The organism is Jeotgalibacillus alimentarius, assembly GCF_000829445.1.
Lineage (GTDB): Bacteria > Bacillota > Bacilli > Bacillales > Jeotgalibacillaceae > Jeotgalibacillus > Jeotgalibacillus alimentarius.
In genome coordinates this window covers 114,946-230,288 of the sequence record NZ_JXRQ01000025.1, presented here as the reverse complement: position 1 = coordinate 230,288, position 115,343 = coordinate 114,946, and the positions used below count along the sequence as shown (strand labels likewise).

Here is a 115,343-nt window from a genome sequence, read left to right as displayed (position 1 = left end):
GGACTTGCAAAGGAATTGAATCAGGAAGTTGAGATCGATCCGCGGTTTAGAGAACGTGATCTGGCAGCGCGAGATCATCATTTTGAAGAACCGCTTACTGCGATTAAAAAGGTATTCGACGATAGGGATTTTAAGTTTCCTGAGGGAGAATCTAACAATGAAGTAATTGAACGTGGAATCGCTGCTTTGAAAGAAACAGTTGATGAACATAAAGGGAAAAAGATTGCAGTTGGTATCCATGGAAATATTTTTGCCTGTATTATGAGCTGGTTTGATGACCGTTATGGATTTGAATTCAGTCTGCAGACAACGAAACCCGACATTTATAAGCTTTCAATCAACGATCAGTTTGAACTTGAAGCGTGTGAACGTCTGTGGAAAACGGACTGGATTCCTGAATAAATATAATGAAAAGCCAGGCGCCTATGCCTGGCTTTTTTGAATATAAGGAGAGCTGCTGGCTTACCAACCAAAGTATTACCGCAGCTGAATGCTATCATATCTAATTTCGTTTATATATTCTAGTATAATGATGATTCTTAAATGAATTGTATTAGTCGTAATGAAAATGATAATTTTCATGAGAATTTTGGAGTTTATTTTAATAATTGCTAGGAGAAATTTAAATGAAGAAACTGGTTACATATCTAGGTGCAGGCATCGCAGCGATGAGTTTGACAGCACCGGTGCAGGCATTTTCAGATGTAAATATGTATGAAGATGAGATCCGCTTTTTAGAAGAGAAGGAGATTTTGTCGGGATACAGTGATGGCACGTTCAGGCCAACTGCTGAGTTAAGCAGATTGCAGGCAGTGCAGATGCTTATCAGGGAAATTGGAGTGGACACTGAAAATGTATCTGATCCCGGTTTTACTGACTTGAATCCTGACAGCTATGGGTATGACGAGATTGCCGCAGCCGTGGAACTCGGCATTATTTCAGGAAAAACGGATGAAAATGGAGATCAGTATTTTGACCGTTATGCACCATTAACTAGATCACAGATGGCGAAGATTCTCAGCGAAGGGTATGACTTATACGACCGTCAGCGCATTTCGTTCATTGATGTGCCAATGGGGCACTGGGCAAACCCTTACGTAAACGGACTTGCTTCTGCGGATATTACGACAGGCTATGAAGACAGCACGTTCAGACCCGCTGAACAGATACAGCGACAGCATTTCGCATTATTCATGGCACGTCTTTTAAATGAAGATTTCAAACCATCATTTGACCAGGCGAGCTATATGCCGGACCAGTCAAAAGTTTATACGTATCAGACAGGTAATTCTACAATGATGATCAATCATAAAGAGGGAGATGTCTGGGAAAGAAACTTTGGTGAAAATCACGAAATCACTTCAGAATCATCCATTATTGAATCAAATAACGGCATTGTCTTTGGGGAACCCCAGCTTACGTTCAGCTTTGCACTTGGTTATCCAATCAAAGAAGGCCGTACATGGATGGACCAGAACGGTTTAATATTGGAAATTACTGATACAAACGCAACTGTAACAACACCAGCAGGAACCTTCACAAATGCAGTAGAAGTCCAGGGGTATGACTATGTAGATTATTATGTGGAAAATATCGGTATTGTACAATCGACTTGGTATGGAGATGGAGAAGGGCGTGAGATTGTTGAGTTGATTGAGGTGAAATAGAGGAGAGGAGTAGCGGGGACGGAGTTTAGACTCTATTAATTTGTTAAACTCTGTCCCTAAAAATAGAGTGCTAACTCCGTCCCCGAAATGCCAAACTCTGTCCCTCAATAATGAAGTATTAACTCCGTCCCCAAAAAACTGACCGAACTCACTCCCTCAAAAACATCTGTGTATAATAATCTCCATAATATCCACCTTCATAATGCCCGATCCCAATATGTGTATAATTTTCATTAAGGATGTTGGCACGGTGGCCGGGGCTTTCCATCCAGCCTTTGACGACGGCTTGTGCTGTTGGATAACCGGCTGCGATGTTTTCACCTACATAAGACCATGGGTAGCCAAAGTAAGCGACCATTTCCTGCGGGCTTCCATAGGTTGGTGAGGTGTGGTCAAAGTAGTTGTTATCTGCCATATCTTTTGATTTGAGATCAGCCAGGAATTGCATTTCTGCTTTAAATGTTAGCGGCTGTAATCCTTCGTTTTGACGTTCGATATTAACGAGTCTCAAAATTTCTTTTTCAATAGCGCTTGGCTCAGTGTAATCAGTGCCTGCGTTGCCATCAGGATTATCTGACAAAAATTCGAGTGTTCTGCTTAGGAAAACAGCCATATTTGCCCGAAGTACGGGTGCGTTCGGACTGAAAGTGCTAGAGGAAGTGCCGGTTGTGATGCCTGCCTTATAAAGCGTGCCTGCATATGTCGCGGCTTCTCCTCCTGGTGTCAGATCGCTGAAACGCTTCATACTGCTTCCTGTCAGACTGAAAGACTCAGTGAGGATTTTTGCCATCTGGCTGCGCGTCAGTGACTGGTTTGGATTAAATTGTGCTGCCTGATTAAAGATCCCAAGCTCTGTCAGCTTTGCGATGTAGCGGTAGCCGGTTGTATTTTCTGTGATATCAGTGAATCCTGGGTTCTGGATTGACGTTACATCGAGCTCAAGTGTCCGGCCGATCAGTGCTGCGGCCTGCGCTCTTGAAACTGTTCTTTCCGGTTTAAATGTTCCATCCTGAAATCCTCCAATGATCCCCGCTTCAGAAAGCTCACTTATCTCCTGACTTGCCCAGTGATCACCTGGTACATCTGAGAAACCTGCTGATAAAGCTGTGCTTGAAAATACAAAGAATACTGTTAAAACAGATAATAATTTGATTTTCATCGTATGCTCCTTTCATAAGTGGTTACTTATGATTATACAACCCTTTCCTTCATCTAAAAATACTTAAAAAAAGCAGTTCAATTCTTTTGGTTCAATTCTTTTTACTAGAATGATAAAAATATACTGACTTCAAAGTTGTTCTCAAAGGAGAAGAATGGTAGGATTCTAATTGACAGCGCTTTCAATATATGTTTTTACAATTTTCTTAACTTTCCTTTACAAAATACATATATAATAAGTCTGTCAGACAAAATTATAAGGATGGTGTCAAATGAAGAAAAAGTTATTAATGACTTCTGTTGCTGGTGCAATGGCAGTAGGCGTGTTCGGATTCCAGGCTGCTGAAACTCATGCAGATAACCACGAATTTGAACTGAGAGTACTACATACGAATGATACGCATGCGAATCTTGACGATGTTGCAAAGCGTGTCAAGCTTGTAAAAGACCTAAAGGCTGAGATGCCGGAAAATAACCTGTTACTTGATGCGGGGGATGTTTTTTCAGGAACTCTTTACTTTAATGAATTTCAGGGTATGGCGGACCTTCAGTTCATGAATCTGATGGGTTACGATGCGATGGTATTTGGAAATCATGAGTTTGATTTAGGATCAGATGATGGAAATTCTGAACTTGCAGAATTTGTTAAAGGAGCAGATTTCCCATTTGTTGCTTCTAATGTGGATTTCTCAGAAGATATGAACTTTGATGGCATTCAGTCATTTGATTACACAGCAGAGTTTGCAAATGGAGAAATTTATAACGGTATTATTAAAGAAGTAAATGGCGAACAAGTTGGTATTTTTGGCCTGACAACTGCAGAAACTGAAGGGATTGCAAGCCCGGGTCCTGTTACATTCTCAAATTATCTGACTGCAGCTGAAGAAGCAGTAGCAGAATTTGAAGCTGCCGGTGTTAATAAAATTATTGCTTTAACACACATTGGTTATAATGACAGTGCTGCAGTAGATAATGATATTCAACTTGCAACTGAAGTTGAAGGCATTGATATCATTGTTGGCGGTCACACGCACTATTCACTAGAAGAGCCGGATATGGTTGGCGACACACTGATTGTTCAGACTGGCGGTAACAATAGCGAACTTGGACAGCTTGACGTTACTTTTGATAATGAAGGTATGGTAACTTCTTATGAAGGTATGCTTCACGACATCGGTGAACTTACTGAAGAAGATGCAGAAGCAGCAGAGATGCTTGTCGAATATTCTGAGGCTGTAGAAGAACTTGAAACTCAACCGACTGGTGGAGTATCTGAAGTATTCCTCGATGGAACACGCGGTCTTGGCGGAGTGCGGACTGCAGAAACAAATCTTGGAAACCTGATTACTGATGCAATGCTTGATAAAGCACGGTCTATCGATCCTGAAACAGTGATCGCGCTTCAAAATGGCGGAGGAATCCGTGCATCACTTCCAGCAGGAGAAATCACGCTTGGTGATGTTCTGACTGTTATGCCATTTGGTAATGATCTTGCAATTATGAATCTATCAGGTGCTGAAATTTTTGAAGCACTTGAGCATAGTGTAAGTGAGTACCCAGCAGAACTAGGAGCATTCCTTCATGTGTCGGGTATGCAATTTACTTTTGACCCATCAATGGAAGCAGGTTCACGTGTACAGGAAGCTTATGTCTGGATGGGTGACGAAGCAGTGATGATTGAAGAAGATGAAATGTACAAAGTTGCAACAAACGTTTTCACTGCTAAAGGTGGAGATAACTTCGATGTGTTTGCAGAAGCATATGCTGATGGTCGCGTATCTGAACCAGGTTTCAGAGACTATGAAACATTTGCTGATTATATCGCAGAGCTAGGTACTTTTGCTCCTGAAAAAGAAAACCGCATTGTTGCTTTGACACCATTTGTAGATGTTATGGCTGACAGCTGGTTCCAGCCTTATGTTGCTGATCTGTACTATGGTCAAGTATTAAAAGGTAAAACAGAAACAATGTTCGATTCACTTGGTACACTTTCACGCGCACAGGCAGCTTCACTGATTGTAAGAAGTCTTGATCTTACAACTGATGAAGAAGCTTCATTCAGCGATCTTGAAAATGTAGCAGAAGCAACGCAGGCTGAAATTGCAGCAGCTGCAGCTAACGGTATTGTAAATGGTATTAACGGAGAATTCAGACCATACGAGCCGGTTACGCGTTCACAGCTTGCTCTAATGCTTTACAGAGCATATATGGCTGATGGAGATGAGTTCACTCCTGAATCAACTGACTACTTCACGGACGTAGAAGGCTGGGGAGAAGAAACAACTAATGCTGTATCATTCGTATATGAAACTGGTATCGCATCAGGCTATGACGACCAGTATCGTCCACTTGCATTCTCAACACGCGCACAGGCAGCTAAGATGATCTCAGTCTTCTTAGACGTTGAAACAATGCAGTAAAATTAATAAGTTATTGAAGAAAGCCTCCTGATTCGGGAGGCTTTTTTTAGTGGCAGAAATATTTGGGGACGGAGTTAACACTCTACTTTCGACAAGAACTCTGTCCCTTTTAAATGGAGTGTTAACTCCGTCCCCAAAGATACCGAGAAGACATTGATTAAAAAAGGTGTCTCAATACCACAACTTCGTTAACCCTAAACATCTAAATCGGAAAAATAAGACTATATACTCAAAAAAGCTTTTCATCCACCGATATATGTTTTATAGACGAAATATTCAAATAAAGGGGGTTCTGGGGATGAAGAGTGTAAAGTCGAAGTTGTTAACGGTGAGTATTTTGCTGTTGCTTGTGCCGCTTGTAGTGTTGGGGACGGTCAGTTATTTGTCAGCGAAGAATAATTTGACTGAGAGCGGAGAAGTGATGATTGAGAATGCAGTGCATTTAGCGTTGCAGATGATTGAGGTTGCGAATGAACAGGTGGAGGCAGGGGACCTTTCACTTGAAGAGGCACAGGAAAGTGTAAAGGAGAAGCTGATCGGACCGCTTCAGGAGGATGGGACTCGGCTGATTGAGACGCCTGTTGATTTAGGTGATAATGGTTATTTTGCAGTGTATGATGAGACGGGTACTTTGCTTGCTCACCCTTCAATTGAAGGTCAGAATATGACAGGTACGGAAGACGTAAATGGTTTTAAGTTTGTAGAAGACGTTTTTGAAAAAGCATATGCAGGCGGCGGTTTTACGGAGTATGCCTGGACTTTACCAGGTGATCCGGAGTCAACAGCTGATAAAATCATGTACAGCGCTTATGATCCGAATTGGGGCTGGATCATTTCAACAGGCTCATATTATATGGATTTTAACGAAGGAGCCAATGAGATTTTGACGCTGATTGCGATTACTGCAGGAATTGCTTTAGCTGCAGGTATCATCATTGTGATTTTATTTGCAAGAAGTTTGTCAAAGCCGATTGTAAAAGTGAGAAATCATTTACAGGAAATGAGTGACAATAATCTGGCTCTTGAAGATCTTCATGTTAAAAATAAGGATGAGATTGGTGAGCTTGCAGACAGTCTGAACCTGATGAAAAACAATATATCCGGCATGGTGAGCCAGATCTATCAGGTGTCACACACGCTGGCTGCTTCTTCGGAAGAGTTAAGTGCGAGTGCCGACGAGACAAACCGGGCGAGCGAGCAGATAGCAGGATCGATTCAGACGATTTCAGAAAATGCGAATGAACAGACGTCTCAGGCTGCTGAATCGAGGCATACTGTGCAGGATATTTCTTCGAGAATTACAGATATAAGAGGATATCTGACTTCTGCAAATGATGCGACAACGACTTCTTCTGCTCAGGTTACGACCGGGAAGAAGCACCTGGAAGAAACATCAGCAAAAATGAAAGAAATTCAGTCAAAAACAAATGAAGCTGCCAGGGCAGTTCAAAGTCTCGGTGATCAGTCTCAGCAGATCGGCAGTATTGTCAGTCTCATTACAGATGTTGCTGAACAGACAAATCTTCTCGCGTTAAATGCAGCAATCGAAGCTGCACGTGCGGGTGAACATGGAAAAGGTTTTGCAGTAGTAGCAGACGAGATCAGAAAGCTTGCCGAACAGTCAAGCCGCTCAGCAGGCCAGATTCAGGAACTGATTTCCCATATCAGAGAGGGGATTGAACGCTCTGTTACAGTGATGACTGATGGTGAAGCAGCAGTATACGACGGCATGACAGCGATGGAGAGAACCGGTGAAGGATTCATTGAAATAGAGCAGTCCACTGCAGAGATCGTTTCAGCTGCTAAAAATGTGCTGGGAGCCATCACCGAACTAGATGCGAGCACGCAGCAGATGGTCCGCTCAGTTGAATCCACAGCTGAAATGGTAGAAGATTCATCAGCAGAAAGCGAATCAATCGCAGCTGCTTCAGAAGAGCAGAGTGCCTCAATGCAGGAAGTGGCCTCAAGTTCAGCAGCACTGACGAAAATGGCTGAAGAATTGAGTGATATTGTGGCGAAGTTTAAGGTGAGTTAATGCGGGACGGAGTTAACACTCCATTTTTCAGGGACAGAGTAAAGGAAAGCGGGGACGGAGTTAACACTCCAAGATCAAGGGACAGAGTTCGTGTCGAAAGTGGAGTGCCAACTCCGTCCCCGAAACCAAGCACAATGCCCAAACCAAAACTAAAGCCATGCTGTCTAACACATACAGCATGGCTTATTTGAATGGGATAGCGATAACGGGGACGGAGTTAACACTCTGCTCTATAGGGACAGAGTTCATCTCTAAAGTGGAGTGTAAACTCCGTCCCCTAAAAAAGCTCCCCCTAAAGATCTGCACTCTGCCCCTCAACAGCTTTCTCCTCAGCCCAATCAATGCCTTCCTGGGTCAGCATGTAGTGTACTTTGTTGGAGAGTTTGACTTTTTTGGTTAATGGTCTGGTTCGGCTCAGTCCGAGATGGACTGAGCGTGGGAGGCCGTCATAGCCGAATACGCGTACCATCAGCATGTAGATGAGGTGGGGGCGTACTGGCTTTGTCAGGCCTGTTTTTTTCATGAGATACATCATGAGCAGGATTTTTTCGCTCATGCCGTTCATCTGGTTCAGGGATGCACTATCTCTTTTTGATAGCGTTGAGATGAAAGTTTCGACTGCTTCTTTTTGTTCTTCAGATTCGTATTCGAGTTCTTTCTGGCTGGTTTTGCCTTTTTGAATCTGCTGTTCGATGAATGTGATTCCTTCATCTGTGATGTAATATGCTTTCTGGCCGACAGACTTGCCGATCGGCTGCAGGTATTTTTTCCGTACGCACTGATTGATGCATAAATGTATATTTTGAGGTGGCCGGATATCTGCTGCTGTGTATAGTGTTTTAAGTGATTTGGCTGTTGCGATATTATTCTGGTTGATCATGTTTGCGTAATAGCTTAATCCCAGGCAGTAGATCCATTCGATCCTTGTGCCAAGGGAGTCTACGAACGATTTCAGTTCGGTGTCGATCTCAATTGTCGTTTGATTTACTTTTGAGAGTTCTTCTATTTTTGAAGGTGCTTTACCGTAAATCCTGAGGTCAAACTTCATTTTTTCGTTGGTAGCTTCAGCTTTTTGCAAGTGATTTATTGCAAGTGATAAATGTTCCTCGATGTTTTTGAAATCTCCAGTAACTTGATACGAGTAGTCATCATATGAAATGTTGAGCTCCCAGTTATCCTTTTTCAAGAAATCTCCTCCAATAATAGAAAAACATATGGTTAAATAGTCTCATATAATAGTAGTATATATTTTCCTTGCTTGCAACGAAAAAGAACATATTTATACAAAAAAAGTTTTCACAGGGGCAAAAAGGGCAATATTTAACCATAAGAAAAACCCGCCAGATTGACGGGTTCAGTAAAACCTTTTAAAGCTTTCGAAGTGTTTTTTCCAATATACATTATCAAGTGAGCTGATGATGACACCGATATTATCAGCGGCGTGAATCATCTGGTTGTTTCCGATATAAATGCCCATGTGTGAGATGCCTGGCTTATAGGTATCTTCAAAAAACACGAGGTCACCCGGTACCGGCTTGCTGACTTCATATGAACGGTCATAAAACCCCTGTGTATTATGACGGCTCATTGAATGTCCCGCTTCATTCATCACATAATGAATAAAGCCGCTGCAGTCGAATCCATTGGGGGTATTACCTGCCCATACGTATGGAACGCCGATCTGCTGCATGGCAATTTCAATCACGTCGGATGCTTTCTCAGGCACTTCCACTGGCGGTTTTACCACGTGAGTCGGACCTTCAGGCTTTTTAACATGGAGTGTCTGATTCACAAAAATTCTTGGAGACTTCAAGTTATTCCACTTAAGAAGTTCGTTCATTTTTACATTGTATTTTAAAGCGATCTGAAAAAGGGTATCACCTGATTTTACTTTATATAGATCCGCATTACCGGCATCAGTCGGTGGTTGCACGGACCCGCCTGAATGAATGATGAGCTGCTGGTCTACATAGATGATGGTGGAGCTGAGCTTGTTCCAATCTATCAGTTGTTGAATTGTTACTTTATATTGTGAGGCGATTTTTGATAAACTGTCTCCTGCCTTTACGGTATATGTATGATTTAAAGGCTTTTCTTCCACTGGTGAAGGAGAGCTGGCTTTTTTATAACGGACAGTCAGCTGTTGGCCAACCATAATTTTTTTAGTCGGAAGCTTGTTCCATGTCACAAGATCCGGAACGGTTACACCGTGTGTCATTGCAATTTTAGAAAGGCTGTCGCCAGCTTTAACGGTATAGATTTCTGCTGAATCATCGGGTATGTTCTGAGCTGTTTTAAGTGTAGCAGCGTCTGTTGTCTCAATTGCCTGTGAAATATCCAAAACCTGGTTTACATGTATGGTGTCAGTTTGAAGACGGTTCACTTTTTTTAGATGATCGACTGTAGTGTGATGGTCTTTAGCGATTTTATAAAGCGTGTCACCCGGGCCGACGGTATGTTCTTCAGCGGATGTCTGCTCCGGTGCTGTTGTAAAGAATGCTGCTGTTGAAAGGATGAAAAATGATGATTTGACCATTTTATTCACGATTTCAGCTCCTCTTTAACCTGATATCTATATCATCGGATTCAGTTTGATATTTGAAAAGGGTAAAAAGGAGGATTAAATACAGTATAATTTTGTTTTATTTATAGGTAATTTATAATCACGCCTGACATGGATATGGTATAATATCAAAAATGTCGAAAAATTCAGCATTCGAGGGGAAGCGAAAGGATGTTAAGAGATTTTATTATTAATATTTCGATTATGATCTCTTTTACTTTTGTATGGCATCAGCTATTTAAAAGGAATCAACTGAAGCTTCAATCTGGATTCAGTCTTAAAGTAATTGATGGGCTGATTGCGGGTGTATTTAGTGTGTTATTAATGAACTTCAGCTTTACGATAAATGAAATCACGATACTGGACCTCAGGCATGTGGCAGTTGCAATGGTGGCTCTTTATGGCGGGTTCATTCCAGCTATGATTGCCTCAGGCGTTGTCATTGCAGGCCGCTATATGATCGATGTGAACTATTCCTCTCACGTTGCGCTCTTTATGATGCTCGCGATTGGAATAGGAACGGGTCTCATCGGGCAATACGTTAAATGGACCGTATGGAAAAAGTGGACACTGCTTCTTGTATATGCGCATTCGATTTTTTTCATTGCATTTTGGGTCGTGTCAGATTCAATTGCTGAGGTAGCTTTGGCCGCCTTGTTCCACGCGGCTATGGCTCTTGGTGGTGGATATTTTGTGCTCTACTTTGCACGTTATATCCGTAAAGCGACAGATACATTTTATGAAATCCAGGAGAATGCGAGAAAAGATCCGCTTACTGAACTATTCAACGTCAGGACATTTGATCATTATTACAATCATTATATGAATGAATACGTTGAAAACGGAAATCCGGTTGGTCTGATTATGCTTGATTTAGATTACTTTAAACATATTAATGATACATTCGGACATTCAGCCGGTGATGATATATTAAAAGAAGTTGCAGTCCGTCTAAGAGAGCTCACAGGTAATCAGGGCATTATTTCGAGAAATGGGGGAGAAGAGTTTACAGTTTTGCTGCCGGATATAGAGCTGAAAGAGCTGAAAAAGCTTGCTGAAAAAGTCCGCCGGGGAATCGATCATCATACTTTTAAGCTAAAAGATGGTACTGCACTTCATCTCACAGTTTCTGCAGGTGTCAGTCATACGCATGCAGGTTTAAAAGAAGAGCTTTTTGAGAGTGCTGACAGTGCTATGTATATTGCTAAACATGCAGGTAGAAATCAGGTGTGTGCATTGTATGACCTGGCCTCTAAAGCCCAGAAAGAGTCAGTAAAAGAAAAAGAAGCATCTCTTGGCGGTTAGGCCTTGAGATGCTTCAGATTATTTATTAGTTAGAGATGTCAACAAGCTGAACAACCGGGATTGTTACATCTTCTCCGTCAACTGTGAAGTCACGTGTTGATACTGCATAACCGTCAAGATAGAATGCGATTGTGTAATCGCCGTCCATCAGGTCAACAGAAGTTGCACCATCAGCAAGTACTTCTTTTACAGTGCCATCTTCGTTAAAGATAACTGCTTTAACTTTATCATTTACATCTGCATTGTTTTCATCAAGTACTTTGAAATCTACAGTACGCTGAGAAGCAGTTTCTTCAAGCGTGATTTCAAGCTGAGCTTCTTCGCCAGAAGCTACAGTTGCTGTGCCTTCGTAGTCAACAAAGCTACCAAGTGTTAGATCGAAGTCGTAAGTACCTGCAGACAGGTTTTCGAATGTGATTGTATCCGCAGTAACTGCAGCATCATCTTCATTCCAAGAACCGATTACTGATGTTTCTTCATCTGCTTTTGTAGCATAGTAAGCATCAGTTAAATCGATATCAGCATCTGTCAGGTCAATTGCTTCACCTTCACTGTCTACTGCAGTGATTTCCATTGAAGCGTCTCCGCCATTTTCAAGAAGATAGTTAGTACGCTGTAAGTTGTCACCAGCTGCAACAGTTACTGTAGCAGTATAAGTGTCAACGCCATCACCGCGAACGACAACGTCATATGTGCCAGGATCAACTTCATCTACTGTGTAAGAACCATTTGATGCAACAGTAGTGTCATATGCCAGTTGACCAGCTTCATTATAATAAGCAACTGTTCCGTCTACTGCATCCAGACTTCCAGCTTCACGAACAAACCCTGAAACAGTTCCGGTAGTTGCAGGTGTAGCTAAAGTAATTACTGCATCATCTTCATTAACATCACCATTTTTTACAACTGTTACTTCAATTGAATCGTTTACTAATGTTTTAGATACTGCTTCAACTGTGTAAGTTCCAGCAGAAACACCAGTAAAATTATATGTTCCATTACTAGTTTCAATTGTATCAACAATAGATCCATCTTCATCAAGTAAGTTTACAACTACTGAAGAATTAACTGGATTTGTGCTTTCATCAACAAGTGTACCATCAATCACACCAGCAGCTTCAGCACGCGCTTCAAAGTCAACGTCTTCGTCAGTTACAGTAATTCCTGTGAAAGTATCAGTTACAATGTAGTCACCTGATACGCGAAGTGAGTATTCACCTGGTGCTACACGGTCAAAGTCAGCAGAAATTGTATCGGCAGTAACAGTTACATCTGTTCCGTCTAGATCAGCAACAGGTGTGCCATTTTGTAGGAGTTCAACTTTAACTGCAGAGTCAGTAGTAGTAAATACTTCATTTACTCCTGCAGTACCAACAGTTGTATTTACTTCAAATCCTTCTTCTAGCTCTACATCTACAGTCTGGTCAGCACCTTCAACTACTTCAAACGTTGTATTAGAAATTGCAAAGCCTGCTGCATCTACTACAAGTTGATAAGAGCCTGATTCAAAGTCAAAAGTTTCTGTAGTTGCATCTTCATCTGAACCATTAAACACAGTTTCATTCTCTTCAGTATCGTAAATTGTAATAGATGTAGCAGGCACCTCAGTCCCGTCAGCATCCATAACGTTTACTGTAAGAGCCATTTCTTCAATCTCGTCAAGCTCAATACCAGAAATTGTGTTTTCAACATTCTGGTCATCTAGTGTGATGTCCTGAGTGTAAGATTTGAAGCCGTCAGCTTCAACAACCAGACGGTATTCTCCGCCAAGCTCAAGAACGTTGCTGTCATTATTAAATGTATAAGAACCATCAACATCTTTTTGTGTAAATAGATTTGTCCATTCGCCGTCTTCATCAAGTCCCTGGATTGATACAGTCGCACCATTTACGTCTGCGCCAGTATCTCCATTAACAATGTTACCTGCTACAGAAATATCAGTAGTAACAATCGCTGTTCCAAGGTCACCACTAAAAGCAGTTACAGTATCTTCAAGGATTGTTGTATCTTTTTCAACTGTTTTGTAGCCTTCTTTAGAGATAGTAACTTCTGCATCACCAGCTGCTACGTTCAGAAGCTCGAAGTATCCATTTTCGTCAGTTACAGCTTCCTGGTCACCGATTGAAACGACTGCACCTTCAGCAGGAGCGTCTTCTGAACCTTCCACGATGAAGCCAGAGATCCCTGAAGTGAGTTCTTCTGAATCTTCGTCAATTGATACTTCATAAGCAGCTGTCAGGAATGAAGCCAGGTGGCCACGTGATGTTTGGTCAAGTGGACGGAAGTTAGATACTGTTGTCACGCCAAGGTTAGCAAGGATCTGGATGTCATCCTGGTAGCTTGTGAATGCTGTGTCAAGGTCTTCAACAACAGCTTCGTTATCAGTTTCCACTTCGTCAAGGTTGAAGGCATTTACGATTACCTGTGCCATTTGCTGACGAGTGATGTTGTTTGAAGGCATCAGGTTGTTATTGCTTCCCTGGAAAATGCCTGCTTCTTTAACGATTAGTGAGAAGTTATAAAGCTCTGAGTCACGTGAATCAGCAGTTACATCGTTGAAAGGTTCAACGTTTGAAAGGTCGTTATCTGCAAGGTAGTCTGCAAGATCGCTGTACCCTTCAGATGCGATCACGAATTTACCAAGTGCTTTTACAACATTTGAACGTGTAAGTGCATTTAGCGGTTTGAAAGTGCCGTCCGGATAACCGCTTAATAGACCGTAGTCTACTGCTTTATAGATATTTTCAAAGTGTGAGTTTGTTTCAGGAACATCTGTGAAAAGTTCTTCCTGAGCGTTATATTGTGCTTCTTCAGCAGCTGCAGCCGGTGCAACAGCAGATGCAACAAGTGCAGTCGTGACTGTTCCAGCTAAAAATTTACGATTTACTGACATAGTATAATGTCCTCCTAAGTGTTAATTAAGTATTAAAGTGTGTGCTTGATTGAGGTGTATATACACCTTTAGCATCACATAGATATAATTGTAACGTGTTTGTTATAAAATTAAAGCATTAACTGACTGAAATCCCCAAAATCATTCTTTGCGCTCATATATAAGGGAGGTTGTTTGATCATAATGGAATACCTGAAGAAGTATAGAGATGATTCGATAGTTTGATAGCCTGTTTTTCTTGTAAACTTACTGACTTTTCAGATCGAATTGGTTAAAACTTTAGCTACTGAGATTGTATAATGACTATGGTCTTATAAGTGAATGGTTATGTAATAATTGACTGTTACTCCTTCTGAGGCCACCAACTGTCAGCTATCATAGAAAAAAGCCGAGACAATGTCTCAGCTTTTTGATGGCTCAGGTGATTCTTTTTTAATTGCCGGCAGGTTTCCGAACAGGAACCATGCTTTAGGGAACATGATGTGGCACACTCTGATAAAGAGGTACGTGCTCAGCATGACGAGTGGAAAACGCAGGGCAATATAAATGTTAAATTCCAAAAACGTTTCTGCAACGAGCAGGTTGGACCAGATCACCAGGATAAACGGATGGACGAGATAGAATCCGAACGAATAGATTCTGAGCCGCTCAATCACTGCAAGTACTGGAGAAGGAGCACTCTGCTCAATCCAGGTCCCCATTTTAAATAACAAGTAGCAGGATGTTGCAAAGAATAATAACTTTACAACCGTCAGCATACTGTATGGCATAACCGGATCTTCGAGTGTATAGCTATAATAAAATGCATACGTGTAGATCAGTCCGAATGCAATTGTCATTGCAGTATAGCCAAAGGCCGCTTTTTTATTCCAGAGATGTTTCACTTTCTGATAGTGAACACCAACCCAGCCTCCAAAGAAAAAGCTTCCGAGATAGACCATGAAAAATGGGAAGGTGATGGCACCTGTTTCGTTATTCCACATCGTGTAGAGAAATTCGAGTACAAAACCGATGATAAAGAAATAACGGTTAAAAAACCTGAACCTTTTAATCAAATAAATGAAAAGCGGTGTGAAGAAAAACAGCTGTACGAGAATCATAATGAAGTAAAGCTGATAGTACGAGCCGCCGACTAACAGGTTATCCCAGATTGCACGCAGTCCCTCATATTCGCGGTACCCCATATAATAGGAAAAGAGTTCATAGAAAATGGACCAGACAAGGTAAGGACCGAGAATAAACATGAACCTGCGCCTGTAAAATGTCAGCCAGGTTTTCAGTGTGTAAGGCTTATCCTCATAATTATAAAAGAGTACAAGTCCGCTTAAAAACACGAATACGGCGCCTTCAAATCTCGTAAAACGGTTTAACATCAAATAAATATCATATAAAAAATGATCAGGGGGCACATTAGCCATCGCCGGTGCTGTGACGTGAATCAGCACAACCAGGTTCATGGCAACCACCCTCATAAATTTCAGTGATTCAATTCTTTCCTTACGCATAGTATCTCCTCTGTCAATACATTTTTACTGACTAAGCGTACCACTCAGGATAAGGTTTTGTCACTGTTTGTGATAAACTTGTAGTCATAATGATAAGAAAGGAGAATATATGAAAAAACTTTTACCCGCTTTACTCTTACTATTGATCATTATGCCGTCATTGACAGGACATGGTGCAACATTTTCTGATGTCACGATGTATGAAGAAGAGATCGACTGGCTCGTTGAAAAAGGTGTGATCAACGGATATCCGGATGGCACGTTTAAGCCTGAGGCACCGGTAAACCGTCTGAATGCCGTTCAAATGCTGCTGCGTGATATCGGATTTTCTGAAGAGGAGATCAATGACTTTGAAGGGGAGGACCCTGGATTTACTGATCTGAAGCCTGGTATGTACGGGTATGAGGAAGTAAAGTTTGCCTATTCTCTTAATATCATCGGAGGCAAGACGGATCAGAAGGGAGAGTCGTATTTTGACCCTGCAGGTACACTATCACGCAGTCAGATGGCGAAGGTGCTGGTGAGAACGTATAACCTGATCTCAGGAGATGACTTAATCACATTTACTGATACAACGTCACTGCCTGAAGAAACACAGGATTACATAAGCCGTGTGGCAGCTGCAGGTATTACAACAGGTTATGCAGATGGCAGTTTCGGTCCTTATGAGCAGACGTCGCGTCAGCATTTCGCGCTGTTTTTAAAACGTACATCTGATTATCTATATGAACCCCTGTCAGACACACGTATACATTTCCTTGGCGACGATGAAGGGGATGCTGCTGTGATTGAATTTGCAGATCAGTCAACAGTATTAATTGATGCCGGACTTGATGCAGCAGAACTTGATGATCAGCTGAGTGATATCGGTTTTACAGAGATTGATACATTTGTAGCGACTGAGCTGAGTGATGATACGTTAAATGGGGCAGTCCCGGAGCTGTTTGTAAAGTATAGTATTGAAGAAGCGGTTGACGGAGGCGGAGAAGGCGGGACCGCTTACCTTGAGATGCTAAATGATCTTGGCATCGGACGCACGATCATCGGGGATACTGACTTTATCGCAGGAGACGATAATGCAACATTGTTTGTAGAGGGTGAAGAAAACGGCAATCTCATGCTGAGACTGTGGAATGGTGAAGTGTCAGTGCTGTTTGCAGGCTCTGCCACTGAATCGATGTACTGGAGCATTGACCAGTCATTTGATATCGTGCAGATTTCCCGCAAAGTACAACTGAGGGATGCTGAACTGAATAAAATTGATCCGACGCATGCAATCTTGCCGACGGATTACACGTTTGAAAACTATCGCCATTTAGATCGTAATGGTGTGCTGGTGTTTTCACCACAGGAGCAGTATATTACGACTGCAGTGTCAAACGGGGACTATTATTTCTTTTATGAAAGTCCGCTGAATACCCTTGATGATTAAATGAAACGAAACGCCCGGACTTCCACAGTCCGGGCGTTTCTTCTGTTATTCATAATCCGCAAACTTCACAATCAGCGTATTATCAACGAGCTGAATTGATCCCTCTTCAGGCCATACAGGCATTTCCTGAACTTCAGGCATCGCTTTGAACTCTTCTAATGTATAATCAGAAATCAGGTAATAATCCTCACCGAAGTACGTGTTCAGCATATACTCCATATGTGGAGGATGGGCGATAAATGAATCTCCCATTGCTCCTGTCATTTCAGGAATGCTCTTCCAAACCTTAATGCCGAGATTAGAACGGATATCCGGTGCACCGATGAAACCGATTTGCTGAAGTTCACTATAACCTTCAGTCTGTTCCATCCGGTCAAGCACACGGTTCATCGTTGAAAATGATTTTTCATAACGCAGATTCATGTTGAAATAAGCAATATTAGAGATCACTGCAAAATTATAAATGATGACACTGATCAGCAGCACCGCTATCCATGAATAAGCTTTTGCTGTAAAAGGAATGCGTTTCGCAAAAGTCATTTGATCATAAATGATAATCGGCAGCAGGTAAATTGATGAAATCGCCATTACCATCAGCATATGATATGTCACACCGGGTGACACAAAATACAGCAGATAAGTCAGGAATGGCAGTGCACCAAGACTTCCTATTAACAATGCCAGTTTAGCAGGCTGTTTGTATAGTTGGTTATAAATCACTGCCAGTATAAGACCGATTGTGAGTACGATGAAGAAACCGGTATTTAATAAGCTGTACAGCCTTGGAAATGCATCAGTCACAAATCCATGGAAGAAAAATTCCAGACCGCTGTCCTTGATCTTTCCGAGTGTTGCACGCAGACTCTCTCCGCCTGCCCCAACTTCATTCAGCCCTTGATAATTCGTAATCTGACCGGCAAAAAATGTCTGATAAACTTTAAAGAGAACATAATAAAGACCCATTCCGATTACAGCTACGCCGGAAAAACGCAGAAGCGGTATAAAGAAATCTTTTAGCGTGGATTCTTTTTTCAGTAGCTCTTTAATGAGATACACACCTGCAAACACTAAAAGCATCGTCAGGTTAGCCTGATACGTACCGACGCTCACAAAGAAAATCAATGCTGCCGGAATAAAGCCAAAACGCCATTTCTTTGCGATCACAAGCGCAATCACAGTCAGCAGGTTCGCAAGCATATAAGCGTCTGCAGTAAACATATAAGAAAAAGTAGCACCGACTGTTGGAAAAGCAGCAATCATTCCTGCAGCAATCACAATAGACATCGTTTTCTTTAGATCAAACAAAATTGTAACAAAAACAGCAGTCAATGAAAGATACAGAATAGACAGTGCGCCAATCAGCCAGGGAAGGTCAAAATACGAGCTGATCCCGGCAAGTGGACTTAGGAAAAACCGTCCCGATACAAACTTTTCCTGGGTGTTATACACATTAATCAGCCCATCATGATTAGGCAGCGTATTCGTCATCACATACATATGCGTTAGAAAACCGATAACAGCAGCGGCAATAAAAGCAATTTTCCATTCCCTGCGTATATGGTTCTTCATCCATTTCAATAAATCCTCAGGCATCAGAAGGCTCCTTTATCAATTTTTCTCTTTCACTAAATACTGCGGTCTCCGCTTCGTCTCATAATAAATCCTGCCGATATATTCCCCGATAATGCCAAGGAACAACAGCTGAATACCACCAAGCAGAATAATGGCTGAGATCGTTGTAAAATAACCAGGCGTCTCCACACCATTGATGAAATAATTCACAAGTGTAATCAGGATATAAATGAACCCGAACATCGTAATACCGATCCCGCTGTATATCGCAATACGGAGCGGCTTATTATTAAATGACAGAATGCCATCCATCCCGTAATTTAAGAGACTCGCAAAACTCCACTTACTGGCACCTTCCACACGGACCTGATTTTCATACTCAATCATCTTTTCATGGAAACCAATCCACGAAAACAGTCCTTTTGAAAAGCGGTTATATTCTGTTAAAGAAAGCAGTGCATCAAGTGCCTGTCTGCTTAAAAGCCTGAAATCACCTACACCATCTGTGATCTCAACTTCAACAAGCCTGTTAACAAGCTTATAATATACATTCGTTAACTTACGGCGGGTGAACTTCTCACCGGCACGGTTCCGCTTCGCAATGACCTGATCATACCCATCCTCAAAATGCTTCCACATCATCGGAATCAGAGAAGGAGGGTGCTGAAGATCAGCATCAATCAGGACAACCGCATCACCCTTTGCATACTGGAATCCTGCTAAAATCGCAGCCTCTTTCCCGAAATTTCTACTGAACGAGATATAATGAACGTCATCGTCCTGCTCAGCCATCTCTTTTAAAATGGGAAGCGTGCGGTCACGGCTGCCATCGTCTACAAATACATATTCAATGTCAGCAGGAACCTTTTCCATCCATTGTTTTGTCTCATCATAAAACTTCTGAACTGTTTCCTCTTCGTTATAACACGGAATAACAATACTTAACGTTTTCACCGGATCAATCCTTTTCCGTCTTCAAAATTTTTCTCGAAATCACAAAGGTAAACGGTATCGCAACCCCGGAAGCCAGCAGCGGTGCAATCTTATTATCAATCTGCATCCACTCGGTCAATATATATAGCGCTCCGGTTGAGACCGAAATATTAACGACATACGTAAGTGGGAACTGAAAAAATTTCCGCCAGCTCGGCTTTGTACGGTACGTAAAATACGTATTCAGATAAAACGACCCCACCATACTGATCAAAAACGCCAGCCAGTGGCCCACAATATAATGAATCGTCAACACTTCCGTAAAAAGCAAATACCACAAATAATAATGAAATGTATTAAAAAAACCGACCATAATAAACTTTATCGTCTCATTCTGCATCAGTCTTCCCATTAACTGTTCCACATCCAAACCTCACTTCTATGAAATCATCTTTTCTATTGTATCAGCCAATATTCTCCAAGCCAACCCTGACTATTTTAGTGGGGACGGAGTTACCACTCCGCCAACTCTGTCCCCAAAACCAGCGGGGAGCACAAAAGGCGAGAGAAGAGAGGGAGCAAAAAGGGGACGGAGTTACCACTCCACCAACTCTGTCCCAAAAAAATAGAGTGTAAACTCCGTCCCCAAAAAACAACCCGGCACCAAAGGCACCGGGTTATGTTCATGCATGCTGCGTTTTCAGGTGGTGATAGAAATATGCGGCGACGATGGCCAGGTAAATGCTGACACCCGGCGCTGTGAATACGTGGCCTGCAAAGTGTGCAATTCCAAGTCCGAGCACGATGCTTGAGATGACAAGTGCATAGTGCGGGAAGAAGATGGCTTTGAATTCTTTCAGTACATTTCTGACAGCTGAGAATCCGATGTACGCGATTGGCAGGAAGTAAAGGATCGCGCCGATGATCCCGACTGAATAGAAGACATCGGAGTAATCCATTTCTATCATTTTCGGAACTTCTTCAAAGTTACCGGCATATCCCATACCAAACACTTTCTGCGTGATAGGTGCTTCTGCATAATACTCACCAAACTGGTTCAGGAAAAGATCCCGGTTACTTAAGATCAGACTGTTCAGGTTACTTTCGTCTTCTTCAACAGGCTCTTCTACCTGACCGTCTTCAGGCTCCTGTTCCTTTTCTTTCTGACGCTGATCCTCAAGCAGATCAATATGTGCGTATGTGTTCATAAAGACTGGTGTGAAAGGTGTGACTGCACCAAGCACAATCAACAGGGCAAGTGTGAATGCAGCACTGACTTTCAAGTTACCAAAGTGTCTGACTTTAGCAATGAGTGCGAATACTGCGCTGATCAGACCCATCACGAGTGTAATCGCGACTGCACCATAACCAACTTTTGTACCGATCATGATCAGTGAGAAGCTGACTAAAATAAATGGAATCCAGTAAGCAAAGTCTTTTAATCTTTCTGTTTTCAAAATAGCAAAGTATAGAACAATCGGAAGAATCATGGCGAGTGATGCACCAAGTTCATTCCCTGCAAAGAACCAGCCAGTAAAACCGGTCTTCGTCCACTCGTATGCTTCAAGACTTGTACCTGTTAAAATAGCGACCACCATGACGATACCGATAAAGATCGCGGCAATCATCATGTTGTGGAAAAATACTTTTGCCAGGTTCAGATGTTTTGAGAAATAGCGGAATAGGAAAACAAAGTTCAATAATACAACATTAAAGTATGAAAGCTTCACGAGGTATTTAATTTCTTCACCAAAATAGAATAGTGGTTTTTCCATATAGCTGACACCAAGGTTGATCAGCAGGAATACACCCCATGCAAGCAGATAAATCACTGCAAATTTAGCGATTTTACTATTTTTCCAATTGATTAACAGGAAGAGGGCGCTGACACCCATGTAAAGCACTCTGATCAGGACACCGACTGTCGCGCTGATCTGAAGCTGTGTGATACTGAACGTTGTGAGCACATCAATAACTGGCTGAAGTGCGATGAAATAGAAGAAAAGCAGTATGATTTTTTCATTGGTTTGTAACGACTTGAGCATAGTTTCATTCCTGTCCTTTTCAATAATGATGGAGATTTATATCGCGCAGATTTTCATCTGTTCCTTTAGTTGAGCAATCCACTTAATAATAGCGGATAAACACAGATGATATCAATACATAAATGAAAATACAAGACAATCTATTCACTCAGTGTAAATAATTCGTGAACACTTGTAAAAAATGAATCTGTTTTCTTTCGTAAATCGTCTGTATAGAAAGTCCTCTTTTTTGTAAAAAAACAGCTGAAAAATGCTGTCTGTGTGATAGGATAGAAGATAGGTAAATTTGTAAAAAGTCATGGCATCAAGATACACATAAAGGGAGTGCAGGAGAATGATAAAAAGCAATATTGCAGTGAAACTATTTCTTTCATTGCTGCTGATTGTACCATTGATCGGATCAGCCGGTCAGGTAAATGCAGAAGATGATATCACCGGCCATCCGATGGAGGAGCAGATCAGAGCGCTGATCAGCCAGGATATCATGAAAGGTTACGATGACGGATCATTTGGCGCGTATGATAAGATCTCACGCGTACAATTTGCTTCGCTGATCTCAAGGTCTTTGAACTTAGAGCCTGATACCACACAAAACTTCAGCGATATGCCGTCTGATGAAGAAACCATCAATCGCATCCAGGGAGCTGCCGGAGCCGGTATTATCACAGGCTATCAGGACGGTACATTCCGTCCATACCAGCAGATCTCACGCGAGCACATGGCGGTTATGCTGAAACGCGCGCTTGATTATCTTCAGGTTGATGCTGAAAGAGCAACGCTTCGTTTTGCGGATAACGATCTGATTAATAAGGATTACTTAGAGCACGTATCAGTGAACGTTTACTATAAAATCATTAATGGTAAAACGATTAACAACCAGCAGTACTTTGCGCCAAAAGAAGCATCAACGCGTGGACAGGCTGCTAAAGTAATCTATGAATTGCTGAACACGATTAAGGCTGAAACAGAGCCTGTTCCTGATGAAGAAGATCCTGAAAAGCCTGGAACGCCAGAAGAACCTGAAGAACCAGAAGAACCGGCAAAACCGGAAGCAAGGTACGGAATCGGTTCATTCACAGCAGCAGGTGAAATGTTTGTGGAGAGAGAATATGCCACATATAATGAAGCACTCAGCGCTTACAAAGGAAGTTCAGGTAAGTATCTAACATTTGGTGAATCAGTGATTAAAATGAATACGGGAATTGCGTTAACTGTACCTTCACCAACAAGTTCATTAACGAATGTATATAATGAATCAATGACATCTGCATGGACATATGTAGTCAATGACACTGAGCTTCGTTACCTTGATGCCGATCAGGATAAGGTAAAGGTTCAAGTTGGAAACAAAATCGGTTATGTAAAGCACAGCAATGTAAAGCTGATTCCGTTCAGCGTACTTGAAGACCGTTCGAGTTATTCTGTCAATGCTTCAGGTGAGCTTGTGCACCGCGTATACATGAACAGCAGAGATTCAGCTGCAAGCTATATCGCCGGACCTGCACCTGACAGCCTTGTCCAGGGACAAACGTATTACAGCTGGGATGGTGCAACGTTCTATGACGCAAATGGAAGACAAGTAGCGGAAGGGTATCAATACTTCCAGCACCTTCCGGCAAGAAGCACCACAAATTATACAGCTGAAGAAATTGATCAGTATATTATTGATGAGTTAAAGAGACTAGAAGAACGCAATCCAAACAGCACGGTCTATAAAGACGCTTATAAACGCAGTAAGCTTGTTGGTCTTGGAAAACATCTGAAAAAGGTTGAAAAAGAAGAAGGTGTAAATGCACTGATGATTCTGGCTCTTGCACAGCACGAGTCAGCTTACGGGATGAGCGAACGTGCTCAGACTTATAATAACTTGTTCGGACTGCGCGTCTACGATGATAATCCTGCAAATGATTATTTCGAAACGGTACAGGACAATGTGGACGAGCTCTTAAATGAATTCTGGAATAAAAACTATATTCCACCGACAGGTCCTCATGCAAATGGGGCAGCATTCGGTCATAAAGGTTACGGCTTTAACGTGAAGTACGCTTCAGATCCTTACTGGGGATCAAAAGCTGCCGGCCACATGTACCGCATTGATAAAGCTTTAGGTGGAAAAGACCTTAAGAACGCAGAACAAATCGGTATCACAACAACAACAGGGCTAAACATTAGAACAGCACCTGAACTGACCGACCAAACAAAACTGTTCACATACCCGAAAACCGATATGCCAGTCATCATTAAAGGTGAAGCAACAGGCGCATCGGATATCCCGTGGGTCAAAATTATATCAGACGTAGGTGTAAATAAAGAAGCTTACGTATCAGGACATTATGTGAAAGTATTGCCGATTGTGAAATAAATCAGTGAGAAACCCGCTTCTATGGAGGCGGGTTTTTTGGTGCGGCACAGGAGGGACGGAGCTTGTTGTGTTATTTTTGGAATCATTCTAATAACGGTACAGCAAGCTCCGTCCCTGGTGTGCCACCGCTTTCAAAAACTAATTTTCCAAAAATTTTTCCAATGTCATATTCGCGTAGTATAATAGAAAAAATGAGTAAAAAGGGGTGTTATATTTGAAGAAAGTGATGTCTGCTTTGATGAGCCTGACTTTGTTGTTTGCTGTATTTTTGCCTGGTGCAGATGCGCATACGCTTGAAGAGCCGATTACATATATTCCACTTGGCGATTCGTATGCTGCCGGGATTAATGACCAGAGAGAGCTAGATGTCGGCTACAGTGATTATATCGCTCAGGATTTGGCGAAGAGAGGGAAGCTTGCGGAGTACACAAAGGAATTTACTCGGTCTGGTTTTGATTCAGTGGAACTGCTTGAGGATCTTAAGACGAATCAGGAGTTAAGAGAGAAGCTGAGTGAGGCTGACCTGATTACGCTCTCAGCCGGCGGTAATGATCTGTTGGGAATCCTTAATATCAATGAAGAAACTGGTGAATTATCATTTGACCGTGATGAAATTGCTAGCGTATATTTTGCACTGAATAATCGTCTGGCGTCATTACATGAGGAAATCAATGCGATCAATCCGGACGCAGACGTCTATGCCTTTGGCTATGCTTTCCCACTCCCGGCGTTAGACCAGGTACAAAAAGAAGCATTTTACGATACCTTTGAGTTTTTAAATAACACGATTAAGCGTAAGGTAATTGAAGCAGGCGGAAAATACATCGACATCGACACTGTATTTGGCCGTGATGCATTCCAATGGTTCCCGAATCAGTTCGATATCCACCCGAATACAATCGGTTATCGCGTGATGGCGAATGAGTTTATTGATACGTATCATCATCCGTTAACGTTCAGTGATGTGTCTTCCACTCACTGGGCAAAAGAATATATTGACGGTCTATCGAAGAGACTGATTGTAACAGCTGATGAAGAAGGCAAGTTTAATCCAAATGGAAAGCTTACAAGAGCTGAAGCGGCCCAGGCCCTTTATAACGTACTGTATTTAGATGAAGAGCTCGAGGAAGTGCCTAACCCGGGCTTCAGTGATGTACCTGTTACGCATCCAAATTACGATGCAATTGCAGCACTTGCTGACCTTGGCATTTTTGTACAAGCAGAAAAGTTTAATCCGGACAATTCGTTATCACGTGCACAGATGGCAAAAATATTTGATATGACATTTGATTTGCCTGAAGGTGAGCCTAAATCTTTTACAGACCTGCAGGGTAATTATGCATGGGCAGCACCGCATGTTGATGCCTTATCGAGTGCAGGATATGTATCCGGGTACGATGATGGTACGTTCCGTCCAAACCAGTCTATGAGTAAAGCACAGATTGCAAAAATCCTTCAGCTGTTGCTTGAGGATAGGAAGTATTAATTAATTAAACAGAAAAAGCTGTGATCAGAATCCTGATCACAGCTTTTTCTAATTAAACACATATATAATAGTAGAAACTCGTCTATCTTCTCAACTGTCCGATTAAAAATTGTGAGCCGGGAATCCATTTCAGCACCCAGGAGATCGCGATACTTGCCACCACACCAAACACAAATACGCTTAATGTAAATGGAATCACAGACAGCTCATATGGCACATACCTTGCGTAGACCTGAAGGAGCAGCATATGAAGCAGGTAAATTGCAAAAGAGTATTTACTGATGACTTTTATCAGGTAAGGAACCTTCTTAATGTAGATAGAAAACGAAAGCACTGTCATAAACAACAGGATTGTATAGATTAATACATCATTCCTGCGGGATGAAATACTTGTAGGGCCGTCCATCACGTTATAAATACAATAAAGGAGGGCGATAATTGTCAGTATAATAAAACCCGGGCCAGCCTTCTTTAAGAAAGGCTTAATCTCTGCAGCATATCTCCCGGCAAAATAAGCGACTGTAAAGAATGCCAGCCACCCCGGGAACAAGATGATCCCATAATGATTCCAGATCAAATCCCAGTTGCCGCCCGGAGAAGAGAAGTTTTTGAAAAACAGGTTGTAAGCCATTGTAATTAAAATTGATAAAGAAATCATCAGATAAGGGTTTAAGTATTTATGAATCCGGTTAAATATAAAATGTAGCACATAAAATTGGAAAATAATTAGAATAAAATAACCGTGCCAGCTGGCATACAGGATAAAGTTGAAAGCACGGTCAGAAATGGCTTCCCATGTAAATGTGCCAATCAAACCGAAATACCCGGCATAAATAAATGGGATCGTAAAGTAGGGAATAAGAATATAAGAAATTCTTTTTTTCCAGAAGCCGCCTGGTACACGGTCAGGGTAAGAATAGCTTAATATGTATTCGGACATCATGACAAACATAGGTGTTGCAAAGATAAATGCGATCTGAAGCATTTTTGCCAGTTCAACTGACTCTTCAGGCAGATCATAAGTAACAAGCGCCCTTGAAAGGGAATGTACCCACACAACGCTCAAACAGGCAAAAGCCCTTAACCAGTCTATGCCGGCAATACGTTCTCTGGCCAACGGAAAAAACCTCCAATCAAAACATGTCAATGCATTATAACATGTATTTCTTCAATAAAAAAAGCTTCACCCGGAAGAATGAATCAGCCGGATGAAACTTTGAGATAACATTATTTAAGTGAGCGAGTCAGGAATGCTGCAAGCTGGCTGCGGTTTACAAGTTCGCGTGGAGCGAATGAACCGTCTGCTTTACCAGTTGTAATACCTGATGCTGCAAGTGATTGAATTGCTTCATAAGCATAGTGATCTGAAGGCAGATCAGTAAACTCTAATTCTGATGAAGCAGCTTTAAGGTTAAATGCTCTCGTAAAGATCAACGCCATGTGCTCTCTTGAAAGCTTTTCAGTCGGGCGGAAGTTGCCGTTCTGATCGCCTGTGATAATACCTGCTTTGTTGACTGCATTGATTGCGCCGCGTGCCCAGTAATCTGAAGCAACATCGCCGAATGGTGTTGCAGTGTCAATACGCGCCAGTCCAAGCGCTTCGACAAGGTATGAAGCTACTTCAGCACGAGTAGGGTTTTCATAAGGACGGAAGTAAGCTCCGCCGTTTTTACCGTACATAATGCCTTCTTTCTTTAAATACGCAATATCATCATATGCCCAGAAGTCTTTTGTAATATCAGCATAAATACCTGAGTAAGATGGTGCTGCCTGTGCAGTCTGTGTAGGTGACCCATCGAATGATCCCACTCGCTTAGCGCCTACATATCTTGATCCCCAGTAGTAAGGGTCGTTAATAGAATCAATGTTAATACCTTTGTATGTGTGTGCATGAATAAAATTAGAATTACCTATGTAAATTCCAACGTGTGACACACCGCTTCCGAAAGTGTTAAAGAATACTAGATCTCCGGCCTGCAGGTTGGATTTTGAAATACTTGTTCCAACGCCGTACTGTGCGCTTGATGTTCTAGGTACGGAAATGCCTGCTGAGTTTTTCATTACATACTGAACAAAACCTGAGCAGTCAAAACCTGAAGGAGATGCTCCTCCGTATACGTATGGTGTTCCTAAGAATCTCTTGGCATAATTCGTGAGGTCTGATGCAGATGCTGCCTCAGCTCTGTTGTTGTCAAGGGCCGCTGGAATAAGTAACGTAAGGGCTAAAAGTAATACGAGCGTCTTCTTTAATAACTTCAAGTTCCGTACCTCCAAAAGTAGTGTTTCTGAATCTCGAAAAAATCAACTAGGGAAATCATAGCATAATAACTGAAAATTTCGTTTTACAGTTATGTAACAAAAGATTGCAAGACTGTCATAAATGAAAAAGAAGAAGCCGGTGCAGGTGCACCGGCTTCTTCTTAATTTGCGTTCATATACTGCTGAGCCCTTGTCATCATTGCAGAAAACTGAGCTCTGCTGATAGATTCATATGGTCTGAATTGAGTTTGATTTGTAACAATTCCTTTTGAAACTAATGCAGAAAGTGCAGAAAAAATTTCATTTTCAGGTGAAACATCTGTAAATAATAGATCTATGTCACTATTTGTCTCATCAAGTTGTAACGCGCGAAACAGAATTAAAGCCATCTGTGATCTTGAAAGCTGCTGACCAGGTTTGAAAAGGTCATTTTCATAGCCGTTAAGCACGTTTTCATGGCTTGCTGAGAGGATAGAGTGCCTTGTCATAAAATCGAATGATTCGATATCTTTGAAAGATGACTGCATCGAAGGGAGTGTATCCCATTCAAAAAGTCTATTCATCATCAATGCTGCATGCCTTCTGCTGATTGGCGAATCCGGACGGAAAGTCCTGTCTTCATAGCCGTTAATGATACCTGTTGAGCTGGCCTGCATAATTTCTTCGTAAGCCCAGTAGCCATCAGGGGTGTCACTAAATGTAAAACTTGCCTGAGCATTTGGCGCAAGATTCAAATATTCCTGGTGCAAAATCTGGTTTCCGTCAGTAATGGCTGTAAACAATTTAAATGCGGGCTGAACTGGTGCATCAATCTCAATTGACTGATAGCTGTTATTGATCTCACCACTATAAGCCTCGCTACCATTTACAAATACCTGAAGCTGACTGCCGCTCAGACTTTCCTCTGTCAATAAGTGAAACTCATTTAAGCCGTATGGTTGACCCTGACGGTAATTCATCCATTCCATCTCTGGAGTTGAAGTACTTTCCCAGGCTTCAGGAAGATACTGAACGATTCCATTCCCTGACCAGATGTCATATCCTTCAGTCATGATATCTTTTGAACTTCCAAACAGCTTTTGTCTGATCGAAAGCAGTGATTCTTCAGGATATTGATGTTTGATAAGGGCTGCTGCGCCTGTTACAAATGGGGCAGCCATGGATGTACCGTTCATCTTCCGGTAGACAGGGTCAATATAAGTGCTGAGCACTTCAAATCCGGGTGCGGTCAGGTCAACCTCCCAGCCGAAGTTGGAAGTGCCGACTCTTTTCATTTGCTGGTTCACACCACTCACTGTAATGACAGTCGGATAAGAAGCAGGGTATACGTCTTCTGTTGAAGCGTTATAGTTGCCTGCGGCCGCAATAACAGGGATTTCATGAATGGCTGCTTCCATCACTGCATTTTTAAGCAGCTCCGTTTTTCCTTTTCCGGCAATGCTAATGTTCACCGCGCTGACATTTAATTCAATCGCATCATATAATGCCTGGCTGATCTCAAAATCAGTGCCTGCTCCTCTGTTATTGAGGACTTTCATTGGAAGGATATCAATCGGTGCATTTCCGAATACGCCCGATGTCCCGAGGCCGTTGTTATAGCATGACGCCAAAATGCCGGTAACATGTGTACCGTGCCCATAAGTATCCTGTGCCCATGAATAAGCTTCCTTCGTATAATCCTTACTTAGACTGTAAAGGATGTTCGAACAGAAATCTTCATGAAGTGCCACACCGGAATCGAGTACTGCGACGACCGGGTTATTTACACCAATGAGTGATTTTACATTAAATAAAGCAGGATTCTCGTTTTCATCAAGTAATGTCAGGTGAATCTCTGTAATTGATTCTTCACTTGAAACAAGTAAATCGAGCTTTGAAAACCTTCCATAATTCATCCCGATCAATTCACCGTTTTGATCTTTAGCCTCAATTCCCCAAAGTGTTTCACTGTCATCAATCTCTACTGAAATGCGTGACAGTTTCTGCTCAGGGAAAAAGGTGATCGTCTGCGCATCAAATTCACCGTTATTTGTACGTGTTTCTGATTCATTTACGATAAGCGTCTGATCCTGTAACAGATTCTTACCTGCTTCTGGATAAAGTTCCTGAATAGATGACTGGTTCACAGCTGACAGACCCCACTGGTCGTCTATGTAAACATCAGGAGTGATTTCTGCGTTTGCCTGTTTGGAGACGTTGCGCTCAGCACGTTTGATCAGCGGATGTTCAGGTACAGGGCCGGAGATTAAAAGTGACTGGGGAAGTTCTCCTGTCAATTGATCTTCAAGCAGTGTCTTTATTGTTTCTTTATGTTCGGGCTGGTCAAAATAGAGAATCCATTCTTCGTCTGAAGCACTGACAGCAGGGGCAAAAAGCGAGAGAAATAGAGCAGAAATGAGTATGGAACCTATTAATCTGAAAGTCACGCAGACACCTCCGTTCTTTTGCGTGTAATTATCCTATATTATAAAGCATTTACCCTTAATATATGACATTTACACGTAAAATATTTCAGAATTATTTCAAAAGAATATCAAAGTCATATCAATGTAACATATAATATGTCTTTTATCGCATTGATGTTTCAACAGTCATCTACTAAAATGGAAAAGGTTAGTAGTTCATCTCAGACAATACATTTGGAGGTTTACATGGTACAAAAATCTTTTTCTACTGTTTTTCGTCCCTTAGCCGCTATAGTAGCCGGCTTAGCCATAGCGGGTGCTGCAGCAACTGACGCGCAGGCTGCATCATATGAAGTGACGCCCGGGGTGCAGCATACCCAGTCTTCATTTTCAATGAATGCCAGAAACCAGGTTTCTAACATTCTGGATATTGATACGTCATCACCATACATAAGTGTTGACCTTGGTGTACCATCACCGCTTACTTCTCTTGGCACTGTACAGACTCAGGCAACGAGAGAAACCGAGAATCTCTATCATATGGTTGGTGCAGTAAATGCATCTTTCTTTCATTTCGAAACAGCGATGCCGTCTTATTTAGTGGCGGAAGATAATAAAGTCGCAACTTATGGTGTTATATCAGATGGAATGGCTGAGTATATGAGTGTTCCTTCTGCATTCGGTGTGAATGCACAGGGTAAAGCTCAAATTGATACTTTTAAATATGATTCAAGTGTTTCATTTAATGGTAAAACGTTATCTGTCTCTTCAGTAAATAAAGCCAGGAAAGCAAATGAAACAATTATTTATACACCATCATGGAGTTATGATGAAACGCGTGCCAATGAGCATGGCGTTGAAATTACAGTCAAAGGATTATCAGGCAAACTTGAAAATGGAGGAGAGCTTGGTAAAGAAATTACTGGAACAGTTGAAAACGTTAAGCTTCCAGGCAGAACATATTCAACCAAAATTCCTTCTGACGGTTATGTCATCTCTGTACACGGCACAAATGTATCGCAGTATACATCTTTAGAAAAAGGAGATCAGATTACCCTTGAAATGGATGTTGAAGATAAGTGGAAGAATGCTGAATATCTGATCGGAAGCGGTCCGCTGCTCGTGCAGAATGGCAAAGCCGATATGACGATTGACCCTGCAAGTTCGCGTGCCAGACAGCGTACTTCAAGAACAGCTGTCGTGACAGATGCGACTGGTGAAAAGGTAAAACTTGTGACAGTGGACGCGACGTCATCAAGTGCCGGGATGACACTTCCGGAATTTTCACAGTATCTTGTCAGTATTGGCGCATATCAGGCGTTAAATCTTGATGGCGGCGGATCTACAACGATGGTTACGAGACAATACGGAAATGCGTATCCATCTATGATTAACAGAACGCCAACGGGTAATATGAGATCTGTTTCTACTATATTAGCTGCTGTCAGCAAAGCACCTTATACAGACCCGGCATATATGTCAGCAAAAATCAGTCAGAATAAGGTTGCACTTGGAAGCAGCGCAGAACTATCGGTTAATTATGTGTCAGACTCAAATCGTCACAATCTGGCATTTAAACAAGAAGACGTTCAATACGAATTAGAAGGTAATATTGGGCGGATCGAAGGACGTACATTCATTGCGGAAAACAAAGGATCCGGTACGATAATTGCAAATTACCGGGGAGTCACGCAGCGTATTTCAGTTGAAGTGACAGACAATCTGAAAACTGTGAAGATCGTACCGACTGCAACAGTCATGGCACCAGGAACTGAACAGACATTTAAAGTAAATGGTTTTGACCAGAATGGCAATGCAGTAGGGGTAGATGCGTCAGCTGTCAGCTGGGAAGCGTCAGGCAGCGGCTCGATCACTGCAAATGGAACATTCACAGCCGGAAATGCCGGTAAAGCTGTGATTAAAGCAACAGTCAGAGGCATCAGCGGCAGCCTCAATGTAGAAGTATTTGAAGGTGCGAAGAAGCTGGATGCACTTGAATCTGCAAGTATCTGGAAAGCATCATCAGCGCGCGCAGAAGCATCTGTTTCTTTCCCGGGAAATAACGTGTCTGTTCCTGTCAGAGAAGGCAGTTCAGCACTTAAGCTGACGTACGATTTCTCTAAAGGGGAAGCTGGTACTGCAGCCGCATATGCAAATGCATCTTCAGTCTCAATAGACGGTAAGCCGAGTTACATTGGCATGTGGGTATACGGAGACGGCAATAACCACTGGCTGAGAGGAAAACTTTCAGATGCAGCAGGACAGGCATATACGATTGACTTCACAGAAGATGGCGGTCTTAACTGGTCAGGCTGGCAATATGTCAGAGCAAAAGTGCCGGCTTCAGCAGTTGCGCCAATTAAAGTGAATCAATTATATGTAACTGAACCGAACGCAGCAAAGCAGGGTGCAGGAGCCGTATACTTCGATGACCTGAAAGCTGAATACGGCGATGATTACACAGAAGCACTTTTCAGAGATATCCCGAATGATTACTGGGCGAGAGATCAGATCGGTTATCTGACAGACCGCTCACTGATCACAGGTTATCAGGATGGAACATTCAAGCCGGTTACAACCTTAAGCAGAGCACATGCAGCTGTCCTTCTGACAAGAATGATGGATCTGCCGACTGATAATGTAGTGGATCCTGGCTTCACTGATATTGATGAAAGTCATATCTACTTTAAAGAAATTGCTGCCGCTGCCAATGCAGGCATTATCAGCGGTAAAGCAGACGGCACGTTTGACTCGGCTGCATCCCTTACAAGAGCTCAGATGGCTGTCATTCTGACAAGAGCATATGGATTCGACGGAATGTACCAGCCGGTCATTAATGATGCGCCTGAATCGTTCTGGGCACATAAAGAAATTCATGCACTTGCTGAAGCAGGTATTACTGTACCGTATGAAGGTAATAATTTCAGACCGAATGAGTCAGTGAACCGCAGTCAGTTCAGTACGTTTATGTATCGTATTTTGACGATGGAATGATTACGTTAATGAGTTTTAAATCTAATGTTCTAGTAGTGATGGTTTTATACTAACAGAACCACTTAGAGGCGAACTGAGCGGAAGGCGGCGACTCCAGCAGGAGAAGTCGGACAGGTGAGACCCCGCAGGTGCGAAGCGGCGAGGAGGGACGATTGAACCGGAGCCAAAAAGAGGCTCATGCGGAAAGCGTCCGCCTGAAGCGAAGTGAGCCGTTTAAACAAAAAATGGTAAAATAGCACTGTTTTTCGTAATAGCAGCTAAACATATACCCTATTTCAACGATAATAAAACTAGATTCATAGAAAATCGTTTTAAAAGACTGCAAATCCGTCATAGCCAATAAGAAAATAGTTTGCTAGAATGACCATAGTCGATGACTAAACCCCGAAAGGAGAAAGCGGATTGAGAAATGTAAGCAGGTTTTTGATATTAATTCCGGCTCTTATCTTAGTATTTAGTGCTTTGTCAGTAGGAAGTGTTTCAAAAGCCTCCAGCGTATTCAGCGATGTTGATTCAGATTTTTGGGCGAAAAGTGAAATTGAATATTTACATAGTTTAGGAGTTATTTCCGGCTATGAAGAAAATGGTTCCACACTTTACAAATGGAACAATAAAGTAACGCGTGCACAGGCAGCGAAAATGCTGGTTGTTGCAAGCGGCAGCGTGGAACTGAATGTTTCTTCTGCCACTTTTGACGATGTCCCTACAGATCACTGGGCATCAGGATGGGTTGAAAGAGCTGTCAGACTTGGTATCTTCACAGATGGCAATGATAGCTTTAACCCGAATGCAAATCTGTCTAGAGCACAGATGAGTAAGATTATTGTAGAAGCGTTTGACCTTGACTTTGCAGCAGCAGCTCAGGAGCCGGTGGTTTTCACTGATGCTTCCCAGAGTGAATGGGCAGTCGCTTATATTAACGCTTTGTACTATAACGGTATCTCTAACGGCAGTAACAATCTTTTCAAACCGTTGTCAGACGTTGACCGTGCACAGTTCGCAGCATTTATGAGCCGTGCTTTGAATGATGAGTATAAGCTTGCAGTTGAAGCGCCTCAGCCGGCACCAGAACCTGACCCAGCTCCGGATCCGGAACCAACACCTGAGCCGGAACCACAGCCTGAACCGGAACCATCTCCGGCTGATCCTGTGATTGCAAAACTTGTTGTAAAACAGGATGATTTAAATGTCCGTTCAGGACCAGGTACAGCACATGGTATTCTTGGTACTGTTGATGAAGGAGATCGCTTAAACGTTTATGACCTTAACGGCGACTGGGCAAAAGTTGATTTCAATGGAAAACAGGCTTATGTTCACCAGTATTATGTAACATTTTTAGACACACTTGGAGACGCACTTGGTTCTCCAACGGATACTGCTCGTGTAACTGATGCATATGAATTGAATGTCCGCTCAGGTCCTTCATCATCTGCTACAGTTGTAGGGAAAATTAAAAACGGTACGACTGTAACATTGTTCGGAGGGACAGGAGACTGGGTAAGAGTTGAACACAATGGTCTTCCTGCATTCATCCATAAAGGATACATCACAATCAATGTACCAACACCGGAACCGGCAACTTCACTTTCAGGTAAAGCGACTGTAGCTTCACTGAATGTAAGAGCTGGCGCAGGCGTTTCGCATCCGGTCGTAACAGTATTAAATCAAGGTGACCGCGTTGATGTTATTTCAATCAGCGGCTACTGGGCAGAAATTAAGACAAGCAGCGGAAAAGTTGGTTTTGTTAATAAAACTTATCTGAAGCTGATCAATAATGCAGGTAACATCTTAAAAGACCGTATTATTGTCATCGATGCAGGACACGGGGCAACAGATCCTGGTGCATCAGTAAGCGGTTATACTGAAAAAGCAATTAACCTGGAAGTAGCACGCCGCGTCGAAGCGAAACTTAAATCAGTTGGTGCCGATGTAAGAATGACGCGTACGAGTGATGTATTTCCATCACTTCAGGATCGTGTAGATTTTTCTTATAAAAACTATGGTGAGATTTTCGTGAGCATTCACGCTAACGCGATCGGTTCAAGTTCTGTATCCGGAGCGGAAACTTTCTATGATGTTCAATACAATGACAACACAACTGAAAGTTACCACCTGGCAAATGAAGTGCAAAAAGAAATTGTTGCACGTGCAGGTATGAAAAATCGCGGTGTGAAAACAGAAGCATTCTACGTTCTGCGCAATCAGAATATCCCGTCAATCCTTGTAGAACTCGGATTCATGACAAACCCTTCTGACCTTGCAAAGCTGACAAGCTCTAAGTATATGGAAATTTATGCTGAAGCTGTGTTCAGAGGAATCGTAGACTACTATAGCCTTAAGTAATATTGAGACAGTCCGGTCATGATGACGGGCTGTTTTTTCTTTGGGTGATAGTTGCTGGCGTAGACCCGGGTCAGACCTGCTTCTACGCCCCGCTCCCAAACTGGTTCTTTTTTATGTTTTGTATGCTGGAGTAAATTGCTATAATGGACGTATTGCACAAAACAGAGAAACCGGGTGATGACACGATGAGAGTCGCAATTGCAGGAAATTATGGACACGATAACAATGGGGACGAAGCAATATTAGCCGGCATGCTTCAAAGTCTTGAAACCTATGCCGGGATCAGCCGGAAGGATATTACGGTGTTCAGTAACTACCCGCATAAAACGATTGAAGAGCATCAGGTGAAATCAGCACCGCTGCTCGTCCGGAAATCAAATAAGCTGGTTGCAGCAGCTTCTACGCTGCGTTCACATATGAAAGTCTTAAAACAAATTGATCTGTTAATCATTGGCGGCGGCGGACTGCTGATGGATCTGTATAAACGAGATGCGCCGGTCTATGCAAGTATTGCGATCATCGGTAAAAAACTTGGCTGTGAAGTAGCTGTATGGGGAGTTGGGGCAGGACCGATCACTACGCCTGCAGGTACGATGCTGATTAAGCAGATCACGAATGCCGCTTCTATAGTGACAGTCCGTGATGAGGATTCAAAAAAGCTGCTTGAAAAAATTGGCGTCACAAAGTCAATTGGACTGACGGCAGATCCTGCATTTGGGCTTATTCCTGAAGTACCTCGAAAAAAGACGGAGCAGATCAAGCGTGTTGCTGTTACAGCGGTACCTTATTACAGCAGCCAGTACTGGCCTGTGCATCGTGAAGAGAAATACCAGGCGTATATTACGTCATTTGCGCAGGCGCTTGATAAGCTGATTGAGGAAAAAGGGATTGAAGTAACTTTTTATGCGACTAAATATCCGCAGGACCTTGAAGTCGTCAGAGATATCAGGCTGAAAATGGCGCATGATTCAAAGATTATCGATAAAAATATGAAGCCGCATGATCTGATGAACTTCTCTGCTGAGCAGGATATTATAATCGGCACAAGGCTTCACTCATTAATTTTAGCGGTGAGAACGGGTACGCCGGTTATTGCGGTTGGCTACCATGAGAAGGTTGGTTCATTCTCGAAACTGATTGAGCAGCATGATTATTACACAGGGATTGAACAACTATCAGAATCTACACTGACCGAAAAGGTTTCTTTAATGGAAGAAGACTGGCACGCTCATCAGGAAACCGTACAGAGAATCGCAGAAAATTTTCATGCGAAAACTGCTGCATTTCCCGAGACACTTAAGCAGCGGTTTGGAGGAGACGGCAATGCCTAAAACAATTACAGTCATCACGAATATGTATCCATCCACTGCCCATCCGACGTTTGGCATCTTTGTGAAGAACCAGGTGGAAGCACTGAAAGCTGAGGGTTATCAGGTGGATGTCATTGCGATTAAAGATCCGCGCGGCGGTAAAGTAAACGCCCTGAAAAAATACGGCATCTGGGCATTGAAGAATCTTATTTACCTGATTACTAAAGGAAAAAAGACAGATGTCGTGCATGCCCATTACGTTTTTCCGAGCGGCCTGTTCGGTATGCTCTATAAAAAGATTTATAAGACGAATATGATCGTCACAGCACACGGCGGTGATATTGATAAAATGGCAAGAATCTCACCTGTGACGCACCGGATGACGAAAAATATTATTAAAAACGCTGACCACACAATTGCAGTCGGCAACCAGCTGTATGACACGATTGAACAGGAATTTGGTGCGCCCCGTCAAAAGCTTGAACTGTTGAATATGGGTGTAAACCGCTCTGTATTTAACATTCATGAAAAGCAGCAGGTGCGTAGTAAGCTTGGCATGAATCAGCAGGAAAAAGCCGTTCTTTATGTCGGCAATATCATTAAACAAAAAGGCTTATCTGAATTAATAGAAGCAATTGATATACTGAAAAAAGATGGGGCATTTGATCAGGCGAAGCTTTATCTGATCGGAGCGAAAAAAAGTCCCGGGTATTTTACTGAACTTCAGGAAGAGATTAGTAAACGAAACCTTGATGATGTGGTAAGATATGTAGGAACGAAAAATCAAAAGGAACTGGCTGAATGGATGTCAGCTTCAGATGCGTTTGTCCTGCCTTCTCATATTGAAGGTTTTGGGCTTGTGGCGCTTGAAGCGATGTCATGCGGCACACCTGTGATTGCAAGCCGTACTGGCGGTTTGCCATATTTACTGGATCAGCAGGCAGGACATCTGGTCGAACCGAAAAACGCTGCTTCACTGGCAGAGGGAATTCGGACTGTACTGTCAGATCCTTCTTACAGGGAAAAGCTGCGGGAAAATGGATTAAAACGTGCAGCGGAAAATGACGAAACGCGTGTCATTCAGAAGCTCGGGCAGCTTTATTTTCCTAATGGAGGGTAACACAATGGCGTCACGGAATAAAAAGGTGCTCTTCATATCATCAGTGGGCGGACACCTGACACAGCTTTTACAGCTGAAACCGTTATTTGAGAAATACGACTATCATATTATTACCGAGAAATCAGTGATTACTGAGGAGTTAAAATCCCAGTATCATATGTCATTTCTCGTATATGGTGCAAGGAATTATCCAATTAAGTACTTATTCAAGTTTTCGTACAATGTCATCATGTCCTTTATTTATTTCTTTAAAATAAAGCCGGATGTCATTGTCACGACAGGTGCGCATACTGCCGTGCCTATGTGCTATATCGCAAAGATGTTCGGTAAAAAGGTCGTTTTTATTGAAAGCTTTGCAAAAACTACAACACCTACGCTATCGGGAAGAATGGTGTATCCGATTGCCGACTTATTTATCGTGCAATGGGAGACGATGAAAGAGCATTATCCGAAAGCGGTGCATGGGGGTTCAATCTATTGATTTTTGTTGTGTTGGGCACCCATGAGCTGCCCTTTAAGCGATTACTTGAACAAATTGAAGAACAAATAAAAGCCGGGCGGATCAGTGAAGAAGTCATTGTACAAAGTGGTCATACTTCATTTAAAACAAAAAATATGAAGATGATTCCTTTTATGTCCTATACGGAGATGGAAGAGATGTACGATAAAGCGTCTCTTATTGTGACACACGGCGGGACAGGCTCGATTACTACAGGCATTAAGATCGGCAAAAGAATGATTGCTGCGCCGCGTCTGAAGAAGTATGGTGAGCATAATGATGATCACCAGCTTGAGATCGTCGGGCAGTTTTATGACTCTGGTCATATTCTCGAGTGGAATGATGAACAGGATTTTGCTGAAGTGCTTGAACAGGCAAAAACGTTTGAGCCGAAGCCGTTTCAAAGCGGAAGAGTAAAGATCCTGTCTATTCTTGAGGAGTTTATTGATCAAAATTGAATGGATGAATCATATGAAATCATTTACACCACGTCAGATCGCAGCAATTATCGGCAGTGTGGCAGTCATTAACCTGATTGCCAGACTGATCGGTTTTCTGAGGGAAGTAGCCATTGGTGTTCACTTTGGCACGAGCGCAGAGGCTGATGCGATTATCGCTGCCTATACGATTCCGAACTTTATTTACCTTGCAGCAGGCGGCGCGCTGACCACTGCTTTTATCAGTGTTTATACGCATGAAGCTGATCAGGGTAAAAGAAAAGCGGCATCCGTTATTTTTACATATACAGGTCTGGCAGCAGCAGGGTGTTCGCTGCTCTTTTTTTTAGTACCTGATTTATTTATCAGTCTGTTTTTTGGCGGGATGGACGGTGACACGCAGGCACTGACAGCTGATTTGTTCAGAATCATGGCGCTTGGTACGTTCTTTTTAACGGTATCTATGCTCTTTACCGGCTACCTGAATGCCAACAGGTTTTATAAAGCTTCAGCACTCGCACCGCTTTTATTTAACATTGTGTATGTAGGCGGGGCAGTCGTGTTTATGCCTGTGATTGGGATTGATGCGTATGCCTGGTCGGTGCTTGCAGCGGCTGTGCTGATGTATGGCTATTTGTTGACAGAGTTGAAAAAGCGTCACCTGTCACTTGGAACTGCTTTTAGCGGCGGGTCTGATGGACTGATGAAGAGGTATCTCTGGCGTGCGCTGCCAATTTTAATTGGCGGGGCAACCATCCAGCTGTACTTTCTGCTTCAGCGTGTTTTTGCTTCCGGTATGGGAGACGGAACGATTGCAGCACTGAACTATTCATCAAAGCTCATACAGATCCCTCAGAGCATTCTCATCACAGCTGTTACCACTGTCCTGTTTCCATTGATCAGTCAGATGGCTGTGAAAAAAGAAACGCATGAGTTACAGCAGATGTACACAAAAGGGATCACATATTTGTGTCTGCTGATTATTCCGGCATCAGTTTTTGTTTATTTTCATGCAAATGCCTTGATTGGAATTGTGTTCGAATATGGTGCCTTTAGCAGTGAAGATTCTGCTATTACAGCCGGCCTTCTTCAGATCTTTGTAATTGGCATGACGGCGCATGCACTTAATGTGTACCTGACAAGATTCTTTTATGCGCATAACCTGAACTGGCTTGCTGTGTGGATTGGCGCGATCAATGTTTTTGCTGTTAATATTAGCGTGATCTTCCTGTTAACCGGAACGATTGGTGCCGCGGCTATTGCCTGGGGAATGACGATCAGTGGGCTCACACAGCTTGTGATGCTTCTCGTAATGGCAAAGGTGAAATTGGGGCTGGTTCCGAATGCTGGCAAACCACTCATGAAGATCCTTGTTTTATCTGTTGCATTAGGGGGTATTTTTAATTATATGCACGTATCTAGCGGATTACTTAGCCTCATCTTATCCGCAATGATCCTCGCAGCAGGCTACCTGGTATTAGTCATATGGACAGATCAGTCGAAGAAGTTATTGAATAAAATAAAGAATTTAGTTAAAGGTCATCGATGATTCTGCACAGCTGGTGATTGGAGCGGAAGGCGGTGACTCCAGCGGGATAAAACGTACAGGTGAGACCCCGCAAGGCGAAGCCTGAGGAGGTCTAATGGAGCAAAAAAACGGCCCATCCACTTGGAAAGCGTCCGCCTGGAGCGGAAATCACCAGCCAACTTCAACAGAAAAAATAAATTAGAAAGTGAAACTTATCCCCGGTTCAATCGTCTGTTCAATGAAGAAGTGGTAGGACCAACGATTTAAAGTTTGGGAAACTGTTCTCTTTTTATGACAACTTGTGCTATAATCTGCATGGAAAGTGAAATCAATCATTTTCCATTTATGAAAGCGGACCGTTTTCGAGGAGGAAACTTATGATTTTTTTAACGAATCTGCTGATCGTCTTTATCAGCTCGATTATTCTAACACCGATTGTAAAAAAACTTGCCTTTAAAATAGGCGCTACTGATAAACCGAATTACAGAAAAGTCCACCAGAAGATTATGCCAAGACTCGGAGGACTGGCGATTTTCCTCAGTTTTGTGATTGGATTTGTGTTGATCAATCCGCAAAATGAAGCTGCTTGGCCGCTGCTTTTCGGAAGTATCATCATTATTATTGTCGGCGTGCTCGATGATATGCGTGAACTTTCAGCAAAAGTGAAGCTGCTTGGTCAAATTGCTGCAGCACTCGTTGTTGTTCTTGGAGGCATTCAGCTTGAATATATCAACCTGCCGTTTGGCGGCCAGCTTGAATTCGGCTTGTTCAGTATTCCGATGACAGTCCTTTGGATTGTTGGTATTACAAACGCAGTGAACCTGATTGACGGACTTGATGGACTGGCTGCAGGTGTATCTTCTATTGCACTTGGGACAATCAGTCTGATGGCCCTGCTTGACGGAAACATTTTCGTTATGGCAATCGGCATGCTGCTTTTCGCAAGTGTACTCGGATTCCTAGTCTACAACTTTCATCCGGCAAAAATCTTTATGGGAGACACGGGGGCACTATTCCTCGGATTTGCGATTTCAGTGATTGCCCTGCTTGGGTTCAAAAACGTAACAGTGATCTCACTGATCATTCCAATTATTGTGCTTGGTGTACCGATCTCTGATACATTCTTTGCGATCTTGAGACGTTTTGTTAATAAGCAGCCATTATCTGCACCTGATAAAAACCACTTGCACCACAGATTGCTGGCACTTGGTTATTCTCATAAGCAGACTGTATTGATCATCTATGCGATTGCTGCAACATTCGGAATGTCTGCACTGATCTTCTCGATGTCTACAGTATGGGGTTCAGTATTAGTGATCGGTGTCATGCTGATTGCAATTGAGCTTTTTGCAGAGAGCATCGGACTTGTCGGGAAAGATTACAGACCATTAATGAAATTAATGCGCGTGAGGAATGCGCGGGAATAGATAAAAAAGTTGAGACGCAGATGTCTCAACTTTTTTTGTGGATGAAACCGGCTTGCTGCGTGACAGGCGGATGCTTTCCAAGTGGTTAGCCCGTTTTGTGGACCCGGTGAGCCTCCTCGACGCTTTGCGTTTGCGGGGTTTCAGCTGTCACGCTTCTCCTGCTGGAGTCTCCACCTTCCACTACAATGAACCTCAGTTTATTTTATAGAAAATGGTTGTGGCAATATATTATTTTAATTCACTACACTGTAGACTTATCAATAAATAAAAGATAGATATAAAAAAGAGCGCCGGCTGGGCGCTCTTTTTGTTACCATTCTGAGTCTTCATCTTCCTGAGCTGTTTCACTTTCGCTGTACGTGTTGTCTTCTGTCAGGCTTGATGACTCATCGTTTGAGACGAATGATGAGAGTCCCAGGTGTTCGCGCAGGTCAGCGCGGACTGTTTCGAGTTCATCTTCATAAGCTTCATAATAGTAGACACCGTCATACATAACGCCTTCACCAGCCAATGTGTGCATATCAACTGACAGGTTAGAGTTCAATGCGTAAGACATAAATGCTCTCATCTCTGAGAATCTCATATTTGTTTTCATATTGTCGCCGACTGCATCAATCACATCAGCGTAGCGGTTAATCGAACCGGCAGATTTTGCTTTATCAAGAATCGCGTCAATGACTTCCTGCTGGCGTTCGCCGCGGGCAATGTCACTATCCATATGTCTTGAGCGGACAAAAGCAAGTGCTTCTTCACCATCTACTGTCTGACGGCCTTCTTCAAGGAAGATCGCATCTTTCTGGTCATCCGAGTTCATTTCATACATATTAAATGGTACATCCACTTCAACACCATTCAGTGCATTTACTACATCCATAAATGCATAGAAGTTCATACGTACATAATAGTCAACCGGTACATCAAGCAGTTCTTCAACAGCTTCCATTGAAGCCTTAGGTCCGCCGAATGCGTGTGCATGATTGATTTTATCTTCGTAATCCACTTCAGGAATGTAAGCAAGTGTATCACGTGGAATACTTGTCAATTTGACTGATTTATCATCATTATTTAATGTAGCCAGGATAATCGCATCTGTACGTGTTGTGCCGTTTTCAAATCCGGCAGCTTCTTCACGCACGTCACTTCCATCTACACCTAAAAACAGGACGGATACATTATCAACATCAGGATCAACTTCTTTTTCGCGAAGTTCTGACTGGTCTCTTCCTTCAACTTCTTCGAAAGAATCATCAGCCACATTTTGAGCTTTTGTATACAAATAGCCACCGTATACTAGCCCGGATACAGCGATTAAAAGCAGCGGGATACCCACCATCAGCATCATCTTTCTGATGCGCTTTGCTTTCGCCTTTTTCTTATACGTTTTTCTGTCCATATTTCGAGTGGCTCCTTTACTCGGGATTTCCAAATCATGATCTTCGTTTCTTATGACCGGGAAAACCTGTCATAGAGCGGCAAAAGAATCGCCAATCTCTATTTTACTTGTTTTCCCGCTATCAGTAAAATGAAACTTTCATTACAATTGTCGATTATTCAGTTACAATTTGCTCCCGGTAAACCATTTCACCCTGTTCAATGACAGCCTGCCCGTTCGTCAGTTCTGTCATCCAGGCTGTAAAAGAATCAATGTCATCTTCTTCAACATACGTTTCAACTGCTACATCTTCAAGATAGTGAATCTCTTTTAAAGGATATGGAGAAGAGCGCACTTCATTCTCGACTTTACCAAGCCATGTGTAATCCATTTTAGACGTCATGATTCTATTTAGTGACCGTTCAACGATTCCTGCTGCTTTTAACCCTTCAGTAACCGACTTGCCGTATGCACGGATCAGACCGCCGCCACCAAGCTTAATACCTCCGAAGTAACGCGTCACCACAACAGTTGTGTCCTTTAGACCCTGTTTCTTTAGCACTTCAAGCATCGGGACGCCTGCAGTCCCGGACGGCTCACCGTCATCATTGGCTTTTTGGATCAGATCGTGTTCTCCGATCATATAGGCTGAACAATTGTGATTGGCGGAAGGATGTTTCTTTTTAATTTCCTGAATAAACGCCTGAGCCTCTTCTTCTGTTTCAGTGCGTTTTGTATAGGTGATAAAGCGGGACTTTTGAATAACGATCTCACTTTCACTTTCTCCCGCGACGGTTAGATACTTTTTAAGCATATTTTGCTCCTTTATCTGTGTGTTTGTTACACAATTATAACAAGAAACGTGCTCCTGCGTCATTTTTTGCAGAGATGAAATAAAGGTGAAATGTCATATGCGTCATTTGTAATGCAACTTTAATATCGCGACAAAGTGATGATGTTATAATAGATAAGGTCTTATTTAATAAACCGGGGCCAAAAAGGTATCTTAAAATAGCTTCTTTTTTGAGTAATTTCGACATGTTGCGGTGGTAAAGTTTATTTACTACAATACTTTCAATTTTACTGGTTTAACAGTATAATTTTTTGTAAAGACATGTATACGAGAGAAAGGAGTCTGCACGTGTCCGCAAATAGTATAGATACCCAGGTACTCGATTCGATACTGGGTAAAATGATAGAGACTGTGGACCAGAGTAAATCAGAAATTTTTGAAATCGGTGAGCAGACACGCAATGAGTATGACTGGCTCATTTCAGAGCTTGGTCTGATACGTGAAAAAATTGCAAGTGTGATCTATACAGGTGACGATCTTGAAAGGCGTACTCGGTTTGCAAGGAAGCGCCTGGCTGAAGTCAGTCATCATTTCAAAGACTTTTCTGAAGAACAGGTCCGTCAGGCATATGAGACGGCGCATGATCTTCAAATGAAACTCTCGGTTAACAGACAGGAAGAAAAGCAGCTGCGTGAAAGAAGAGACGATCTCGAACGCCGCTTACAGAACATGGTTGAAACCATTGACCGGGCTGAAAATCTTGTGACACAAATTACTGTTGTACTCAGCTACCTGAACAGTGATTTAAGAAAAGTCGGTGCAGCGCTTGAAGATGCAGCGCAGAAACAGCTTTTTGGGATGCAGATTATTGAAGCCCAGGAAGAAGAACGTAAAAGACTTTCCCGGGAAATACACGACGGTCCGGCTCAGATGATGGCAAACGTACTCATGAGATCCGATCTGATCGAACGTGTATTCAGAGATAAAGGCACTGAAGAAGCTATCAATGAAATCAAAAGCTATAAAAAGATGGTCCGCTCAGCATTGTCAGAGGTACGGAGAATTATCTACGACCTTCGACCGATGGCGCTCGATGACCTTGGTCTTGTTCCCACCCTCAGAAAGTACTTAAGTACGATCGAAGAGTATAGTAATGGTGCTAAGTTATCATTTAAGCAAATTGGGGAAGAATCAAGATTAGATCAAAAATATGAAGTCTCGCTCTTCAGACTGATTCAGGAAGCCGTTCAAAATGCGATTAAGCATGCAGAAGCGCGTGAAGTCAGTGTGAAAGTCGAGATACGTCCGGATTGCGTTAATGCAATCATTAAGGACGACGGTAAGGGATTCGATCCTTCAGAGAAAAAGCAAGGCTCATATGGCATGATCGGAATGAAAGAAAGGGTTGAACTCGTATCAGGAAAGATGCATGTTCAATCCAAACCAGGCGAAGGTACGACAATCAGTATCAATGTACCAATTCAAAGTTAAAGATTGAGGGGGAACCTAACATGACAAAGATTTTAATTATTGATGATCACCAGTTATTCCGTGAAGGAGTCAAACGCATTCTTGATTTTGAAGATACGTTTGAAATCGTAGGAGAAGGCGACGATGGTTCTCAGGCAATCGAGCTGTACGAAACACATCAGCCGGACGTTGTACTGATGGATATTAACATGCCTGATGTAAACGGCGTAGAAGCAACAGGCCAGCTTGTGAAAAAGCATCCTGACGCAAAAGTCATTATCCTGTCAATTCATGATGATGAGAACTACGTATCACATGCTCTGAAATCAGGTGCACTTGGATATATGCTGAAAGAAATGGATTCAGAAGCACTGATCGAAGCAATCAAAACAGTTGCTGACGGTGGTTCTTACCTGCATCCGAAAGTAACAGTGAACCTTGTAAACGAATTCCGCCGTCTGGCAGAAGCAGAATTCACTGGTAACTTCCAGCAGATGGAAGTGCGCCGCCCGCTTCACCTGTTAACAAAGCGTGAGTGTGAAGTGCTTCAGATGCTTGCTGACGGTAAAAGTAACCGTGGTATCGGTGAAGGACTGTACATTTCAGAAAAAACGGTTAAAAACCATGTAAGTAACATCTTACAGAAAATGAATGTAAACGACCGTACACAGGCTGTTGTTACAGCGATTAAGAACGGCTGGGTAGAAGTGCGATAATTGTTAAGTGAGGCTCCGTCTTTGAGGCGGGGCTTTTTTGTGCGGTGATGGGGGCGTGTGGTTGTCACTGTTGCAGTGTTTTGGCTGGTGGCTGTTGTGTTTTGCCTCACAGCTGTAGGATACACCCGGGTTTACTGTAGTGAGACCACCCATGGTTGTAGTGAAACGCGATTTAGCTGCAGTGAGCTCCCGCATCGGTCGCGGCACCACGTCCTCCTCATGCCTTTAAGAAACCAAAAACTCCGCCCGGATCAACGGCGGAGTTTGATCTTATTTACGTCGTCTCGCAAAGTCTACAAACTTGAACTTATCAAGTCTATGACGCGATTCTGTGTACTGGAAGATTGATGTGTCTTCAAGGTGTACAAAGTTTTTAACGAGTACGATATGGCTGTAGCCGTCGAGGTCAAGCAGCGCGCGGTCCTCATCAGTTGCAGGCTCGACTGTGATCTCTTTTTTCGCGTAGGAAATGTTCAGCCCGAGCTGACCTTCCAGATACGCATAAATGGAGTCTGCACAGATCTCTTCTGTTAAAGACGGAACCGTTGTCTGAAGCAGCCAGTCTTTATCAAGAATCACACGCTCACCCTGAATCGTCCGTGCACGGACAACCTCCCACGTCAGTGCGTGCTCAGGACACTCAAGCTGATTTGACAGCCAGTCTTCCGCTTCAATCAGTTCAAGCTTATGCACAGTCGTCTGGATATCACGCCCAAGCGACTGCTGTATTTCTTTAAAGCTGACGAGACCTGTAACAGGAAACGTCATTTTACTTATATCAAGAACGAGGGAGCCTTTGCCCTGCATTTTCTGTATAAAACCGTTTTGCGATAAAAGTGTAAGCGCTTTCCTTATTGTCTCACGTGATGTATTAAATCGCTCACACAGTTCGTGTTCAGAAGGGAGTAACGAGTTCGGCTCGAAAACCCCATTTTTTATTTCTGAGGAGAGTTCTTGAAAAATGTTCATATATTTATTTGTAGTTGCCATATATATCACCCTTGTTTATTGTATCATATGGGGGGACAGGATTTTAGTGGATGGTCCAACATTTTCATATATCATATGTCTTCAAATACCGCTGGCTCTTTCCGTGGAGGGCTGCGCTTTCCTGCCCCCGGGCGGTGAGCTTCCTCAGGCTTCGCCTTGCGGGGTCTCACCTGTCCCTTCCTGGGGCGGGAGTCTCCGCCCTCCACTCCAAGAGCCAGCTGATATGGTAATGATTAATGGGGTTAATACATTATAAATTTAGACTTTGTTATAGTCAGATGTTATGTCTGCACAGCAGATGATTGAAGCGGAAGGGGGCGACTCCAGCAGGAGAAGTCGGACAGGTGAGACCCCGCAGAGCAAAGCTCGAGGAGGCGGGATAGAGCCACAAACCGGTGCACCTATGCGGAAAGCGTCCCCTTGCAGCGGAAATCATCAGCCAACTTTAACAGAGTATATTTTATAAGTAGAAAGGACGGTTTTAATGAATAAGCTTTTTAAGACAACACTGGCTGCCGGTCTGCTTGCGGTTGTGCTGGCAGGATGCAGTGACGAAGAAAGTACGGATACAAATGCAAATTCAGCAGATGATGGTCTGACAGGAGAGGGGCAGGAAACGCATGCGCCTGACAGCAGCACCCAGTCAGAAGAGGGTATCGTATTCGACGAAGAAGGTAATGTTGAAAGTGCTGAAGTACCGGCAGAAGCAAAAGAAGAGATTATGGCGGTATTCGATCAGTATATCGAAACCTTTAATAATAAAGATTTAGAAGGCTATATGGATCTGCTTTTATTTGGGGAAGATTACTATAATGAAGAGGAAGAACGCGAAGCGCTTGAAGAAGTGTTCACCCAGTTTGATGTACAGAGAGAGGTTGTTGAGCAGACAATCAGCGGCTATGAAGAAGGGTCTGCCGAGGTGTTTTCAAATATGGAACTGACGACGACTGATCCGGCGTCTGGAGCTGAAGTCACAAGAAGCGGTCGCCAGGTGACAATTATGAAGGAAGTTGAAGGCGAGTGGAAAATCGCTTCGATTCAGTTTATTGCTGCACCTTAAATTCATCTCTAAAAGTGGGCGCTAATCTGCGTTTCAGGCGGATGCTTTCCGGACGGCGGTCGCTGAGCCTCCTCAGTCTTCGACTTGCGGGGTCTCAGCTACCCGCTAATCGTCCCGGAGTCCCCGCCTTCCACTCCGATTAGCGCTGTGAAAATAGATTCATGGACTATGAGAAATAAAGTTTTTTGTTTCAACGGTTAATCACGTCAATGAATGCATCTCAATTAAGAGGTGCATTTTTCCATACATATCGACATAATTTCCCGGGAAATGGAGTTGGATTGGTTTGAAAATTATTCGTGCTGAAATATGGGGGATTCATCTCCCCCTTAAAGAGCCGTTTGTCGTATCATATGCAAGGTTTGAGTCCATGCCTTCTATTATTTTGAAGCTGACGACAGACACCGGCCATGAGGGTTTTGGTGAGGCAGTGCCTGATGAACATGTGACAGGAGAATCGTTTTATGGGTCATATGCGCTGTTGGAAAAAGTCATTTTACCTCAGTTAAAAGGGCTGTCTCCTTTTCAAATCGAAGAGGTTCATCACCGCATGAATCTTGCGCTTAAAGGAAACCCTTCGATCAAAGCGGCGGTGGATATTGCGTGTTATGATCTGATGGGTAAAATCACAGGGATGCCTGTTTATGACCTGATCGGCGGAAAAGCGCATGACTCTTTGAGTTATCCGAAAGTCATTTCGATCGGGTCATCTGAAAAAATGAGTGAGGCTGCACTCGCTGCACTTGAAGGCGGCTATCAGCATTTGAAAATCAAGCTGAGTGGAGATGCGGTGTTTGATATTCAGCGACTGCAAGCAATCAGGTCCGCAGTTGGTGAAGATGTACCGATCCGTGTGGATGTGAATCAGGGCTGGGGTACGTATGAGACAGCTAAGCGAGCGCTTGCTCAGTGTGAGGATCTGAACCTTGACTGGGTTGAACAGCCGCTTGTGCCTGAAGCTTTTGCTGAAATGAATGAGCTGCGCGGATCAACGAAGACGCCGCTTATGCTCGATGAAAGTATCTGTTCAGAAATAGATCTTCAGCGGGCAATCAATACCCGCGCTGCTGATAAAATTAATTTGAAGCTGATGAAAAGCGGTGGCATTTACCCGGTCATCAATATGGCTAAAATTGCTGAGTCAGCTGGACTTAAGTGCCAGATTGGTTCGATGGTTGAGTCATCAATCGGATCGGCTGCCGGTTACCATGCAGCGATTGCCCGTAAGAATATTGAAACGACTGAGCTCACCGGACCGCTGCTGTTTTCTGAGGATCCGGGTAATTTAACGTATAAGATTCCGTTCGTTCATTTAGCGGAAAAGCCTGGACTTGGTGTTGATGTGGATGAACAGGTTCTTGAAAAGTTAAGTGAGTGTCATAAGATTGTGGAGGTGTGAAGGGATGAAACTTGAACAGATTTGGCAGGATCTTCACGGACTTGCGGAGATCAGTTTTAAAGAAGTGAAGACGACTGATTACATTGCAAATACGCTTGAGCGGGCAGGCATTCGCGTGCAGCTTTTCAAAAAGCACACCGGGTTAATTGCTGAAGTAGGAAGCGGTGAGCCTGTGATTGGACTGCGTGCGGATATTGATGCATTGTGGCAGGAAGTGGACGGTAAGATGCAGGGGAATCATTCTTGCGGGCATGACGCGCATATGACGATCGGGATCGGAACGCTTTTAGCTTTAAAAGAAAAAGAAGATTCATTAAAAGGGACATTCAGATGTATATTCCAGCCAGCTGAGGAGCAGGGCAATGGCTCGCTTGCTGTCATTAAAAGCGGTGGGGCAGATGGATTAAAGATGCTGTTTGGCGTACATCTTCGTCCAAAAGAAGAGCTTTCATTCGGTGAAGCCGCGCCGGCCATTTCACATGGCGGCGGTATTTTCTATGAAGGTAAAATTACGGGTAAAGACCTTCACGGGGCACGTCCTCATCAGGGAGTAAATGCGATCGAAGCAGGGTTTGCACTGGCTCAGCAGATGCATACTGTACGATTGTCGCCGATGATTCCACACTCTGTAAAAATGACGAACTTTCATGCAGGCGCTTCAAACTATAATATCATTCCGGGTTCAGCAACATTTGCACTCGACGTGAGGGCTCAGACCAACGAATCGATGGCTGAACTTCAGCGGCTGATTGAAGAAAAGGTTGCTGCAATGAGCGGGATGCTTGGGGTGAAAATTGAAGGGGAGTGGGTCGATTACACGCCGGCAGCTGCGATCAATGAGGATGCAGAAGCCATCATGCGTGAAGCGATTATTACGGAAATGGGAGAGGAATCATTGCGACCGCGCGTTGTCACACCAGGCAGTGACGATTTCCATTACTACACAATTGAAAAGCCTGAACTGAAAGCAGTTATGCTCGGCCTTGGATCAGACCTCACGCCGGGACTTCACCATCCGGATATGACATTTAACCATGATTGTCTGGAGCAGGGCGTGCGCGTGATTACGCGTGCAGTTGAGATGGCGATGGAAGGGTAGTAGAGGGTCAGAGCCGGTACTACGCTCTGACCATCGGGTGCGGGGTTCACTGCAACCAGATCGCGTCTCACTACAGCTGGTGGCTGTCTCACTGCAACAAATCCGGGTGTATCCGACAGCTGCAGAGCAAAACACTTCAGCTGCAAGCGAAAATACTACAACTGAGGCCCGTGCATGCACCGCGAAGCCGCTCTGAATGCCTTTAGGAAACAGGACCTTAGTTTCTTAAGGGCATTAAGAGGGAGGGGCGCTGCAACGGAACAGTCGGATACGACACTCGATTGTGCATATACGACCTTCACCGGCGTATATATGACCTCCAACCCGGGTGTATTGGACCGTCGCGCGGTCACATACGACATTCGTGGGCGGTGATGCGACCGTCGCGCCAGAAAATCCGCCCGCACCACACAAAAATCCGCCCGGGACTCGACGGCCCCGGACGGATCTTTTTCAATCAATTACTTCTTATAATGAAATACAATCGACTCATACGGTCGTAGCGTATAATGCGCCGCATCCCCATTTACATCGCTGTAATTCTGAATTAATACGTCAGGACGCGTGAAGCCTTCCAGCTTTTCAGCCAGTGACTCAGGCATCTCAAACACTGTTTCCTTTGCATAATAGTTATTCACCACAAGCAGCGTCTCATTTTCAGTACTGCGCGTGTAAGCAAAAATGGCCGGATGATCTGCCAGCAGCAGCTCATAGTTGCCGTCAGTCAGAATATCATGATCCTTGCGCAGCTGAACAAGCTTCTGGTAGTGATAAAAGACTGAATCGCGGTCTTCCAGTGCAGTTTTTGCGTTATGTTCTTTGAAATTTTTCGCAACTGGAATCCATGGTGTACCGCTCGTGAAGCCTGCATGCTCAGTATCATCCCACTGCACAGGCGTACGTGAATTATCACGCGATTTCTGGCGCAGGATCTGAAGAATTTCCTCTTCGCTCTTACCCTGTTCAAGCAGGATATTATAAATGTTCAGTGACTCAACATCACGGTATTCATCAATTGACGTGAATTTCGGATTGGTCATCCCAAACTCCTCACCCTGATAAATGTAGGGAGTACCTTGCATCATGTGCACGGTTGTCGCAAGCATTTTAGCAGACTCGCGGTGGTATTCACCATCGTTTCCATAGCGTGATACAACGCGCGGCTGGTCGTGATTGCACCAGAACAGCGCATTCCATCCGCCGCCTTCATTCATACCGACCTGCCATGTTGAAAGAATGTCTTTTAACTGAAGGAAATCAAAATCAGCGACTGTCCACTTTTCACCGTTTGGATAATCCACTTTTAAATGATGGAAATTGAACGTCATACTCAATTCTTCGCGTTCAGGATTTGAGTATTTAATACAATGATCAATCGTTGTGGAAGACATTTCCCCAACCGTCAGCAGGTCATGCTTTGAAAACACTTCCTGATTCATTTCATGCATATATTCATGCACATGCGGACCGTCTGTATAGAAGCGGCGTCCGTCACCGTCACCTGTCTCATCAGGGAAGTCCTGATTTTTTGATACAAGGTTAACCACGTCAAGGCGGAAGCCATCCACGCCTTTTTCAGCCCAAAAATTCATCATATCGTAAATTTCACGGCGAACCTTTTCATTTTCCCAGTTCAGATCAGCCTGCGTTACGTCAAAAAGGTGCAGGTAGTACTGGCCGCTTGCTTCGTCATACTGCCACGCATTACCGCCAAACTTCGATGCCCAGTTCGTCGGCTCAGATCCATCTTCCTTCCCGTCTTTCCAAATATAGAAATCACGGTACTCATTGTCTTTGGACTTGCGCGACTCAACAAACCATTCGTGCTCAGTAGAAGTGTGATTCACAACGATATCCATAATGATGCGGATATCACGCTTGTGAGCTTCTTCAAGCATACGGTCGAAATCTTCCATTGATCCGTACTCTTCATGAATCGAGAAGTAGTCGCTGATATCGTACCCGTTGTCACGCTGGGGTGATTTATAAGGCGGAGTCAGCCAGAGGACGTCGACCCCAAGTTCATTCAAATAATCAAGTTTCTCTGTAATCCCGTTCAGATCTCCGACACCATTACCGGTTGTGTCATTGAAACTCTTTGGATAAATCTGATACACCACTGCTTTTTTCCACCAGGGTTGCGCCATGTGAATGCCTCCTTAAAAAAGTAGTAGAGGGTCTGACCCGGGTCTACGCTGCACGCGGGTGGTCACTGAAGACCCGGGACAGTCCCGCCTCTTCGTTCTTTTACTAAAAAACAGAGCTGTGAAAATTTCTTCTCACAGCTCTTTGTTATTGTCTACTCAAGCTTTCCTTTTTTCACGACTAGTGCGTATGCAAGTGTTAGGGCGAATGGGACGACGATGACGATACCCATGCCTAGTGCGAATATGCCCCAGAATTGGCTTTGGATTGAGATGATACCCGGTACACCGCCGACGCCGATTGAGTTGGCGAGGACGAAGTTGGCACCAAGGATGATACCTGCGATACCTGAGCCGACTAATGCACAGATGAATGGGAATTTATAGCGCAGGTTGACCCCGAATAGTGCAGGCTCTGTGACACCAAGCCATGCTGAGATACCTGAAGAACTCGCAAGTCCTTTCAACTTCTCATCTTTACCTTTCATAAAGAACGTTGCTGCGAAAATCGCAAATGCTGCTGAACCCTGTGCGATATTTGACAGGGCAAGGATCGGCCATAGGAATGTACCGCCCTGATCTGAAATCAGCTGCAGGTCAACAGGCAGGAATGTATGGTGCATACCTGTGATAACAAGTACTGCATAGAATCCACCATAGATCAGACCGCCTAACCAGCCGAAGTTTTCAAACATATAAACAACTGCATCAGTTACGGCTGTACCTGCTGCGAATGTCAGTGGTCCAATGACGATAAATGCTGCGAAACCAGTAATTAAAATTGATACCGGTGCGACAACTAACAGTTTGATTGAATCATGAACGCGTCTGTTCAGGAACTTTTCAATCACCGCATACAGATAAGCTGCCACTAATACCGGAAGTACCTGACCCTGATAACCGATTGATTCAACGGTTAAGCCGAATAAATTCCAGGTTGGCACTGTACCTTCCTGCAGCGCATTCGGATAAGCGTATGCACTCAATAGAGCAGGATGAACTAGTACCAGACCAAGCACAATACCCATTAAAGGATTGGCCCCGAACCTTTTTACTGCTGACCAGCCGATCAATGCAGGTAAAAAGGTGAAGGCGGCGCTGGCTATAATGTTAATAACTTCTGCTATATCAGCCCACTGAGGATACGTGACGATCAGTGGATCAGGACCGAATAAGTCCTCTGCTGTCAATACATTGTTCAAACCAAGCAGCAAACCTGCTGTTACGATTGCCGGAAGAATTGGAATAAAGATATCAGCTAACAGTTTGATGGCTCTTTGCAGCGGATTCATATTCTTTGTCGCTGCGCTTTTCACATCATCCTTCGATACTTCCTGAATACCTGTTTCTTCTGCTAAAACCTTGTACACTTTGTCGACAAGTCCCTGGCCGATTACGACCTGGAATTGTCCGCTGTTGGAAAATGACCCTTTCACAAGATCAATTGACTCAAGCTTCTTCTTGTCCACCTTGCTTTCATCGTTAAGGACGAAGCGGAGACGCGTGACACAGTGTGTGGCTGTGTCGATGTTTTCCTGTCCGCCGATTGCTTCAACAATCTGGCGCACCTGTTCACGATTCACATCGCTCATCTATGAAACCTCCCTTTCGAAACCGTTTTCATTTACGTGGCACTTCATTTCATCTATTCCCGATATTCGGGAAAAAACACTGGGAATTGGAGTTAAATCGGTCTTTCTATGACCACTGGCATACGTGTGACTCACTGCAGCTGTGGGGGGTTTCACTACAACTGTGGACCGACTCACTACAGCAAACCCGGGTGTATCAAACAGCTGCAGCGCAAAACACGACAGCTGCCAGCCAAAATACGACAACTGGAGCCACAGTGCTTGCCGGTGAAGACCCGGGACTGTCCCGGGTCTTCGAAACTGTCCTGATACTGCACTCCTCGCTATCCATATAAACAGCGCTTACATTTTGCATTTATAATCCTATAACATGTATATACATGCTGTCAATTATAAAAGCTTTAAGTATGAACAGAATAAATAGTCGGTAAAATATTTATAATGTTCAGTTAATATACAATTGAAAAATTAAAATGAAAGGGGTAAAATTATACTGATAATAGATCTATGTACTCATTTATAGAGATTGTTTAAGATATTACTTTATTCACCTGTATTTATTATGTAGCTATGTTAAAGCTCTATGTCTTAGCACAGCTGTTGATTGGTACGTAAGAGGGACGACTCCAGCAGGAGAAGCCTGACAGGTGAGACCCCGTAGACGCAACGCAACGAAGAGGTCCGATTGAACCGGAGCAAAAAAACGGTTCATGCAGAAAGCGTTCCACCTGCAGCGGAAATCAACAGCCACCTTTACCAGAGCTATTATATAAAAAAGTATGATCAATTTTATATAAATTTTTAATTTAGAAAGCAAATGAAGTGAAGGGCAAAGTAACACAACAATCCAAAGAGGGCTGGTGAAAAAAATGGAGAGTATTATTTCAAAAGGACGAACGATTCATGAAGCTGTACAAACCGGTATTGATATCCTTAAAGTACCAAAAGAGACGGTCCATATCGAAATTCTTCAAGCCCCTTCAAAAGGATTTCTGAAGATTGGCACAAAGCAGGCGGTAGTCAAGCTGATCATGATGCATAAAGATGATGACTCAGCAGGAGCTGAAAAAATCGGACTAATAGCTGAAATGAATAGCAGGGAGTCAGAAAGTCATTTTGCTAAACGATCTGATACTCAATCGGTTGCTTTAATTGATAATGATGGTCTTGAGGAATCGGCTACCATTTTAGAACATTCTTCTATCAAGACAGAAATGCTTGACAAATATGGCTCTGTAAGTGTTGAAAATGGTCAGTTAATTGTAAAATCCGGAAGTCAAAAACTGCCTGCGGTCATTATCCCGGAAGAAATGATGCTTTATTGTAATCAGTTACCTGTCAATGAGAAAACTGTTGTCCTTTCACCGGAAGATACATTCAGTTTAGACATACAGAATGAATGTAAAAAAACTGAATGGTGTATTTCTATTGATCAGGATAAATTAAATGCTTATCTGGAAATAGAGCCTGGTTATGAGATTACCCGCCGTATTTCTGATATGGCACCTGCTTCTGAATTAACACTATTATTTACAGAAAAAAAGATTACACAGCTGTCTTTGTCAGAAAGCGAAGTTAAAGAGGAGATGAAGGAAAAATCAATTTTGCAAAATCTTGTCCAAGATGAACTGATCAAAGCACTCAACAGTGAAGTTCCCGGGAAATACAGGATCGCTGCAGGAACTGCTCCAATTAATGGAAAGGACGGATGGCTTGAGGTAAAAGTAGAAACCAGTATAAAAGAAAAGCTGAAAGAAGATGAGCATGGAAAAATAGACTTCCGTGACACAAAAGTATTTCCAAACGTTGAATCAGGCGATGTGATCGGAATCATTCATCCATCTGAGGAAGGAATCGCCGGAAGCTCTGTGTTTGGAGAAACTATTCATCCTAAACCGGTATATCCAATCATTTTGAGACTTGGTAAAGGTGTAGAACAGATTGATGATAAAGTCATTGCCACTGAAAATGGACGACCGCAAATTGAACAACGGGGTCAATTATACAAAATGGCAGTGGTGCCAAAACTTGTTCATAACGGGGACATCAGCCTTGAATCAGGAAATATATCATTTTTTGGCGATATTGACATTACAGGAGAGGTTCATCACGGGATGAAAATTGAAGCTCAGGGCAATATCATCATCGGAAAAAACATCAGTGGATCACATTGTCATTCTACTGGCGCGATTAGTGTGAAAGGAAATGTTATTTCTTCAGATCTCTCAGCAGGCCAAAATAATTTAACTACGTCGAAGCTCTCTATTTTAGTTGGAGTTTTAAAACAGGATATCGATCAAATCATCACTGCGATCTCTCAGCTTTTACAATCCCCGGATTTTAAAAAAACGGATCTTACTGAAAGAGGTCTGCAGCCACTTCTGCGCATTTTAATAGAAAATAAGTTCAGTGATTTAATTCCACGCATGAAGAAATATGTGAAGCTGGTTAAAGAAGGTAGGGTACAGCTTCATGATAGCAGATGGGAAGAGACCGCAGATCAGATTTCAGACATATTTTTAACAGTATCAGGAAAGTCGATTTCAATGCAGAATATAACGCTTTTATCACATCAACTGGCTTCCCTTCAGGAAGAGTTGAATGTTTCTGATGAGACATTATCAACAATCAGAGTGCAAAACGTGATGAACAGCAGAATACATGCAGGTGGAAATCTCTCTATCACTGGCCGCAGCTGTATACAGTCGAGAATTCATTCAGGAGGATATATGACAATTACCGGTGCAATGAGGGGTGGAGAAGCATATGCAGAGAAGGGGATGAATATTAGTGAAGCTGGAGCAGCAAGCGGTACAACAACTATTCTTGCTGTGCCACAGTATGCCGTCATCAATATAGGTGTTGCATTCGAAGGAACTGTTCTTAGGATCGGAAACCGAAAAAAAATCCTGTCAAAAAGATATGAAAAAGTAGTTGCAAGGATCGATAAAAGGGGGGATATTATCTTACAGTAAGACAGATAAGGTGAACAGGAAATATAATATTACTGATAAGATGTTTCAAATTTGGATAATCATGTCGATATAGTATTTGTAAGTTTTTAATTATGAGTAAAGTTCCTGAGGTGATCATCATGGATGCACAACACTTGATTAAACTTTTTCAACTGCCTGCAGCAACGATTGATGAGAGCGGCGTTGTGCTGCTGACCAATTCAGCATGGGACCAGTTTGAGGACGTGGTTGACCATGCCGGCAAAGAATACAGCAGCTTGAATCGGTTAATCAGGACACCATTTATTAAAAAGAAATGCCAGAAAGTATGGCGTGGAAAGATAGATTTTGTTGATTATTATTTTCGTACTGTTAAATATAGTCATTGTCAATTGTCTATTACCAAATGCAATGACACACATTTACTTTTTCAGGTGTTACCAGCTGTCGATTCAGCTGTAGTCACTGAAAATGCTGTTGATGTCTTAGAGAGTATGAGTGAGGCATTCTTTTCACTTGATAAAAACTGGTGCTTCACATACGTCAATCACGAAGCCGAAAAATTGCTATATAAAACGCGTGAAGAATTGATTGGAAAAAATATGTGGCTGCTATTCCCGGATGCGTGGGGGACAGGCTTTGAAGAACATTATTTTAAAACAATACATGATCAAATTCCAACGAAATTTGAGGAATATTACGAACCAAACAAAAGTTGGTTTGACATCACGGCTTATCCAAACAGGCAGGGTGGACTTTCAGTATATTTCAGAAACATTAACGACCAGAAAGAAATGGAAAAATCACTTTGGCAGTCTGCAAATTCAGACCATCTAACCGGTCTGCCGAATAGACGTTATTCCTACGAATTAATGAAAGAATATATAGATAAAAATCAACCGTTTACAATCTACTTCCTGGACCTTGATCAGTTTAAGATCATCAATGATCTGTACGGACATGATGTAGGGGACAGGCTGATTCGTAAAATCGGGATGAGACTTCAAAAAAACCTGCCTGATGACATGACGATCTCAAGACTGGGTGGGGATGAATATCTGATTCTAGTGCCTGAGCAGCTAAATCAGGGTGAGGTGGAGAATCTTGGTAACCGGATCATTGGGATGTTCAGCAATTCCTTTGTATTGCAGGATCGTCCTGAAATTCATGTAGAGCCGAGCGTGGGCGTGAGCCAGTATCCGAAAGACGGTAATCTGGTGGACATACTGATTGATAAAGCAGACATTGCAATGTATGAAGCAAAGAAAAAACAGCTCACAAAAGCAGTGATGTATGACCCGGTCATGCATGAGAGCGTTTCGCGTGACCTGATCATCCAGCAGGAGCTGAAAAAAGTCATCGAACGAGATGAACTTGACTTTGTCTATCAGCCACAAATTGATTCTAATAAAAACTGGATTACAGGAGTAGAAGTGCTTACCCGCTGGACACACCCAGTACTGGGTCCAGTCTCACCGGCAGAATTTATCCCGATCGCTGAAACATCCGGCATGATGGAAAAACTGACGCGTCACCAGCTTGACTGGTGTCTCAGCAGATTTGCTGAATGGATAAAGCATTTTAGCTTTGATGGCTTGATCGCATTTAACATTTCATCAGGCCTGTTTCGCAACAAAAACTTTATTGCCTATTTAGAACAAATCATCACGGACCATAAGATTCCATTTGACCAGATTGAGCTTGAAATCACAGAAAATATTCAGTTATTTTCACACAAAGAAAGCGTCCAAACACTTGAACGCCTGCGCGACCTTGGCATCCGGGTCGCAATCGACGACTTCGGGACAGGCTACTCAACGCTGTCCTATCTGAACCAGTTTCCTGTCGATAAAATCAAGATTGATAAGCACTTTACTGATCAGATTATGACAGATCTAAAAGGTGAAGCAATATTGGTTTCTATTATCAAACTCGCCAACAGTCTCGAACTCGACGTGCTGGCAGAAGGTGTTGAAACAGTGGAACAGCGCGACTTCCTGAAAATGAATGGCTGCAGTGATATGCAGGGATATTACTATTTTAAGCCACTGACATTGGAAGAATGTGAACAGTTTTATTATGAGAAGGTGTTGAAGGAGAGAGTGCCTGAGTAAGGTGCTCTTTTTGTTTTGTGGTGGACAGCGGGACGGAGTGCTGTGCGCGGGGTTGGTTGCAGTGTTTTTGCTGGCGGTTGTAGTGTTTGGGATCGCGAGTGCAGGGCACACCCGGGATGATCGTAGTGAGATAGCTCGTGGTTGCAGTGAGATGGGAATTGACTGCAGTAGGTGCGGCTCATGGCTGCAGTACCACACCCTCTTGATGCCTTTAAGAAACTAAAGGATTGTGTCTTAAAAGCATGAAAGGCGGCTTCGCTGTGCGCGGGCCTCGTTGCAGTGTTTTCTTTGATGGTTACAGTGTTTGGCTCCGCGAGTGCTGGACACGCCCGGGTTGGTCGTAGTGAGACGGCCCGCGGTTGCAGGGAGACATAAAATGATTGCAGTAAGTGCTACAACGGCTGCATTAGCTCAGTATTATATTTCCCAAAAATATCTAGTATTCACAACGCAAATCACTTATAATGATTCTAATTTCAGAAAGGAGTGAAGTTTTGAATACGAACACACGAACACCGTCCATTAAACAGCAGACGCTGCAGGCTTTAGTTCAACGGATTCCCAAGCACCACCCGGGTTATGTCAGGGTCTTAGAGCAGTTATCAATCGAGGAAGCCGGGCTGCATGGAGAGCTCTATTTCGATTCAGTTGCTTCCAAAATATTGACCCCTCAAAGCGCACAGCTGAAAAACCTTACATTAACCCTCTTCAAAGAAACCTTCCAGATTGACTCTATCATTGTTACTCCACAATTCATACTGATCACAGAAATCAAAAATATGGTTGGAAACCTCTATTTCAATAAGAAAGGGGGTGTCCTGACGAGAATGTCTAATGGACAAACCTCTTATTTTACGTGTCCTTTGTTTCAAGTATCGAGACATGTGGAGTGTATTTCTCACATATTGAAAAAATTGAATTTAAAAGTGCCTGTACACGATCTGGTTATTTATACAAACAACAATGTTGAATTTACTGTAAAAGATTCAGAGCAGGAAATTTACGAAAAAATCCACCGTGTTGAGCAATTCACCCAGCATTACAGAAAAATGAAAGATAGCGCAAGTCCCCACCTTTCAACCACTCAAATGAAAATATTTTGTCAGGAACTCCTCAAAAGAAATACGCTTCCGTTCTGGAAAGATCATGTGACAAAAACAGGTGTTATACATTCTGATCTGATTAATGGGGTCATGTGCTATCGTTGTTGTAAAATTGCTCTCGCAGTCAGAAACGGCTGGCGATGTAAAGCCTGTGATAAAAGAATTGATAATATGCTATATCAAAATATAATAGAATATTTTCTGATCCATGGTCCGACAGCTACAACGAAGGACATTACGAAATTTCTTCATTTTGCTAATACGAGAAGTGCTATGCATTATCTTGTTAAACTAGGATTTAAGTACGAGATGGTGGGAAGTCAGAAGGTATTTCTGAGTCCGGTGCATGAAGTGTCTGTGATGGATATGGAGAAGGTTAAGGCAAGTAAGAGTCGTGGTGGTTGATTGCAGTGTTTTCGGTTGTGGTTGCAGTGGGCGCCACGCCGGTTGCAGCCCTACACCCTCTTCATGCCTTTAAGAAACTAAGGGCTTATTACTCAAGGGCATGAAAGGCGGCTTCGCTGCTCTCGGGCCTGGTTGTAGTGTTTTCGTTGGTGGTTGCAGTGTTTTGCTCCCTGAGTGCAGGGCACGCCCAGGTTGGTCGTAGTGAGACAGGAATTGATTGCAGTCAGCCCAGCCCCCGTTGCAGCACCAAACCCTCTTCATGCATTTAAGTAACTAAAAGCTTGTTTCTTAAGTGCATACAGGGCGGCTTCGCTGCTCGTGGGCTTGGTTGCAGTGTTTTCGCTGGTGGTTGCAGTGATTGGCCTCGCGAGTGCAGGACACGCCCGGGTTGGTCGTAGTGAGACAGCTTGCGATTACAGTGAGACGGGAATTAATTGCAGTGCTCCCGCTCCCGGCCGCAGCCGCGTGCCTCGCTCTCCACCAAAAAAACATCCCCAAATAAGATGCACAATCCCACCCAGTAGGCTAAAATAGAACATGACAAGTGTCATATATAAAGATCCATTCAGTTGGAAATGTAAAATAGATAGGATGATTCAATGAGAACGGCAGTGGTTACTGACAGTACGGCTTATGTGCCGGTGGAGCTGCGTGAGATGTATGATATTCGCATGGTGCCGCTTTGTGTCATCATGAACGGCAAGACGTATGAGGAAGAGGTTGATCTAACGACGGATGAATTTTACGGGGAGGTCCGAAAAGGTAATGACCTGCCTAAAACGTCACAGCCAGCAGTAGGAACGTTTGCGACGTTATTTGAAGAGCTCGGTGAGGAATACGATGAGGTAGTCACGATTCATTTATCAAGCGGGATCAGCGGTACATACGCAGGCGCGGTTCAGGCAGGTGAGATGGTAGATAATGTAAAAGTGTACGCATTTGATTCTGAGATCGCATGCATGGTCCAGGGGATGTTTGTCATTGAAGCGGCGGCTATGGCTAAAAATGGTGCCGGTGCCGAGGCAATCATGACGCGTCTAAACGAGCTGAAGGAAACAACGCGTGCGTACTTTATGGTAGATAACCTGAGTCACCTCCAGCGCGGGGGCAGACTGTCAAACGCCCAGGCGATTATCGGAAGCCTCCTGCAGGTGAAGCCTCTCTTACACTTTGTAGACACACAGATTGAACCGTTTGAAAAAATCCGTACCCGTAAAAAAGCGATGAAGCGGATTGTTGATCTTTTAAAAGAAGATGCACAGAAATACGAAGAAGTTCAAGCTGTGATCATCCATGCCAACCGCGAAGAAGAAGCTGTTGCGTGGAAAAATGAGATCAGCAGCGAACTGCCAAACGTTACATTCCGCATCAGCCACTTCGGACCAGTAATCGGCACGCACCTCGGTGAAGGATCGATGGGCCTTGGGTGGATGAAAAAGTAGAGGCGAGATTGACCCGGGTCAGCACCCGGGCGCTCTCTGCCCAAAAACCACATAAAAGGAGCCGACGTAATGACCACACCTCAAGCATTTCTCTCCGGAAAACAGTTTCTCCTATCTGAAGTCCTCAACTTATTCCAACTCGAACAATTTCAACGCGAAGTCACTCTAACCCCTGCGGTAGAAAAATTTAAATGCAATAGATGCAGCAACACGAAACGCTACCTGTTTGCCACTCACCCATGCGGTAAATGTGGCAAACCATGTACATATTGCCGCAACTGCATTCAGATGGGTAAAGCCTCTGAGTGTGAGCAGATCGTGTTATGGAACGGTACACCATTTCAACAAGAACCGCCGGCAGCGCCCGTTCTCCAATGGGAAGGCAGTCTGTCACCTCCACAGCAAAGAGCCTCCGCAGCGCTCATTCAGTCCATCGATTCCAAACAATCCATCCTCATCCACGCAGTTTGCGGTGCCGGCAAGACTGAAATACTGTTTCCTGCAGTTGAAAAAGCACTTCAACAATCATTACGCATATGTATTGCTACACCACGGCGCGACGTTGTACAGGAACTCGCCCCACGACTCACCCGCGCTTTTCCAACCTCTGAAATCGAATCCCTATACGGTGGCAGTGAAGACCGTCTGCCGTATGCCCATATCACCATCGCGACCACTCACCAGCTCATCAGATTCAGGGAAGCATTTGACGTCATGATCATTGATGAAGTTGATGCGTTCCCATATGCTGCGGACACCGCCCTCCAAAAAGCCGCTCAGCACGCCCGCAAAAAGATTTCCACACTCATTTACCTCAGCGCCACACCCTCCCGCAAAATCAAAACGGATCAGATTGTTAAAATCCCTGCACGGTTTCACGGTCATCCTTTACCTGTTCCGAAAGCGAAATGGCTTGGCAATTGGCGTAAATTATTGCTCAAAAAGAAAGTTGATCCGGTCCTTTTAAAATGGCTCGCCATACACCCGAAGGCGCTTATCTTTATGCCTGATATCGAATCGATGGAGATTTATTCAGATTTGCTTGGTGTGCCGGCAGTTCACTCGGCTGATCCGGATCGCGGGGAGAAGGTGCAGGCGTTCCGCGCGGGCAGGCATCAGGTTATGCTGACGACAACGATTTTAGAGCGGGGCGTAACATTTTCAGGTGTGGAGGTAGCGGTTGTTGGCGCTGGGGACCCTGTATTTACGGAAGCTGCGCTTGTCCAGATCGCTGGCCGAGTTGGACGCGATCCGGCAAAACCTCATGGCGACGTAACATTATTCCACACGGGACTGACTGACGCGATCGTGAAAGCACAGCGGCATATTGTGCTGATGAATAAAGAAGCGCAGCGGTTGGGGTATTTGAAATGAGGTGCCTGTATTGTCACACTCATATATTTGAAGAAATCGGCTGGAGTGATTTGATTTTTAAAAGGGTGGAGGATCCGTTTTGTGCGGGTTGCCGCAGTACGCTTATTAAAATTGAAGGAGCACGCTGTAAAATCTGTTCGCGTTCCATGAAGTCAGAAGGCGTTTGCAGTGACTGTGACATGTGGTCAAAGCATTCGGACTATTCAGATGTGCTGACGGCGAATCATTCAATCTATGAATATAATGACTCGCTGAAAGAGCTGATTAAACGTTTTAAATATAATGGAGATTATGCGCTGGCGGGATGCTTCAGGAAAGAGTTAATTGAACACGTAAAGCTTTATAAAAAATTCATTATTGTTCCTATGCCGGTCAGTTCTCTGCGGTTAAAGGAAAGAGGCTTTAACCAGACAGAAGCGTTGTTGGAGTGCGCGGGAGTTTCATATGAGAATTTGTTAAAGAGAGTAGATACTGAAACCTCTCAGGCGAAAAAGCAGAAAGCTGCCAGGCACTCGGGAGAAAATCCATTTCAATCTGGGAAAGCGATGAATGGAGAAAATATTTTACTCATTGATGATCTCTACACAACAGGCACGACAATCAGAAGGGCTGCCAGCGTGCTCAAAAAAACCGGCGCGGGGGAAGTGAGATCCGTAACGATTGGGAGATGAATTCAAGTCAAAGTGGTGACAAAGTTTCATATAATAAATAAAAAGACCTACATATTATCTTCCATTTATGACTCATTCGTTTTATAATTATATAAAAAAGCTGAGGAGGACATAAACATGGCAGAATTAAAAAATTGTCCTAAGTGTAATGCAATCTTTAACTACAACGGCTTACGTGATGTATGCCCGAAGTGTCATAAAGAAGAAGAGGATTTGTTTGAGGTAGTGTACCGTTTTTTGAGACAGCGTGAGAATAGAGCGGCATCGATTGATAGAATTACGGAAGTAACCGGAGCGTCAGCGGGACTGCTTCACAAGTGGGTTCGTAAGCGCAGACTGCATCCTGCACAGTTTCCGGGGCTTGGTTATCCGTGTGATAATTGTGGCACGCTGATTATTCAGGGGAAGATTTGTAAGTCTTGTACAGATAATATTAGAAATGATCTAGATAAACATGAAGCAAATATTGAATTTCGAGAAGCAGTAGCTAACAGTAACAAGAAAACATACTTATCAAGTCGTGATAAATAACATAAAGACGCGTGGGACTTTTATTCTAAATTTCCCCTGCGTCTTTAATTTTTGTTCAACCTGCCGATATAATGGGTAACAAAACAATATCGCATATATAGAAAGCAGGTGAGAGCTTTGAAAATTAATCCTTTTCATCAAAATCCAATTAATCCTTACAAACGCCAGGAAGCAAAAGTAGAGCAGGCGGAGCTTCAAAAGCAGAAGAAGGCTGATAAGGTTGAGATTTCATCAGAAGCAAAGGAAATGCAAAGCTTAAATAAAATCCAGGAAGGCCGGCAGGAGAAAATTGATCAGCTGAAGGCATCGGTTGAGAACGGAACTTATAAACCGGATGCTGCACAGACAGCTGAGAACCTGTTGAAATTCTTCAGACAGAACTGATGAAAAATTGCTCATTTGATGGGCAATTTTTTATGTATAAATGGGGGTGTATGAATCGTGCAAATTAAAATGGATCCGGCATTAAGCAGTCAGTCAGGTGGTCAGAAAGAAGTAGCACTTAAGCAGGGAGATTTATTTTCAGCCAATGTAAAAAGTAAAGGTGACGGTGAGGCAACGCTTCAGATCAGGGGGCAGGAAGTAAAAGTGAAAACTGAAGGTAACCTGCCGGCTAATGGGCGTGTATCCCTTGAAGTGACAGGCGCGAAAGACGGCATGCCAGTCGTCCGTCAGGTGCAGCAAAATCCCCAGCAGTCCCAGCAGCCACAGATGGACCTTGTGAAACTGAATGATGGTAAGCCTTTAACGCCTGAACTTAAAGCGGCGGTCAATCATTTAATGGAAAAGGGTATGCCTGTTAACAAAGAAGTTATGCAGTCACTTAGGAATTTTCTATCCAAAACTGATGCTCCGTCCGCCCAGAAATTAGAAACGATCCAGGCGGCTGTATCGAAAAACCTGACGATCACAGCTAATAAATTGACTGCGATCCATTCCGCTTTGCACGGACCTCCAATCAGTGAAGCAGTTTCTGAACTGCTAAAAAGTACGGGCGTTGACATCACTGCCGGACGCCAGCACAGCGCAGGTCAAATTGAGAGTGCAGCGAGGCAGCAGCTGACACAGGCACTTCAGCTCCTGATGAAAGCAGCACCGGAGCAGGTTCAGTCGCTGCTCAAACAGCTTGATGCAGGCGGCAATGTAAAGGAACTTGCAGCACAGTTGCAGAAGAACTTTTCAGCCTTACTTGTTAACAATCAGCAGGCAGCGAAATTTCTAGACAATGCATTAAAGCTTGATTCACTCGTTAAACCTGTGATTGAAAGTCAGCCAATCGATCAGTCGAAAGCGCTGATGGTTGAAGAAGTGAAAACAGCGATCCGCAAATCACCGGATGTAAAAGCAGTGGTTGAATCATTTGCAAAGTTAAGCGAACAGGCTGACTTTGATCCGCAGACAAAACAGGCACTGCAGCATTCAGCTGTACGTGCAGAACAGTTTGTCCAAAATGGACAGGAGCTGCAGGCGCGCCAGGAAATGATGCAGGGAATTCAGCAGGCTTCTGCCGCCTATCCTTTAAAAGCTGCATCCGAGCAGTATCAATTGTCTGATGAGCTGATTTCTCAAATTCCAATGCAGTCACGGGACGTCATTGTGACAAGAATCAGTGAGCGTCTATCTCAGGCCGCACTTGATTTTAAAAATATACAAAAAGACATCAGCCGCAACCTGAGTCAGATTGAGTATGCCGCAAATCAAACAAAGCAGACTGCTGTTCAGCAGACAAAACCGCTTCTTGAAGCCACAATTAAAATGCTCGATCAGGCCATTTTAAAAGGTGACTTTATGCTTCATACAAACATGCAGACTGAGAAAAACCTGCTGAAAGCAAGCGGACAGCTGGCAGAAGCGTCAAAGCTTCTGGCACGTGGAGAAGTCGCGCAGGCTGCTAGGATCACATCTGAAGTCAAATCGATGATGGAGAAAATTGAATTCAAGCCGTCTGATGTAAAAGTACAGCACTTCGTCTCAAAAGAAATCATGCAGCTTGAGCCGGCATCCCAGCAGCGCTCAACGGCGATGCAGCTCCAGCAGTCGATGCAGATGCTTCATAATGAACCGTCAGCGCGCCATGCGTATGAACATGTCCGTGCACTGGGTATGACATTTGAAAATGAGCAGGCGCATTCACTGCTTCGCGGGTCAGGTAATGAACAGCTGACTTCAACATTAAAAGCTATGCTTTTGAAAATGAGTCAGGAAGGAAAAGCGGATCAGTCGATGAACCAGCTGACCGGTCAGCAGCTGCTCAGTAAAACCGATACGAATGGTCTGCAGAGCATGGTGATGACACTGCCGTTTATCCTGCAGGAAAAAGTGGAGAATTTTAAAGTCTATATGCAGTCAAAAAACAGCAGTCAAAAAATCGACTGGGAAAACTGTAATCTGTACTTCCTATTTGATACGAAAAAAATGGGTGAAATCGGCGTGTCACTGAATGTGTCTGAGCGTAATCTTTCTATTAAAATGAAAAACGATCAGGAAGGTTTTGAAGCAAAAATGGCACCGATCACTGACCTGGCAAAAGACCGCCTTGAACAGATCGGCTATCAAGTGCAGCAGCTGCAGTTCGACCGTCTGACAAATGAAGATCAGCCGGAAGAAGCTGACATTCAGGAAAAAGCAGTGCCGATCATGACTGAGAAGGGATATGATTTTTCAGTATGAGACCACATTATTTTAATCCGGCCGCAAAGCGGAAACTCAACGGACCGACAGCTGCAGTCATCCGCTACGACGAAAAAGACGACTCCCCGCATATCGTGGCCCAGGGGAGCGGCGCACTTGCAGAAAAAATATTGGAGCTTGCCAAACAGCACGATATTCACCTTGAAGAAGACAACAGCCTGCTCGCTGACCTGCTCGATATTGACCTTGGAGATACAATTCCTCCACAGCTGTATGCAGTGATTGCCGAGATTTTACTGCTGATTGAGGAGATGGAGAAGCAGTACTGAAGACAGGGGACAGTCCCTGGTCTTCAAAAGTCCGGACGTGGAACATACACGTCCGGACTTTTTTATATAAATGAAGAATTACCTATTAATCATTTTCCATTTTCCCCGATAAATAGAGTAGCAGGAGGGGAAACGATGAACTTTTTATCAAAAGAACTTTTATATCAGAAATCACCTCAGGAGCTGACTTCTCTCTTATATGAAGCAGCAATTACGAAGCTCGAAAAAGCGATTCAGGATACGAAAGAACAGAATTATATAAAAGCTAACCAGTCATACCAGAGAGTAAACGATATTCTTCACCGTCTTGGTGCGGGGCTGAATTACGAAAGCGGAATTATCGCTGATCAGTTAGATGCTGTTTATAACTTTATAGCTGATGAGATTGTAATGGCGAATCTGAAGAAAGATACCGGGAAGGCTGAGGAAGTGCTGACACTTCTGAAAGAAATCAGCGACTCCTGGAATCAGGCTACAAAAGCCAATCAGACGACAAAGCCACGACCGTCTAAAGCAAATCCATACGAACAGCACGTCATGGTAGAAGAGAAAGACCACTCATTAAACAAAATGGAAGCGGGGAAATAAATCATGAGAATTAACCACAACATTCAGGCGTTAAATGCATACAGAAACTTAAACCAGACAATGAACGACACGTCGAAAAGCCTTGAAAAGCTATCATCAGGTCTACGCATTAACCGTGCAGCGGATGATGCTGCCGGACTTGCGATTTCTGAGAAAATGAGATCACAGATTCGCGGGTTGGAGATGGCTGAGCGTAATTCTTTAGATGCTATTTCTCTTATTCAAACTGCTGAGGGAGCACTATCTTCAACACATGAAATTTTACAGAGAATGAGAGAAGTTTCAGTACAAGCAGCCAATGATACACTTGAAGAAAGTGATAGACAGGCAATTCAAGATGAAATTAATCAATTAACAAAGGAAATAGACCGAATTTCTAACACTACTCAATTTAACCAAAAAACCCTTTTAGATGGGGAATTAGATACCGACACGGATACCCCATTAGTATTAAATTTCCAAATAGGGGCAAATGAATCTGAAACATTTAGTATTTCAGTTGAGCCTATGGATGCAGCGAAGTTAGGGATTGGTATGGATGAAGGAGCAACAACTGATTATGATGATGATACATCTACTGTGGTAGGTTCTGATGCAGAAAAAGGTATTAGTGTAATGACTGCAACTGATGCAAGAGCAGCAATTGACAAATTCGATAAGGCTATTCAATTGGTTTCTGCTGAACGAAGCAAACTCGGAGCCTTCCAAAATCGTCTTGAGCACACAGTGACCAACCTTCAATCAGCAAACGAAAACCTTACAGCAGCCGAATCACGTATCCGTGACCTAGACATGGCAAAAGAAATGTCACAGTTCACAAGAAACAATATTCTGAACCAGGCAGGACAGGCAATGCTTGCGCAGGCGAACCAGCTTCCGCAGGGCATCCTGCAGCTGCTTCAATAATGTTACAATCAATGGAGGAGTAGATAATCTGCTCCTCCATTTTTTAAAGCGAAGACTCGACTCTTCACAGTGGAGGGATACTATATGGATGTACAACGTGTAGGCAGAACAGCTGATACAAATAAAGCACAAAAGAAAGAACAGGTTGCGAAAGAATCTGTTTCTTTTCAGGATGTCATGTCTAAAAAACGTGGAACTACTTTAATTGATAAATTGACAGCAATGAGCGCTGAAATAGAAGATCAGGGTAAGAAACTCTCAGACTCAAGAACTGTAGAAGACCTTCGTAAATATAAAGGTCTCGTTAAAAAGTTCATGGAAGAAGCAGTCAACAATGGTCTTCAACTTGAAGACCAGCGCGGATTCAACAGAAGAGGGCGTACGAAAGTTTATAAAATTGTAAAAGAAATTGACTCAAAACTAATTGACCTGACTAATCAGGTCCTTGATAAAGAAAAGAAAGGTCTAGATATTCTGGGTACAATTGGGGAAATTCAGGGTCTGATCATTAATGTCTACTCTTAATCCCTTTATATTTTAAGAATTAGACCGATATTAAGAAGGTAGAATCGGGTTAGGCCCGCTTCTATACTAAAAAACAACATTATAAAAAAGAGGGATTCCAATGCCCGAACATTCTTTAAAGGCTTTACTTCAACAGCAGATCACTTTGCATAAAAGTCTGCTTGAACTGGCAAAGCAGAAGACTGAGATTATAAAAGTAAACAATATAGAGCAGTTAAATCAATTGATTAAAGATGAGCAGAAACATATTCGGGCGATCAGTTCACTCGAAAGTAAAAGAGGACAGCTTGATCCAAATGGAGATATTCAGGAGGAAAAAGCTGAGTTGCTTCATGTCATTCTTAAGCTGAAAGAAGTGAACGAATTGAATCAGGATCTATTAACACAATCAATGCAGCTTGTGTCACTGAATCTTGATTTGATGATGCCCCAGCCTGATTCGATGAATTACTCAAAAGATAATGAAGAAAATGATCAGCCTGGGCGATCGATGTTTGATTCACAGGCGTAATCACTAGGGAGGAAATACGATGCGTTCTACATTTATGGGACTTGAAACAGCAAAGCGTGCTCTGTTTACTCAGCAAAGCGCACTTCATACTACCGGTCATAATATTGCTAACGCAAATACACCTGGCTTTACAAGACAGCGGGTGAATTTTGGAACGACGACTCCATTTGCTCCGGCAGCAATGAACCGACCACAAATTCCTGGGCAAATGGGAACAGGGGTTGAAGCCAATTCAATTCAGCGTGTCCGTGATTCATTTCTGGATATTCAGTACCGTCAGGAAACGAATAAACTGGGCTTCTGGGACGCCAAGTCAAGTGCAATCAGTGAGATGGAAAACATTATTAATGAACCAACAACAAATGGTTTAGGAGCCGTAATGGGTGAATTCTGGCAGTCGCTGCAAGATTTATCTGTGTATCCTGAGAACGATGGCGCGCGGAATGTTGTCCTTGAGCGCGGTCAATCGGTTGTGGATACATTCCATTATCTGAATGATTCACTGAATCAGATCAACGATAATATTGGAAATGAAATCAGTGTCTCACTGGACAGTGTGAATTCTCTGCTTGAACAAATTGCGAGTGTAAACAGTCAAATTGGTGATGTAGAACCGCATGGTAATATTCCAAATGATTTGTACGACCGAAGAGATAACCTTGTAGATGAACTGGCAGGCTATATTGATATAAAAGTTACTACAACTAAATCAGAAGGTGACCCTGCTGATGAAGCGGAAGGTCTTTATAATATCAGTCTCGTTGGCGGAAACGGGAAAGAAGAAATTCTTATAGCAAAAGATAACTATTATCAGCTGGGCTTTTCAAATGGTAGTGGCAACCTTTCAACTACGACTCCTGATGAAGTCGGTCAGATTAGTATATTTTCAAGTGCTGGAAAAGAGATTCCTTCAAAGAAGATGGATATAGCAAATGAAAACGGTGAACTGCTCTTTTCTCAGGGGAAACTAAGAGGATTGATTGAATCTTATGGGTACAGCTATCAAGACACAAACGGAGACCCTCAATTAAAAGGAACATATCCTGAAATGCTTGATAATCTTGATCGTCTTGCATACACTTTCTCGCAGACATTTAATGCTGTACATGAAAAAGGGATTAACCTTGAAGGTGAAAAAAATATAAAATTCTTTGGTGATCTTGAAGATGATTACAAAGATGCATCAAAATTAATTTCAATGGGTGATATTTCTTCGAAACAAATTGCAGCTTCTACTACCGAAAATGCGAATGATGAGGTAAATGCCGGAGATGGCAAAAATGCAGTAAACCTTTCTAACATACAAAATTGGCTTATGAACGGTGACGAAGTAAAGCTTGAGGGCTTTGACGGAACAGTAACCTTTGATCCGAATGATCCGGGATCAGATACTGACTATTCGTTAATTGGAAATGCTTCAATGAACTCATTTTACGAAGGTGTTATCGGTAAATTGGGTGTTCAGGGCCTGCAGGCAAACCGTCTTGCAGGAAACAGTGAAATCCTTCAGCAGTCTGTTAATGAAAAAAGGATGTCAGTCAGCTCAGTATCGCTTGATGAAGAAATGACAAATATGATTCAGTTCCAGCATGCATATAATGCTGCTGCGAGAAATATTACAATGGTCGATGAAATGCTTGATAAAATTATTAACGGCATGGGCTTAGTCGGCAGATAAGGAGTGAAATAAATGCGCGTAACTCAATCAATGCTTGCAGGAAATATGCTGCGTAACCTTACGCAGAGTTATGAGAAAATGAGTAAACAGCAGGAACAGATCGCAACACAAAAAAAGATTTCACGTCCATCTGACGATCCTGTTGTTGCGATGAAGGGTGTTCTTTATAGAAGGAACCTGACAGAGGTAGAGCAATATAAGCGTAACTTCTCAGAAGCTTATAACTGGGTAGAGAATGCAGATACTTCTCTTGATAAAGCAAACCAGGCTATGCAGCGACTGCGTGAATTACTGGTTCAAACATCAAATGATACGTACGATGCAGAACAGCGCAAGGCAACCCGTGCTGAGATTGAACAGTTGAAAGAACATATCGAAGAAATCGGCAATACAAAGTTCGGAGACAAGTATTTATTCAATGGGACTGACACGACCAATAAACCGCTTGATCTTGAAACAGGAACATACCCTTCGAACAGCGAAGCAGTAGAAATTGAACTTTCAAAAGGTGTTCATATTCAAGTAAATATTGACGGTACATCTGTTTTCTCTCAAGAAATGTTTGATGACATCGATCAGATTCTTGATACACTTGAAAATGAAGATACGACAGGTGATGATATTAATAACTATCTGACTAACATGGATAAGCATATGACTAACCTGTCCAATGAACGTTCTTCACTGGGTGCCAGATACAATCGTATTGAGCTTATGGAATCACGTGTAAGCGAACAGGAAGTAATTGCAACGCGTGTAATGTCTGACAACGAAGACATTGACTTTGAAAAAGTTATCACAGATATGAAAGTGCAGGAAAGCGTACACCGTGCAGCATTAAGCGTAGGTTCTCGTATCATCCAGCCATCACTCATGGATTTCCTTAGATAAAAAGGAGGAATAACCGATGAAAATTCCTCAAATACAAATTGACCAGACACATGCGAAAATCGGAATAGAATCTCCTAGGGGTCTGCAGCAGATCGAACAGCCGCAGGCAGAGCTGCATCTTAGGCAGATTCCTTCCGAAATGAGCATCACAACAACTAAAGGCTGGCTCACGATCGACCAGACCGAAGCGTGGGCTTCCATGGATATCAAACCGATCTCCCGTCGCATACGCGAGTGGGCAGCAGAAGGTAACCAGGATGTTTTGAAAGGAATGCAACGCGTTGCATCCGAAGGTGATGAACTCATGCGTATAGAAAACGGCGGCGATCCGCTCAAAAATATCGCAAAAAGAAACTATGAAGGACCACCGCCCTCATTTAACATTGGATTTGTTCCGCCGTCATTCAGTGTCAAAATGGACTATCGTCCCGGCACGACAGATATTCAATTCACAAAAGGCAGAGTTGAAAACAATACACGTGCTCAAAAACCACGAAACAGCTACACACCACAGGAAGTAAAAATTCACATACAGCAGCTGAACTCAATCAGGTTAAGCGTCGTGAATCAGGAAATTTAAAATAGGAGCTGTTTGTTCCATGAAGATTCAAACAAAGTACCATGGTGAAATCGAACTAAATGAAAAAGATATCTGGCATTTTGAAAAAGGAATTCCAGGCTTTGAAGATGAAAAACAGTTTACTGTTCTTTCATTTGAAGATAACGATATCTTTTTCGTTCTTCAATCTGTGAACAATTTTTCACTCGGTTTCATCATCAGTAATCCATTTTCATTTTTTAAAGAATACGAGATCAAACTTGATGACGCAGTGACATATGCACTTGAGCTTGAGAAACCTGAAGATTCCATGGTTTATGTCATTTTGACAGTAAAAGATCCGTTCAGTGAATCAACAGCCAATCTACAGGCTCCGCTTGTTTTTAACCTGATTAATAATAAAGCTAAACAGATTATTCTTAACGACTACTCCAGAAAACAGCCAGTCTCAGCGGCTGCCGTAAAGGAGTGATTCGATGTTAGTGTTAACAAGAAAAACAGGTGAAGCAATAAGAGTTGGGGATGACATCGAAATCACTGTACTGTCAGTGCAGGGAGACCAGATCAAGCTGGGAATTAACGCACCAAAACACATTGATATACATAGAAAAGAGATCTTCCTCGCTATCCAGGAAGAAAATGAAGCAGCCAATAACACAGTAGATCTTACAAAACTATTCTCAAAAGACTAATCCGCTGAAAAGCGGTTTTTTTTTGTAAAAAAACTTAAAAACAGTTAAACAATTCGACCCACAGCCGATATAACTAATGTAAGCAGGAAATACAGGGCGGCCGACCTTTAGGACTTGCTATAAAACTTACCGTTCACACGGAAGTGAACAGGTTAAACTCAGGGAGGAAATTTATCATGATTATTAATCACAATATTACAGCTCTTAACACACACCGTATGCTTTCTGATGCGTCTGGCGCTCAGTCAAAATCAATGGAGAAACTTGCTTCTGGTCTTCGTATTAACCGTGCTGGAGACGATGCAGCTGGTCTATCTATTTCTGAGAAAATGAGAGGACAAATCAGAGGTTTGGATCAAGCTTCTCGTAACGCACAGGATGGAATTTCTTTAATTCAAACTGCTGAAGGTGCTTTAAATGAAACTCATTCTATGCTTCAACGTATGAGAGAACTATCAGTACAAGCTTCAAACGATACTAATACTGTTGAAGATCGTGAGGCTATCCAGGCTGAAGCGGATCAACTTGCGAAAGATATCAACCGTATTTCTAGAGACACTCAGTTCAATGGACAAGATCTTTTAACTGGTGTTGGTGGCCCTAATACTGATGGAAGTTTTGCTCTGCAAGTGGGTGCAAATGAAAACCAGCAGATCACGCTTACTATTGGCGATATGACTGGTGGAACAGGTCTAAGTATCGCTTCTGGAGACGATGAAGCTGCAACTGCAATTGACATTTCTTCAACTGCAGCGGTTGCTACAGCGGCCATTACAACAATTAATGATGCGATTAAAACAGTTTCTGAACAACGTTCTACACTGGGTGCAAACCAAAACCGTTTAGAATATGCGATCAACAACTTAAACACATCTTCTGAAAACCTTACAGCTGCGGAATCTCGTGTCCGTGACGTTGATATGGCTAAAGAAATGATGAATCAAACTAAGAACTCTATTCTTTCACAGGCAGCTCAGGCTATGCTTGCACAAGCTAACCAGCAGCCACAGGGAGTACTTCAGTTACTTCGTTAATTAACACCTTTTAAGACTCTGGTATATTACCGGAGTCTTTTCTTATGCATTTTTCAATTATGCATTAACTAATCCTGGTTTTAACCGATATAAAAAGTAAAAACACAGGAGATGGAATCTATGAACAGGATTGGAGAGGCAACGAGCAGTTCATCTATTCAGGAGAGTAAGTACAGTTCTTTATCGGTACAACGCGGATCACATGAACCAGAAGCAAGTTCGATACAGCCTAAAATTCATCGTGAAGAGCCTTTAAGTCAGGCTGAGATTTTAAAGGCTGTTCAGGGTATGAATGATTTTTTGAAACCGACGAACTCACATTTGAAATTTGAGTTTCATGAGGACCTTGGGGAGTATTACGTGACAGTTGTAGATGAGATTACAAAAGAAGTGATAAAGGAGATCCCTTCTAAGAAACTGCTCGATTCCTATGCTGCAATGACTGAGTATCTTGGAATCCTGATGGATCACAAAGTATAAGGAGTGAAGTGAGATGCGTATTGGCGGATTGGCAAGTGGAATGGATATTGATTCGATTGTTAAGAATTTGATGCAAGCTGAGCGTATGCCATTGCAGAAGTTGCAGCAGGATAAGCAGCGGCTTGAGTGGCAACGTGATGATTACAGAACGATTAATACATTGATGATGGATTTCAGAACTACATTGACGCAGATGAAGCTGTCAACTTCTTTTCGGGCGAGAAGTGTTAGTTCTTCGAATGAAGCGTTAGTGACTGCAACGGCTTCTTCAGCTGCTCAGCAAGGGTCGTACTCCATTAGCAGAGTCGATCAATTGGCGAAGGCTGAAACATGGGTATCAGGTGCTGTGAATAACCTTGATCCAACGAAAGTGATGGGTGAGCAGACTGCAACGGGTATTACCTGGTCATCAGGTGCCGTTGATAGTCAGACTTTAAAAGGGAACAACACAGATAAACTGCAGCTTTCGTTAAATGGAAATGAAATTAAAACTGCTGAACTAAACAAAATGAAGGTCAAAGTAAATGGCGAAGTATTTGACATCATTAATGATCCTGCCAATCTAACTGCAGGTGAGAATCAGGTCCATATTTCAACTACTGGTGAACTGACTTTCAGCAAAACGTTAAATGAGAATGATAATATAAAAGTAGATTATATTGCAAATGAGCATAATCTTGATCTGAAGCTTGCATCAGGTGCTACAACCTTTAATATTGGTCGTAAAATGATTAATGAGATTGAATTTAATCTGCAGGTTGGAACAAGTAACTATCAATTAAATGCAGATCTGTCAGATAGAACGAATGTATCGCTGATGGATGGTGGTACATCTGTAGGCAGTATTAACCTTGATACTGGTGAAGTAAAGCTGAATACAGCCGTCAGTGCTGAAACTAATGTGAAGGCAACATTCCAGCAGAATTATTCGAGTATGGCAATGACTTCTTATACGAGTAAAGGAGATGTAAGAGAAAGCTTTCTTTTTGACTCATCCCAAACATTGAACCAGGTATTTAATCAAGTGAATACAAGCAGTCTTGGTGTTTCAATGTTTATGGATTCATTTACAAATAAAATTTCAGTAATAAGAACTGAAACTGGAGATTTCAATGGTGGTGCCGCGAATATCTCATATGAAAATGATTTTTCGACGGAAATTCTTCAACTTGGTGTAAATGGTGAGTTAAAGGTTGCTGCTGAAAATGCAAAATTTACAGTAAATGGACTTGAAACTGAAAGATCGACGAACGCGTTTTCAATGAATGGTGTAACGTTTACTTTAAAAAGTGAGTTTACGACCGGTCAAGCTGTATCAATGAATATAAACAATGATAATGATAAGGTGTTTGACAAGATAAAAGATTTTGTTGAAAAGTATAATACCTTAATAGCAGCAGTGAATGAAAAGGCTTCAGAAGAAAGATATCGCGACTATAACCCGCTTTCTGACGAAGAGCGTGAAGGACTAAGCGATAAACAACAGGAGCAGTGGGAAGAAAAGGCGAGAAGTGGTCTATTAAGAAGAGATCCAATTTTAACCGGTGCGCTTTCTTCAATGAGAATGGAATTTTATTCCCCGGTTTTCAATGAGCAGACCAACCCTGTGTTAAATCAGCTATCAACTATTGGAATTACTACTACTGCAAACTTTCGTGAAGGTGGAAAGCTTGAGATTGATGAAGCAAAGCTAAAGGAAGCTTTAAGTAATGATCCCGAAGCAGTGGAAAATCTTTTTAGAAGCGGTTCTGATGCAACGGAAGATGGGGCGCAGGGTATTCTACACCGACTGACAGATACAATAAACACAACCATGGATAAGCTTCGTCAAAAAGCAGGAAGCCAATATACTACAAATTTACAATTTTCTATAGGACGAAATTTGAATGATGTAGACAAACGAATAAGGATATTTGAAGATCGAATGATCCAAGTGGAAAACCGTTATTGGAAACAGTTCACAGCCATGGAAAAAGCTATTCAGCAGGCGAACAATCAATCAGCCTACCTGATGCAGCAATTTAGTTCAGGAATGTAAATATAGAGGAGTGGCAGCATGGTAAAAAATCCACAGCAGGCATATGCAAATAACTCGGTGAATACAGCTTCACCAGGCGAACTGACACTAATGCTTTATAGCGGTTGTCTGAAGTTTATTAAACTTGGACAGCTGGCAATTGAGCAGAATAATATTGAGCAGAAAAATATCAATATCCAAAAAGCACAGGCGATTTTACGGGAGCTTTCTGTTACCTTAAAAACAGAACAGGAAGTTGCAAAAAATATGCTCGCACTATACGACTTTTTAATCAACCGCCTGATGGAAGCGAATGTGAAAGGCAGCACTGAAATTCTCGATGAAGTAGCAGTCTTCGTCACTGAATTCCGTGATGTATGGAAGCAGGTCATTCAGGAAAACCGCAAACTGCAACAGGTTGGAGCAGGCGGAACGGTTTAATGAGTCTTGAAATTTGCTATGAATTGACTAAAGCACTTTATACAGTCGTGCAGTCTGATCAGGAACGCGATGATAAAATTCAGCAGATAGAAAGTCTGCTTGAGAAAAGACAGCAGATTTTGACTGATGTAAAAAAGCCGGAAACGCAAGGTGAGAAAAAGCTGGCTGAAGAAATTATGAAATGGAATCAAAAAATCGATCCGGCTCTGCAATCTCTTAAACTTGATATTCAAAAAGATATCAAACAGACAGGTCATAAGAAAAAATCAGCTGCAAAGTATAATAATCCTTACGCTGATTCAGAATCAACAGACGGTGTATTTTATGATAAGAGAAATTAAATGAGTCTGAGGATGATCCCTCAGACTTTTTCTGTAAGGAGAGAGTTATGTTGAAAGAGGAATACAGAGAAGTTGCTTTACGCACAGTTGAATTAAATGAAACAGTACTTGAAGCGCTGGAACATACAAAGAAATTAATTAATGAAGGACAGTTTGAACAGTCAGTCTATATTTTTGAAGAAGCGATGAAGGGTTATGCGCAGGTTGAACTAGTTCTAAAACCGTCTGATTCGGAAGTAGTGCAGGTCAGTCTGAACCAGGTGGTAGATAAAGCCAATCAGATCGTCGAAGCATATTCGGATCAAAAGTTTGAAAAAGTTAAAGAGTTGCTCCGGCTTTCAATGATTCCAGCATTTAAAAGACTCCAAGTGTCTGTTAGCGAAGAATACAAAGAGTATTTAACTCAATAAGGGGGATTCAACATGGATATCGCAGCATTATCAATTGGTCTAAGTCACGGACAGGTAAAACAGGATGCATCACTTGCCATTATGAAAAAAACTATGAACCACGCAGAGCAGAATGCAGCTTCAATGGTGCAGATGTTGAATAGTTCTCAGGTGCAGGCGATGCAGCATGCTGCTCAGCCGCATCTGGGTGGAAACGTTGATGTAAGCAGGTAAGTATTAGACATCTCTTAAAGAGGTGTCTTTTTAATAGGAACTAAATATTCTACTAAAGAGTAGAAAAAAATCACTCAGTAGGAATATGGATCGGAATTTAATAATAAAACCCAAACAAAATTTACGTGGTAAAACCGTTAAAAATTGATCAATAAAAAGAAGGTGAGCTTAATGAATGAGTTATATAGGTGGCAGTTATGGGCGGAGGAGCATGATGCCATATTAGAAAGAATGGAAGACTGTCTGTATGCGATGAAGAAAGTCGCAGTTCAAGCGAGTCAGAAGGGACTGACAGCTGAAGTAAGAAAAGATCTTAAGGTGAAGATGAGGCTGTTGATTGAAGAGCTTGATTTTCTTGAACAGCAACGTGTTCCGTTTGATGGATTCGCCCCATTTATTCATTGAAAAGCAGCGTAAGAAAATTTACACTAAAAAGACGTTTTTATATTGCAAATTTTAAAAGATTGAATGTGCGGTAAACATAATCAATCTCGAAATCACTGTGGTGGGTAGTATTGTTATCACTAGTTAAGCTCACATAATCTAATACGTACATTACCAGCAAAAACACTAACTTGCCCTGTTGTTGCCTTCACCCATATGAAACGTACTGGAAAAGTTTTAACCCGACTCTATACTCCTCTACTAAAAACCACAACCATAATCCCAAAAAACCTCTTCACAAATAAGCCGAAATACCCGATAATAGACCTATACATACACAACGTTTGATGGGGGTCAGGGTGTTGAAGATTAGAGGGAAACTGATTTTTTCGTATTTAATCATTGCTGCGCTTTTACTGGTGCTTGGTTTTGTGAGCTTGAATTCTCTTAATGTGGTGAATCAGAACGGTAAGGATATGTACGAGAATCGGCTTGTGCCACTATCCATTGTGACTGATTTATCAAGGTATTCTGAAGATACACGCGTGCAGATGTCGAGTGCGGTGCTGCTTGAGAGTCCGCGTATGACATTCGATGCGCAGAGTAATATGGAGCAGGTGGATATACTTGTTGATATGCTATGGGACACGAATCCCGGCTCTCAGATGTCTGAATATTTGACAAGTTTTGAAGAAAACTGGTCGGTATACCGTGAGTCAGTTGAGCGTAATATTCCGGTGATTCAGGCTGGTGATTTTGATGAAGCGGCACAGGGGCTTGGTGCTTCGGGATCTGTTTTTGAAATGGCAGAGTCTGACCTGATTAATATGAAAGATCGAAGCATAGAAGTTGCGGATGAGCTTAATGGTGCAAATGCGGATATTTTCAGCACTAACCAACTGATTATTTTTATCATCAGTATTGTTACATTAATTGCCGCAATCGTTATCGGTGTATCAATGGGCCAGGGAATTGGAAAGCCGCTGAAGCGCGTGGCTTCAAGGATGGAGCGTGTGTCTGAAGGTGACTTAACTCGTGAACCGCTCACTTCTAAACGTAAAGATGAGATCGGCACGCTTGTTGCGGCAACGAATAAGATGCAGGAAGATCTGAAATCAGTTGTCGGTAAAATTGCTGAAGCGACTGACAATGTGTCTGCTCAAAGTGAAGAATTGACGCAGTCTGCTAATGAGGTGCGTGAAGGCAGTGAGCAGATCGCTGTGACGATGCAGGAGATTGCGTCAGGCACTGAGGCGCAGGCGACAAATGCAGGTACGCTTTCAGAAACAATGGATGGATTTACTGTAAAGATTCAGGAAACGAACGAACAGAGTCAGGCCATTTCAACGCGTTCACGTGATGTGATGTTGAGTGCTGAAGAAGGGTCGCAGATGATGGAGTCTTCGATTCAGCAGATGATGGTGATTGATCAGGTCATGACTGAGGCAGTTGATAAAGTGCGTGGACTGGATGAGCAGACGAATGAGATCACAAAGCTTGTTGGTGTGATCCGTGAGATTGCTGAACAGACGAACCTTTTAGCGTTGAATGCTGCGATTGAAGCGGCGCGTGCAGGTGAGCAGGGTAAAGGATTTGCTGTTGTAGCGGATGAGGTACGGAAGCTTGCTGAGCAGGTGGCAAATTCAGTTAATGACATCACTGGCATTGTGACCGGTATTCAAAGTGGTTCCCAGGTTGTGGTTGGTTCACTTGAAAAAGGTTATGAAGAAGTCAATGCCGGTACACAGCAGATTTCCATGACAGGTGAAAAGTTCAATGAAATCAATGGTTCTATTAAAGACATGATTCAAATGGTAGACCGCATTTCAGATAACCTTGAAAACATTTCTGGCAGCAGTCAGACGATGAATGCAAGTGTACAGGAAATTGCATCCATTTCAGAAGAGTCAGCAGCTGGTGTTGAGGAAGCTGCAGCATCAAGCGAACAGTCGTTGAGTACGATGGAGACGATCTCTGCAAGTGCGGATGAGTTGGCAGGACTGGCTGAGGAATTAGCTGGTGAGGTTAGAAAATTCAAGTTGAACGCATGATGAAAGAACCCGGGGCGGCGAATGCTCTGGGTTTATATATGAATGGTAATTGTGCAAAACCAATTTTTACATAAAAGATAGAGATTAAGCTGAAAAAGGGGTCAGGATTGTGAAGATTAAAGGGAAATTGATCGTATCTTATTTACTAATTGCGGGACTTGTACTTGTGCTTGCCGGAGTGAGTCTGATGTCTTTAGAAGAGGTCAGCAAAAACGGGGAAGAATTGTATGACGACCGCATGGTGCCGGTGACGAATCTGATCGAGCTTGGTCAGCTGACTGAAAACACAAGGGTGCAGATCTACGGGGCGATTCTGACTGAGAAGGCAGATATGATCAGTGCCGCGCAGGGGAATCTGGAGAAGGTTGATCAGCTGATTGCCACGATGAAGGAAGCGTCAACGGATAGTAAAAATACTGAACTGATCGAAGCGTTTGAACAGGATTGGGGATTATTTACCGAGCTTGTTGAAAATAATATTACACTGATTGAAGGGGCGAATCCTGATGCAACAGATGCATTGCTCGGTGAAGGTAGCCTGCTGTTTGCCCGGTCACAGGGAAGTCTGCGTGAATTAAAAGAGCATAATCTGCAGTTGGCGGATCGGCTGAATGAAGAGAATAAAGAGACGTATCAGTTTAACAGAATGATCATTTTTATCATCGGTGCTGTGGTGCTGCTCGCAGCCATTTTGCTAGGAATTCTTGTCGGCAGAGCGATCGCCAATCCGCTGAGAAAAGTGTCTGACAGAATGACAGCTGTTGCGGGAGGAGATTTAAACCATGAGCCGCTGACATTTAAGCAAAAAGATGAGATTGGTTCTCTTGTGACTGCGACGAATCAGATGCAGCAGGAACTTCTGACGGTTATTCAAAAAATTTCAACGGCTACAGAGCTTGTATCTTCCCATAGTACAGATCTGAAGCAGTCTGCGAATGAAGTGCAGGGCGGCAGCAGGCAGATTGCTGTGACGATGCAGGAACTTTCATCAGGCACTGAAGCGCAGGCGGTAAATGCAGGTACGCTTTCAGAAACGATGGATGGATTTACAGCCAAGATTCAGGAAACAAATGCCCAGAGCCAGGCGATTTCAACGCGTTCACGTAATGTGATGTCGAGCGCTGAGGAAGGCTCTCAGATGATGGAGTCGTCCATTCAGCAGATGATGATCATTGACCAGGTGATGACTGAGGCAGTTGGCAAAGTGCGCGGGCTGGATGAGCAGACGAATGAAATCACAAAGCTTGTCGGCGTGATACGTGATATTGCTGAACAGACCAACCTTTTAGCGTTAAATGCAGCGATCGAAGCAGCACGTGCAGGTGAGCAGGGTAAAGGGTTTGCGGTCGTGGCGGATGAAGTGCGTAAACTGGCTGAGCAGGTATCGAATTCAGTCAATGATATTACAGGCTTTGTGAGTGGGATCCAGTCAGAGTCACGTAACGTGGTAGGGTCGCTTGAGCAGGGCTATGAAGAGGTCAATGCCGGGACTCAGCAGATCGCTGTAACAGGTGAGAAGTTCAATGAAATCAACGGCTCAATTAATGAAATGATTCAGATGGTTGACCGGATTTCCGGGAACCTTGAAGACATTTCAGGCAGCAGCCACACGATGAATGCGAGCGTTCAGGAAATTGCATCGATTTCAGAAGAATCTGCAGCAGGTGTGGAGGAAGCAGCTGCATCGAGCGAGCAGTCACTCAGCACGATGGAGACGATTTCTTCAAGTGCAGATGAACTGGCTGGACTGGCTGAAGAGCTGGCTGTTGAGGTTAGAAAATTTAAATTGAATGCATAAGTGTAAATCCGGGGATCTATTCCCGGATTTTTTTGTTCCACAAATCTGTATCAATGAGAAACGGATAAAGGTTAAATCTGTAAAATGTGACAAAATACAGAACAGTATATTTTTGAATTAAAATATATTTTTTCGGGATATATTGAACTATCATTTTCCCATCCGATATTATGGATAGTGTTTATAATTAAGATGGGGGTCATGAGTTGAAGATCAGGGGTAAATTAATTGTTTCGTATCTTGTTATTGCTGCGTTATTAGTAGGTTTAGCGGCAGTCAGTCTTTTGTCAATGGGGGAAGTAAACAGAAATAGTAATGATTTATATGAACATCGTCTGGTACCAGTATCAATACTAGTAGACATTGGTAGATTGACTGAGAATACAACAGTGCAAATATTAAGTGCCGTTCTTGGAGATAATCCGCAATTGACTTCGAATGCATTAGATAATGTTGATGAAATTGATCAGCTTATAACAGAAATGCATCAGACAGAACCTGGTAACAGGACATTGGAGCTTTTAAATGGTTTTGAAACAGAATGGGAGAGTTTTTCTAATTCTGTAAGAACTATTTCTGCATTTATAGAAGAAGGAGATTATGAATCAGCTATGGCAGGCATAGGTGAGGCAGAAGTATTGTTTGCGAATACACAGCTTCGGCTGCTTGAATTAAAAGAACATACAATGGCAGAAGCTGAAAAGCTGAAAGATGCTAATAACGATGAGTTCCAGATCAATCGACTGTTGATATATGGTTTTGGAATCGTTGTTCTCCTCGCTGCAATTGGAATCGGAATCGCCATGGGACAGTCCATAGGAGGGCCGCTGAAGCGTATCGCATCCCGCATGGAGCTTTTGGCAAATGGTGATTTAACCAGCGTGCCTCTTAAATTGAAGCGGAAAGATGAAATCGGCAAACTTGTTACAGCAACGAATAAAATGCAGGAAGATATAAAAGCGGTCATTGACAGAATTGCAGTGGCGACGAATCTTGTTTCTGCACAGAGTAAAGAACTCACACAATCTGCAAATGAGGTGCGGGAAGGAAGTGAACAGATTGCAGTAACGATGCAGGAGCTCGCGTCAGGCTCTGAGGCGCAGGCGACAAATGCAGGAACGCTTTCTGAATCAATGGATGAATTTGCAGTGAAAATTCAGGACACGAATGACCAGAGTGAGGAAATTTCAACACGTTCCCGTCACGTGATGACAAGTGCGGAAGATGGCTCTAGAATGATGGAATCTTCCGTTCAGCAGATGATGGTGATTGATCAGGTGATGAACGAAGCGGTTGCCAAAGTGAAAGGTCTTGATGAGCAGACAAATGAGATCACTAAACTGGTTGGCGTGATCCGTGACATTGCCGAACAGACTAACCTTTTAGCGCTAAATGCTGCCATCGAAGCAGCACGTGCAGGAGAGCAGGGTAAAGGGTTTGCTGTGGTAGCTGATGAAGTCCGCAAGCTTGCTGAGCAGGTAGCAAATTCAGTTAACGATATAACTGGGTTTGTAACCGGCATTCAAAATGAGTCGCAAAACGTTGTCGGTTCACTTGAAAAAGGCTACGAAGAAGTTAATGAAGGCACACGTCAGATCGCTATGACCGGTGAGAAGTTCAATGAAATTAATGGTTCCATTCATGAGATGATCCAAATGGTTGACCGCATCACAGGTAACCTTGCAGATATCTCACGGAGCAGTCAGACGATGAACGCATCCGTCCAGGAAATCGCGTCCATCTCAGAAGAATCAGCAGCCGGCATTGAAGAAACAGCTGCATCAAGTGAGCAGTCACTCAGCACGATGGAGACAATCTCTGCAAGTGCAGATGAGCTGGCGGGGCTGGCCGAAGAGTTAGCTGGTGAGGTTAGAAAGTTTAAGTTGAATGATTGATGGTGGACCCGGGGGCTGTGGTGGCTTCCGGGTTTTGTTTTGTGGGCGGAGGGGAGCGCTGACCAGGGGCGTGGTTGTAGTGTTTTGGCTGGCAGGTGTGGTGTTTGGCCTCGCAGCTGTTAGATACACCCGGGTTTGGTGTAGTGAGACAACCCACAGCTGTAGTGAGATGAGATCTAGTTGCAGTGAGCCCAACTTCTGATTGCAGCGAAACACCCTCGTGATGCCCTTAAGAGTCTAAAGGCTTGTTTCTGAAATGCATTCAAGGTGGCTTCGCTGTCGAAGGTCGTATTTTGCTGCGCGATGGTCGGATACACCTGGGTTGGAGGTCGTATCCGCGTCCGTGGAGGTCATATTATTCAACATGAAGGTCGTGACGCCGAATCCGACAGTAGAGACCTTTTCTTGAAGACCCGGGACAGTCCCTCTATTTCACTTCCTCCTTTTATCACAATAATCTAAAAATTTTATCCGACAAACCTCCCTATTTTCTTATATATGCTTTATACTAGAGCTAATAAACATCAGGGGGGTATGGCAATGGGGGTCTTTGATCGCATGAAGAGGGATGAGACGGCGGCGACTTTAAGCGCGTCGTTTACGGTAGAGCAGGAGCATATTAATGAGCTGGGTGTTTTTGCGAAGGCTGCACTTTGGGCGATTGATATTCAGACGGGACTTTTGACGAGCTGTACCCCGAGTATTGAAAAGATCTGCGGTTACCCGGCTGAGATGTTTTTAAGGGATGAACTAAAATGGGAGCATCTGATTCCAAAGGAGTATCATCATTTATACCTTGAAAATCAGCAGCAATTAAAGCTGGGGAAGCCGGTTCATAGCCAGTATCAGATTAAGGACAGCGAAGGGAACCTGCGCTGGGTAAATGATCGTGTAGTGCCGGAAATGGATGCAACCGGTGAACTGGTCGGCATTTATGGACTGGTGCTTGATATTACTGAGGAAAAGGAGCGCGAACTGAGGGATGCATACGAGGCCGAGCATGAAACGCTGACGGGGCTGCCTAATCAGAAGCGCTTGAATCAGGATTTAAAAGAGAAGATGGCGCAGGGGGACCCGTTTACTATCTTTTCGCTGAAGCTTGACCGGATGACGCTTGTGGCTGATGTAATCGGTCGTCAAACCGGTGAGGAAGCGGTCAGAAAAATGGCGCAGCTGCTTGAGGTGCTGAATCAGGAGCGTGCGAAAATCTATCATGTGAGGAAGAATGAATTTATTTATGTATATGATCGGCAGCTTGATGATGACGAAGCAGTCAAATTGTGCTGGGAACTGATTGACGGCATTCAGTATCCGATTATAGTGGATAAGCTTGAACTATATTTTACAGGGTTTGTTGGTGCAGCTGTGTTTCCGGAGGACGGGAATACGCCTGGTGCGCTGATTCAGAATGTACATAAAGCACTTTACTATGCGATTGAATCCGGTGTAAATTCCTATATGGTTCACTCTAAGGATCTTAGTCTTGATACATATAAACGAATCTCGCTTGACCGTGATTTATTTAAAGCGGTAAAAGACGGTCAGTTCGAATTAATATTCCAGCCAATTGTGGAAGCGGACCGGAACATGGTGGTTGGGGCAGAAGCGCTGATTCGCTGGAACCATCCTGAGTGGGGACTGCTGTCACCGGATGAATTTTTGAATTTAGCTGAAATGAACGGGCTGATCGCGGATATCGATAACTGGGTGCTTGAAGATGTGTGTAGAAGCCTCGATTTATGGCGCCGTCAGAAAGTGCCCCTCGTGCCGATTTCTGTGAATCGTTCTGCAAAAAGTTTTTTGCAATTCGATACGCTCGAACGGATGATCACGCCGCTCAGAACCTATAATATTGATCCTTCACTCATCAATTTTGAACTAACGGAATCGTCCTTTGTGGAAAATTCGGATCGCGTTGCAGAAGTGATTGCACAGCTGAGAGAAAAAGGTTTCCGTATCGCGCTTGATGATTTTGGCACAGGCTTTTCATCACTGTTTCATCTAAAAGAATTCCAGGTGCAGACGCTGAAAATCGATCGTGAATTTATCGGCAGTCTGCTTGATGAGTCTGAGAATATGGCGATTACAAATGCCATTATTCAAATGGCGCAGGATCTCGACCTGAAAGTCACAGCTGAAGGCGTCGAAGAACCTGCTGCATTGCGCTGGCTTCAGGAGCGCGGCTGCGATTATATTCAGGGTTACATATACAGCAAGCCTGTATCTGCTGAGAATATCCGGAAGATTTTTGCTAAACGTGTACTGAAACCTGTCTACGCAGGCGGTCAGCAGGTTGTGGAAAAATGACGACAGTATTTCAGGATCAAGCTCCCATACAAAATGACCGGGGCCATGACGATCACACAGCTTGCCGGACGACCGCTGTCAATTGGCAACACACCGATTCTGATTGATGATATCGGCGGTGGCGGACTCTCCTTTACCGGGAAAATGGAGCTTCCGATCAGACAGGACGTCATGATGAAATTCAGCTTCGAAATTAACGGGAAATTATTCGAAATGACCGGTCAATGCAGAAGAAAAGATGAACTCAAAAATCAGCTTTACAGCTATGGCGTGGAATTTCTCATCAAAGAAAATGATCGCGACAAACTGATTTCAGCCCTGCATGATCTGCAGATGCATCTGAAAGAAAATCCTTATAACCCGATCTATCCGTATTTTAAGGAAGAGGCGGTGGAGTATTTTCGGGGGTAGTGAGGGTCAGACCCGCCTCTACGTACCAGTCGGGTGAGAAGCGGAGACTTAGGTCTTCGCTTTTTTGCGTTGTGGGGGCTGGTTGCATTATTTTTAGTGGTGGCTGTAGTGATTTATGCTGCAGAGGCAAGATACACCCGGATCGGTCGTAGTGAGACGGCCCGCGATTGCAGTGATACGAGAATAAGTTGTAGTCGCACCAGTCCCGGTTGCAGCGCCCAGACCCTCTTCATGCCCTTATGAAGACCCGGGACTGTCCCGGGTCTTCGCGTCATGCTCAGTTGTGACAAACTTCAAAACAACTGAAAAATATATTTATTAAGGAAATTATATAAGGCTATATGATCATGATTTTACGCCCGATATTAAAAGTAGTAAGGTTAATTTAAATTAAAGGCAGGGTATGATCATGAAGATCAAAGGAAAATTAATTGTTTCTTATTTGGTTATTTCGGGGTTGTTAGTGGGGCTTGCAGCAATTAGTTTGCTGGCATTGAATGCAGTAAATGAAAATGGAAATGAGATTTATGAAAACCGTCTGGTACCTGTATCTATTTTAGTGGATCTTGGGAAGTTGTCGGAGAATACGCGTGTGCAGATGCTTGGGTCAGTTTTAAATGAAAATCCTCAGTTAACGCAGGAGGCTGAAAATAATATTGAACAGATTGAACAGTTGATTGCGGATTACCGGGCGACGAATCCTGGTGAACAGAGTTCTGCGATGTTGAATACATTTGAGACAGAATGGAATGAGTTTACTGACGTTGTAGCGAATAATATCAATCTGGTAAGAGGCGGCGATTACGAAGCTGCTAGAGAAGGACTTGCTGCAGGCGGCGTATTGTTTGCTGAATCGCAGGGCAGTCTTGAGGAATTAAAGGAGCGGAATATTCAGGAGTCAGCCTCATTGAATGACTCGAATATGGCAATTTATCAGCGTGACCGAATATTTATTTTTATCATTAGCGGAGTTGCTTTAGCAGCAGCGGTTGCTATTGGATTATTCATGGGTCAGTCAATCGGCGGTCCGCTAAAAAAGGTTTCCGGCAGAATGGAGCTTGTGGCGAACGGTGATTTAACACATGAACCGCTTGATTCAAAACGTAAAGACGAAATTGGGGTGCTGGTGGCTTCTACGAATAAAATGCAGGAAGGATTAAAAGCTGTCATTGGTAAAATTGCTGTTGCAACCGACCATGTGTCCGCTCAAAGTGAGGAGCTAACGCAGTCTGCAAATGAGGTGCGCGAGGGCAGTGAGCAGATCGCGGTAACGATGCAGGAGCTTGCCTCAGGGTCTGAAGCACAGGCGACAAATGCAGGAACGCTTTCTGAATCAATGGATGAATTTGCCGTGAAAATTCAGGACACAAATCACCAGAGTCAGGAAATTTCCATTCGTTCCCGTGATGTGATGATAAGTGCAGAAGATGGCTCAAAAATGATGGAATCATCCGTTCAGCAAATGACGGTCATAGACCAGGTGATGAATGAGGCAGTGAGCAAAGTGCGTGAGCTGGATGAACAGACAAATGAAATCTCAAAATTAGTCGGTGTAATTCGCGATATCGCTGAACAGACAAACCTTTTAGCGTTAAATGCTGCCATTGAAGCAGCACGTGCAGGAGAGCAGGGTAAAGGATTCGCCGTGGTAGCTGACGAAGTTCGCAAGCTTGCAGAGCAAGTGGCGAACTCAGTGAACGATATTACAGGTATTGTGAGCGGTATTCAAAGTGGATCGCAGATTGTTGTGGGGTCACTTGAAAAAGGCTACGAAGAAGTAAATGAAGGCACACGCCAAATTGCGATGACCGGTGAAAAGTTCAATGAAATCAATGGCTCGATTCATGAGATGATCCAGATGGTTGACCGCATTACAGATAACCTTGAAGATATCTCGCGTAGCAGTCAAACGATGAATGCTTCCATTCAGGAAATCGCATCCATTTCCGAAGAATCAGCAGCAGGAGTTGAAGAAACAGCTGCATCAAGCGAGCAATCACTCAGCACGATGGAAACGATCTCTTCAAGTGCAGATGAGCTAGCGGGACTGGCTGAGGAGTTGGCTGGTGAGGTACGGAAATTTAAGCTGAATGCATGATGATAGACCCGGGAGCTGGGATGGCTTCCGGGTCTTTGGTTTTATGAGGAGAGACTGAACGTCGTATAGTTACTTGCGAGGGTCGTGTATGCAAAATTGGGTGTCACATCCGCATATCCCAGCTTACTGTCACACCCTCTTCATGCCCTTAAGAAACTAAAGGCTTGTTTCCCAAAGGCATGAAGGGCGGCTCCGCTGTGCGCGGGCATTGTTGCAGTGTTTTCGTTTGTGGTTGCAGTGTTTGGCATCGTGAGTGCAGGACACACCCGGGTTGGTCGTAGTGAGACAGCTCGCGGTTGCAGTGAGACAGGAATTGGTTGCAGTCAGCCCACCCCCCGGTTGCACCGACACCTCACTGAAGACCCGGGACTGTCCCCCATCTTCACTCTTTTTCCAATTCCCTCCTATTCCGCATTTCGAAATAGTCTGTTACAGTAGATGAAAAATGTGTGAAGGGGGGACTTTGGGTGCAGAGGCTGGGGAGGTATAATACGCTGCGGAATCAGATTTTGATTGTGTTTTTGATCGTGATGGTGATTGTGCTGGGCTTTGTGGCGGTGTCGACTTATCATTTTGGCGGGCAGATTCTGCGTGATAATGCGGAGCGCCAGCTGAAGCAGACGGCGGTTCAGGCGTCGGGGAAGACGGATACGCTATATGGACAGATTGATCTGTTAACGAATCAGGTGGCGACAAATCAGTCTGTGCAGCAGCTTCTCACCCGTTTGTATGACGGGGAGGAGGCGACGTTTCAGCAGCGGCAGTCACTTTTAACGATCGGAAATACGTTTCAGGCTTATTCAGATGGGATTCAGTCGTTTGAGATGTACAGTGCTGAGAATCAGCGGCTGTTTCCGCTTGATGATACATATTTGTATGACAGGATTGCTCCGTACTGGGTGGTGCGTGCGGATTATGAGAAGGGGCGTCAGATCTGGGTCGGGCAGGATCCGGAGTATCCGGGGTCCCTGCTTGCGATCAGGCGGATCAGTCTGATTGAGCGGAGTTTTGCAAGCGGCGGGTATCTGGTGATCAGGATTGATCCGAATTATTTCAGGTTTTCTGACGGGGAGCGTTCTGAGGACCGGGATGCGAAGGTGCTTGCTGATTCTAATGATAACGTCATTACAACGAATACTGATTTTGCTGAGGCACTGCTTGATCAGGAGGGTGAACAGCGGATCAGTCTGAACGGTGAGGAGTATATTCTCGTGCAGGAGACGTCACCGGTGACGGGCTGGACGACGTATATTGCCACTCCGATGACTGCGCTTGCTTCAGGTGCGAGTGTGCTTGGCCTGATTATTTTACTGTCGGCGCTGTTAGGAATGCTTATATTCGGTGCGGCTTCATACGGCTTTTCAACAGTAATTACCAAACCGATTTTCAAGCTGACCGAGACGATGAAAAAAGCGCGTGAAGGGCAGCTGCAGAAAAATAAGATCAAGTCATCGTCAATTGAGATTAATGAACTGAATCAGACGTATAACCAGATGGTTGAGCAGACGAACCATTTAATACAGGTCGTGTATGAGAAAGAAATTATTCAAAATCGGGCAGAATTGAAAGCGCTTCAGGCGCAGATTAATCCGCATTTCCTTTTTAACACACTGAATGCGCTGTACTGGCTTTTAGAGGAAAAAGAGGAGAGTGAGCTGGCTGAGCATGTGGTGACAATGTCCGAGCTGTTCCGCTATACGATTTCAAACGGTCAGAAAAAGAATGAGTGGGTAACACTTCAGGACGAGCTTGATCATGCGGAGCGCTATATGTCTGTAATGAAGATGCGTTTTGGGGACAGACTCACATGGAAAATCGTGCTGCCGGATCAGGTGAAGTCGATTCAGATTCCAAAGCTGATGATCCAGCCGCTCGTTGAAAATGCGATTATGCACGGAATTGAAGGGAAAGTGAAGCCTGGTGAAATTAAGATTGAAGTGGCTGAGGTGGAATCAGACCGCGTACTTGTCATGGTCAGTGATGACGGGCCCGGTATGTCCGATCGACTGTTAAATCAGGTGACGGAAGCGATGAAGGCTGAAGGCATTTCCTCTAAAAGGGGGAACGGCGTCGCGCTTGCGAATGTGCATCACAGGCTGCTCCTGCATTTTGAAGGACATGGCACGAACGGACTTCAGATTGATAGTGTCGAAGGAAAGGGAACGATGGTGTACTTTGAATTGCCATATTACGAATCAAAGGGTGAGCGTCTTGGATAAAGAGAGAACAATTTTGCTGGTGGATGATGAGGAAACAACGCTGCGCGGACTGACAAAATCACTAGAAGTATGGGCTGATGGCAGATATATGATCCGCTCAGCTGCTTCTGCACAAGAGGCGATTCAGACAGCACAGCAGGAAAAGGTTCATGTGATCGTGACGGATATCTGTATGCCTGAAATGACAGGGCTCGAGCTGATTGAAGAAATTCAGCGACTCGGCCAAAAACCGGTATCACTGATCCTTTCAGGGCATTCCGAATTCGAATTTGCACAGACGGCGATCAGGCTTGGCGTACTGAATTACCTGGTGAAGCCTGTGCAGAAGAAAAAACTGATTCAGTCGGTTGAAGAGGCACTTGAAAAAGAATTTTCCGAGGAGCGGGCAGGCATTATGCAAAAAGCAGCGGATCATTCGCTGACCGGTCTTGAACAGGACCAAAAACAGATGACCTCACCAGTGCAGGTGGGCAGAGATTATATTGACAGCCATATGGACCGGCAGATGACAATCAGGGAAGTGGCAGAGCACGTACATTTAAATCCGAGTTACTTCAGCGTCATTTTCAAAGAGCAGACGGGTCTGACATTTAGTGAATATGTCACACGTAAAAGACTTCAAAAAGCGAAGCACCTGCTTTTAACAACGTCTATGCCGGTAGCTGATATTGCGGAATCAGCGGGTTATCAGACGGCGAAATATTTTAATAAGATTTTTAAAGAGTATGAAGGGGTAACGCCGGGCAAGTTCAGAAAGCATCATAACTGACTGAAAATTCGATCTAATCAAAGTGGAATTTTCCCCAATGAGTGTGACCTACCGGCCAAAAGATGCCGGTGCTACACTTAAGTCAGCTCCAAACAAACAAAGGGGGAACACATTACATGAAAAAGAAAGCGTTAACATTTTCGGCGGCTGCCATGACAGCTGCACTGATTATGGCCGGATGTTCATCGGGGGAAGAAGCAAGCGGTACTGCATCAGAAAGTGAAAAAGTTGTTAAGTTCATGCACCTCTGGCCATCGGGAAGCTCGAAGCAACACAATATGATTGCTTCAGACATTATTGCTGAGTACGAAGAAGCAAACCCGGGCGTCACAATCGAAACAGAAGTACTTGAAAATGAACAGTATAAAAATAAAATCAAAGTTTTGTCATCATCCAATGACCTGCCGGATGTCGGTGTTACGTGGGCAGCCGGTTACCTTCAGCCGTTTGTCGAAGGTGAGTTATTCGCACCGCTTGATGATGTACTGGATGACGGGCTGCAGGATCAGTTCGTAGCGGGTACAACTGAAGCTTATGCAATCGATGACCAAACTTACGGACTGCCGCTTGAGTTGAATATCGCACCAATCTATTACAATAAAGCCATTTTCGAAGAGCATGGCATTGAAGTTCCTGAAACTTATGAAGAATTTAAGCAGGTGGTAGAAGACCTTGAAGCAGCGGGCGTTGCACCGATCGCGCTTGGGAATAAAGACCGCTGGACAGGCTCACTCTGGTACATGTATCTGGCTGACCGTTTTGGCGGACCTGAAGTGCTGACGCAAGCGATCAACCGCGAAGGATCATTTGAAGATCCTGCACTTGAACAGGCTGCAGAGGAAATTCAGTGGCTTGTGGATGCAAATGCATTTAACAAAGGATTTAACGGACTGTCAAATGATGAAGGTAAATCTGAATTCATGAATGGTAACGCTGCAATGTATCTGATGGGTACATGGGAGCTGCCGAACTATACAACGAATGAAGACGTTCCACAGGAGTTCCGCGATAATATCGGATTCTTCAAGTTCCCTGAAGTTGAAGGCGGAGCAGGCGATATCGACAGCTGGGTTGGCGGACCTGGTGTAGGGTTATTCGTCTCTGAAAACTCTGAAGTAAAGGACGAAGCAAAAGAATTTGTTAAGTTCTTTGTTGAAAAGTGGGGCGAGCGCTCTGTAACGGATGCAGGTGTGATTCCGGCAACGGTTGTGGACACTGAATCCGTTGACCTGCCTGAGATGTACATTGATGTACTTGATGAGCTGGGTAACTCAAGTAACCTGACGCTGTTTGCTGATGTGCAGATGAGTGCAGCCGTTGCTGAAACGCACCTGAACCTGATTCAGTCACTGTACGGCAATGAAGTTACTCCGGCAGACTTTGTGAAACAGCACGAAGAAGCTCTCGCCGCTGAGTAGGCGCTGCCTGCTAACGATAAGAGAAGACATATCATTTGTTTGGGTATGTCTTTTCTTTTACGCAAAAATTAGGTTGATAAGTCATTTACTTTACAGAAAAGGGCTGAGATTTCCGCTTCAGGCGGACGCTTTCCGCGCGGTCGGCGGTGAGCCTCCTCGGCTGCGCCTGCGGGGTCTCACCTGTCCGACTGCTCGCGCTGGAGTCACCGCCTTACGCTCCAATCTCAGCTGTGCATAGACAACATTGAACAATGGATAACTTGTATATCAACACTGCAATTCAAAAGTTGTTCCACAGCGAAAGGTCGGAGTGGAGGGCGGGGACTCCGGGACGATTAGCGGGATAGCTGAGACCCCGCAGCGCAAAGCGCGAGGAGGCTCAGCGACCGCCGTCCGGAAAGCCTCCGCCCGGAACGCAGATCTTTCGCCAACTTCTAATGCAACCCGCTCAACACTACGAAAGGAATGATCATATGGATCAGGCTTTATCCAGTAAGAAGATGATTGCCCTATACCTTGCGCCCGGACTGCTTTTGCTGCTGGCGCTTGTGTATATTCCGATTTTCCAGACAGGTTATTTCGGCCTGATGGACTGGAATGGAATTGGGGAGATGTCATTTATCGGCCTTGAAAATTATACGCTGCTGATCCAGGACGCAGCGTTTTGGGATAGCGCGTGGCACTCTTTACTGCTCGCCGTATTCTCAGCACTCAGTCTGATCGGCTACCTGCTGATTTCACTTGTACTCGCAGGTAAGATCAAAGGTGCAAACTTTCTCAGAAAAATCTATCTCGTTCCAATGCTGCTTGCCTCGGTTGCAATTGCACAGCTCTGGATGAAAATTTATCATCCGACAAACGGGATATTAAACACTTTATTGATGTCAATCGGCATTGAAAATCCACCGGCATGGCTGGCTGAACCGTCACTTGCGCTGTTTGCAATTTTCATTCCGATTATCTGGCAATATGCAGGGTTTTATATTCTCATTTACTATGCTGCTTTAAAAAATATCCCAGAGTCACTTGTTGAATCAGCCAAGATTGATGGGGCGAGCGCCTGGGATATTGCATGGAAGATCAAAGTGCCACTGATTATGAATGTAATTAAAGTAACAATCGTACTCGCAGTGGTCGGATCACTGAAATATTTTGACCTGATTTATGTCATGACAAACGGTGGTCCTAACGGCGCAAGTGAAGTGATGGCGTCCTACATGTATGGTCAGGCGTTCAGCCGTTTTGACTTCGGCTATGCAAGTGCCATCGGGTTCTTCCTGCTCGTGATCTGCCTGCTTATTACATGGCTGATCCGGAAGGTCACTGTATCCGATGAAGATATTCAATATTAAGGAGGCTGCTTTATGCGAAATGAAGCATTAACTGAAAAACAGACCGCATTGGCACGCCAAAAAGCTGCTGAACAACAAAAAGGGAAAATCAGACACACGATCAGCATGACGCTCTTATATATCGTGCTCGCGATCGTTGGCGTCTTTCAGATTCTCCCGCTAGTATGGCTCGTGCTGTTTTCACTCAAAAACAATCAGGAAGTATTCGAACTGTCACCATTTGCCCTGCCTGCTACACCAAGATTTGAGAACTATATCAGAGTGTGGACAGAAGGTAACATCGGTCAGTATTTCTTTAACAGCGTACTTTATACTGGCTCAGCAGTTGTGCTGACCATTCTTTTTGCCAGTATGGCGACATTCGCGCTTACGAGAATGAAGTGGAAAAAGAGCAGCCTGTTTCTCGGACTGTTCATGGTCGGGTTAATGATTCCGGTGCACTCGACACTGATTCCGCTGTTTAATACATTTTCAAATCTTGACCTGATCAATCATCCGCTGTCGATTATCCTGACGTACACTGCATTTAACCTGCCGATTACAATCATGATCCTATACGGATTTTATCAGGTTCTGCCGCGTGAAGTCGAGGAAGCGGCTATCATGGATGGGGCTTCGGTTCACCGGATTTTCTTCGGCATCACGCTGCCAATGACAGCGCCGGTGATCGCGACAGCTGCAATTATCAATATGATCTACAACTGGAATGAATTCGTATTTATCAACACATTCATTAGCGCAGACCAGTTCAAAACGCTGACAGTCGGCATCCAGAACTTTATCGGACAGTACTCAACCGACTGGGGCGCAATCGGGGCGACGCTTGTCATCAGTATCCTGCCAATCTTGATTGCGTTCATCTTCCTGAGCGACCGGATTGTTGAAGGGATTTCGGCCGGGTCTGTGAAGGGGTAGCGTAGAAGCGGGTCTGACCCGGGTCTGCGCACCGAAGACCAGGGACTGTCACGGGTCTTCACTACATAACAAAGAAAGGATGATCAATATGAATCAATTTTTCAATGCGCATCATTCACCGATTGGGGCGTTTTCGAGTTTTACGCTTGGTTTCCCTGGTGCAGGGGGCGGGCTCGATGTGGAGCTTGGACGGTCTCCGGCGCAGAATGTGTATATTGGGCTTGAATCAGCTGAAAAAGAAGGTCATTACGATGCGTTTCCTTTTTTCCATCAGCTGACTGAAGAGGAAAGTAAGCGTTATGACATAGAAAATATGGACCCTGATCCTGATAAGCCAAAGATTCTTCATCAGATTGCAAAAGAGGATATCACAAGAGACTTCAGGCTTGGTTCGGACACTTTTAAAGCAGGTGATATGGAGCTAACGATTTATTCAAAAGCGGAAAGTGTGCCGGATCCTGAGAAAGCGGATGCTGAAGAACTGAAAATGGTCATTGTACCGAGCGTCCTTGCAACGCTCACGATTGATAATACAAAAGGCAGCCGACCAAGAAGAGCATTTTTCGGTTACCAGGGAACGGATCCTTATACATCAGTGAGAAAGCTTGATGACACAATGGATGCGAAAGGGTTTGGCCAGGGGACATTCACAGCTGTCACAACAACTGATCCTGATGCACACTCAGCGATGCACTTCAGTCTTGAGAATATCCTGACAGATCCGCATCAGGAAAACTGGGCGTTTGGACTTGGAACAGTTGGTACACTGCTTGTGGATGTGCCTGCCGGAGAGAAAAAGACGCTTGACGTGGTGATCAGCTTTTACCGTGATGGCAATATTACTGCGGGTATGAAGAGCAGCTATTATTATACGAAGCTGTTCGATTCGATTGAAGAAGTGGCAGCCTATTCACACGATCATTTTGATGCGCTAAAAGAACGTGCAGTATCAGCCAATCAGCTGACTGAAGCAGGTCATCTGACAGAGGATCAGCGCTTCATGATGAATCACGCGATCAGAAGTTACTTTGGCTGCACGCAGTTTTTAGTGCAGGATGATCAGCCGCTCTGGGTTGTGAATGAAGGCGAGTACCGCATGATGAATACATTTGACCTGACAGTGGATCAGCTGTTTTTTGAAATGAAGATGAATCCGTGGACGGTGAAAAATGAGCTTGATTTATTTATCGACCGCTACAGCTACCGTGATGAAGTGAGGTTCCCGGGTGAGGAGAAAACGTATCCGGGCGGCATCAGCTTTACGCATGATATGGGCGTTGCGAATACCTTTTCAAGACCGGGCTACTCGTCGTATGAGCTGTACGGTATTGACGGCTGTTTCTCGCATATGACGCATGAGCAGCTGGTTAACTGGGTGCTGACGGCTGCTGTGTATGTGAAGCAGTCGGGTGATCAGGATTGGCTGAAGAAAAACGAGCAGATCGTCAAAGACTGTCTCGAAAGCCTGATGAACCGTGACCATCCTGAGCCTGACAAGCGTAACGGCATTATGGCGCTGGATTCAACAAGAACAATGGGCGGCGCTGAAATTACAACGTATGACAGCCTTGATGTTTCACTTGGGCAGTCAAGAAACAACCTGTATCTGGCCAGCAAAACGTGGGCTGCTTACCTTGCGCTTGAACAGATGCTAAATGATACAGGCCACAGAGACGATGCGGCTGAAGCTTACAGCCAGGCTGAAAAAGCTGCTGCCACAATGGCGTCATTTGCAACATCAGACGGCTATATTCCGGCTGTCATGGGTGAAAATAATGATTCGAAAATAATTCCTGCTATTGAAGGCCTGATCTTCCCTTATGTGCTTGGAATTGACAAAGCGCTTGAAAAAGATGGACCGTTTAAAGACTATCTAAGCGCACTTGATACGCACTATGAAGCGGTATTAAAGAAAGGCATCTGTCTGTTTGAAGATGGCGGATGGAAGCTTTCATCGACAAGCGGCAATTCATGGCTGAGTAAAATTTACCTGTGCCAGTTTATTGCCCGGGAAATTATGGGGAAAGATGTAGATTCCTCTGCAGATGCTGCGCATGTGAAGTGGCTGACGCATCCTGAACTCTCATTCTGGAGCTGGAGTGATCAGATTATTAACGGTGAAATCGCGGGCAGTAAGTATTATCCGCGCGGTGTGACAAGTATTTTATGGCTTGATGAATCTAAAGGAGATGAGGTTCATGGAAAAAACCATGAACGGGCTGTACACACTATGTGAATGGATTACAAAAGGCGCCTGGCTGAACCTGATCTGGCTTGCGTATTTGATCGTGGGGCTCGGCATTACCGCCGTGCCAGCTGCGATCGCTGCGTTTACGGTTGTAAGAAAATGGCTGAGAGGCGAGACGGATTTGAAAACGTGGTACACTTTTCATACTACATTTATCACATCCTGCAGGAAATCGTGGAAGCCGATGGCACTGTTTACGGCCGTAATCCTATTGCTTAGCGCGCAGGCAGTGTACCTGCTGATGCAGCAGGCCGTTCATCCGGTACAGTTTACAGCGATCGTGCTATTTATTGCACTGGCCGGCGGCGTGGCGCTTTATCTGTTTCCGGTATGGGTCCACTATGACCTCAGCTTTTTACAAATGGTCAAACAGGCTGCGCTCATTGCACTCGTCAGTCCGCTGCATACGCTATTCATGGTACTTAGCGCAGTAGCACTAGTCCTGGTTTTTGCGGCAATGCCCGCTCTGTTTCCGTTTTTCGGACTCGTAACATTTGCCGTCGCATTCATGGTCCCGGCCTACCACCGATTCCTCCAGATCAGCAGGAAAAAGGAGGCGCTTCACAATGGAATGGTTTCATTCAGTCACACTTCAAAATGAACATTTAACCGCAACAATCGTGCCATCTGAAGGCGCAAATCTGATGTCCCTGAAAAAGGGGTCAATTGAAGTACTCCGCGTTCCTTCAAGTCAGGAAGCATATGAAAAGAAAAAAGTACTGTTTGGCACGCCGGTGTTATTTCCACCGAACAGGATTGAAAACGGCACATTCCACTTTAACGGAACGGACTATCGCCTGCCGGTCAATGAAACTGAACTGAATAACCATATTCACGGGTTTGTCAGTGATCGTCCGTTTAACGTCATCAGTCAGACAGAGACGAAACTGACAGCAAGGTTCGACAGTGCAGATCACCCTGAGATTCATGAAGGGTTCCCGCACCATTTTACAGTGGAACTTGAATTTGAACTGTCAGGTGACACGCTGATTAAGCGCTGCCGGATCAAGAACTTGAGTGAGCGCGATATGCCTGCCGGATTCGGGTGGCATACAAGCTTTTTATTTGATGCGGGGACAGATCAATTCACTGCTTCTGTAAAAGAACAGTGGGAGCTGAATGAGCGGAACCTTCCGACTGGAAAGAGAAGTGACGCAACACTGCCGGACTCGCTTGATCAGGTCATGCTTGATGATGCGTATACGGATAATGGAAAGAGAACTGTGACGATTAAGAGACCGGATATCACGATAAATTATCAAGCTTCAGAAGCTTTTCATAACTGGGTGATTTTCCATGAAGGGAAGGGATTTATCTGTCCTGAGCCTTATACGTGGATTACCAATGCACCCCACCTGCAAAAAGATCCTGCTGCAGGGTTCAGAGCAGTTAAGCCGGGCGATACGTTTGAGGTTTCTGCTGAAATCAGATTATTTTAGGAGGAAGGTAAATGACACATTTTAATGAAGGAACGATTCAATTCGAAGGGGCAGGCTCTAAGAATCCCCTGGCGTTTAAATATTATCAGGCTGATGAAAAAATTAACGGGAAGACAATGGCTGAGTGGATGAGATTCTCAGTTGCCTACTGGCACACATTTACAGCGGACGGCACAGACCCGTTCGGCGCGCCGACAATGGTACGCTCGTGGGACCGCTTCAGCGGCATGGATCTTGCAAAAGCGCGCGTTGAAGCAGCATTCGAGTTTTTTGAAAAGCTTGGTGTGCCGTACTTCTGCTTCCATGACGTGGATGTGGCGCCTGAAGGCAGTACGCTGAAAGAGTCATTTAAAAACTTTGATGAGATCACTGATATGATTGAATCTTATATGAAAACGTCTGATACAAAGCTGTTGTGGAACACTGCAAACCTGTTCACTCACCCGCGCTACGTGCATGGCGGTGCGACAACGAATAACGCAGATGTGTTCGCGTACGCTGCTGCCCAGGTGAAAAAAGGGCTTGATACAGCAAAGCGTCTCGGCGCTGAAAACTATGTATTCTGGGGCGGCCGTGAAGGGTATGAAACGCTGTTAAATACAGATATGAAGCTTGAAATGGACAACATGGCACGCTTTTTCCATATGGCACTTGATTACGCAAAGGAAATCGGTTATTCAGGTCAGTTCCTGATCGAACCGAAGCCGAAAGAACCAACGAAGCATCAATACGATTTTGATGTGGCAACAAGTCTGTCATTCCTACAAAAATACGACCTGGCTGATCATTTTAAATTTAATATTGAAGCGAACCACGCGACGCTTGCAGGTCACACATTTGAGCATGAGCTACGCCTTGCAAGAATCAACGGCATGCTTGGTTCTGTGGATGCCAACCAGGGTGACACGCTGCTTGGCTGGGACACGGATGAATTCCCGACTGATCTGTACGCTGCGACACTTGCAATGGTTGAGATCTTCCAAAACGGCGGACTCGGATCAGGCGGCCTGAACTTTGACGCGAAAGTAAGACGTGCATCATTTGCTCAGGAGGACCTGCTTGAAGCGCATATTGCCGGTATGGACAGCTTTGCGATCGGCGCAAAAGTTGCTGCAAAGCTCATCGAAGACCGCGTGTTTGATGGGGTGATTGAAAACCGCTACAAATCATTCACTGAAGGTGTGGGTCTTGATATCGTTAACGGTAAAGCAGACTTGAAATCACTTGAACAATACGCATTATCACTGGATGAAATCCGCAACGAATCCGGCAGACAGGAGCGTCTGAAAGGGATTTTGAATCAGTATTTGCTGGAGACATTATCGCAGGTGAGGGTTTAAAATACATGTCCCCCGGTACAACTTTGTCCCGGGGGATTTACATATGGAGGAATCATCATGAACTACGTAATCGGAATCGATCTTGGTACTAGCGCAGTCAAAGCGCTGTTAGTTAACCGTGAAGGCGAGGTTTTAAAAGAAGCGTCACGACCATACCCTGTTATGCACGAGAAATCCGGCTACAGTGAACAGGATCCTGAAGACTGGGTGAGAGGGTCGTTCGACGCGCTGCACGAACTTACCTCCGCTTTGACTGAAGATGAAAAAATTGATGGCATCAGCTTCTCCGGCCAGATGCACGGGCTTGTGATGGTAGACTGTGATGGCGCTGTGATCCGTCCGGCTATTTTATGGAATGATACGAGAACGACAGCTGAATGCTGTGAGATCATTGAGGTGCTCGGACAGGACCAGCTGCTTAAGCTGACAAAAAATCCTGCGCTTGAAGGCTTCACACTGCCGAAAATGCTTTGGGTGAAAAAGCATGAGCCTGAGAATTGGGACCAGCTGAGTCAGTTCATGCTGCCGAAGGATTATCTGCGGTACCGTATGACGGGAGAAGTGGCGATGGATCTGTCAGATGCTGCCGGGACGCTTTTATTAAATGTAGAAAAAGGTGAGTGGAGTAAAGAGGTGCTTCATGCATTTCAAATAGAAGAAACGCATTGCCCGCCGCTGCTTTTTTCCACTGATGAAGCAGGTGTTTTGCTATCGGAAGTTGTGGCTGCAACCGGTCTGCCGGCTGATACAAAAGTTTTTGCCGGAGGAGCGGATAATGGGTGCGGCGCGATCGGGTCAGGCGTGCTGAAGGAAGGCATGAGTATGTGCAGTATCGGAACTTCAGGTGTTGTGCTGTCATATGAAAACAGAGGTGATCTGGATTTTGACGGCAAAGTCCATTACTTTAACCACGGCGTGCCGGATGCTTACTATACAATGGGTGTGACGCTTGCTGCAGGCGACAGCCTTTCCTGGTATAGGCGGAATTTTGCTCCGGAAGTATCGTTTGAGACGCTCATTGAAGAGGCTGCAAAGACGCCACCTGGGGCTGAAGGGCTGCTGTTTACGCCTTATATTTCAGGGGAGCGCACTCCGTATGCTGATGCTGTGATCCGCGGCAGCTTTATCGGAATGGATCAGCGTCATTCAAGAGGTCATTTTACTAGGGCTGTGCTTGAAGGGATCACGTTCTCACTTCATGAATCCATTAACATTTTCAGAGAAGGCGGTAAGAAGATTGACCGTATTGTGTCTATTGGCGGCGGTGCGAAAAGTGATTTCTGGCTTCAGCTGCAGGCGGATATATTTGACGCAGACATCGTGAAGCTTACTTCCGAACAGGGACCGGGTATGGGTGCTGCGATGATTGCAGCAGTCGGCTCGGGATGGTTTACCCATTTAGATGAATGTGCGGAACGCTTTTTAAATGAAGAAAAGGTATATGTTCCAAAAATAGAAATGAAAGAACATTACAAAAATTTGTTTTACATCTATCAACAGGTGTACAATCAAACTAAAGAATTAAGTCGAATGCTGAATGACAGTAAGGAGCGTGTTGTGCAATGAAATACCGTCAGTTAGGTAATACAGAACTCAGTTTGAGTGAACTCAGCTTTGGAACATGGGCAATCGGAGGCGCATGGGGTCAGTCTGATGATCAGGAGGCACTCAAGTCACTGCATTATGCGATTGACCGTGGTGTGAATTTCTTTGATACAGCGGATGTGTATGGTGACGGCCACAGTGAGGAGCTGCTTGCAAAGGCAACGAAGGGGCAGGAGTCAAGTATTCACGTAGCGTCAAAATTTTGCCGTGCAGGTGACATTCATGATCCGAAAACATATGAGATGGCTCAGGTGGAGGCTTATCTGGATGCGAGTCTGAAGCGCCTTGAGCGGGAGCGGATGGATCTGTATCAGATTCACTGCCCGCCAAAGAAGATTCTCGAAGATGGCAGCGTGTTTGGCGTGCTTGATGAGCTGCAGCAAAAGGGGAAAATCCGTCATTACGGTGTGAGTGTGGAGACCGTTGAAGAAGGATTGATCTGTCTGCAGAATCCGAATGTGAAAAGTCTTCAAGTGATCTTTAATATTTTCCGTCAAAAGCCGCTGGAAGAGCTGTTTGTTGAGGCGAAGAAAAAAGGTGTCGGCATTATTACGCGACTGCCGCTTGCAAGTGGTCTGCTGACAAATAAATTCTCGCTTGACCATGAGTTTGAAGAGGACGATCACCGCCGTTTTAATGAGAACGGTGAGCAGTTCAATGTGGGAGAAACATTTGCAGGACTTGGTTTTAAAAAGGGTGTGGAGCTGACGAAAGAGCTTGAGTGGATTGCTGAGGGAAGAGTGAATATGGCACGTGCTGCACTGCGTTACATTCTCGACCAGGGGGAAGTAACCTGTGCGATTCCAGGGTTTAAAAATCAGTCTCAGATTGAAGAGAATCTTCAGGCACTGAATACGCCTTCTTTTTCTAAAAGTGAACTGAACCGTCTGCATGATTTCTATGTAAAAGAGGTGCATCCTCATATTCGCGGTGCATACTGACGAAACTGTCTGATTGTGACACAATCCAGTTTTTACCGCAACCATTTCGACAAAAAATTAAAAAAACTTTTACGGTTAAGAAGGATAAAGCAAGGGTAGAGGAGAAATAGGTAGTATAGCTTTTAAGATTCAAAGGAGGAGTTCACATGTTGAATTATAATATCAGAGGCGAGAATATTGAGGTAACTCCAGCGATCCGCGAATACGTGGAGAAAAAAATCGATAAGCTAGAGCGCTATTTCAACGATACACCTGATGCAAACGTACACGTTAACCTGAAGGTGTATAACGATAAGCAGACAAAGGCAGAGGTTACAATCCCGATGCCGAGACTGACTCTTCGCGCAGAAGAGCGTCATGAAGATCTGTACGCAGCGGTTGACTTAATCCTCGACAAGCTTGAGCGTCAGATTCGTAAGCACAAAACAAAAGTAAATCGTAAATTCCGTGAAAAAACAAATGAGCCTGAATTTTTCGCAACGACGGTTGACGCGGAAAATGGCATCGAAGAACTAGAGCCGGTGACTGTCGGCGCTGACGATGGAGACGAAAGCGAATTCGACATTGTCCGCACAAAGACATTCAATCTGAAACCAATGGACAGCGAAGAAGCTGTTCTTCAGATGAACATGCTTGGCCACAGCTTCTACGTCTTCACTGACGCTGACTCTAACGGTACAAATATCGTATACAAGCGTAAAGACGGAAAGTACGGCCTGATTGAAACTGAAGCTTGATTGAGAGAGGACGTCCTTTAGGGGGCGTTCTTTTTTGGGTTTTAGGTGCGGGAAGCGGGCGGGGGCGTTGCAGCGGGTGTCTTGTGCGACTGCGACCAATTCGCATCTCACTGCAACCGCGGGCGGTTTCACTGCACTCAACCCGGGTGTGTCCTGCACTCACGGGGCCAAACACTGCAACCACCAGCGAAAACACTGCACTCAGACCAGCACACAGCGAAGCCGCCCTGCATGCACTTGGGTAACAAGCTTTTGGTTTCTCAAGTGCATGAAGAGGGTGGGGCGCTGCAGCAGGTGCGAGTGGTCACTGCAGTTGTGGGTGATTTTACAACATCTGCACGCTGTTTTACTGCAGCAAACCCGGGTGTATCTGACAGCTGCGGGCCAAAAAACAACAGCAAACAGTGAAAACACTGCAACAGTACCCACCCCGCACCAAAAGAACAATCATTACAAAGGAGGATTCACATGAAAAATAAAGTAGCGCTTGTTACAGGTGCTTCAAGAGGCCTTGGAAAAAGCATCGCGGTCAAACTGGCTGAAGCCGGCGCAAAAGTGATCGTGAATTACCATAGCAATCAGGATAAAGCAGAAACGATCGTCCGTGAGATTCATGCGTTCGGCGGGGAAGCAGTTGCCATCCAGGCAGATGTGACAAGTCATGAAGGAGTGGAAAAGCTGATCAAGATTGCGCATCAAACTTTTCAGCAGCCGATTGAGATTCTCGTCAATAATGCTACAGGTCCGCAACCGGAGCTGTCTTTAGAAGATGTCACCTGGGAGGATTATCTGGATCAGCTGCATTTTACCGTGAAGGCTCCATTATTACTCACAAAAGCTGTGATGCCGGCTATGAAGAAAAATCAGTGGGGGCGTATTATTAATATTGGCAGTGAAGTTGTGGAGTTAGGAAACCCTGAGTTTTCAAATTATGTGACTGCCAAGTCCGCGGTCATTGGTATGACGCGCTCATGGGCGAATGAGCTTGGCAAACACAATATTACTGTAAATGCTGTGCATCCGGGTTTTATTCCCGTTGAGCGTCATGGAGAGGTGACAGAGGAAAGTGCATCTGGTTATGTGGCGGGCGTGCCTTTACAGCGGCTTGGAAAACCTGAAGATATCGCCGGCATGGTCCGTTATCTGGCGAGTGAAGAAGGGGAGTTTGTGACTGGACAGAATATCAACGTCAATGGAGGAAAAACGTTTGGGGTGTAAGGGTCCTTGTGCTTAGAATCGGGGCTGTGATGCCACTTCTGTTGCGTTCTCGCGTCTCCGTGTTACAATAGTGGGTGATTATTTTATAAAGGAAGTGCCCAAGATGCAGGAAATTGGACGTAATGAGCTGTGCCCGTGTGGCAGCGGTAAGAAATATAAGAAATGCTGTGCAAATAAAGTTGTAAATATCGAGACGATTTTAGTGAAGGATCAGATGGACCTTCAGCTTGGCTTTTTAAATGAAGCGATGGCGCCAAAGCAGTCATCATATAAAAAGGATTATGAGCATGTGCTTCAGGAAGTGCAGGACGTCTTTAATGAGCCTCAGTTCCTGACTGTATTTTTAACATATATTTTTGGGCTTCACGGCAAGCCATCAAGCTGGGAGCAGTTCCTGGAAGAGCGTATCCCTTCAGTTGAACGCCCGCGCCTGAAAGAGCTGCTTGAAAACTGGCAGCATCCGCAGCCTGTGATTGCAGAAGTAACGGAGATGGAAGAATTGACACGTGAAGTAGAGATGAAGGACTTGATCAGCGGTGAATCTTACCGTGTGACGATCCCTGAATTCCACTCGTGGGCGCCGATCGATTATCTCTTCACATTGCTGCTTCCATTTGAAGAGAAGTGGGTGCCGTTTGGCTTTATGTTCCCGTCTGTTTACACGAAAAAAGAGGCGGCCGCACTAAAGTCACGCGTTGAAAATCTGGCTGATGACCGCAATGAGTGGATCACAACAGAAGGTGTAGTCGATGTGATCACAGCGATTATCGCACGCGAAGAAGCTGAAAGTGACAGCTGGATTGATCAGATGACTGAACCACTTCAGTCTGATCTTCAAAAAGAAGCGCTTCATGAGCTGAAATCATTCTGGGATCAGCGCGATGAAGAGCTGTCTCTCTTCGCATGCCACATCACTTCAGCTTATTTTGCTGAGCATGGTGCAAAAGTGAGAAAGCCGTCAACTTACCTTGCAACGTTTTCATACCTGATGGCACAGCACGCAACTGAGCTGCCGATGACGCAGAAAGAAGCCGGTGAAGCGTTCGATGTAACAGCTTCAAGCGTGTCTTCAACTGCGCGTAAGGTGGAAGAGTGGTTTGTTGGTGAGCTTGAGGAATTGAAAAAGCAATCATAAGTTGGAAAGCCGTCAGATCAAGGATCTGGCGGCTTTTTTGCGTTTGGTGGTGGAGGACATATTGGCGCGGGTGAGGGTCGTTTCACGGCTGGCGGAGGTCGTATCGTGGGCTGCGAAGGTCGTATGAGCCAAGTTGAAGGTCTTGAACCGCCACCCCGGCTGCAACACCAGCCCTTTTCATGCATTTAAGACACTAAAAGTTTGTTTCCCAAGTGCATGCAGGGCGGCTTCGCTGTGCGCTGGCTTTGTTGTAGTATTTTTGCTGGCAGGTGTGGTATTCAGCCCTCCAGCTGTCGGATACACCAGGGTTTATTGCAGTGAAACTCTGCACAGCTGTTGTGAGAGGGCTCGCAGCTGTAGTAAGCCCGCTCACCATTCCCCAAAACCTTAACTAGAATTTTCCCTCTATTTAGACTATAATGAAATCTATTAATTCGAAATCCGAAATAAAGGGAGCGTACATATATGACGACTGATTACTTATATCATCCATTTTCATCCCAGAGAAACACTGTATTTGCAAAGCGGGGGATGGTGGCGACAAGCCAGCCGCTTGCTGCGCAGGCAGGGCTTGAGATTTTGCAGCAGGGCGGGAATGCGATTGATGCTGCGATTGCGACTGCTGCTGCGCTGACTGTTGTGGAGCCGACTTCTAACGGGATTGGCGGAGATGCCTTTGCACTTGTATGGACGAAGAATAAGCTTCATGGACTGAACGCGAGTGGTCCCGTGCCGCAGTTTATTTCAATAGAAGAAATGAAAAAACGCGGTTATGAGAAGATGCCCGTCTTTGGTGTGGAGCCGATTACTGTACCAGGCGTTCCGGCTGCGTGGGCTGAGCTTTCAGAAAAGCACGGCAAGCTTCCGTTTGAAAAGCTGATGGCACCGGCGATCCGTTTAGCTGAAGAGGGCTATCCAGTCTCACCAATTCTCGGAAAGTACTGGAAGGGTGCTGCTGAGAAATTCAAGGAGATTTTCAAAGATGACGTCTACCAATCCTGGTTTGACACATTCACACCTGAAGGCCGTGCACCTGAAATCGGGGAGATGTGGTCGTCAAAAGGGCATGCCGAAACGTTAAAAAGTATTGCGGATTCGAATGGTGAGAGCTTTTATAAAGGTGAGTTAGCTGATAAAATTGATGCTTATATGAAGGAGCACGGCGGCTACTTGTCAAAAGAGGATCTGGCAGCGTTCAAACCTGAGTGGGTGGAGCCTGTCTCAGTCAATTACCGCGGCTATGATGTGTGGGAAATCCCGCCGAACGGTCAGGGCATGATTGCACTGATGGCGCTGAATATTGCGCAGGGGTTTGAGTTTGACGAGTTCCAGAGTACTGAAACGTATCATAAGCAGATCGAATCGATGAAGCTTGCATTTACAGATGGGAAGGCGTTTATTACTGAGCCTGAGGATATGCCGATTTCAACGGAAGAGCTTTTATCAAAAGAATATGCGGATAAACGTCGCGCAGTCATTGATGAAAAAGCGATGGATCCAGAACCGATGGAACTACCTAAAGGCGGCACGGTATATCTCGCAGCAGCAGACGACGAAGGCAATATGATCTCGTATATCCAGAGCAATTATATGGGATTCGGTTCAGGTGTTGTGGTGCCTGAAACGGGGATTTCACTGCAGAACAGAGGGCATGACTTCAGTCTTGATGCTGAGCACCCGAATGCACTGAAGCCTGGCAAACGTACGTATCACACGATTATTCCCGGGTTCCTTACAAAAGACGGTGAGGCAGTAGGACCGTTTGGCGTGATGGGTGGTTATATGCAGCCGCAGGGGCATTTCCAGGTTGCGGTGAATACAATTGATTTCCATCTGAATCCGCAGGCAGCGCTTGATGCGCCGAGGTGGCAGTGGATGCATGGGAAAACGGTTCACGTGGAGCCGCACTTCCCGAACCATTTAGCGCAGGCGCTTGTAAGAAAAGGGCATACGATTCAGGTAACAACAGACGGCGGGTCTTTTGGTCGCGGACAGATTATCTGGCGCGATCCTGAGACCGGCGTGTTAAAAGGCGGGACGGAATCCCGTACAGACGGACAAATTGCAGCGTGGTGATGAGGAATGGCTAACAATAAACAGGGCGGTCTGTTCGTGGGATTTTTCAGAGTCGGCATTTTCGGCTTTGGCGGCGGACCGTCATCGATTCCACTTGTTCATAAGGAAGTAGTGGAACATTATAAATGGATGAGTGACGAAGAATTTTCAGATGTACTCGCGCTCGGTAATGCCATGCCGGGACCGATTGCAACAAAGATGGCAGGCTATATCGGCTACCGTGTGGGCGGGGTATTAGGCATGATCAATGCTGTATTTGCCACGACGTTTCCATCAGTTGTTGCGATGATTGTGATGCTGATGGCGCTGAATGCGTATCGCGACGTTGCCTGGGTAAACGGCATGTCGCAGGCTGTGGTACCGGTTGTCGGCGTACTGCTTGCTGTTTTAACATGGGATTTTGTAAAGAAGTCTAAAACTGCATTTGGCTGGGGCGTTGCCATTGCTTTGATTATTGGAAGCTTTGTGCTGCTTGAAATAGCAGGGCTTCATCCGGCGATTCTTATTTTGGGCATACTGCTGTATGCGCTGATCTTTGGCGGGAAACGGGGTGCGGAGAAATGATATACTGGGAAATCTTTTTAGCGTTTTTCATCCCCGGCATTCTCGGCTACGGCGGCGGACCGGCTTCTATTCCACTCGTTGAAAATGAAGTGGTGGACCGTTACGGCTGGATGACGACGCAGGAGTTTTCAGAAGTGCTCGCACTCGGCAACTCACTGCCGGGACCGATTGCGACAAAAATGGCCGGTTATATCGGGTATGCTGAAGGCGGGATTTTAGGTGCAGGTGTTGCACTTTTTGCAACGATCGCACCTTCACTTATTCTGATGATTGTCCTGCTCGGACTGATCATGAAATATAAAGATTCACCGCGTGTGAAAAAAATGTCCACACTCGTGCGCCCAACGATTGCTGTTCTTTTAGGCGTGATGACATGGGGATTTTTCGCAGATGCAATTGAGGCGACAGGTACTGTGCAGACAGTTGTTCTCGCAGTCATCAGCTTTGTTTTACTGGAGCGGTTTAAGGTGCATCCTGCATTTGTGATCGCAGGCGCGCTGGTTTACGGAGCGGTTTTTTTAGGGTAAATAAAAGCATCTTGATTTAGAGGAGTGCTGAATATGACGTATTCAATCGTGGGTTACGATCCGGTAGAAAAAGAGTGGGGCGTTGCGACGCAGTCAAAGTTTCTGGCAGTCGGCGCAGTCGTTCCGCATGCAGTGGCAGGTGTCGGGGCAGTGGCGACACAGTCGTATGCAAATACTGCCTACGGGCCTGAAGCAATGACTTATATTATGTCCGGTAAAACGGCTGAAGAGACGATCGAACTGCTGATTAAAGAAGATGAAGACCGCGACTACAGACAGGTTGGCATCGTTGATAATCAGGGCAACGCGGCTACATATACAGGTGAACAGTGCTACGACTGGGCAGGCGGCATGACTGGTAAAAACTTTGCAGTGCAGGGAAACATTCTGGTTGAAGGCACGGTGGAGTCAATGGCACGCGCTTTTGAAAATGCAGAAGGCCAGCCGCTCGCTGATAGACTGCTGGCAGCTCTCTCTGCCGGTCAGGCTGCAGGCGGTGACTCGCGCGGTCAGCAATCCGCTGCACTGTTAGTCGTAAAAGAACAGGGTGGATACGGCGGCTATAATGACCGCTTTATCGATCTGCGCGTAGACGATCACACAACGCCGGTGGATGAACTGGTGAGAATCTTCCGGCTGCATCAGCTGTACTTCGCACCATCTAAAAAAGAATTTCTCATGCCAATCGAAGGAGAAGTCGAGAAAAAGCTTGAGCTCCAGCTCGTGCGTCACGGCTATCTGAAAGACGGGATCACAATCGAAAAGGCACTCAGAAACTATCTGCATACAGAAAACTTCGAAATGCGTGAGCAGGCAGAAGGGTATGTGGATATGGAAGTTGTGGAGTATATGGAGCGTACATGATGTTCAAACCGGGCTGAGGCCCGGTTTTTGTTTTGGGGTTTTGTGGCGCGCGGTTGCAGTGTTTTGGCTGGTGGCTGTCGTGTTTCATGCCGCAGCTGTAAGATACACCCGGGTTTGTTGCAGTGAGACCGCGCGCAGGTGTAGTGAAACAACTGTCAGCTGTTGTGACCGTTCGCGTCCTTTGCAGCGCCCCACCCTCTTCATGCCCTTAAGAAACTAAAGGCTTGTTACCAAAGTGCATGAAAGGCGGCTTCGCTGTGTGCCGGCGCAGTTGCAGTGTTTTGGCTGGTGGCTGTCGTGTTTCGTGCCGCAGCTGTAAGATACACCCGGGTTTGTTGCAGTGAGACCGCGCGCAGGTGTAGTGAAACAACTGTCAGCTGTTGTGACCGTTCACGTTCGTTGCAGCACAACCCCCGTCCCCCTCCAATTCTTGTATCTCCCACCTGTAAGTGATAAGATAATTAGGTGTATAGATAGGTTTAATGGAAACGTAACAGGGGTATAAACCTTGTTTTGATATGAATAGCTAGGACGGTTTTTCCGCCCGTTATATAAAGGAGCGTTAACATGGCTGGAATTTTGAATAAAATTTTCGATGGAAACAAGCGAGATGTGAAACGTTTTGATAAAGTGGCTGACCAGGTCATTGCGAAGGCAGGCGACATTGAGCAGCTTTCTGATGAGCAGCTGCGTGCGAAGACGGATGAGTTAAAAGCCCGTTACGAGCAAGGTGAATCACTTGAAGATCTGATGCCGGAAGCTTTTGCAGTGGTCAAAGAGGGCGCAAAACGCGTGCTTGGACTGGACCCGTACCGCGTACAGATGATGGGTGCTGCTGCACTTCATGAAGGTAATATTGCTGAGATGAAAACCGGTGAAGGTAAAACGCTGACATCTACTATGCCGGTGTACCTGAACGCACTGACTGGAAAAGGTGTACACGTTGTGACAGTCAACGAATACCTTGCCAGCCGTGATGCTGAGGAAATGGGCCAGCTTTACAACTTCCTTGGACTCACAGTCGGATTGAATCTGAACAGCATGGATAAAGACCAGAAGCGTGAAGCGTATCTGGCTGATATCACATACAGCACGAATAATGAGCTTGGATTTGATTATCTGCGTGATAACATGGTCCTTTACAAAGAGCAAAAGGTTCAGCGTCCGCTGCATTTTGCCGTGATTGATGAAGTTGACTCGATTTTAATTGATGAAGCGAGAACGCCGCTGATTATCTCGGGTCAGGCTCAGAAAAATACGCAGCTTTATATTCAGACGAACGCATTTGTCCGTAACCTGAGAATAGATGAGGACTACACGTATGATGAAAAGACGAAGGGTGTACAGCTGACTGAAGACGGCATTACAAAAGCGGAGAGAGCATTCCGTATTGATAACCTGTATGATTATGCGCATGTTACGCTGAATCATCACATTACCCAGTCGCTTAAGGCGCATGCTTCCATGAAGCGTGACTTTGATTATGTTGTGGATGAAGGCAAAGTAGTCATCGTTGACCAATTTACAGGCCGATTAATGAAAGGCCGCCGTTACAGTGACGGACTGCACCAGGCGATTGAAGCAAAAGAAGGGCTCGAGATCCAGAATGAGTCTATGACAATGGCTTCGATTACATTCCAGAACTACTTCCGCCGCTATGAAAAGCTGTCCGGTATGACGGGTACAGCGAAAACTGAGGAAGAGGAATTCCGCAACATTTATAATATGAGAGTTGTGGTGATCCCAACAAACCGTGAAATCGTGCGTGATGACAAGGCTGATCTGATCTATGCTTCTGTTAAAGGAAAGCATATGGCAGCCGTTGAGGATATTGCAGAGCGCCATATGAAAGGCCAGCCGGTACTGGTTGGTACTGTGGCAATCGAAACATCAGAACTGATTGCCAGTGAACTAAAGAAAAAAGGCATTCCGCACAATGTACTGAATGCGAAAAACCATGGCAGTGAGGCACAGATTATTACAGATGCCGGTAAACGCGGTGCAGTTACGATCGCGACAAACATGGCAGGCCGTGGGACAGATATCAAGCTTGGCGACGGTGTAAAAGAGCTTGGCGGATTAGCAGTTATCGGTACTGAGCGTCATGAGTCACGCCGTATTGATAACCAGCTCCGTGGACGTGCCGGACGTCAAGGAGACCCTGGTGTCACACAGTTCTATCTTTCAATGGAAGATGATCTGATGCGCCGCTTCGGATCAGATAATATGAAGTCAATGATGTCACGTCTTGGCATGGATGATTCCCAGCCAATTCAGAGTAAAATGGTGACACGTGCAGTGGAGTCAGCGCAAAAACGTGTTGAGGGTAATAACTTTGATGCGCGTAAACAGCTTCTGCAGTATGATGATGTACTTCGTCAGCAGCGTGAAGTCATTTACACTGACCGCGATGAAATTCTTGAATCAGACAGCCTTCGTCATATCGTTGACAGAATGGTTGAAACGACTGTTCACAACGCAGTTGAAGCATACGCGCCAACGGTTGAAGAGAGCAGTAAGTGGGATCTGAAAGGTCTTGAAAACTTTATTTTCGCAAACCTTCTGCCTGAAAATGTGATCACAGCTGAAACGCTTGAAGGTAAGTCTAATGAGGAAATGAAATCACTCATTATGGATGAAGTGAATAAGCGTTACGATGAGCGTGAACAAGAACTTGGCGAGAGAATGCGTGAATTCGAAAAAGTGGTCCTTCTCCGTTCACTTGATACAAAATGGATCGACCATATCGATGCGATGGACCAGCTCCGTCAGGGTATTCACCTGCGTGCATACGGTCAGATCGACCCGCTGCGTGAGTATCAGAACGAAGGCTTCGCGATGTTCGAAACCATGCAGCAATCTGTGAATGAAGAAGTTACTAAGTACGTAATGAAAGCTGAAATCCGCAGCAACATCGAGCGTCAGGAAGTTGCAAAAGGACAGGCAGTCAATCCGAAAGAAGAAGGCGAAACAAAGAAAAAGCCACAGCCGGTCCGCCGCGAAAACACAGTCGGCCGCAACGACCCATGCCCATGCGGCAGCGGGAAGAAATATAAAAACTGTCACGGGGTTTAAAAAACTCACTGGACCGTTTTTTATAATTTAACATCAACGTATTAAAGGTTTATTCAGCTGACCCCTCGTAATGGAGGATTTAGCTTCTCGCACGGGGGCAGCATTTTTAGCAGATTAATTATGTGAAAGCTAGAGATTGATTTAGCACAGCTGGTGATTGAAGCGGAAGGGGACGACTCCAGCAGGAGAAGTCGGACAGGTGAGACCCCGCAGTACGAAGCACGAGGAGGCTCACCGCCGGCCCTGCGGAAAGCGTTCCCCTGGAGCGGAAATCACCAGCCAGCTTCAGCAGAACCATGGAAATAAAAAGAATTCAACATTAAGGTGGAACCCAAATGGAATTATCAGACGTAAGAAACGAGCTCGAAAAAACAGCCAGAGTCTTGGCGGACTTCAGGGGGTCTCTTTGACTTAGAAAACAAAGAGGCAAAACTCGCTGAAATCGATGAAATCATGGTCGAACCAACTTTCTGGGACGACCAGCAAAAAGCACAAAGCATCATCAACGACCAAAACGCACTAAAAGACGTTGTAAACGGCTATCAGAACCTGGTCGACACACAGGAAAACCTGGAAGTCACGCTCGAACTTTTAAAAGAAGAGCCAGATGAAGAAATGCACGCTGAAATGGTTACTGAACTCGAAACATTCCGGAAAACACTGGATGAATTCGAACTTCAGTTGCTACTTAGCGAACCATACGATAAAAACAATGCGATCCTTGAATTGCACCCGGGTGCTGGTGGAACCGAGTCTCAGGACTGGGGCTCAATGCTTCTCCGTA

90 protein-coding genes and 1 pseudogene (2 of these 91 only partly in view) are annotated in these 115,343 nt (G+C 44.2%); 74 read left to right on the top strand and 17 right to left on the bottom strand.

Going from position 1 to position 115,343, the window contains the following annotated elements; translation table 11 throughout:
- Positions 1-402, top strand: the 3' portion of a protein-coding gene (locus KP77_RS13710; protein ID WP_041123289.1) for a histidine phosphatase family protein. Its footprint begins 183 nt before the window's first position; the window shows 402 of its 585 coding nt (coding positions 184-585); its start codon lies beyond the left edge, outside the window; it ends in the stop codon at positions 400-402.
- 224 nt (positions 403-626) lie between these two features.
- Complete coding sequence (locus KP77_RS17630; RefSeq protein ID WP_052474240.1) at positions 627-1,667, top strand: S-layer homology domain-containing protein; 1,041 nt, start codon at positions 627-629, stop codon at positions 1,665-1,667.
- A gap of 148 nt (positions 1,668-1,815) precedes the next feature.
- Here KP77_RS17630 and KP77_RS17625 read toward each other — a convergent pair whose 3' ends face one another.
- Positions 1,816-2,826, bottom strand: a complete 1,011-nt coding sequence (locus KP77_RS17625; protein WP_052474238.1) for an S-layer homology domain-containing protein — start codon at positions 2,824-2,826, stop codon at positions 1,816-1,818.
- A gap of 271 nt (positions 2,827-3,097) precedes the next feature.
- Here KP77_RS17625 and KP77_RS13695 point away from each other — a divergent pair, with 271 nt between their 5' ends.
- Together KP77_RS13695 and KP77_RS13690 are read left to right on the top strand one after the other, a co-directional pair.
- Positions 3,098-5,245, top strand: coding sequence for a bifunctional metallophosphatase/5'-nucleotidase (locus tag KP77_RS13695; RefSeq protein ID WP_041123288.1), 2,148 nt, complete (start codon positions 3,098-3,100; stop codon positions 5,243-5,245).
- A gap of 298 nt (positions 5,246-5,543) precedes the next feature.
- Complete coding sequence (locus tag KP77_RS13690; protein ID WP_041123287.1) at positions 5,544-7,280, top strand: methyl-accepting chemotaxis protein; 1,737 nt, start codon at positions 5,544-5,546, stop codon at positions 7,278-7,280.
- Positions 7,281-7,572: 292 nt separating this feature from the next.
- Here the strand turns inward: KP77_RS13690 and KP77_RS13685 are convergent, their stop codons facing one another.
- Both KP77_RS13685 and KP77_RS18555 read right to left on the bottom strand, forming a co-directional pair.
- A complete protein-coding gene (locus KP77_RS13685) occupies positions 7,573-8,466 on the bottom strand; it encodes a hypothetical protein (protein WP_041123286.1) in 894 nt (297 codons plus the stop codon).
- A gap of 168 nt (positions 8,467-8,634) precedes the next feature.
- Complete coding sequence (locus tag KP77_RS18555) at positions 8,635-9,816, bottom strand: C40 family peptidase (RefSeq protein ID WP_041123365.1); 1,182 nt, start codon at positions 9,814-9,816, stop codon at positions 8,635-8,637.
- 198 nt (positions 9,817-10,014) lie between these two features.
- Here KP77_RS18555 and KP77_RS13675 point away from each other — a divergent pair, with 198 nt between their 5' ends.
- Positions 10,015-11,148, top strand: coding sequence for a GGDEF domain-containing protein (locus tag KP77_RS13675; protein WP_041123285.1), 1,134 nt, complete (start codon positions 10,015-10,017; stop codon positions 11,146-11,148).
- 25 nt (positions 11,149-11,173) lie between these two features.
- On the opposite strand, the gene KP77_RS13670 is transcribed toward KP77_RS13675, so the two are convergent.
- Positions 11,174-14,041 carry a carboxypeptidase regulatory-like domain-containing protein gene (locus KP77_RS13670; protein WP_041123284.1) on the bottom strand — a complete coding sequence of 956 codons (2,868 nt, stop codon included), beginning with the start codon at positions 14,039-14,041 and terminating at the stop codon, positions 11,174-11,176.
- A 401-nt stretch (positions 14,042-14,442) separates the two neighbouring features.
- Positions 14,443-15,546, bottom strand: a complete 1,104-nt coding sequence (locus tag KP77_RS13665) for an acyltransferase (RefSeq protein WP_041123283.1) — start codon at positions 15,544-15,546, stop codon at positions 14,443-14,445.
- A 109-nt stretch (positions 15,547-15,655) separates the two neighbouring features.
- On the opposite strand from KP77_RS13665, the gene KP77_RS17620 reads away from it, so the two are divergent.
- Positions 15,656-16,978 (top strand): S-layer homology domain-containing protein, encoded by a 1,323-nt coding sequence (locus tag KP77_RS17620; RefSeq protein ID WP_052474233.1) that lies wholly within the window; start codon positions 15,656-15,658, stop codon positions 16,976-16,978.
- 45 nt (positions 16,979-17,023) lie between these two features.
- On the opposite strand, the gene KP77_RS13655 is transcribed toward KP77_RS17620, so the two are convergent.
- The 4 genes from KP77_RS13655 to KP77_RS13640 form a co-directional block, all read right to left on the bottom strand.
- Positions 17,024-18,571, bottom strand: a complete 1,548-nt coding sequence (locus KP77_RS13655) for a glucosyltransferase domain-containing protein (protein ID WP_041123282.1) — start codon at positions 18,569-18,571, stop codon at positions 17,024-17,026.
- Positions 18,572-18,586: 15 nt separating this feature from the next.
- The gene (locus tag KP77_RS13650) at positions 18,587-19,504 is read right to left on the bottom strand and encodes a glycosyltransferase family 2 protein (RefSeq protein WP_041123281.1); all 918 of its coding nucleotides are present in this window, start codon (positions 19,502-19,504) and stop codon (positions 18,587-18,589) included.
- Between the two features lie 4 nt (positions 19,505-19,508).
- Positions 19,509-19,907: a GtrA family protein gene (locus tag KP77_RS13645; protein ID WP_235420722.1), complete on the bottom strand. Its 399-nt coding sequence runs from the start codon at positions 19,905-19,907 to the stop codon at positions 19,509-19,511.
- Between the two features lie 259 nt (positions 19,908-20,166).
- Positions 20,167-21,528, bottom strand: coding sequence for an O-antigen ligase family protein (locus KP77_RS13640; protein ID WP_052474231.1), 1,362 nt, complete (start codon positions 21,526-21,528; stop codon positions 20,167-20,169).
- A gap of 334 nt (positions 21,529-21,862) precedes the next feature.
- Between KP77_RS13640 and KP77_RS13635 the strand changes: the two genes are divergently transcribed.
- Entirely contained in the window at positions 21,863-23,890 is a 2,028-nt protein-coding gene (locus KP77_RS13635) for an S-layer homology domain-containing protein (protein WP_041123279.1), read from the top strand.
- A gap of 223 nt (positions 23,891-24,113) precedes the next feature.
- Positions 24,114-25,376 carry an S-layer homology domain-containing protein gene (locus KP77_RS13630; RefSeq protein WP_235420726.1) on the top strand — a complete coding sequence of 421 codons (1,263 nt, stop codon included), beginning with the start codon at positions 24,114-24,116 and terminating at the stop codon, positions 25,374-25,376.
- An 82-nt stretch (positions 25,377-25,458) separates the two neighbouring features.
- Here KP77_RS13630 and KP77_RS13625 read toward each other — a convergent pair whose 3' ends face one another.
- The 3 genes from KP77_RS13625 to KP77_RS13615 all read right to left on the bottom strand — a co-directional run bounded on the left by KP77_RS13625 (position 25,459) and on the right by KP77_RS13615 (position 30,061).
- Positions 25,459-26,493, bottom strand: coding sequence for an acyltransferase family protein (locus KP77_RS13625; protein WP_041123277.1), 1,035 nt, complete (start codon positions 26,491-26,493; stop codon positions 25,459-25,461).
- A 110-nt stretch (positions 26,494-26,603) separates the two neighbouring features.
- Positions 26,604-27,635 (bottom strand): C40 family peptidase, encoded by a 1,032-nt coding sequence (locus KP77_RS13620; RefSeq protein ID WP_041123276.1) that lies wholly within the window; start codon positions 27,633-27,635, stop codon positions 26,604-26,606.
- A 161-nt stretch (positions 27,636-27,796) separates the two neighbouring features.
- Positions 27,797-30,061 (bottom strand): S8 family peptidase, encoded by a 2,265-nt coding sequence (locus tag KP77_RS13615; RefSeq protein WP_041123275.1) that lies wholly within the window; start codon positions 30,059-30,061, stop codon positions 27,797-27,799.
- Between the two features lie 225 nt (positions 30,062-30,286).
- On the opposite strand from KP77_RS13615, the gene KP77_RS13610 reads away from it, so the two are divergent.
- From KP77_RS13610 to KP77_RS13575, 8 genes are all read left to right on the top strand, one after another.
- A complete protein-coding gene (locus KP77_RS13610; RefSeq protein ID WP_041123274.1) occupies positions 30,287-33,034 on the top strand; it encodes a phosphodiester glycosidase family protein in 2,748 nt (915 codons plus the stop codon).
- A 402-nt stretch (positions 33,035-33,436) separates the two neighbouring features.
- Positions 33,437-35,377 (top strand): N-acetylmuramoyl-L-alanine amidase, encoded by a 1,941-nt coding sequence (locus KP77_RS13605; RefSeq protein ID WP_041123273.1) that lies wholly within the window; start codon positions 33,437-33,439, stop codon positions 35,375-35,377.
- 143 nt (positions 35,378-35,520) lie between these two features.
- Positions 35,521-36,708, top strand: coding sequence for a polysaccharide pyruvyl transferase family protein (locus KP77_RS13600; protein ID WP_052474228.1), 1,188 nt, complete (start codon positions 35,521-35,523; stop codon positions 36,706-36,708).
- Positions 36,701-37,807, top strand: a complete 1,107-nt coding sequence (locus KP77_RS13595) for a glycosyltransferase family 4 protein (protein WP_235420721.1) — start codon at positions 36,701-36,703, stop codon at positions 37,805-37,807. Before KP77_RS13600 ends, KP77_RS13595 begins: the two co-directional genes overlap by 8 nt.
- Positions 37,808-37,811: 4 nt before the next feature.
- Positions 37,812-38,288 carry a PssD/Cps14F family polysaccharide biosynthesis glycosyltransferase gene (pssD, locus tag KP77_RS13590; protein ID WP_041123272.1) on the top strand — a complete coding sequence of 159 codons (477 nt, stop codon included), beginning with the start codon at positions 37,812-37,814 and terminating at the stop codon, positions 38,286-38,288.
- Positions 38,285-38,764, top strand: a complete 480-nt coding sequence (gene pssE, locus KP77_RS13585; RefSeq protein ID WP_041123271.1) for a PssE/Cps14G family polysaccharide biosynthesis glycosyltransferase — start codon at positions 38,285-38,287, stop codon at positions 38,762-38,764. Before pssD ends, pssE begins: the two co-directional genes overlap by 4 nt.
- Positions 38,751-40,292 (top strand): murein biosynthesis integral membrane protein MurJ, encoded by a 1,542-nt coding sequence (gene murJ, locus KP77_RS13580; protein ID WP_052474226.1) that lies wholly within the window; start codon positions 38,751-38,753, stop codon positions 40,290-40,292. The genes pssE and murJ overlap by 14 nt, the downstream gene beginning before the upstream one ends.
- Positions 40,293-40,648: 356 nt before the next feature.
- The gene (locus tag KP77_RS13575) at positions 40,649-41,698 is read left to right on the top strand and encodes a glycosyltransferase family 4 protein (protein WP_041123270.1); all 1,050 of its coding nucleotides are present in this window, start codon (positions 40,649-40,651) and stop codon (positions 41,696-41,698) included.
- A gap of 310 nt (positions 41,699-42,008) precedes the next feature.
- On the opposite strand, the gene KP77_RS13570 is transcribed toward KP77_RS13575, so the two are convergent.
- Positions 42,009-43,091 carry an LCP family protein gene (locus tag KP77_RS13570; RefSeq protein WP_041123269.1) on the bottom strand — a complete coding sequence of 361 codons (1,083 nt, stop codon included), beginning with the start codon at positions 43,089-43,091 and terminating at the stop codon, positions 42,009-42,011.
- Positions 43,092-43,245: 154 nt separating this feature from the next.
- Positions 43,246-43,884, bottom strand: coding sequence for a YigZ family protein (locus KP77_RS13565; RefSeq protein ID WP_041123268.1), 639 nt, complete (start codon positions 43,882-43,884; stop codon positions 43,246-43,248).
- A 327-nt stretch (positions 43,885-44,211) separates the two neighbouring features.
- On the opposite strand from KP77_RS13565, the gene KP77_RS13560 reads away from it, so the two are divergent.
- Together KP77_RS13560 and KP77_RS13555 are read left to right on the top strand one after the other, a co-directional pair.
- Positions 44,212-45,354, top strand: a complete 1,143-nt coding sequence (locus tag KP77_RS13560) for a sensor histidine kinase (protein WP_041123267.1) — start codon at positions 44,212-44,214, stop codon at positions 45,352-45,354.
- A 20-nt stretch (positions 45,355-45,374) separates the two neighbouring features.
- Positions 45,375-46,049: a response regulator gene (locus tag KP77_RS13555; RefSeq protein ID WP_041123266.1), complete on the top strand. Its 675-nt coding sequence runs from the start codon at positions 45,375-45,377 to the stop codon at positions 46,047-46,049.
- A gap of 270 nt (positions 46,050-46,319) precedes the next feature.
- On the opposite strand, the gene treR is transcribed toward KP77_RS13555, so the two are convergent.
- Positions 46,320-47,039, bottom strand: a complete 720-nt coding sequence (gene treR, locus KP77_RS13550; protein WP_041123265.1) for a trehalose operon repressor — start codon at positions 47,037-47,039, stop codon at positions 46,320-46,322.
- A gap of 484 nt (positions 47,040-47,523) precedes the next feature.
- Between treR and KP77_RS13540 the strand changes: the two genes are divergently transcribed.
- From KP77_RS13540 to KP77_RS13530, 3 genes are all read left to right on the top strand, one after another.
- On the top strand, positions 47,524-48,099 hold the full coding sequence (locus KP77_RS13540; protein WP_041123263.1) for a hypothetical protein: 576 nt from the start codon (positions 47,524-47,526) through the stop codon (positions 48,097-48,099).
- Between the two features lie 286 nt (positions 48,100-48,385).
- Positions 48,386-49,498, top strand: coding sequence for a mandelate racemase/muconate lactonizing enzyme family protein (locus KP77_RS13535; RefSeq protein ID WP_041123262.1), 1,113 nt, complete (start codon positions 48,386-48,388; stop codon positions 49,496-49,498).
- 4 nt (positions 49,499-49,502) lie between these two features.
- Complete coding sequence (locus KP77_RS13530; RefSeq protein ID WP_041123261.1) at positions 49,503-50,597, top strand: amidohydrolase; 1,095 nt, start codon at positions 49,503-49,505, stop codon at positions 50,595-50,597.
- A 461-nt stretch (positions 50,598-51,058) separates the two neighbouring features.
- Here KP77_RS13530 and treC read toward each other — a convergent pair whose 3' ends face one another.
- A complete protein-coding gene (gene treC / locus KP77_RS13525; RefSeq protein WP_041123260.1) occupies positions 51,059-52,744 on the bottom strand; it encodes an alpha,alpha-phosphotrehalase in 1,686 nt (561 codons plus the stop codon).
- Between the two features lie 152 nt (positions 52,745-52,896).
- Positions 52,897-54,333, bottom strand: a complete 1,437-nt coding sequence (treP, locus tag KP77_RS13520; protein ID WP_041123259.1) for a PTS system trehalose-specific EIIBC component — start codon at positions 54,331-54,333, stop codon at positions 52,897-52,899.
- Positions 54,334-55,202: 869 nt separating this feature from the next.
- Between treP and KP77_RS13515 the strand changes: the two genes are divergently transcribed.
- From KP77_RS13515 to prfB, 53 genes and pseudogenes are all read left to right on the top strand, one after another.
- Positions 55,203-57,308, top strand: a complete 2,106-nt coding sequence (locus tag KP77_RS13515; protein WP_235420725.1) for a FapA family protein — start codon at positions 55,203-55,205, stop codon at positions 57,306-57,308.
- A gap of 119 nt (positions 57,309-57,427) precedes the next feature.
- Positions 57,428-59,401: a sensor domain-containing protein gene (locus KP77_RS13510; protein WP_041123257.1), complete on the top strand. Its 1,974-nt coding sequence runs from the start codon at positions 57,428-57,430 to the stop codon at positions 59,399-59,401.
- 494 nt (positions 59,402-59,895) lie between these two features.
- Positions 59,896-60,909 carry a nuclease-related domain-containing protein gene (locus tag KP77_RS13505; protein ID WP_041123256.1) on the top strand — a complete coding sequence of 338 codons (1,014 nt, stop codon included), beginning with the start codon at positions 59,896-59,898 and terminating at the stop codon, positions 60,907-60,909.
- 599 nt (positions 60,910-61,508) lie between these two features.
- The gene (locus KP77_RS13500; protein WP_041123255.1) at positions 61,509-62,351 is read left to right on the top strand and encodes a DegV family protein; all 843 of its coding nucleotides are present in this window, start codon (positions 61,509-61,511) and stop codon (positions 62,349-62,351) included.
- Positions 62,352-62,420: 69 nt separating this feature from the next.
- Positions 62,421-63,725 (top strand): DEAD/DEAH box helicase, encoded by a 1,305-nt coding sequence (locus KP77_RS13495; RefSeq protein WP_041123254.1) that lies wholly within the window; start codon positions 62,421-62,423, stop codon positions 63,723-63,725.
- A complete protein-coding gene (locus KP77_RS13490) occupies positions 63,722-64,396 on the top strand; it encodes a ComF family protein (protein WP_041123253.1) in 675 nt (224 codons plus the stop codon). Before KP77_RS13495 ends, KP77_RS13490 begins: the two co-directional genes overlap by 4 nt.
- A 117-nt stretch (positions 64,397-64,513) precedes the next feature.
- Complete coding sequence (locus tag KP77_RS13485) at positions 64,514-64,927, top strand: TIGR03826 family flagellar region protein (protein WP_041123252.1); 414 nt, start codon at positions 64,514-64,516, stop codon at positions 64,925-64,927.
- Between the two features lie 117 nt (positions 64,928-65,044).
- Positions 65,045-65,311, top strand: coding sequence for a flagellar biosynthesis anti-sigma factor FlgM (gene flgM, locus KP77_RS13480; protein ID WP_041123251.1), 267 nt, complete (start codon positions 65,045-65,047; stop codon positions 65,309-65,311).
- 57 nt (positions 65,312-65,368) lie between these two features.
- Positions 65,369-67,597: a hypothetical protein gene (locus KP77_RS13475; RefSeq protein ID WP_041123250.1), complete on the top strand. Its 2,229-nt coding sequence runs from the start codon at positions 65,369-65,371 to the stop codon at positions 67,595-67,597.
- Positions 67,594-67,887, top strand: a complete 294-nt coding sequence (locus KP77_RS13470) for an EscU/YscU/HrcU family type III secretion system export apparatus switch protein (RefSeq protein ID WP_041123249.1) — start codon at positions 67,594-67,596, stop codon at positions 67,885-67,887. Before KP77_RS13475 ends, KP77_RS13470 begins: the two co-directional genes overlap by 4 nt.
- Positions 67,888-68,022: 135 nt before the next feature.
- Positions 68,023-68,475 (top strand): flagellar export chaperone FliS, encoded by a 453-nt coding sequence (gene fliS / locus KP77_RS13465; RefSeq protein WP_041123248.1) that lies wholly within the window; start codon positions 68,023-68,025, stop codon positions 68,473-68,475.
- 3 nt (positions 68,476-68,478) lie between these two features.
- Positions 68,479-69,381 (top strand): flagellin Hag, encoded by a 903-nt coding sequence (gene hag / locus KP77_RS13460; protein WP_041123247.1) that lies wholly within the window; start codon positions 68,479-68,481, stop codon positions 69,379-69,381.
- A gap of 84 nt (positions 69,382-69,465) precedes the next feature.
- Complete coding sequence (locus tag KP77_RS13455; RefSeq protein ID WP_041123246.1) at positions 69,466-69,906, top strand: YaaR family protein; 441 nt, start codon at positions 69,466-69,468, stop codon at positions 69,904-69,906.
- Between the two features lie 100 nt (positions 69,907-70,006).
- Positions 70,007-70,417, top strand: a complete 411-nt coding sequence (locus KP77_RS13450; RefSeq protein WP_041123245.1) for a flagellar protein FlgN — start codon at positions 70,007-70,009, stop codon at positions 70,415-70,417.
- A gap of 19 nt (positions 70,418-70,436) precedes the next feature.
- The gene (gene flgK, locus KP77_RS13445; RefSeq protein ID WP_041123244.1) at positions 70,437-72,095 is read left to right on the top strand and encodes a flagellar hook-associated protein FlgK; all 1,659 of its coding nucleotides are present in this window, start codon (positions 70,437-70,439) and stop codon (positions 72,093-72,095) included.
- Between the two features lie 12 nt (positions 72,096-72,107).
- Positions 72,108-72,986 (top strand): flagellar hook-associated protein FlgL, encoded by an 879-nt coding sequence (flgL, locus tag KP77_RS13440; protein WP_041123243.1) that lies wholly within the window; start codon positions 72,108-72,110, stop codon positions 72,984-72,986.
- A gap of 16 nt (positions 72,987-73,002) precedes the next feature.
- Positions 73,003-73,566 carry a DUF6470 family protein gene (locus KP77_RS13435; protein ID WP_041123242.1) on the top strand — a complete coding sequence of 188 codons (564 nt, stop codon included), beginning with the start codon at positions 73,003-73,005 and terminating at the stop codon, positions 73,564-73,566.
- Between the two features lie 19 nt (positions 73,567-73,585).
- Complete coding sequence (gene fliW / locus KP77_RS13430; protein ID WP_041123241.1) at positions 73,586-74,017, top strand: flagellar assembly protein FliW; 432 nt, start codon at positions 73,586-73,588, stop codon at positions 74,015-74,017.
- Between the two features lie 4 nt (positions 74,018-74,021).
- On the top strand, positions 74,022-74,237 hold the full coding sequence (gene csrA, locus KP77_RS13425; RefSeq protein ID WP_041123240.1) for a carbon storage regulator CsrA: 216 nt from the start codon (positions 74,022-74,024) through the stop codon (positions 74,235-74,237).
- Between the two features lie 176 nt (positions 74,238-74,413).
- Positions 74,414-75,271, top strand: coding sequence for a flagellin Hag (gene hag / locus KP77_RS13420; protein WP_041123239.1), 858 nt, complete (start codon positions 74,414-74,416; stop codon positions 75,269-75,271).
- Between the two features lie 120 nt (positions 75,272-75,391).
- Complete coding sequence (flaG, locus tag KP77_RS13415; protein WP_052474222.1) at positions 75,392-75,751, top strand: flagellar protein FlaG; 360 nt, start codon at positions 75,392-75,394, stop codon at positions 75,749-75,751.
- A gap of 13 nt (positions 75,752-75,764) precedes the next feature.
- Positions 75,765-77,789, top strand: coding sequence for a flagellar filament capping protein FliD (gene fliD, locus KP77_RS13410; RefSeq protein ID WP_041123237.1), 2,025 nt, complete (start codon positions 75,765-75,767; stop codon positions 77,787-77,789).
- 18 nt (positions 77,790-77,807) lie between these two features.
- Positions 77,808-78,209: a flagellar export chaperone FliS gene (gene fliS / locus KP77_RS13405; protein WP_041123236.1), complete on the top strand. Its 402-nt coding sequence runs from the start codon at positions 77,808-77,810 to the stop codon at positions 78,207-78,209.
- Positions 78,209-78,550 carry a flagellar protein FliT gene (locus KP77_RS13400; protein ID WP_041123235.1) on the top strand — a complete coding sequence of 114 codons (342 nt, stop codon included), beginning with the start codon at positions 78,209-78,211 and terminating at the stop codon, positions 78,548-78,550. Before fliS (KP77_RS13405) ends, KP77_RS13400 begins: the two co-directional genes overlap by 1 nt.
- 47 nt (positions 78,551-78,597) lie before the next feature.
- Positions 78,598-78,960, top strand: coding sequence for a hypothetical protein (locus tag KP77_RS13395; RefSeq protein ID WP_041123234.1), 363 nt, complete (start codon positions 78,598-78,600; stop codon positions 78,958-78,960).
- A gap of 12 nt (positions 78,961-78,972) precedes the next feature.
- Positions 78,973-79,173 carry a YjfB family protein gene (locus KP77_RS13390; protein ID WP_041123233.1) on the top strand — a complete coding sequence of 67 codons (201 nt, stop codon included), beginning with the start codon at positions 78,973-78,975 and terminating at the stop codon, positions 79,171-79,173.
- Between the two features lie 171 nt (positions 79,174-79,344).
- Complete coding sequence (locus KP77_RS13385; protein WP_041123232.1) at positions 79,345-79,578, top strand: hypothetical protein; 234 nt, start codon at positions 79,345-79,347, stop codon at positions 79,576-79,578.
- 341 nt (positions 79,579-79,919) lie between these two features.
- Positions 79,920-81,608: a methyl-accepting chemotaxis protein gene (locus tag KP77_RS13380; RefSeq protein WP_052474220.1), complete on the top strand. Its 1,689-nt coding sequence runs from the start codon at positions 79,920-79,922 to the stop codon at positions 81,606-81,608.
- Positions 81,609-81,717: 109 nt separating this feature from the next.
- The gene (locus tag KP77_RS13375; protein ID WP_084218704.1) at positions 81,718-83,406 is read left to right on the top strand and encodes a methyl-accepting chemotaxis protein; all 1,689 of its coding nucleotides are present in this window, start codon (positions 81,718-81,720) and stop codon (positions 83,404-83,406) included.
- 206 nt (positions 83,407-83,612) lie between these two features.
- A complete protein-coding gene (locus tag KP77_RS13370; protein ID WP_041123229.1) occupies positions 83,613-85,301 on the top strand; it encodes a methyl-accepting chemotaxis protein in 1,689 nt (562 codons plus the stop codon).
- Positions 85,302-85,841: 540 nt separating this feature from the next.
- A complete protein-coding gene (locus KP77_RS13365; RefSeq protein WP_041123228.1) occupies positions 85,842-87,608 on the top strand; it encodes a putative bifunctional diguanylate cyclase/phosphodiesterase in 1,767 nt (588 codons plus the stop codon).
- Positions 87,609-87,620: 12 nt separating this feature from the next.
- Positions 87,621-88,019 (top strand): annotated as a pseudogene (locus KP77_RS13360) (PilZ domain-containing protein); the annotation flags it as partial.
- Between the two features lie 409 nt (positions 88,020-88,428).
- Positions 88,429-90,117 carry a methyl-accepting chemotaxis protein gene (locus KP77_RS13355; protein ID WP_052474218.1) on the top strand — a complete coding sequence of 563 codons (1,689 nt, stop codon included), beginning with the start codon at positions 88,429-88,431 and terminating at the stop codon, positions 90,115-90,117.
- Between the two features lie 467 nt (positions 90,118-90,584).
- On the top strand, positions 90,585-92,336 hold the full coding sequence (locus KP77_RS13350) for a sensor histidine kinase (RefSeq protein ID WP_052474216.1): 1,752 nt from the start codon (positions 90,585-90,587) through the stop codon (positions 92,334-92,336).
- Positions 92,329-93,105 (top strand): response regulator transcription factor, encoded by a 777-nt coding sequence (locus KP77_RS13345; protein ID WP_041123224.1) that lies wholly within the window; start codon positions 92,329-92,331, stop codon positions 93,103-93,105. Before KP77_RS13350 ends, KP77_RS13345 begins: the two co-directional genes overlap by 8 nt.
- A gap of 116 nt (positions 93,106-93,221) precedes the next feature.
- Complete coding sequence (locus KP77_RS13340) at positions 93,222-94,523, top strand: extracellular solute-binding protein (protein WP_041123223.1); 1,302 nt, start codon at positions 93,222-93,224, stop codon at positions 94,521-94,523.
- Between the two features lie 473 nt (positions 94,524-94,996).
- On the top strand, positions 94,997-95,875 hold the full coding sequence (locus KP77_RS13335) for a carbohydrate ABC transporter permease (protein WP_041123222.1): 879 nt from the start codon (positions 94,997-94,999) through the stop codon (positions 95,873-95,875).
- Positions 95,876-95,980: 105 nt separating this feature from the next.
- A complete protein-coding gene (locus KP77_RS13330; protein WP_235420724.1) occupies positions 95,981-96,790 on the top strand; it encodes a carbohydrate ABC transporter permease in 810 nt (269 codons plus the stop codon).
- An 82-nt stretch (positions 96,791-96,872) separates the two neighbouring features.
- Positions 96,873-99,026: a glycoside hydrolase family 52 protein gene (locus KP77_RS13325; RefSeq protein ID WP_152614743.1), complete on the top strand. Its 2,154-nt coding sequence runs from the start codon at positions 96,873-96,875 to the stop codon at positions 99,024-99,026.
- The gene (locus KP77_RS13320) at positions 98,989-99,639 is read left to right on the top strand and encodes a YesL family protein (protein ID WP_041123221.1); all 651 of its coding nucleotides are present in this window, start codon (positions 98,989-98,991) and stop codon (positions 99,637-99,639) included. The genes KP77_RS13325 and KP77_RS13320 overlap by 38 nt, the downstream gene beginning before the upstream one ends.
- The gene (locus KP77_RS13315) at positions 99,605-100,477 is read left to right on the top strand and encodes an aldose 1-epimerase (protein WP_041123220.1); all 873 of its coding nucleotides are present in this window, start codon (positions 99,605-99,607) and stop codon (positions 100,475-100,477) included. The genes KP77_RS13320 and KP77_RS13315 overlap by 35 nt, the downstream gene beginning before the upstream one ends.
- 11 nt (positions 100,478-100,488) lie before the next feature.
- Positions 100,489-101,817: a xylose isomerase gene (gene xylA, locus KP77_RS13310; RefSeq protein ID WP_041123219.1), complete on the top strand. Its 1,329-nt coding sequence runs from the start codon at positions 100,489-100,491 to the stop codon at positions 101,815-101,817.
- Positions 101,818-101,874: 57 nt separating this feature from the next.
- Complete coding sequence (gene xylB, locus KP77_RS13305) at positions 101,875-103,383, top strand: xylulokinase (RefSeq protein WP_041123218.1); 1,509 nt, start codon at positions 101,875-101,877, stop codon at positions 103,381-103,383.
- Entirely contained in the window at positions 103,380-104,363 is a 984-nt protein-coding gene (locus tag KP77_RS13300; protein WP_041123217.1) for an aldo/keto reductase, read from the top strand. The genes xylB and KP77_RS13300 overlap by 4 nt, the downstream gene beginning before the upstream one ends.
- Positions 104,364-104,509: 146 nt before the next feature.
- Complete coding sequence (hpf, locus tag KP77_RS13295; RefSeq protein ID WP_041123216.1) at positions 104,510-105,100, top strand: ribosome hibernation-promoting factor, HPF/YfiA family; 591 nt, start codon at positions 104,510-104,512, stop codon at positions 105,098-105,100.
- Positions 105,101-105,568: 468 nt separating this feature from the next.
- On the top strand, positions 105,569-106,318 hold the full coding sequence (locus tag KP77_RS13290) for an SDR family NAD(P)-dependent oxidoreductase (RefSeq protein WP_041123215.1): 750 nt from the start codon (positions 105,569-105,571) through the stop codon (positions 106,316-106,318).
- A gap of 103 nt (positions 106,319-106,421) precedes the next feature.
- Positions 106,422-107,453, top strand: a complete 1,032-nt coding sequence (locus KP77_RS13285) for an SEC-C domain-containing protein (protein WP_041123214.1) — start codon at positions 106,422-106,424, stop codon at positions 107,451-107,453.
- Between the two features lie 465 nt (positions 107,454-107,918).
- Positions 107,919-109,529, top strand: a complete 1,611-nt coding sequence (locus KP77_RS13280) for a gamma-glutamyltransferase family protein (protein WP_041123213.1) — start codon at positions 107,919-107,921, stop codon at positions 109,527-109,529.
- Positions 109,530-109,535: 6 nt separating this feature from the next.
- Positions 109,536-110,093 carry a chromate transporter gene (locus KP77_RS13275; RefSeq protein WP_041123212.1) on the top strand — a complete coding sequence of 186 codons (558 nt, stop codon included), beginning with the start codon at positions 109,536-109,538 and terminating at the stop codon, positions 110,091-110,093.
- Complete coding sequence (locus KP77_RS13270) at positions 110,090-110,620, top strand: chromate transporter (protein WP_041123211.1); 531 nt, start codon at positions 110,090-110,092, stop codon at positions 110,618-110,620. The genes KP77_RS13275 and KP77_RS13270 overlap by 4 nt, the downstream gene beginning before the upstream one ends.
- 33 nt (positions 110,621-110,653) lie before the next feature.
- Positions 110,654-111,484 (top strand): DUF1028 domain-containing protein, encoded by an 831-nt coding sequence (locus KP77_RS13265; protein WP_041123210.1) that lies wholly within the window; start codon positions 110,654-110,656, stop codon positions 111,482-111,484.
- 567 nt (positions 111,485-112,051) lie between these two features.
- A complete protein-coding gene (gene secA / locus KP77_RS13260) occupies positions 112,052-114,559 on the top strand; it encodes a preprotein translocase subunit SecA (protein ID WP_041123209.1) in 2,508 nt (835 codons plus the stop codon).
- A 335-nt stretch (positions 114,560-114,894) separates the two neighbouring features.
- A protein-coding gene (gene prfB / locus KP77_RS13255; RefSeq protein ID WP_407637933.1) for a peptide chain release factor 2 occupies positions 114,895-115,343 on the top strand; the annotation gives its coding sequence in 2 pieces (ribosomal slippage) (positions 114,895-114,954 and positions 114,956-115,343; 1,104 coding nt in all); it runs 656 nt beyond the window's last position.

Coding starts and splice junctions, on each gene's coding strand:
- KP77_RS17630 (WP_052474240.1), top strand. CDS start 627: ATGAAGAAACTGGTTACATATCTAGGTGCAGGCATCGCAGCGATGAGT.
- KP77_RS17625 (WP_052474238.1), bottom strand. CDS start 2,826: ATGAAAATCAAATTATTATCTGTTTTAACAGTATTCTTTGTATTTTCA.
- KP77_RS13695 (WP_041123288.1), top strand. CDS start 3,098: ATGAAGAAAAAGTTATTAATGACTTCTGTTGCTGGTGCAATGGCAGTA.
- KP77_RS13690 (WP_041123287.1), top strand. CDS start 5,544: ATGAAGAGTGTAAAGTCGAAGTTGTTAACGGTGAGTATTTTGCTGTTG.
- KP77_RS18555 (WP_041123365.1), bottom strand. CDS start 9,816: ATGGTCAAATCATCATTTTTCATCCTTTCAACAGCAGCATTCTTTACA.
- KP77_RS13675 (WP_041123285.1), top strand. CDS start 10,015: ATGTTAAGAGATTTTATTATTAATATTTCGATTATGATCTCTTTTACT.
- KP77_RS13670 (WP_041123284.1), bottom strand. CDS start 14,041: ATGTCAGTAAATCGTAAATTTTTAGCTGGAACAGTCACGACTGCACTT.
- KP77_RS13665 (WP_041123283.1), bottom strand. CDS start 15,546: ATGCGTAAGGAAAGAATTGAATCACTGAAATTTATGAGGGTGGTTGCC.
- KP77_RS17620 (WP_052474233.1), top strand. CDS start 15,656: ATGAAAAAACTTTTACCCGCTTTACTCTTACTATTGATCATTATGCCG.
- KP77_RS13655 (WP_041123282.1), bottom strand. CDS start 18,571: ATGCCTGAGGATTTATTGAAATGGATGAAGAACCATATACGCAGGGAA.
- KP77_RS13640 (WP_052474231.1), bottom strand. CDS start 21,528: ATGCTCAAGTCGTTACAAACCAATGAAAAAATCATACTGCTTTTCTTC.
- KP77_RS13635 (WP_041123279.1), top strand. CDS start 21,863: ATGATAAAAAGCAATATTGCAGTGAAACTATTTCTTTCATTGCTGCTG.
- KP77_RS13610 (WP_041123274.1), top strand. CDS start 30,287: ATGGTACAAAAATCTTTTTCTACTGTTTTTCGTCCCTTAGCCGCTATA.
- KP77_RS13600 (WP_052474228.1), top strand. CDS start 35,521: ATGGACGTATTGCACAAAACAGAGAAACCGGGTGATGACACGATGAGA.
- KP77_RS13595 (WP_235420721.1), top strand. CDS start 36,701: ATGCCTAAAACAATTACAGTCATCACGAATATGTATCCATCCACTGCC.
- pssD (WP_041123272.1), top strand. CDS start 37,812: ATGGCGTCACGGAATAAAAAGGTGCTCTTCATATCATCAGTGGGCGGA.
- KP77_RS13575 (WP_041123270.1), top strand. CDS start 40,649: ATGATTTTTTTAACGAATCTGCTGATCGTCTTTATCAGCTCGATTATT.
- KP77_RS13570 (WP_041123269.1), bottom strand. CDS start 43,091: ATGGACAGAAAAACGTATAAGAAAAAGGCGAAAGCAAAGCGCATCAGA.
- KP77_RS13565 (WP_041123268.1), bottom strand. CDS start 43,884: ATGCTTAAAAAGTATCTAACCGTCGCGGGAGAAAGTGAAAGTGAGATC.
- KP77_RS13555 (WP_041123266.1), top strand. CDS start 45,375: ATGACAAAGATTTTAATTATTGATGATCACCAGTTATTCCGTGAAGGA.
- treR (WP_041123265.1), bottom strand. CDS start 47,039: ATGGCAACTACAAATAAATATATGAACATTTTTCAAGAACTCTCCTCA.
- KP77_RS13540 (WP_041123263.1), top strand. CDS start 47,524: ATGAATAAGCTTTTTAAGACAACACTGGCTGCCGGTCTGCTTGCGGTT.
- KP77_RS13530 (WP_041123261.1), top strand. CDS start 49,503: ATGAAACTTGAACAGATTTGGCAGGATCTTCACGGACTTGCGGAGATC.
- treC (WP_041123260.1), bottom strand. CDS start 52,744: ATGGCGCAACCCTGGTGGAAAAAAGCAGTGGTGTATCAGATTTATCCA.
- treP (WP_041123259.1), bottom strand. CDS start 54,333: ATGAGCGATGTGAATCGTGAACAGGTGCGCCAGATTGTTGAAGCAATC.
- KP77_RS13515 (WP_235420725.1), top strand. CDS start 55,203: ATGGAGAGTATTATTTCAAAAGGACGAACGATTCATGAAGCTGTACAA.
- KP77_RS13510 (WP_041123257.1), top strand. CDS start 57,428: ATGGATGCACAACACTTGATTAAACTTTTTCAACTGCCTGCAGCAACG.
- KP77_RS13500 (WP_041123255.1), top strand. CDS start 61,509: ATGAGAACGGCAGTGGTTACTGACAGTACGGCTTATGTGCCGGTGGAG.
- KP77_RS13495 (WP_041123254.1), top strand. CDS start 62,421: ATGACCACACCTCAAGCATTTCTCTCCGGAAAACAGTTTCTCCTATCT.
- KP77_RS13490 (WP_041123253.1), top strand. CDS start 63,722: ATGAGGTGCCTGTATTGTCACACTCATATATTTGAAGAAATCGGCTGG.
- KP77_RS13485 (WP_041123252.1), top strand. CDS start 64,514: ATGGCAGAATTAAAAAATTGTCCTAAGTGTAATGCAATCTTTAACTAC.
- KP77_RS13470 (WP_041123249.1), top strand. CDS start 67,594: ATGAGACCACATTATTTTAATCCGGCCGCAAAGCGGAAACTCAACGGA.
- fliS (WP_041123248.1), top strand. CDS start 68,023: ATGAACTTTTTATCAAAAGAACTTTTATATCAGAAATCACCTCAGGAG.
- hag (WP_041123247.1), top strand. CDS start 68,479: ATGAGAATTAACCACAACATTCAGGCGTTAAATGCATACAGAAACTTA.
- KP77_RS13455 (WP_041123246.1), top strand. CDS start 69,466: ATGGATGTACAACGTGTAGGCAGAACAGCTGATACAAATAAAGCACAA.
- KP77_RS13450 (WP_041123245.1), top strand. CDS start 70,007: ATGCCCGAACATTCTTTAAAGGCTTTACTTCAACAGCAGATCACTTTG.
- flgK (WP_041123244.1), top strand. CDS start 70,437: ATGCGTTCTACATTTATGGGACTTGAAACAGCAAAGCGTGCTCTGTTT.
- flgL (WP_041123243.1), top strand. CDS start 72,108: ATGCGCGTAACTCAATCAATGCTTGCAGGAAATATGCTGCGTAACCTT.
- KP77_RS13435 (WP_041123242.1), top strand. CDS start 73,003: ATGAAAATTCCTCAAATACAAATTGACCAGACACATGCGAAAATCGGA.
- fliW (WP_041123241.1), top strand. CDS start 73,586: ATGAAGATTCAAACAAAGTACCATGGTGAAATCGAACTAAATGAAAAA.
- csrA (WP_041123240.1), top strand. CDS start 74,022: ATGTTAGTGTTAACAAGAAAAACAGGTGAAGCAATAAGAGTTGGGGAT.
- hag (WP_041123239.1), top strand. CDS start 74,414: ATGATTATTAATCACAATATTACAGCTCTTAACACACACCGTATGCTT.
- flaG (WP_052474222.1), top strand. CDS start 75,392: ATGAACAGGATTGGAGAGGCAACGAGCAGTTCATCTATTCAGGAGAGT.
- fliD (WP_041123237.1), top strand. CDS start 75,765: ATGCGTATTGGCGGATTGGCAAGTGGAATGGATATTGATTCGATTGTT.
- fliS (WP_041123236.1), top strand. CDS start 77,808: ATGGTAAAAAATCCACAGCAGGCATATGCAAATAACTCGGTGAATACA.
- KP77_RS13400 (WP_041123235.1), top strand. CDS start 78,209: ATGAGTCTTGAAATTTGCTATGAATTGACTAAAGCACTTTATACAGTC.
- KP77_RS13395 (WP_041123234.1), top strand. CDS start 78,598: ATGTTGAAAGAGGAATACAGAGAAGTTGCTTTACGCACAGTTGAATTA.
- KP77_RS13390 (WP_041123233.1), top strand. CDS start 78,973: ATGGATATCGCAGCATTATCAATTGGTCTAAGTCACGGACAGGTAAAA.
- KP77_RS13385 (WP_041123232.1), top strand. CDS start 79,345: ATGAATGAGTTATATAGGTGGCAGTTATGGGCGGAGGAGCATGATGCC.
- KP77_RS13365 (WP_041123228.1), top strand. CDS start 85,842: ATGGGGGTCTTTGATCGCATGAAGAGGGATGAGACGGCGGCGACTTTA.
- KP77_RS13355 (WP_052474218.1), top strand. CDS start 88,429: ATGAAGATCAAAGGAAAATTAATTGTTTCTTATTTGGTTATTTCGGGG.
- KP77_RS13340 (WP_041123223.1), top strand. CDS start 93,222: ATGAAAAAGAAAGCGTTAACATTTTCGGCGGCTGCCATGACAGCTGCA.
- KP77_RS13335 (WP_041123222.1), top strand. CDS start 94,997: ATGGATCAGGCTTTATCCAGTAAGAAGATGATTGCCCTATACCTTGCG.
- KP77_RS13330 (WP_235420724.1), top strand. CDS start 95,981: ATGACGCTCTTATATATCGTGCTCGCGATCGTTGGCGTCTTTCAGATT.
- KP77_RS13320 (WP_041123221.1), top strand. CDS start 98,989: ATGGAAAAAACCATGAACGGGCTGTACACACTATGTGAATGGATTACA.
- KP77_RS13315 (WP_041123220.1), top strand. CDS start 99,605: ATGGAATGGTTTCATTCAGTCACACTTCAAAATGAACATTTAACCGCA.
- xylA (WP_041123219.1), top strand. CDS start 100,489: ATGACACATTTTAATGAAGGAACGATTCAATTCGAAGGGGCAGGCTCT.
- xylB (WP_041123218.1), top strand. CDS start 101,875: ATGAACTACGTAATCGGAATCGATCTTGGTACTAGCGCAGTCAAAGCG.
- KP77_RS13300 (WP_041123217.1), top strand. CDS start 103,380: ATGAAATACCGTCAGTTAGGTAATACAGAACTCAGTTTGAGTGAACTC.
- hpf (WP_041123216.1), top strand. CDS start 104,510: ATGTTGAATTATAATATCAGAGGCGAGAATATTGAGGTAACTCCAGCG.
- KP77_RS13290 (WP_041123215.1), top strand. CDS start 105,569: ATGAAAAATAAAGTAGCGCTTGTTACAGGTGCTTCAAGAGGCCTTGGA.
- KP77_RS13285 (WP_041123214.1), top strand. CDS start 106,422: ATGCAGGAAATTGGACGTAATGAGCTGTGCCCGTGTGGCAGCGGTAAG.
- KP77_RS13280 (WP_041123213.1), top strand. CDS start 107,919: ATGACGACTGATTACTTATATCATCCATTTTCATCCCAGAGAAACACT.
- KP77_RS13275 (WP_041123212.1), top strand. CDS start 109,536: ATGGCTAACAATAAACAGGGCGGTCTGTTCGTGGGATTTTTCAGAGTC.
- KP77_RS13270 (WP_041123211.1), top strand. CDS start 110,090: ATGATATACTGGGAAATCTTTTTAGCGTTTTTCATCCCCGGCATTCTC.
- KP77_RS13265 (WP_041123210.1), top strand. CDS start 110,654: ATGACGTATTCAATCGTGGGTTACGATCCGGTAGAAAAAGAGTGGGGC.
- secA (WP_041123209.1), top strand. CDS start 112,052: ATGGCTGGAATTTTGAATAAAATTTTCGATGGAAACAAGCGAGATGTG.